Source organism: Cytobacillus oceanisediminis, assembly GCF_004366035.1.
Taxonomy (GTDB): domain Bacteria; phylum Bacillota; class Bacilli; order Bacillales; family Cytobacillaceae; genus Cytobacillus; species Cytobacillus oceanisediminis_C.
Genome location: NZ_SOEE01000013.1, coordinates 1 through 93185, shown reverse-complemented (window position 1 = coordinate 93185; position 93185 = coordinate 1). Strand labels below are relative to the sequence as shown.

Here is a 93185-nt window from a genome sequence, read left to right as displayed (position 1 = left end):
GAAGATTTCCATGTTGGAAACTTATACTTCAACCGCGGCTGTACAGGTGCGATCGTTGGATACCAGCCATTCGGCGGATTCAACATGTCAGGAACTGACTCCAAAGCGGGCGGCCCTGACTACATTCTTCTGCACATGCAGGCGAAGACTACTTCTGAAATGTATTAAGATTTGTAAAGGCATGTACGGGATTTTTCATATCCTGTGCATGCTAAAACCCTAAATAGTTTAAAGAAGAATAGCTTAACGTTACAATAAAAAGGACTATTCTGAAAAAGGAGGAATTTTAATTGACTGAAGCGACAAAATCACATTCACTTATCGAACAAACTGAAAAATACGGTGCAAACAACTATCACCCGCTGCCAATCGTTATTTCCAAAGCGGAAGGTGTTTGGGTGGAAGATCCTGAAGGCAATAAATACATGGATATGCTAAGTGCCTATTCAGCAGTAAACCAGGGGCACCGCCATCCGAAAATCATCCAGGCCCTGAAGGATCAGGCTGACCGCGTAACGCTAACTTCACGTGCTTTCCATAACGATCAGCTGGGGCCTTGGTATGAAATAATTTGCGAACTGACAAATAAAGAAATGGCCCTTCCGATGAACACAGGTGCGGAAGCGGTTGAAACGGCAATCAAAGCTGCACGCCGCTGGGCTTATGATGTAAAAGGCGTTGCAGATAACCAGGCAGAGATCATTGCTTGCATAGGTAACTTCCATGGCCGTACAATGACAGCGGTTTCGCTTTCTTCTGAAGAAGAATATAAGCGGGGCTTCGGACCTATGCTTCCTGGCATTAAGCTGATTCCTTACGGAGACCTTGACGCTCTTAAAGAAGCAATCACTGAGAATACAGCGGCTTTCTTAATTGAGCCAATCCAAGGTGAAGCTGGAATTGTGATTCCTCCGGAAGGCTTCCTGAAAAAAGCATATGAAACTTGTAAGGAGAACAATGTATTATTCATTGCAGATGAAATTCAGGCTGGCCTTGCGCGTTCCGGAAAAATGTTTGCATGCGAATGGGAAGATGTAGATCCTGACATGTTCATTTTAGGGAAAGCGCTTGGAGGAGGAGTATTCCCGATTTCGTGTGTGGTTGCGAATAAAGATGTTCTTGGGGTATTTAATCCTGGATCACATGGTTCAACATTTGGAGGAAACCCAATGGCTTGTGCCGTATCTGTTGCTTCCTTGAACGTATTGGTTGAAGAAAAGCTGGCAGAACGTTCTCTTAAACTGGGCGAATATTTCATGAGCAAATTAAAAGAAATTAATAATCCTGTCATTAAAGAAGTGCGCGGCCGCGGCTTATTTATTGGTGTTGAGCTGAGTGAGCCAGCCCGAAAATATTGCGAAGAGCTTAAAGAACAAGGATTGCTTTGCAAAGAAACGCATGACACGGTTATTCGTTTTGCCCCTCCTTTAGTCATTTCTGAAGAAGAGCTTGACTGGGCAATTGAAAGAATCAATAAAGTATTAAGCTAATACAATTATACGGACAGTTGGCCCTTGTGTCTGAATTTGTGATGCAGGGCCGCCGGTTATGGAGTATTGCTGTAATTTTCCTAAATATTAAAATCAAGAGGTGCCATGATGGGAGCTGCAGGAGTAGCTGGTAAAGAAACTGAACAAAGAATGGAAGAGTCTTTAAATTTATTTACTTCAACTCAAGTTGTGATCAAAGAAGCTTTGAACAAACTCGGCTATGCAGATGAGATGTATGAGCTGCTGAAAGAGCCGCTGAGGATGCTTACGGTAAGAATTCCAATAAGGATGGATGACGGGTCGATAAAAATTTTTACCGGATACAGATCACAGCATAATGATGCGGTAGGACCGACAAAGGGCGGTGTCCGTTTTCATCCTGAAGTAAATGAGGATGAAGTAAAAGCTTTATCCATGTGGATGAGTTTAAAGTGCGGAATTGTGGATCTTCCTTATGGAGGTGGTAAAGGCGGCATCATTTGTGATCCCCGTTCCATGTCAATGGGGGAGCTGGAACGCTTGAGCCGAGGATATGTAAGGGCAATCAGCCAAATTGTTGGTTCTACAAAAGATATACCTGCTCCGGATGTTTATACGAATTCACAGATCATGGCCTGGATGATGGATGAATACAGCCGACTTCGTGAGTATGATTCCCCAGGATTTATCACAGGCAAGCCGCTTGTTCTCGGCGGATCGCAAGGAAGGGAAAAGGCAACTGCACAGGGTGTAGTGATCTGCATTGAGGAAGCTGCGAAAAAGCGCGCCATTTCCATTGAAGGAGCACGTGTGGCTGTTCAGGGATTTGGAAATGCAGGAAGCTTCCTGGCAAAATTCATGCATGATGCAGGCGCTAAAGTGGTCGCCATTTCAGATGCCTATGGTGCTCTATATGATCCAAATGGACTGGATATTGATTATCTTCTTGATAGGCGCGATAGCTTTGGAACGGTAACGACCCTTTTCGATAACACTCTGACAAACGAAGAATTGCTTGAACTGGAATGCGATATCCTGGTTCCTGCGGCTGTGTCCAATCAGATAACCGCTGCAAACGCCCATAATATTAAAGCTTCCATCATAGTAGAGGCAGCAAATGGCCCAACCACCCTTGAAGCTACAAAAATTCTTTCAGACCGGGGAATCCTGCTTGTTCCTGATGTGTTAGCCAGTTCAGGCGGTGTGACCGTATCCTATTTCGAATGGGTGCAGAACAACCAGGGGTACTATTGGACTGAAGAGGAAGTTACAGAAAAGCTGAAAAAAGTGCTTGTTCAGGCTTTCGATAATGTTTACCAGACTTCACAGCAAAGAAAAGTAAATATGCGTCTTGCTGCATATATGGTCGGCGCGAGAAAAATGTCTGAAGCATCCCGCTTCAGAGGCTGGGTGTAATTCGGTAAAAGGTATATAAATACGGATCAATAAAAATCCTTGCACACAATGTGCAAGGATTTTTTGCATGCATTTAACGGGTTGGCCTTGCTTCAGGTTCTCTTTCCAGCTCTTCATTTGGTTTGAAGAGAAGCCCCAGATTGATTAAGCCCGCAATGCCCACAAGACCGTATATTATTCTTGAAAGGGCTGAATCCTGACCGCCAAAGATAGCTGCCACAAGATCAAATTGGAAGAATCCGATTAAACCCCAGTTAATAGCGCCAATAATTGTTAGAACCAGTGCAATACGCTGTATGCCACTCATGATGTTTCCTCCTTGTAGTATAGGTTCATTATTATATTGCTGCACGGAAATAAAAAATATTCATCGTAATAATCGTTATGAGCCATAATGAAAAAGATGATTCTGAGAAACCGGCATATACAATGTTCGCCTTTCGAATCGTACTTTTTGCAATAGCTGAAAGTTTGAAAGATAATGATGTGGAAAAGGAGATGGTGATATGCAAAATTTTACCTTTTATAATCCGACTAAATTAATTTTTGGGAAAGATCAGCTATCCCAATTGCAGACTGAAATCCCGCAGTATGGCAAGAAAGTTCTTGTTGTGTATGGCGGGGGAAGCATTAAGCGCAATGGTTTATATGATAAAGTGAAGGAACAGCTTCATGAAATTGGAGCTGAAATGTTTGAACTATCAGGTGTTGAGCCTAATCCAAGAATTTCCACTGTCCGCAAAGGTGTTGAAATCTGTAAAACTGAAGGCATTGATTTCCTGCTGGCTGTTGGAGGCGGGAGTGTAATTGACTGCACAAAAGCTATCGCAGCTGGTGCCAAATATGATGGCGATGCCTGGGATTTAGTCATTAAGAAAGCATTTGCTGCAAAGGCTCTGCCGTTTGGAACCGTTCTTACACTAGCGGCAACCGGTTCTGAAATGAATGCAGGATCTGTCATTACAAATTGGGAAACAAACGAAAAGTATGGCTGGGGCAGTCCTGTGACTTTCCCTAAATTTTCAATCCTTGACCCTGTTAATACGTTCACGGTGCCAAGGGATCAGACGGTATATGGAATTGTGGACATGATGTCCCATGTACTGGAGCATTATTTCCATCTTGAAGAAAATACCGATTTTCAGGATCGCATGTGTGAATCGCTGCTGATTACCATTATGGAAGCAGCTCCTAAGCTCCTTGAAGACCTTGAAAGCTACGAGCATCGTGCTGCCATATTATATTCCGGCACAATGGCATTGAACGGTATTCTGAATATGGGCTACCGGGGAGACTGGGCTACGCATAACATTGAGCATGCTGTATCAGCCGTTTATGATATTCCTCATGGCGGGGGTCTGGCCATTCTGTTCCCGAACTGGATGAAGCATAATCTGAACGTGAAGCCTGAGCGATTTAAGCAGCTGGCTATCCGTGTATTTAACGTGGATCCGGCAGGAAAAACAGATGAGGAGACTGCGCTTGAAGGCATTGAAAAGCTTCGTGAATTCTGGAACAGCATTGGTGCACCTTCACGCCTGGCTGATTATGATATTGATGACAGCAAGATCGAATTGATGGCGGATAAAGCGACTGTCAACGGAGAATTCGGCAATTTCGCGAAATTAAATCATGAAGACGTGGTTTCAATCTACCGCGCTTCTTTATAAATACCAGGGACTCTGCCAAAGCAGAGTCCTTTTACATTTTTCCCCGAAAAATTACAATCACCATTTGCGCGTAAAAAATATGTCAAAATTGGACACGCTTACATTAGAGGATGATTCTTGATTAACTTTAAGGCTTTCGTTAAAGTGGTATAAGGATGACAGCCAGAATTACTGCAGGCTGTTTAAATTTGAGAAAAATTGGAGGACATTCATGACACACGTTCGTTTTGATTACGCAAAAGCACTTCCTTTTTTTGGCGAACATGAAATTACATATCTGCAGGATGCCGTTAAGGTAGCCCATCACTCCCTTCATGAACAAACTGGAGCTGGCAGTGACTTTTTAGGCTGGATCGATTTGCCTGCAAATTACGACAAAGAAGAGTTTTCCCGCATTCAAAAAGCTGCTGAGAAAATTAAAAGCGATTCCGATGTTCTTATCGTCATTGGAATTGGAGGTTCCTATCTTGGAGCGCGTGCAGCTATTGAAATGCTTCAGCACAGCTTCTATAATGCACTTCCAAAAGAAAAGCGCGGCACTCCGCAGGTATTATTTGCGGGCAACAATATTAGTTCCGCTTATATGAAGGATTTAATGGATCTTCTTGACGGTAAAGATTGGTCCATCAATGTTATCTCCAAATCAGGCACAACGACTGAGCCTGCATTGGCTTTCCGTATTTTCCGCAAAATGCTGGAAGAAAAATATGGTGTGGAAGAAGCGCGAAAACGAATCTATGCTACAACCGATAAAGCAAGAGGTGCTTTAAAGACTCTTGCGACAGAAGAAGGCTATGAGTCATTTGTTATTCCGGATGACGTAGGAGGCCGCTATTCAGTCCTTACAGCAGTAGGTCTTCTGCCGATTGCAGTCAGCGGTGCAAGCATTGAAGATATGATGAGCGGTGCTGCACAGGCACGCGAGGACTTCAGCAAATCTGAGCTTCAGGAGAATGCAGCATACCAGTACGCTGCAGTCCGCAATGTTCTATATAACAAAGGCAAAACGATTGAAATGCTGATCAACTACGAACCAGGACTTCAATACTTTGCAGAGTGGTGGAAGCAGCTGTTCGGTGAAAGTGAAGGAAAAGACCAGAAAGGAATTTTTCCTTCTTCAGCAAACTTCTCCACTGATCTGCATTCATTAGGCCAGTATGTGCAGGAAGGCCGCCGGGACCTTTTCGAAACGGTTATCAAGGTGGAGGAATCACGCCATGAGCTAACCATTGAAGAAGCAGAGAATGATCTTGATGGCCTGAACTATCTTGCGGGTGAGACTGTCGACTTTGTAAATAACAAAGCCTTTGAAGGGACAATGCTTGCACACACAGACGGCGGAGTGCCAAACCTGATCGTATCCATACCAAAAATGGATGCCTATACATTTGGCTACCTGGTTTACTTCTTTGAAAAAGCATGTGCCATGAGCGGCTACCTGCTGGGAGTGAATCCGTTCGACCAGCCTGGTGTAGAAGCATATAAAGTGAACATGTTCGCCCTATTAGGAAAACCAGGATTTGAAGAGAAAAAAGCTGAACTTGAAAAGAGATTAAAGTAATTGTGAAAAGCGTCTGCCTGCGGGTGGGCGTTTTTTTATTGGAGAAAAAGATGCCGCTTCTAATTCGCATTCATGATATCCCTTACTTTGGAGAAACTAAGCAAAAAGCGTAAAAGGGGATGGATTCAGTGATTGAGATACCTTCAAAAGTGGAAGGAAAGCATTTTGATTTATATAAGCTGGAGCAGGCTCTAAAGCCGGTGGGCTATTCGATTGGCGGGAATTGGGATTATGATCACGGGTCCTTTGATTATAAAATTGATGATGAGGTGGGGTACCAGTTTTTAAGGGTCCCATTTAAGGCAATTGATGGGCAGCTGGATGATCCAAGCTGTACGGTGGAAATAGGCAGGCCGTTTCTGCTTTCCCATAAGTACCAGCGCGGCCTCGATGACCACGCCTATACAGGGAATTTCAGCGCCTCCTTTGATCAATTCTCGGAGCCTGTTGATAAGGATGCCAGTTTTCCGGAAGAATTAATTGATCTTGGCAAAGCGCTTGTCGAAGAGCTGGAGTCTATATTATTAAGAGATTAACCGAGTATAATAATCAGCTGATCCTGCTGAAGAATTCTAAAAGGCTGGGGAGGATTAACCAGAGTTTCTTCCCCTCTTTTAACACCCAAAAGCAGAATGCCTTCTTTCATAAGCTCAGCACTAAGTTCAGCAAAAGTCTTATTTTCTACTTCTTCTGATGCAGGCTGAAAAGTTAATTTGCGTTTATCAAGCTGTCCCAGCAAATCAAGGAATGAAGTAACTAGCTCCTGGGAAGAGATGCTGTTGATCATGACAAAGCTCGTAAGAACATTCGTCTGAACAATTTCATCGGCTCCCGCTCTTTTGGCGTTGGCTGCCTGTTCTGAAGTTAATATTTCAACAATGCATTGAACACCCGGGTTTAATCCTTTGATTGCCAATAAGGTTAATATTGAATTCATATCAGCATGCAATTCATCTTTGTTCTGATCAGCTGTTATAATTACTTTTTGGGCATCAAATATATTTGCCTTCACGAGTACATCATCTCTGTTAGCGCGTCCCTGAATAAAATGTACATTATTGTGCGGAACAGGGTTTGACTTTAGAGTTTCATCTATTAAGGCAATCGAATGGTTCATCCCATCGCCTCCAAGAGTATTGACGATCTCCCTCGAGCGTTCGTTCCAGCCGATCACAACAATATGGTTTTGACCCCGGTATTCGATTTTCCCTTCCAGGAAGTCATTCTGCCTGGTAACTGCTGCTGTTGCTAGTGAAATAAAATAGGTAGACAGAAAGCCCGCTCCTGTAAAAATAAGCGCAATGCCCACTATTCGCCCTACAGTGCTTTTTGGATAAAAATCTCCAAAACCGACAGTTGAAGCGGTTACAACCGCCCACCAGATTCCATCAAAAAATGTCGGAAAGGAGGAGGGTTCAATAATATGTATTAATCCGCCAAATAAAAAAATCACCATCAGGGCAATCAGCAAAATTCTGATTACTAAGGGCAGACGTATGAAACTGTAATAAATGTGCTGAGGCATATTACCCCTCCTAGATTTCAAAAGGTTTCAGCAGCTGACTGCTAAAAAATGCCAGCTGCATAGAATATAAAAAAAAGCCATGCCAGCATATACTTTAATTAAGTATATCGTCTATTGCACGGCTCAGCAGTTGAATATCCTTTGATATTTCATTTTTCACGTCGTCAATCTCGCACCTTTCATATTCATCCATGAGAAGGGAGAGTTCTCTTTGTAGTATGACAGCCTCGTGTTCAAAATCCATGATGACTCCCTCCTTTAGGGATATATAGGACTATCGGGCAGATAGTAAATTCCTTTGTAATGTTACATTTATGTTACCCGATTTCTTTTCCATTTAAACGGTAAATCCCTTAATAATTTGAACATGAAATTTAGAACGAATATAATTTACCCTCATATTTTGTACGTAAACACATTGTTTATACTAAATAGCTGGAAAGTAAAAAAACGAAAAAAAACCCCCGGGGAAAACCCGGGGATTTTTTAAGTCAATTCTATTTTCGAATTAAGCTGTAAACCGAAGCGCCTATTAGATCACCGGCTTCTTTCATCCGCTCGGCACTAATGTGCTCGATGGAATCAAGTGGTGTATGGTAATACGGTTCAAGAGCGGCAGTAGCAGGTTCTCGTCTGATAAAGTTGACAGCCGGAATTCCTGCATCATGAAAAGAAACATGGTCTGAAGCTCCGCGCTGATATAGAACCAGCTCAGATGAGGTGCCAATCCGCCCGGCTGTGGCAATGGCGGTTTCTGTTGCGATATTTGCCTGGCCATCAAGGGTATTCATGTAAATCGCAGTTGCATTTTCCCATGCTGTGCCTACCATATCCATATTGAAATTTGCGATGCTTCGCCCTATTTCATTGCTGCTCAGCTGGCTCACATAATACTCAGAACCAAGAAGACCAATCTCTTCTGCCCCTACAAATGCAAAACGCAATTCTTTGTCAGCGGGATAGCTTTTCAGGACTCTGGCCAGCTCCAAGGCAACAGCGGTTCCGGATGCGTTATCGCTAGCCCCCGGAGCAAATGGTACACTATCGAAATGTGCAGAAATGTGGACAATGTCAGTTTCCGCGCCTTTATTAGGCTTAGGGTGCTTGGTGGCAATAATATTTTGCGATCTTATGTTTTTAAAGCTCTTGACAATTAGTGTTACCGTTTTGTTATGTGCCGCAACATCTTGAAGGAGTGCTTCCCCGCTTGCCTTCGTTATGCTTCCCACCGGAATGTCATATGGGCCTCCAATTGAAGGGTTCATGGGTGCTGGCTGATCCGCATTGTTATAAATTAGAACCCCCGAAGCACCGGCATTCACTGCGTTTGTAACTTTTTCTGAGAAAGTAATCTCTCCGCGTGAAATAAGTGCGATTTTCCCTGAGGCTTCCCTTGTAAAATCAGCTGGCCTGCCTAATCCAGCATCATATAATTCAGAGGTAATTCCTTCTTCAGGCGTTGATCCTGACCCGGAGGGAATGGTTATAAGGATCTCCTTCAGGTCACTGGTGTGCAAATCTCCCGCCATTTTATCCGGAATGCTGAATTCTTGTGTTTCGACTGTGTAGCCATAGGTCTCAAGCCGTTTGCGAATAAAATCAGCTGCCTGCTTTTCTGCTTCCGTTCCTGCAACACGCGGCCCTATAGTTTCAGATAAATAGCTGACATCCTCCATCATGCGAGCTGCATCTACCCTTGCAATTACCTTCTGATCAAATGCTTTGGAGCCAGGATCTCCAGCTTTGCTTTGTGCCGCTTCTGCAGTCTGCACAAATTGAACAGGCACTGCATACAAACTTGAAGCTGTCAGAACGGCTGCAAGCATAATTGAACTAGCTTTCTTTCCAACTTTCATCTTTTATTCCCCCTCGACTAGTAATCCAGCTTTATGTATTCGCTTACATATCTCTCCTTCCTTTAATAAAGAGTTAAAACGATTCTATTAGACTAGCAGATTTTTCAAATGTGGGAGAAAAGAAAGACTTAAACTTTCCAAATTGTAAAAAATGGCAGATTAAAAGTACCGGATCAAGAGAGCAGCCATGTTAAATCATGACCTTTGAAGGAGACCAATAGTTAATTATTAAATGCAGCTTGAAAAATACAGGTCTTTCGGCTATCGAAACTTACACGGTTTTACTTTATTCTGAAAATTATAACATTAATTTATTTAGGGGGATTTTTATGAAAAAAGCTGCATTAAAAGTGTTCATAGCCTCAGTTATCGCTTACCCGCTAATTGCCGGAGGGGCATTGCATTCAGCAGGTATAGACAGTCAAAGCAGCATGGCCTCGGCTGAATCTCGGATTAAAGTCGAAAATGGCATGACACAGCCCATTTTTTCTCTGGATGATGCCATTGTCGAAAGAGTATTTGTTGAAACAGCAACTGACAGTGATGGAGATGGAAAGCTGGATCGAATACGTGCTGATATTATCAGGCCAAAGGAAACAGAGGAAGGTTTAAAGGTTCCTGTTATTTACGAAATGAGTCCTTACCGTTCTGGAATTAAAGGTGTCCCGGTTTATGACGTGGATGCAGAACTGAACTCTGTACCCAAGAAAGGGAAAAGTAAAGGTGAAAAAGGCAGCCCTCAGGCAAATCTCCCAGGTTATTATGATGACTATTTTGTACCAAGAGGCTACGCGGTTGTACTTGCAGAAAGTGTAGGGACAGGCTTGTCGGATGGATGTCCTACAACCGGCGATGAGCATGAGATACTTGGAACTCGTGCTGTAATCGATTGGCTGAATGGCAGAACGAAAGCTTTTAATGCAGAGGGACAGGAAATACAAGCTGATTGGTCAACAGGGAATGTGGGGATGACAGGAGTATCTTATAATGGAACACTTCCTAATGCTGTGGCTGCAACAGGAGTTGAAGGCCTGAAAACGATTGTGCCAATAGCAGCCATAAGCAGCTGGTATGACTATTATCGTTCGAATGGTGCTGTGATTGCGCCAGGAGGATACCAGGGGGAAGATGCGGATAACATGGCCGAAGCCATTTTAACGAGGCAAAACCCTGAAGCATGCAGCAATGTCATAAAGGGATTAACGGAAGGCCAGGACAGGGAAACCGGGGATTACAATGAATTCTGGAGTAAAAGGGATTATACAAAGGATGCTGATCAGGTTAAAGCAAGTGTCTTTATTGTCCATGGGTTAAATGACTGGAATGTTAAAACAAAGCATTTTTCAGATTGGTGGCAAGCGCTTGGCGAGAATGATGTTCCCAGAAAAATGTGGCTTCATCAAGGCGGCCATTCCAGCCCCTACAGCTTCAGACGCGATGTATGGCTTCCAACTTTAAATAAATGGTTTGACTACTGGCTCTATGATATTAAAAATGATGTCATGGATGAACCAGTGGTGGACATTCAGAGGGAGGATAAGACATGGCATACAGAGGCAAACTGGCCTGCTAAGGGAACTTCAGACGCAAAATTGCATTTTAAGCCGGCTTCCGATGGAGGCGGCAGTTTAGAACTGCATCCTGTACCGAACAAGAATAAGGAGAATCAGCAATTTGTGGATGATGCCACAATCAAGGCTGAAGAATTGGCTGTAAATCCTGATTCTTCTTTACCTCATAGGCTCGTCTATTTGACGCCTCCTTTAGAAAACGACATTCGGATGAGCGGAACCCCGGAAATTCAAATTCAAGCAAGCATTGACCGGAAAACGGCCAACTTAACGGCCCTCCTTGTTAAATATGGGGAAGGAAAGCCGGAAATTGTTACTAGAGGGTGGATGGATCCGCAAAACCTTCACAGTGAAAAAAGATCTTCAGGACTGACGCCGGACCGTGAATACACTTTTACATGGGATATGCAGCCGGATGATTATGTGTTTAAAGAAGGTGATCGTCTGGGAGTAGTAGTTCTATCAAGTGATTATAACTATACAATCAGACCGAAGGCAGGCACGAAAATAACCATCGACCCGGAGAGAAGCTATATAATGCTTCCTGTGCAAGGTGGAGTTAAAGCATTTAAGTAGAAAAATAGAAGGGATCATTTCTTGGTCCCTTTTTACTTGTTAAATAGCCTTTTTTAGGAAAATAGTTGCATTGCCACAATTGGATATCTTGAATTAAAATAAACCATATTTCATAAATATACAAAACTACTGCACCTGGAGGTACATAATGAATAAAAAGAAAGCTTTATCAGGAATTCTGGCAGCGGGTATTTTGGCATCTGTTCCTTTAAGTGCTGCTCATGCTATCAGCCCAAAGTGGGTCAATGTTAATGTGTCAGAGGAACAGGACGGAAGTTTATTCAATAGCGAAAACTATGACTTTATGAAATTCTCAGTAATAGGGACAAAACTTGCAGAAATTGATAAACAGTCTAATAGAGTGAAGGTGGAGGTTAAAGGTACTTCCGCGGATGGATACCCTCTATATGTCGTGACCATTGCAGATCCGGGAGCTCAGGGCAAGTTCGGTAAAATTCAGGCCTTAAGGAAGCAAATGTTCAAAAACCCGGAGAAAGCCCAGGATTGGATTGCTGATAACCCGGACTTTAAAGTGCCAATCATGATCAATGGATCGATTCATGGGACAGAGTTTGTGGGAAGCGATGCAGTGATGCAGCTGATTGAACGTTTTGCCACACAGAATGACGAGGAAACAAAGGAGATTCTGGAAAATAACATCCTTATTTTTAATGTGGTGCAGAACCCGGATGGACGTGTGGATGCGACCCGTTTTAATGGCGAAGGAATTGATTTGAACCGTGATTTTATCACGCAATCACAGCCTGAAACGCAAGAAACCGTGTCTCTTATTAAAGAGTGGAATCCGATGGTCTTCCTGGATACTCACGGATATGTGAAAAATTATGCTCCAAACAAACAGGGGTTGATTGAACCTTGTACACCTCCGCATAATCCTAACTATGAATATGATTTATATGAAAAATGGGCTAATCACCAGGCAGAAGCAATGGAAGCTGAAATTATGGGGGACAAGGCTCTTTACACAGGCACCCTGTATAAAGAAATGGATGGCGCATATATTCCGCAGCGGGATGATTCCGCTGGATGGGACGATTATCCGCCAATTTTCACACCGATGTATGCCATGTACCATGGTGCTTATGGACATACGCTTGAAGCTCCTACAAATGACGAAGACGGCGTCCGCTGGATGTACAATGCCATTATGGGAGCACTGAAATATTCAACCGATAACAAGGAAGTAATGATTACAGATCAAATTGAAATGTTTAAGCGCGGCATTAATTTTGATCATCCTTTCCATGAAGAAGGCCATTTCCCGAAAGCATATATTCTTCCAGTGAATGAGGAAGATCCAACCGCAGTAAATAAAGCAGTAAATCATTTAATTAAGAATGATATAGATGTTATTCAGGCATCAAAAGCATTTGCAGCAGATGGCAAGTCCTATCCAAAGGGCACTTACATCGTTCCAATGGATCAGGCAAAGGCAGGTCTGGCAAACACCATGCTGTGGGATGGTGAAGATATAACAGATGATACACCGGCCATGTATGATATTTCTGCCTGGAGTCTTCCGGAGCTATGGGGCTTTGAAGCAATCGCTGTTCAACATGATGTAAAGGCAACGGCAACAAAGGTAAATAATGTAAAAGAACAGGGGTCACTAAGCGGAAAAGGGCCATTTATCATTCCGAACAGCTCAGTGAAAGCTGTTCAGCTTGTGAACGAATTGCTAAAGCAAGGGGTTATGGTTCATCGTGACAGCGAAGGAAACTTCTATGCTGAAGGATCAGCAAATGCTATTTCAGCGGCTGTTAAGGATTCTGGACTAAGTATCATGTCAGGAAGTGTTCCTGCAGATGCAAAGACAATTAAAGAAGTGAATGTAGGCATTTTAAAAGATGGAGGGATGAACAAAGCGCAATCACACTCTGGCACCAAATTGGCTCTTAAGAGGCTAGGCTTTAATGTGACGGAATTGTCTCCATCAGAAGTCACTAATAATGGCCTTGCTTCCCATGATATCTTTGTTTACAGCGGAACGGAAAATTTAATTTCTCTGAATTTAAGTAATGCCAACAAAGAATTCGGCCTTAAAAGTCAGGAAGAACTGGCTGCATTTAAAGCAAATGTAGAAAAGTTCGTTTCCGAAGGAGGAAAATATATAGCTGTAGGTGCGGGTGCTTCCCGTGCAACAAAGACTCTGGGCCTGACTGATGATATTATCAATACTGGCGGATCCAACAGCAACGGAATCATTAAGGTAGATTATCAAGGCACTGGTGCTTCAGCAGGCTACAGTGAAGATGATCTTGGATTTGTTTACCGTCCAGTCTGGTATACAGGCACAGAGAATGATGACGTGCTTGCAGCCATTGCTGATGAGGAAGACTTCTTCGTAGCGGGACACTGGAAAAATCGCAGTGCTGCACAAGGCCAGGCCATCATGGTGAAAGAGCAGGATAAGGATGTTACACTAATTGGCATTGAAGCCGGCTTCCGTGATCATACTGATTATCTGTTCCGATTGCTTTCAAATGCCATTTATGAAAAGTAAGACCAGCTTTGACGAAATCTCCTCAGGTTCCATGGCGGTATTATTTGACTAACGGGTGAATGAATCATATAATTAAGTTAACAAAATAGTTCGGATTCTTCCTAAAGGGGAGTAGCTGTCAAGTAGAGTCGTCAATACGAGATGATGAATCTCCGGCTTTACTGGCAACACAACGTTGCTTGCGAGACCTTTACCATTTATTTGGTAAGGTCTCTTTTGTTTATAAGGCACTGAGACCAATAAATGGTTCAGTGCCTTTTATTTTTAGGGGAGAGTCTGGAACAGGGAGGGTTAAAGATGAAATCATATCAACAGTTAGCAGATAGCGTGAAATTTTCCAGAAGCCTTAATTGGACCAGACTTATTGAGAAGGACGACAATCTGGAATTTATAGGAGCAGGGAGAAGTGCATTTGCTTTTAGGGTAAAGGGAACCAATCTTGTATTAAAAGTATTTTTTCCTGAGTTTAAGAAAATTGCCAGGGAAGAGGCAGAAATTTACAAGGCGCTCCCTGACCACCCATACTACCCATCTTTGTATGGGTCTGGAGATAACTATATTGTGATTGATTATGTACAGGGTTTGACTCTCTTTGAATGTCTCGCAAAGGGAGTCCCGATAGAAGAGGAGAAAATCAGGCATATAGATGAGGCTTTAAAGCTGGCGAGGGAAAAAGGGCTGAACCCCTCAGATATCCACCTGCGCAATATTATTCTTACAGATGATGGCCATATTAAAATCATTGATGTTGCCCGATTTAAACAGACGAAGAATTGTACACAGTGGGACGACTTGAAGCATGCATTCTATAAATTTTACAGAAAAAAATATTTTCCAAAGAAGATTCCTGTATTAATCATGAATACGATTGCGGCTCTTTATAAAAAACGGATTGTCCGGATGGGTTCCTAAACAGTTCATTTGATATGGCATTTGTCTTTTGGAATAATAAAGATTACAAAAACAGAAAGGGGCAGGTATCCATGAAAGTTCTAATCGTCGGAGCAAACGGACAAATCGGAAAGCAGCTGGTAAAGCTTATGAAAGAAGGCAAAAAACATACAGCAAAAGCAATGATCAGAAAAGAAGAACAGGCCCCGCAATTTGAGGAAATGGGTGTGGAAACAGCAGTTGCAAGCCTTGAAGGAACGGTTGATGAATTGGCTGAAGCAGCCAAAGGCTGTGATGCAATTGTGTTTACTGCAGGTTCAGGCGGACATACAGGCTATGACAAAACTCTGCTGATTGACCTTGATGGAGCTGTAAAAACAATAGAAGCGGCGGAGAAGGCTGGTGTGGACCGGTTTGTAATGGTCAGCGCCATACAGGCGAATAATCGTGATAAGTGGAGTGAAACGATCAAGCCTTATTACGCTGCAAAGCATTATGCCGACAGGATTCTGGAAAACAGCAGCTTGAATTACACTATCGTTCGTCCAGGCGGCCTGACAGATGAAGCCGGAACCGGCAAAATCAAAGCAGCAGAAAGTTTAGAGCGGGGCTTCATTCCCCGTGAGGATGTAGCTAAAACCCTCTACGCTGTCCTGGATAAAGTGAACACCTATAAACGCGCATTTGACCTGGTATCAGGTGAAGAAGATGCAGAAACTGCAGTGAGTAATTTATAACTCTTGCCCGGTGTTTATGCCCCGGGTTTTTTATTGGCAAAATCAAGTATACATTGTGTCATTTAGAGAAGATTAAATTAGAAAACACAGGTGTCTGCAAAGGATATGAAAAGGGTAAAATTATGTTGCTTATGGCTGCTATACGCCAAAACATATAAGTTACAGGCATTGGAAATTCCAATGTCCTTTTCGTTTTAATTGCTTCTTAAAAGGGAATAGGAAGCTGTAAAAGGGATTACATAACTTTCACATTTTCCTCATATAAATGTTGTTTAAGTGTCACAGCTTTTAGTCCGGAACTGTGGAATAATGTGATGTAGTGAGCATTCTGGAGGAGTGAGTGAATGTATAAAAAACAGGAACGCATATTAATGTGGCTTGCTTTTACAGTGGCTATCATTATGGGGCTTTCTTTTATTGGCCGCATTTTTGCAGGATAGGAAAAGGAGAATGTTAAATGGGAAATGAAGAATCTGTCTTTTTCAGCCGTGTCTTAACTGAGCTGACATTATCCTTCCACATCATTTACGCAACCATTGGTGTCGGCATCCCGCTCATGATTATGATTGCACAATGGGTGGGGATAAAAAAACAGGATGAACATTATATTCTGCTCGCGCGAAGATGGACGCGCGGTTTTGTCATTACGGTGGCGGTCGGTGTTGTTACGGGCACTGCCATCGGCCTGCAGCTTTCGTTGCTGTGGCCAAACTTTATGGAACTCGCAGGCAATGTCATTGCACTGCCTCTTTTTATGGAGACATTTGCCTTTTTCTTTGAAGCGATTTTCCTTGGGATTTACCTGTATACATGGGACCGGTTTGAGAATCAGAAGAAGCATATGCTTTTATTAATCCCGGTTGCAATAGGGGCTTCATTTTCAGCTATTTTCATTACCATTGTAAATGCTTTTATGAACGCACCTCAGGGATTTGACATTGTGAACGGGCAGCTTGTAAATATTAACCCGATACTGGCGATGTTCACTCCCGCCATGCCAACGAAGGTAGCGCATGTGCTTTCAACAGCCTATATGACATCAGCGTTTGTTCTGGCATCAATAGGAGCCTTTCGGCTTCTAAAAGGATCGAATCATATCTACCATAAGAAGGCATTGCTGCTTACAATGAAGATCGGATTGATTTTTTCGATCGCTACAGCGGTAATTGGAGACTTCTCCGGAAAATACCTTGCGGAATACCAGCCTGAAAAATTGGCTGCCGCCGAGTGGCATTTTGAAACAGAAGAAGGGGCGCCGTTAATGCTCTATGGGGTTCTGGATGACGGTGAAGTGAAATATGCAATTAAGATTCCATATGCACTCAGCATCCTTGCGCACAGTAATCCGAATGCTGAAGTGATCGGACTGGATCAGTTTCCGGAGGATGAAATTCCGCCGCTTTATATCCATTACCTGTTTGACCTGATGGTGACCATCGGCATGTGGATGACGGCACTTTCACTCATCTATGTCTTAGGCACCTGGTTTAAAATGCGGTTTGTTACGTCGAAATGGTTCCGCTGGCTGATCGTTCTGGGCGGCCCTTTATCCATCATTGCGATTGAAGCAGGCTGGTGGTTTGCGGAAGTGGGCCGGCAGCCGTGGATTCTGAGAGGCATCATGCGTACTGAAGATGCGGCAACTTCAAGTGGCCAAGTAGACTTAATGCTTCTTCTGTTTGCAGGCTTATATCTCGTGCTGGCAATCGGGAGCATCATTGTCCTCACCAGAATGTTCCGTAAAAATCCGGTCGAACAGGAATTGACCGACCGTGAGCTGGAGAAAGAGGGTGAGCTGAGATGACGCTTGAAATCATCGGAATTTCCGTCTTATGGCTCTTTCTGTTTGGCTACGTCATCGTTGCCTCCATTGACTTTGGAGCGGGGTTTTTCAACGCTTATAGTTTATTCCGTGGAAAACAGCATATTTTAACCCGTATTATTCAGCGTTATTTATCACCGGTTTGGGAAGTTACAAATGTGTTCCTGGTGTTCTTCTTCGTAGGGATTGTCGGATTCTTTCCAAAAACAGCCTACTATTATGGAACGATCCTGCTGGTGCCGGCAAGCATTGCAGTAGTCCTGCTCGCCATCCGCGGATCATATTATGCCTTTACCACCTACGGCGGGCTAAGGCAAAAAAGATGGACTTATCTGTATGGACTTTCAGGTCTTTTCATTCCTGCATCCCTGTCCATTGTCCTGACCATTTCTGAAGGCGGATTCGTTAGTGAAAAATCAGCGGGACTGGAGCTTGACTATTGGGCATTGTTTACCAGTCCGCTGACATGGAGCATCGTTGTGCTGAGTTTGGCATCGGTATTATATATATCCGCAGTTTTCCTGACCTGGTATGCCAATAAAGCAAACGATGAACCAGCCACTGAGCTTCTGAGAAAATACGCTCTTATTTGGGCGGTGCCTGCTATCGTAACAGCGACAGGCATCATTGTTGAACTGAGGGATCACAATCCTGAGCATTTTAGCAGATTAATGGACCTATGGTGGCTGTTCGGCATCTCATTCATCCTGTTTGCCGGTACTGTCTATCTAATATGGAAGCGTAAATTGTACGGACTCGCATTTGGGCTCTTGGCAGGACAATTCCTAGTGGCGTTCTTTGCCTACGGAGTTTCGCATTATCCGTACCTGCTTTATCCATACCTGACCATTTATGACGGTTTTACAAACGAAGCTATGGCCATCGCCCTGATCATTGCCTTTATAGCAGGACTGGGATTGCTGCTGCCATCTCTCTACCTGCTGCTTAGACTGTTCCTTTTCAATAAAGACTATGTTCAGGGAAATCGGGACGATCATGCATAGGAGGGAAAAATCATGGCGGAATTTGTAATGTTTTATGCACCGTTCATTGTGATCATTGCTTCCATTGCCGCCGCTTTTTGGCTGGCGGGGAAGGATGAGCGGATAGAGGATTAAAAGGAGGCCAGCTCAATTTTTGGGCTGGTTTTTTTGTCAATAACTGACTAGGCAATCGCAGGACAAATTATTTTGGTTTTCGCCATAAATGTGCTGGTGTTATAGCGGAAAGGATGCCGAACCAATATCGAGAATTTGCACTTCAAAGAGAAGAATACCAGTTATTAAGTGCGTGAGCTAAGTTCTATTCAATCATATATATTTTGTGCCCTCCACCGAAACATTACAGCAATTACAGCAGCACGGTTTTACAAACCTGGAGATTTGGCCGAGAGGTGTCGACTGCCAGCTATTTCACCCTTATTATGATAAGCTAAACGTCCTACAGCAATATTCCATCCGCAAAAAATATCTTCTCACCTACGCGGGAAGGCTGGCACCTGAAAAAAATGTAGAGATCCTCCAGGATATTGCAAAATCGCTCCCGCCACATATTAGAGAAAATATTCACTGGCTAATTGTTGGGGATGGTCCATTGCGTGAACAGATGCGACACATGCCCCGGAAAATATGTCATTTTCCGGCTATCTCACAGGCAAGCAGCTCGCGGAGGTATATTCAGCTTCAGATCTATTTGTCTTTCCATCACCTACAGAAACATTTGGCAACGTCGTCCTCGAATCCCTTGCAAGCGGCACCCCCGTTATTGGCGCAAACTCAGGCGGAGTGAAAAGCATTATTCGAGATAGAGTAACAGGACACTTGTGTGAACCGGGAAACGTACAGGGATTCTCTGATGCCATCATAAACCTTCTTACAAACCATAAAGTGAGGACCCAAATGGGATTTGAAGGCAGGGATCATGCGCTGACTCAGAAATGGGATAAAATCTTTAATGATTTAATAGGGCATTATGAAACGGTTATTGGGGGGAGCAAGGAGAAGCGGTATGCGTGAAGATCAAGTATTTGACCCTTGCTTTATGCAGGGGTTTCTTCAGGTTGTTGAGAAGTTAGAAAAATAAAATTATTAAGTAAAATAGCCTAGAAGTTGTTGACATTGGATTTGGGCGGTGGTATTTTTATTTTAAGGTTGTTCTTTATATAGAACCTAATGAACTTTTTATAGAAAATCAGACTGATAGCAAAATTTATTCATAATTTGTGGATAACTGTGTAGTTATATAAATATCGCTTTGTGTTCTTTTTTAAGAACGATTAGTGTGTAATAGTGAATACATAATGTTTTCAGGAGGCAATAATGAGTGCAATCGCTGGTATTTACAACCTAAACGGAGAACCGGTTTCTATCGAGCAAAGCAGCGGAATGATGAAGGCTTTCGAAAAATTCCCTGCGGACGATATACAGACATGGCATAAAGAAAACATCTTCCTGGGCTGCCATGCCCAGTGGATCACACCCGAATCCATCGGCGAACAGCTGCCCTTCTATGACTACCAAAGACAGCTCGCCATCACAGCAGACGCCATCATCGACAACCGGGAAGAACTCTTCGAAAGACTCCAAATAGACCGGGAAGACCGAAAAAAAATCACAGACAGCCAGCTGATTTTACTTGCCTATCACAAATGGGGAGAAGAATCTCCGAAGTTTTTGGTTGGTGACTTTGCCTTTATGATTTGGGATGAGAAAGAGCGGAAAATGTTTGGGGCTAGGGATTTTTCTGGGGCTCGGACGCTTTATTATTTTCGGGATAATCAGAGGTTTGGTTTTAGTACGACGATTCAGCCGTTGTTTTCGTTGCCAGGGGTTAAGAAGGAATTGAATGAGATGTGGCTGGCTGAGTTCTTGGCTAACCCAGGAATGTTTGACTCTGTGGACCCTTTCTCTAGTGTATATAAAGGAATTGCTCAGATTCCACCTTCCCACTCCCTTTTAATTAAAGAAAATTCGATACTCTTACACAGATATTGTACTTTACCTGAAGAGAGTAGAAAGTTGCAATTAAAGTCTGATGAAGAATATGAAGAAGCTTTTAAAGAGGTTTTTCAAGAGGCGGTAAATAATAGACTGCGTACCTTTCATGAAGTAGGTGCCCACCTTAGTGGAGGCTTAGATTCTGGTTCTGTAGTAAGTTTTGCTGCGAAGCCCCTTTTAAGACAAAAAAAACAGCTGCATACCTTCAGCTATGTGCCTGTGGATGATTTTGTGGATTGGACACATAAAAGCAGAATTGCCAATGAAAAACCCTTAATTGAATCTACTATAAAACATGTAGGAAATATATCTGCAAATTTTCATAGTTTTAGTGATAGAAACCCATACTTAGAGATAGATTATTGGCTTGAAAACTTAGAGATGCCTTATAAATTTTTTGAAAATACCTTCTGGCTAAGAGGTATCTATGAGGAAGCCCAAAATAAAGGGATAGGCGTATTGTTAAACGGGCAAAGAGGCAATTGGACTATTTCCTGGGGGCCAATTCTAGATTATTATGCACTATTGTTAAAGAAAGTAAAATGGCTACAACTCAATAGAGAATTAAATCTTTATAGTAAAAACTTAGGAGGAGTAAGGAAGCAAAGGATATTGTCAGCAGTTAATAAAAAAGTCATGCCACTTTTATATAAGATGCAACAATCCAAAGAGTCTCCGTTTCCAATCTTTATTAATAAAGAGTTTTCCAAGAGAACAAGAGTCTTTGAAAAATTGGCGGAATATGATGTGGATATAACTGCATTAAAAATTCCGAGTGCCTATGCAGTAAGAAAGAAACAATTTAATCATCTATATTACTGGAATACTACTGGAACATATGGAGCAAAGTTATCTTTAAATTCTGGGGTAGTCGAAAGAGATCCAACAAATGACTTAAGAGTCATCCGGTATTGTTTAGCAGTTCCCGAAGAGCAATATGTAAAAAACGGGCTAGATAGAGCATTAATACGAAGATCAACAAAGGAACACTTACCAGAAGATATTAGACTGAATTTAAAAATAAGAGGTGTTCAGGGAGCTGATGGAGTTCATAGGATGAGGGACAAATGGGATCAATTTATATGTGAAGCTGATCATTTAAAACAAGACCCAATTGTAGAAGAATATTTAGATAATACTATCATTGAGAAATGTATAAGTCTTATCAAAAAAAACGGTCCAAAGCCAGAACTTGCATTTGAATTTGAATTTAAGGTCCTTATGAGAAGCATGATATTTTATCGTTTTATTAAAACAATGAATTGAAAGGAGGTGGTAACATGAAGAAGCAATGGCAGAAACCTGAGTTAGAGGTACTTAAAATTAACATGACTATGGCAGGACCTGGAATTAAAACACCTGATGCTACACAGCCAGATGTAGATGAAGTGGTACATTATAGTTAAAAAATTTTTAAAAGAGAAGATTTCTTTATTTATCTGCCCTTATATGAATTTTGTGTATGAGGGCTTTAATTTTATTCTTTTCTAATATCTTAAATGAAAATTAATACATAGAAAAAGACAGAAGGGAGGGAAGTTAATGAGTGCAATTTTAGGAACATACCATTTTAAAGATGACTCTAACCATATAGAAGATTGTAATAAAATGATGAACTACCTGGAAAGCTTTCCTTATGATGATAAGGGTGTTTGGCAAAGTGAGCGTCTATTTTTCGGCTGTCATAATCAATGGATATCACCTGAATCAGTAGGGGGACATTTGCCCTCCTATGATTCTGAACACCAGTTAGTTATTACTTCTGATGCCATAATAGACAATCGGAATGATTTATTTGAAAGGTTGCAGGTTAGTTATTCAGAGAGAAAGTCTATATCAGATAGTAAGCTTATTCTTCTGGCGTATTTGAAATGGGGCAAAGATTCTCCCAAATATTTGATAGGTGATTTTGCTTTTATGATTTGGGATGAAAGAAAACAATTACTTTTTGGAGCAAGAGACTTCTCCGGTTCCCGCACTTTATATTATTACAACGATCCCTCCCGGTTTGTGTTTTGCACCATTATAGAACCAATGTTCAGGTTGCCATATATCAGAAAAAGAATAAATGAAGAGTGGCTTGCAGAGTTTCTTGTAATTCCTACAATGGTTGAAAGTACGGATATACACAAAACCGTCTACAAGAATATTAATCAGTTGCCGCCTGCACATACGATAATAATAGATAAAGATAAAATTGCACTTGAGCGATATTGGAATTTAGGTTCTTTAAACACCTTAAAATTAAAGTCAGACAGCGAATATGAAGAAGCTTTTCGTGATGTATTTAATATTGCTGTGTCTGAAAAGCTGCGAACTCACGGTAAAGTTGGATCACATTTAAGCGGAGGGCTTGATTCAGGAACAGTTGTCAGTTTTGCATCAAAGGCTTTAAAAAATGAAAATAAACAATTATATACGTACAGTTATATACCAGAAGATGATTTTACAGATTGGACGCCTAATTATTATTTGGCAGATGAGAGGGTTTTTATAAAAGAAACCGTCAACCACGTGGGAAATATCAAAGACCATTATTTGAATTTTCAAGGTAAGAATCCTTTACTGGAAGTAGATGATTTTCTGGCGTTAATGGAGATGCCATATAAATTTTTTGAAAATGCCTTCTGGCTTAAAGGCATTAACGAAACAGCCCACAGTCAAGGTGTAAAAGTATTGTTAAATGGTTCAAGAGGTAATCACTCAATCTCATGGGGGTCGTGGAGGTTAACAATTGATTATTATGCTTCCCTCTTAAAAAAGCTTAAACTTCTTCAACTCAATCAAGAGTTGAATTCGTATTGCAGAATTTTTAGAACTGGTAAAAAAACTATGCTCCCGATTGTTGCCAAAAATGCCTTTCCACGTGCTAGCCGTATGTTTGTAAGAAATGGAGTATCAGATTATTGCTTTCCCTCTTATATTAATGAAGATTTTGCGGTGAAAACTAATGTTTACGATAGACTGCAGCAGAGGGAGGCATATATTTCAGGGGATTTTAAAGGGGATCTTAATCAATACAGAAAAGAACATTATGACCAGCTTTATTATTGGATAAAAAGCGGAACTGCAACAACTAAATTGTCCCTAAGATACTCCTTATGGGACCGGGATCCGACAAACGATTTGCGTGTGATAAATTTTTGTTTGTCATTACCAGAAGAACAGTATGTAAAAAACGGTATGGAACGATCATTTTTAAGAAGAGCCACAAAAAATTTTCTTCCTGAAAAAGTAAGGCTTAATCATAATATTCGTGGGATTCAAGGTGCAGATGCGATACATAGGATGAGTTCTAAATGGTCATGTTTTGTAGATGAACTTATCCACATAAAAAAAGATTCAATGATGTCTGAAATCTTAAATCTAGAAGTGGTCAATAAAGCAATTGAAAACATAAAAGGTCAACCTGATCCTAATTATGTATGGACTGATGATTTTAAATTGTTAACACGTAGTTTAATCGTTTCTCGGTTCCTAAGGACTTTTAGTTGAAAGGAGGTGAAAAGTATGAAGAAACAGTGGAAATCACCCATGTTGGAAATTCTTGATATTAGTATGACCATGAATGGTCCAGGAAATGCCAACCCAGACTGTTTTGATGTATCTGAAGGAAGACATGAAACTCACGAGGGTCAATCAAATGCTAGTTGCTTGCCTGGAGATATTGGGGGTAGCTTCGAAAGTTAGCTCTTTGCTAAATCTAGTGTAACGTAGCTTCCCTCGTACCCCAATGTATGGGGAAGCTTGAAATAAAATTTCCAAATGGAACTTCGGAGGACTTATGTTAAATACTTTAAACAAGGTTGCTTATAAAGCATTCGGTTTAAATATGATTAGTGAAATTTCTTTACCTGAATTACCTATGATTTCGGATGAAAAGACTAAAATTGATATCTTAATAAAGTTAGGCAATTTAAAAGAAAAATGGATGCGTTTATCTGAATCTAACCGTTATTTAATAGTGGAAAATAATGAAGTATATTTTCAGGTACCTAATACAGCTACTTATCTTATCAAAAACGGGAATACCATACTAGTTGATCCAATGGAAGGTTCTGATTTAGATCACCTTCGCCTTTACTTACTTGGCACTTGCATGGGCGCACTATTAATGCAGAGAAAGATACTCCCTTTACATGGGAGTGCTGTAGCTATTAACGGAAAAGCATATGCGATAGTAGGAGATTCAGGTGCTGGTAAATCAACACTTGCTTCGGCTTTTTTAAGAAAAGGTTACCAACTCCTCAGTGATGATGTAATTCCTGTATACCTCTCCGATCATAATATCCCGATTGTCCCCCCGGCTTATCCGCAGCAAAAGCTTTGGCAGGAAAGCTTGGATGCATTTGGAATGAAGACGAATTCCTATAGGCCCATTTTTGATAGAGAGACAAAATTCGCTATACCAGTCATTTCTCAATTTTCTTCATGCTCATTGCCTTTAGGAGGAGTGTTTGAACTGGTTAAAACTCTAAATAATGAGATTTCAATAAGTCCAATTTCAAACTTGGAGCGCTTGCACACTTTGTTTTATCATACGTATCGAAACTTTTTAATTCCAAGGCTTGATCTTATGAACTGGCATTTTCAACTGACAGCACAAATAGCCAATCAAATCAAACTCTTTCAAATTCAGAGACCAGTTGAGCGGTTTACTGCAAATGATTTAACCGCTTTGATTTTAGAACAAATAAATAAGGAGTGAAGAATACATGATTACAAATCAAAAAATCTCTTTAAGTAATAAACTTTCCCAAGTGGAAGGCATAATTGTCAGCGATATGGGTGGAGAGAAAGTAATGTTAAGCATTGCGAAAGGGAAGTACTTCAATTTGGGTGAAATGGGCGGAGAAATTTGGGATTTAATGAAGGAGGCAATTGAAGTAAAACAAATAATTTCAGTTTTAGAATCCATTTATCAGGTTGACCAGGAAGAATGTGAAGAGCAAGTTCTTACCTTTCTAAGTCAGTTGTTTGATCAGGAATTGATTAAAATTAATGACTAGTATTCTAATTGTATTGGAGAAAGGATTATAAGATTTATGCATAAATTAATAACATTTTTATCAATGGAAAGACAATCTAAATTTCTATTGATTGAAGCGTTTCTATTGTTAGCATGGGCTCGTATTCTTAAAATGTTGCCTTTTTCTAAAGTGGCTCCTTCATTAGGTAAGCATATGACAGAGACTTCTAAAAATTATACTGATTCTACTATAGAGCAAATAAAGAAAGTCTCTCATGCTATACATATAATGAGCAGGTATACCTTCTGGGAGAGCCAGTGCCTTGTCAAAGCTATTGCAGGTATGAAGATGCTTGAAAAGAGAGGGGTTGATAGTACTCTTTATCTTGGAACTGCAAGAGATGAAACGGGCAAATTGATTGCACATGCATGGCTGAGAAGTGGTCCTTTTTATATTTCCGGATCAGAAGGGATGGAAAAGTTTACTGTAGTAAGTATGTTTGCTAAACGGGCAAAAGCAATCCGGTAGAAGGGAAAAAATATGTATAAAAATATTGAGATTAATATAACCAAAATCCCCAGAGAATTAATGCTAATACTCGAAATCATTAAAAGTGAAGAGAATGATATGAGTTTCAGTGATTATCTGCATGAGATAAACTGGGATTCATTTCTCCAGCTAGCTCTTCACCATCGCCTCTATCCGGTATTATATACAAAGCTTCTTAAAAACGAAAAAAAGTTAGTTCCTGAATGGATACTTCAGAGTCTGAAACAGCACTTTAGGAAAAATACATTCAAGATGCTTTACTTATGCGGAGAAATGGAGCAGCTCAGTAAAGTATTTACAGAGCATAAAATACGATCCCTTTTTCTAAAAGGTCCCATCCTTGCTGCAGATTTATATGGAGACATTTCACAGCGAACATGTGGTGATTTAGATATTCTTATACCAATAGAAGACTTGGATAAAGCAAATCAGTTGCTTGAAAAAATCGGATATAAAAAAGATGAATACATTAAGTCTCTATTAAATGACTGGAAGTGGAGACATCATCACTTTACTTATTATCACCCCATAAAAAATACTAAAATCGAAATCCATTGGAGACTTAATCCAGCTCCCGGGAAAGAACCAGGTTTTAATGAATTGTGGGACAGAAAAAGAAAAACAACGATTACTGGATTCCCCTCCTATTATCTTGGTAATGAAGATTTATTCTTTTTTCTTGTAACACATGGGGCACGTCATGGCTGGTCAAGATTGCGCTGGCTTCTTGATATCCATCAAATGGTGAAAACTGAATTGAAATGGGAAACTTTAATTGAGTTATTTAAAAAGCATCAAAGTCTCCATATTGGAGGGCAAGCTCTAATACTTTCGGCAAATCTAATGGGATCTCACTTAGACAAGAAGATGAAATCGTTAATAAACGGAAAGCTTCCAATAAAGCTTGCAAGTGAATCCATTTTTTATGTTGAAAGAATGGTCAATTTGCATACTGACCCGGTACCAAGGGAAATTTCAGAATTCCATGCAAAGCACTTGTTTTCATTAATGAGCTTTCAGCAAAAAGTAGTATATTTATTAAGTTTTCTTCACCCGTATTATGCAGATGCAGAAACCCTGCCCTTACCAAACAGACTTCATTTTTTATATTATCCGCTTCGGCCGGTACTGTGGGTTTTTAGAAAAACAAGGAAACATGCTTTACCTTAGGAGGATTTAGATGAAACCAGTTTTATATTTTTTTAGGCAACTTTACTGTTATTCAGGAAAAAAACTATATCTTAACCTTTTGGGCATGGTTTTAATTAGTTTCCTTGATGGAGTCGGACTGTTACTTCTTATACCGATTATTAATTTTAGCGGGATCGCAAGTTTTGAAGGAGAAAATGTCTGGTTTGCTAGCACATTTGCTTTTTTAAATACTGTTCCAGCAATGGTTGGGCTCACAGTCATCCTTGGAGCTTTTTTAATCGTTAACCTTTTCCAAAATCTTCTCCAGCGTTATATAACAATACAAAATGTGAAAATTCAGCATGGATTTGCCCGATATTTAAGGTTAGAAATTTATAGAGACTTACTTCAAGCTAACTGGGGATTTTATATTAAAAGAAGAAAAACAGACTTGATCAACACTATTACAGCAGAATTAGCCCGTGTAAGTGCGGGAACAAATACCTTCTTGCAATTTATTACCTCAATTATTTTTACAATTATACAAATCGGCATTGCCTTCATGTTGTCACCATCCATTACTATGTTTGTATTAGTAAGTGGATTTATTTTAGCTTTATTCTCCAGAGGATTTATTAAGAGATCACGCATGCTTGGCAGCAGAACTTCTGAAAATGGCAAGATTTTTTTGGCAGGTATTACTGATAATTTTAACGGAATTAAGGATATTAAAAGCAATGCTTTGGAACAGTCCAGAATGGATTGGTTTAAGTCTATCTCACAAAAAATGTATGTGGAACAAATGGAATATATCAGGTTAAAAACCGCTTCACAGTTTTATTACAAAGTAGCATCTTCAGTACTTATTTCTATTTTCATTTTTTTATCAGTAAACTTTTATAATGCCAAATCAGCTCAACTAATGCTAATTGTTATTATTTTTACGAGGTTATGGCCCAGAGTGACTGGAATACAGTCGGGGCTGGAGCAGATCGCAACAACCATTCCCGCATTAAAAGCTGTTATTAACTTAAAAAATGATTCACGCGCAGCCAGAGAGATATTTCAATTGGAATCTATAAATATAAAGCCATTAACGATAAATAAGGGAATTGAGTGCAGAGATGTCATGTTCAGATATAATTTGAATGAAAATATCTATGCCTTAAAGAATGTTAATGCAATCTTTCCTTCAAACCAAACGACTGCCGTTGTTGGCAAGTCAGGAGCAGGCAAAAGCACTTTAATTGATTTAATAATGGGTCTTAATCAACCGGAAGCAGGAATGCTATTTATTGATGGGAAACCTTTAACAAAAGATAACTTATTAGCATTAAGAAGTTCTATAAGCTATGTTCCTCAGGATCCGTTTTTATTTAATACAACCATTAGAGAGAATCTGTTATTAATTAAACCTGATGCTACAGAGAAAGAGATATGGGAAGCATTGCAGTTTGCTGCAGCAGATTTTGTATGCAAACTTCCTGAAGGTCTGGATACACTTATAGGCGACAGAGGGATTAGACTATCCGGCGGAGAAAGACAGCGCCTTGTGCTGGCCAGGGCAATATTGAGAAAACCAGCTATCCTCGTGTTAGATGAGGCAACTAGTGCATTGGATACTGAAAACGAAGCAAAAATCCAAGAAGCACTTGAGAGGTTAAATGGTGAAATGACGATTATTGTTATTGCGCATCGATTATCAACCATAAGAAATGCAGATCAGGTAATGGTCCTCGATAAAGGGGAAATTATTCAGAAGGGTGAATTTGTCCATTTAGCTAGGGATCATAAGGGTGTATTTAGCAGCCTTCTTGGGAAACAAATAGAAACCGCATTATGATTTTTCAGAAATATTCGATATTGGTATTGACTTGTTCTTTATAGAGAACTAAAATAGGGATATGATATAAATCTCCTATTAATTATGGTGTAAAACCTATAAAAATTGTTATCAAAAAAATTTTTTGATCTAATAGTTCTTTATTCAGAACACTTAAATCATATCAATAAGGTGGTTTTTATGAATCATTTTCAAGATCAAAGAGTAGCTAAAGAAATAAATCTAAAAGATTTGTTTAGGGTAATTAAAAAACGTTTTTGGATTGTAATTGTTTTTGCTGTTCTAGCAACAGCAGCTGGGTGGTTTTATAGCAATGCTAACAAGACAGTTCCATTATATGAAACTTCGACAAATATCATAATAAACGCTGAGACGGGTTATCGAAATACTCTACAGGTAATTATTAAAGACACAATAGTATTGGAAAAAGTAATTAGGGAACTGGAACTTGAGAGGTCTCCAAGTTCACTTGCTGGCAGTATTAATGTCGGCAGTATTGATGATACCCAGGTTGTAAAAATCACTGTCACTGATACCAATCCAACGAGAGCTGCGGATATTGCCAATACAACTGCCAAAGTATTTATTGAAGAAATTCCCAACATAATGGGATTCGAAGATGTGAGAGTTTTGTCAGAAGCAAAAATAAATCTGATACCAATTAATGAAGATAATCAAAATAAAATTATTATTGCTGCTTTCATCTTTGGGATTATTGCAGGGATCGGTTTAATCTTCTTAATTGACTCTCTTGATGATTCAATTAAATCTGAAAAGGATATTGAATCTGTACTCGGCATCCAAGTGTTGGGAAGCGTTTCAAAAATAAATAAAAAGAATGTAAACAAAAGAAAGAACAGACAAACAAAATTAGAGTTCAGAGGTGAAACGATTGGTTTTAAGTAAAAGAAAATCAGAATCAGCCGTTAGGAAACGGAATTTGATTGCCTACACGAACCCTGAATCGATCATTTCTGAACAATATCGGACTATACGAACAAATCTCTATTTTATTAACGGAGAGAGAAAAAGCAATACTCTGCTGATAACTTCACCAGGAAAATGGGAAGGGAAGTCTACGACAGCTTCCAATATTGCCGTGTCAATGGCCCAGCAAAAAGAAAAGGTTCTCCTTATTGATGGGAGTTTAAGAAACCCAAGTGTGCATCATATTTTTAAGACAGCCAATAATACCGGTTTAACAGATATTCTGACAGGAAAGGTCAGCTTTGAAGAAACAGTTCTATCTTCAGAAATTGGCAGTCTGGATATTCTAACAAGCGGCACAATCCCTTTTAATCCTGCTGAATTACTTGCATCAGAAATGATGAAACAGCTGCTGCAAAAAGTAAGCTCCCTTTACGACATCATTTTAATCGACTCTCCCCCAGTACTTGAAGTAACAGATACAAAAATCCTCGCCAATTTAAGTAATGGTGTTGTTCTCGTAGTTAGGAAGGACAAAACAAAAATGGAAAGTGCTATCGAGTCAAGAAAAGTCTTAGAGTATGCAAAATCAAAGATTGTCGGAGTTATTTTAAATGAGAAAAACTAGTAAAAAAGTAGTATGTTCAGCTAGGAGCTGACATATTTTTTTAAAAGGTATTGTTCGTTATTTAGAATGAAATGTTCTTTAACGTGGTGATGTCTCCTTACCCTTATCAATGGAGGCACTCGGTCATGCTGTGGGTTGAAAGACCTTAGACGCCGGTCGTCGAGAGTGTGATGTGAGGAGGGGTTGAATGCCCAAATTATTAATAAAAATCTTCATAATAAGGTTTGGTCTAAACCCTATTATGAAGGTTTTTATTATTTATCAAAGGAGATGCAGGAATGAAAGAGATTGATAAATTTCCAAAGTCCATCTAGAAGGCTGTCAGATACATAAAACAAGATGCTACTAGAAGAACAGTTGGAAGAGATCAGGAAGCTGGTTGAGTACGCCATACAGCGAAGAAATATAACGCTTGAATAAATGCAAACGAAAATCAAGTAAAGGAGGGAAAATATGTCATATCGACAAAGACTGTCGCTGTTTATTTTGGCTGATTCTTTTATTGTTCTGTCTGCCATTTACTTGGGACGATTTTTAGTAGATGCCAGCATTTATGTGATTACTTTACCTGTTTTAATTAGCTCCATCGGCATTATAGTAAGTCATCATTTATTTTCATTTAAATTTAAAATCTATCATAAAGCATGGGAGTATGCCAGTATTGGTGAATTAATCATCATTTTTAAAGTGGTTAGCTTATCCATTTTGACAGCAGTCCTGATCCAGCAAATACTGCTGCAGGAAATTTACTACAGGCTCCTGGCTGTAACCTGGCTGCTGCAAATGCTTCTTATTGGTGGATCAAGATTCTGCTGGAGAATTTATCGCGACAATTACTTAATAAAAAATAATAACAAAAAAAGGACTCTCATAATTGGCGCTGGTTCAGCCGGAACGATGGTAGCGAGGCAGTTATTAAAAAATAATGAAGCCGAACTGCATCCAATTGCTTTTATTGATGATGACCGCAGAAAGGATCAATTGCATATTCTAGGGTTACCTGTTGTCGGCGATATAACGCAAATACCTGAAACAGTAATTAAATTAGGTATTGAAAACATCATCATCGCCATTCCATCACTAAGCAGAAAAGAGTTAAGTTTGATTTTTAAGGAATGTGCTAAAACGAAAGCAAAAACCCAAATATTGCCGATGCTGGAGGACCTGGTGACAGGAAAAATATCTGTTAGTGCTTTCCGGGATGTAAAGGTTGAGGACCTTCTGGGAAGGAGTCCGGTTGATTTGGATATAGAATCTATATCTGAATATGTAACGAACAAAACAGTTTTGGTGACAGGTGCAGGCGGATCAATTGGCTCTGAAATCTGCCGGCAAATATCACAATTTAAACCGCAAAGACTGGTGCTTTTGGGACATGGCGAAAATAGCATCTATTCAATTGAACTTGAATTAAAAGAGAAATTCAGCCATCTGCCGATCGAGTTTCTGACTGAAATAGCCGATTTGCAGGACGCAAAAAAAATGATGTCTGTAATGAGTACGTACCGGCCTGATGTGGTATATCATGCTGCCGCCCACAAGCATGTGCCTCTTATGGAGAGAAATCCCGAAGAAGCGGTTAAGAACAATATTATTGGCACCAGAAATGTCGCAGAAGCGGCTAGCTGGCATGGAGTGAAGACCTTTGTCATGGTCTCTACGGATAAAGCGGTTAATCCAACAAGTGTCATGGGAGCTTCGAAGCGTCTCGCTGAAATGATTGTTCAAAATATGGATCAAAACAGTGAAACGAAATTTGTTGCTGTCCGATTCGGCAATGTCCTGGGATCACGAGGCAGTGTTATTCCCCTATTTAAAAAGCAAATCGAAAAAGGTGGACCGGTAACTGTCACACATCCCGATATGGTTCGCTATTTTATGACCATTCCCGAGGCATCAAGATTAGTCATACAGGCAGGTGCTTTAGCAAGAGGAGGGGAAATATTTGTGCTGGATATGGGAGATCCAGTAAAAATAGTAGATCTTGCAAGAAACTTAATCAAATTATCTGGTCATTCTATTGAAGAGATTGGGATAAAGTTTACTGGCATCAGACCCGGAGAGAAGCTTTTTGAGGAATTGCTGAAGGACGATGAAGTAAATGACAAGCAGGTATATCCAAACATTTATATTGGAAAAACGGCAAATCTTTATCTCGAGGATATAGATGAAATCATACAAACCTATCATACCCTTGATAAGGGAGCTTTAAGAGAAACACTTATTAATCTGGCAAACAACAAAGCAGCAATGCCTGAGCCGGTTATGTCAATTTCAAGTTAAGAAAGGTGGATTATATAATGAAGAAAGTAAGAAAAGCCATAATTCCTGCAGCAGGTTTAGGAACGAGATTTTTGCCTGCTACAAAAGCCATGCCCAAGGAAATGCTGCCAATCGTTGATAAGCCAACAATTCAATACATAATAGAGGAAGCCATAGAAGCAGGCATTGAAGATATCATTATTGTAACCGGAAAAGGAAAAAGGGCCATTGAAGACCACTTTGACCATTCCTTTGAATTAGAGCAAAACCTACTGGAAAAAGGAAAGCTTGAGTTATTAAATGAAGTGCAGAAGTCATCACAGATGGCGGATATCCATTACATTCGCCAAAAGGAGCCAAAGGGGTTGGGCCACGCCATATGGTGCGCACGCAAATTCATTGGAAACGAGCCTTTTGCAGTTTTACTAGGTGATGATATCGTGCAAGCCGAAAAGCCTTGTCTAAAGCAAATGATTGAACAATACGAGAGATACAATGCATCAATCCTTGGAGTCCAGCAGGTTGCAAATGAGGAAGTTTCCAGATACGGAATTGTGGATGGAAACGAAATTGGGAATCGCTTTTACAGTGTTAACAGTCTAGTAGAAAAGCCAAAGCAGGAGGAAGCCCCGTCCAATCTGGCGATTATGGGAAGGTATATTTTAAACCCCAGAATTTTTGACATATTATGTGAACAAAAACCAGGAGCGGGTGGGGAAATTCAATTAACGGATGCCATTGCTGGCTTGAATTTGCATGAAGCGGTTTACGCGTATGACTTTGAAGGTGTTAGATATGACGTCGGCGAAAAAATGGGCTTTATTCAAACAACGATTGAGTTTGCTTTAAAGCGAGGCGAACTAAGGAAAGATCTATTAGATTATCTATCAGCTGTACTTGATAGACAATTAATTAAATAGGCAGGTGCTTATGAAAAAAAAGGTGCTATTTTGTGCTACGGTTGATTATCACTTTAAAGCTTTCCATCTACCTATTTTAAAATGGTTTAAGGAACAGGGCTGGGAAGTTCACGTGGCAGCTGCAGGTGAGTTATACCTACCTTATGTAGATCAGAAATTTAATATACCTATTCAAAGATCTCCTTTCAATAAGAAAAACATTGGGGCGTATAAACAATTAAAGGCAATTATAGATGAAAACCAGTATAAAATCATCCATTGCCACACTCCGATGGGCGGTGTATTGGCCAGATTGGCTGCAGGATCAGCCAGAAGGTATGGTACAAAGGTCATTTATACAGCACATGGATTCCACTTTTGCAAAGGTGCACCTTTATTAAATTGGCTAATCTATTATCCTATTGAAAGGTCGCTGTCCCACCTAACTGACTGTCTCATTACGATTAATAAAGAGGATTATCAACTTTCTGTAAAACATGGATTTAAGGCAAAACAGATAGAGCATGTCCATGGAGTTGGAGTGGATACAGAAAGATTTTCCCGAATAGAAGGATTTCACAAATCAGTTTTAAGAGCAGAGCATCATTATGATCAAGATGCTTTTTTGCTGTTTTATGCAGCTGAATTTAACCGTAATAAGAATCAGCAGTTACTGATTAAAGCGATGGCATTGATAAAAGAACAAGTTCCCAGTGCTAAGCTGCTTTTAGCAGGTGAAGGAGTTTTATTGGAAGGCTGCAGACAGCTTGCGAAGAAACTTGGAGTAGAAGATATGGTTCATTTCCTAGGTTTCAGGAAAGATGTGGAACAGCTAGTAAAAATGAGTGATCTTGCTGTTGCTTCAAGTTTGCGGGAAGGCCTTCCCGTTAACATAATGGAGGCAATGGCTTGCGGCCTCCCAATAATAGCTGTGGATAACAGAGGTCATCGGGAACTGGTGCAAAATGATAAAAATGGCTGGCTCATTGGCAGAAATGATCTAGAACTGGCAGATAGAATTATGGCTCTTGCCAAGAACAATAATTTAAGAAGGCAGCTAGGCTTACAAAGCCGAAGAATTATTTTAGAAAAATACAGTTTGAATAGAACACTAAACGAACAAAAAGTGTTGTATGCAAAACTCATGGATGAGATGGAGGTGGTTCAGTGGGCAGTCCATTAAGGGTATTACATGTAGTTGTTAATATGAATCGGGGCGGAGCTGAGACCCTGATTATGAATTTATACCGCAATATCGACCGTTCCAAGGTGCAATTTGATTTCCTGACATGTAAACCAGGTGTCTTTGATGATGAAATCAGACAAATGGGGGGGGAGATTCATAGAATTCCTTATGTATCAGAAGTTGGGCATTTTAAATATATGAGGGAATTGGATCAATTCTTTTCTGGACATAAAGATTATAAGATCGTTCATTCACATATGGATAAGATGAGCGGAATCGTTTTAAGATCAGCCAAAAAAGCAGGATTACCTATTCGAATTTCGCATAGCCACAATACACAAAGTGAGGGAGGGTTGCCTGCAAGGACCTATAAATGGATGGTAGGAAAACTCATTATTCCGAACTCAACAAGTTTTTTTGCTTGCTCTAATTATGCTGCTAAATGGTTATTCGATAAGAAATCCGGACTTACTAGGATTTTAAAAAATGGAATAGAGTATGATAAATTCTCTTATTCTTCTGATGTGAGGGAACAAGTACGGGAAGAGTTAAAGCTAAATCAAAATAATTTTGTCTTAGGTCATGTTGGCAGGTTTGCTCATCAAAAGAACCATTCGTTTCTTATTGATGTTTTTGCGGATTTTTACAAGGTAAATGAAAATGCTGTTTTGCTGCTGGTTGGAGATGGGCCATTGCGGAAAGAAATTGAAAAAAAAGTTAGCGGCTTACATTTAGATAAAAAGGTTAAGTTTTTGGGAGTGCGAAGTGATATCAATCGGATTCTACAAGGGCTGGATGTATTTGTTTTTCCATCGTTGCACGAGGGTTTGCCGGTTTCGTTAATTGAAGCACAAGGTGCCGGACTGCCTTGTTTTATTTCAGACCAGGTTTCACCAGAAGTTGATCTGGGGATGAACTTAGTTGAATTCGTTTCCATAAACGAAAAGTCTCTTTGGGCAGATAAACTGGAAAGATTGGCTTTATCAGATACTTCAAGAAGAAGCTTCAGAGAGCCTTTTAAAGCTAAGGGATATGATATAACAGCAACTGCACTTGAAATTGAAGCCTTTTATTTAACGGTAGCGGGGTGAATAGAATGAAGAAAAAGTTAACTGTATTTACACCCACTTATAACCGTGCCTATTGTCTTGATAAATGCTATCAAAGTCTAATCCGCCAAACCAGCAAGGACTTTATCTGGCTTATCATTGATGATGGGTCTACAGATCATACTCAAAAATTAGTAAATGGATGGATAAAGGAAAATGAAATTGAAATCAAATATGTTTGGCAGGAAAACCAGGGAATGCATGGAGCCCACAACACCGCGTATGAGCTTATTGATACTGAACTAAATGTCTGCATAGACTCTGATGATTATATGCCTGTTGATGCTGTTGAAAAAATTAATTCATTCTGGGAACAATATGGCAGTGAAAAAGTAAGTGGAATGATTGGTTTGGATACAAATACAGATTATGAAGTTATTGGCACTAGAATGCCTGATCATTTAGAGAGGTCTACATTGTTTGATCTTTATAATAAGCATGGTGTTAAAGGTGATAAAAAGCTGGTGTATCGTACGGATTTAACAAAACAATACCCCTACCCTATTTTCCTGAATGAAAAATATGTTGGGCTGGCTTACAAGTATTATATGCTTGATCAGCAATATGAAATGCTTCTCATGAATGAAGTACTATGCTGTGTAGAGTATCTTCCAGATGGTTCATCTTTGAATATGTTAAACCAATATCGGAGAAATCCAAGGGGCTTTGCCTTTTATCGGAAAGAGTTAATGAAGCTCCCATTCACCAGCCTTTCGTTCAAGTTTAGGCAGGCCATCCATTATGTGTCCAGCAGCTTATTAATAAATAATAAGAGGTTTATAGCTGAAGCTCCAAATAAAACTTTTACTTTCTTAGCCGTTCCTTTTGGATTGCTGCTTTATTTCTATATCAAATCAAAAACAGAGGCTGTAACCTAACAATTATGAATGGGTATCTTTTTTGAAAGGATAGGTAAAATGACGTTTTTATGGATCAATCTTACTATCGTTTTTATTTGTTCTTTCTTAGCAAGATACTTCTCGAAACCAGTGTTATCATTTGGAGCCATCGCACCTTTAAAACTCAACAAAATCATGCTGTTAGGAGTTTTGTTTTCACTAATAATGGTATCAGGTCTTAGATCAAACATAGGTGATACATATTTTTATAAACATATTTATGAAATGAATGATTTTACTTGGGACTACATAGCTTCTCAGAAAGATATCGGATTCGGAATACTCCAGATGTTTTTGAAGCTGTACTCCGATGACCCTCAAGTTATGATTCTAACTACTGCCTTAATTACAAATGTCCTTATTGTTTCTGTTCTCTCAAAGTATTCGAGGTTATTTGAACTCAGCACCTATGTATATATTACAGGCGGATTATTTCTAGTATCCATGAATGGAATAAGGCAAGTACTGGCTGCTGCGATTATTTTCACAGGTACAAAGTATTTAATAAATGGAAATTGGCTTATGTATTTTTTAATTGTACTCCTGGCTTCAACTTTTCATCAAAGTGCATTAGTTCTAATACCCATATACTTTTTAGTAAGATATAAAGCCTGGTCCAAAGCCACCTATATTCTCCTGTTTTTTTCGATTGTAATCGTCATCGGATTTGATCAATTTTCATCCCTTTTATTTTCAGCAATAGAAGATACGCAATATGGCCATTATTCTAATTTTCAAGAAGGCGGTGCCAATGTCATAAGGGTTGCAGTAGATGCTGCACCTCTTTTGATAGCATACCTGGGAAGAGACAAGTTAAGAGAAATATTCCCAAGTGGCGATTATATAGTAAATATGGCTTTAATCGGTTTTGTTTTTATGATTATTTCAACACAAAATTGGATTTTCGCCAGGTTTTCAATCTATTTCAGTTTGTATCAATTAATTCTCATTTCATGGATTGTAAAACTGTTTCATAAGAAAGAACAGAGATTTGTATATTATGCATTATTAATTTGTTATTTTTTATATTTCTTTTATGAAAATGTTGTCAGTTTAAACATTATATATAAAAGTGACTTTCTTGATAAATTACTTTAAAGGGAATGGGGGGAAGAGAATGAATAAGTTAGAACATCCGGTTAGAATCTTGCACATTGTCAGTTCAATGGGGCGAGGCGGAGCGGAAAGCCTTATCATGAATATTTATCGAATGATTGACCGTTCAGAAATTCAATTTGATTTTATTACGCATAGCAAGGGAGAAGAAGACTATGATGAAGAAATTAAATTGATGGGCGGGAGAATATATCCGATCGCCAGCTTGGGGGCTTCTGGCCCAATAAACTACATGAAAAGTTTAGTTAAAATTATGTCGGCAAACAATTATGCTGCAATCCACGCCCACACCGATTATCAAAGCGGTTTTCCTGCATTAGCAGCAAAGCTATGTGGAATAAGTACGAGAATTTGCCATTCGCATAGTAATAACTGGCTAAAAAATAGTAGTTTTAAAGAAAGGTTCGTTCTCAGAGGATTGCAAACGATGATTAAGCTTTCAGCTACTAAATATTGCAGCTGCAGTGAAGAAGCGGCCAAATTTTTATTTGGAAAGAAAAATGTATCAAAAGTACAAATCCTGAAAAACGGAATTAATGTAAATGAGTATACCAATATCGGTACTAGTTCTCGAATACAAGTTCTGGAGGAATTACATTTACCCGAGACTGCAAAATTAATAGGCCATGTAGGGCGGTTTTCAGAATCAAAGAATCATATTTTTATATTAAAAGTTTTAAAAAAGCTGCTGGAAACGGATCCTAGTTTCATAGCATTATTAATAGGCGATGGGCCTCTAAGGAAAGTGATTGAAGAGAAAGCAGAAAGAATGGGGCTGAGCGAGAATATCAAATTTTTGGGAGTGCGGACTGATATACCAAGGCTAATGAAATCATTTGATATTTTCGTTTTTCCTTCACTTTTTGAGGGATTTGGCATTGTAATGCTGGAAGCACAGAGCACAGGAACACCATGTATTGCCTCTACTTCTGTTCCAAAAAGTACAGATATGGAATTGGGGTTAGTACAATACCTTGACTTAGGTGATAACTTGGATAGCTGGGTTGATGCAGTTAAAGAAACTGTTAAAGCAAAAAGACCAAGCAAACAGGCAATAATAAATAACTTTACTAAGCTTGGATTTAATATCTATGAGAGCATAAATGATTGGCTGGGCTTGTATGAAATGAAAGGGTATGACTTGAGATACGGCCGGGGTTTTACATAATGAAGAAAAAGATATTAATTTCTTCTTTTGATTTGGCCATTGGCGGTGTAGAAAGAAGTTTGATAGGTTTACTAAATCATATTGATTACAGCAGATATGATGTAGATCTCATGCTGTTTAAACAGGAAGGAGAATTTCTTCCCCTTCTTCCATCAGGCCCCAATTTGCTGCCTGAAGTTCCGCAGTATACTACATTCAGGAAGTCGATAAGCCAAATTGTGAAGGAAGGGAATTATTCGATTGGTTTTTCCCGGCTATTAGCAAAAACGCTTAGCTCCATACATGGAAAAGTAAAGAGAGTAGATGAACCAGGATATTTAACCATTCAGTATGGATGGGAGCTGACAAATCCTTTTTTGCCAAAATTAAATATAGAATATGATGCGGCCATTGGATTCCTGTGGCCGCATCACTTTATAGGACAAAAAGTTAAGGCGAAGAAACGGATCGGATGGATTCATACAGATTACTCTAATATTTATTTAAATCCAGATATAGAAAAACGCATGTGGGATAAGGTAGATGATATCGTAGCGGTCTCGGAGGAGTGTTCAAAAACATTTTTGAATCATTTTCCGGATTGCACAAAGAAAACAACCGTCATAGAGAACATCCTATCGTCCCAATTTGTCAGGCAGCAAGCTGATGAGGATGTAACAGGAGAAATAAAGACCAACCCTGGAAGAACCATTCTTCTGACAGTAGGACGCCTTTCACATGCAAAAGGCTTGGATAATGCTATAAAAGCATGCAGGAAATTGATTAATGATGGATATGATATTGAATGGCATGTGGTGGGGTATGGCTCTCATGAAACTGAGTTAAAAAACTTAATTAACGAATTAGATCTTCACAATCGATTCTTCTTATTAGGGAAAAAGGTTAATCCTTATCCTTACATCAAGGCATGCGATATTTATGTTCAGCCATCCAGATATGAAGGGAAGGCGGTCACAATACGTGAAGCGCAGATTTTGGGGAAACCTGTAGTTTTAACCAACTTTCCAACGGCAAAAAGCCAGGCCCAAGATGGTGTTGATGCGTTGATCACTCCACTCAATATTGAGGGAATTGTAAATGGGATTAAAGGATTAATAGATAACAAACAACTGAGAGAAAGACTGATCTCAAATACTAGAGAAAAAGATTATGGCAATGAAAAAGAAGTCGAGAAATTATATAAACTAATTGAGGCTTAGGGCGGGGAGGTTGTAGAATGACTATTCTAGTCACTGGCGGTGCCGGCTATATCGGCAGTCATACTTGTGTAGAACTATTAAAAGCGGGTTATGATGTTGCGGTGGTTGACAACTTTGTTAACAGTAAGCCGGAAGCACTGAAGAGAGTTCAGGATATAACAGGGAAGACTTTTAAGATTTTTAACATTGATTTGCTTGATGAGGAAAAGCTTGAAACAGTATTCATAAATAATAATATTGAAGCAGTTATCCATTTTGCTGGTTTAAAAGCAGTAGGTGAATCGGTTCATTTACCGCTTAAGTATTTTCACAATAACATCACAAGTACAGTAACTCTATGTAAGGTAATGCAAAAGTACGGAGTGAAAAATCTGGTCTTTAGTTCATCAGCAACGGTTTATGGGACGCCAGAAAAGGTCCCGATTGATGAAGATTCACCAATGTATGCAACCAATCCATATGGCCGGACGAAATTAATGATAGAAGAAATGCTTGGGGATCTATATAAATCAGATAACAGCTGGAGTATCGCCCTATTAAGATATTTTAATCCAATTGGCGCACATGAGAGTGGATTGATTGGAGAAGATCCTAACGGAATTCCCAATAATTTAATGCCTTATATTACTCAGGTAGCAGTTGGGAAACTAAAGGAATTGAGTGTCTATGGAAGCGGCTATCCGACAAAAGATGGAACTGGGATAAGAGATTATATTCATGTGGTTGATCTTGCAAAGGGCCATTTAAAAGCACTTGAAAAAGTGGCAGCTGCAACTGGAATTGACGCCTATAATATTGGAACTGGAAATGGCTATAGCGTGTTGGAAATGGTTAGAGCTTTTGAAGAGGCTTCTGGTGTTAATATATCTTATAAAATTACAGACCCACGACCTGGAGATGTCGCCATTTGTTATGCAGACCCTGCTAAAGCCCATCATGAACTAGGATGGAGGGCAGAAAAGGGAATTGAAGAGATGTGTAAGGATTCCTGGAGATGGCAATTCTGTAATCCTAATGGATACGAAACAAAAAATAAAATGGAATTGGGAGAAAATCCTCGCTTAATTACTAAAAGCGAGGATTTTTCTATAGAAAGCTTAGTAAAGTGAGGAGTAGTAATGAGCTTATCCAGAAAAATTTCGCAGGAGCAGCTAAAGGAATTACTAGAAGATGTTTATAAAAAGGTAAATCAATCAGAGTACATCAAAACGGAAGAAGTTTTGGATGAAATACAAGATAGAATTCGCATCTTTATTGGAACACCAGAAAACACTTGGGAGTTGTAGACTTTGAAAAGGATGTTTGATCTTTCTGCATCTACTCTGCTGCTTATAATTTTTTTTCCAGTAATTTTAGCATGTGGATTATTAATAAAAATGAAATTAGGCAGTCCAATCCTGTTCAAACAAGAAAGACCGGGGTTAAACGGCAAACCTTTTTATTTATATAAATTCCGAAGTATGACAGAGGAAAGAAATGACAAGGGTCATATGCTCCCCGATCACATCAGGCTGACCTCATTTGGGGAATTTTTAAGAAGATACAGCCTGGATGAGCTGCCTCAGCTTATAAACGTTATCAAAGGAGATCTTAGTTTGGTCGGTCCCCGTCCACTATTAATGGAATATCTGCCATTATACACATCAGAGCAAGCGAAGCGTCACATTGTCAGGCCTGGTATAACCGGCTGGGCTCAAGTGAACGGACGCAACGCATTAAGCTGGGAGGAAAAGTTTGAGCATGATGTGTGGTATGTAAACAACCGAAACCTGCTGCTGGATCTAAAGATATTGATATTAACCATTAAAAAAGTCATCAATTCTGAAGGGGTTAATCAGCCAGGAAATGCGACTATGGAAAGTTTTAAAGGTTCAAAGTCTACTTTGAAAGAGGGAAATGGATGAAATTAGCCATAATTGGCCAAGGCGGACATAGCAAAGTTATTGAGGACCTTATTTCGTTAAATCACAACCATAAAATTGTTGCCTATCTGGATGATAAATATGAAGAATTACACATGAAACAGGAAATTTTTTATGGCCCCATTTTATCTGCCATTACACTAATAGATTTCTTCGGAGAATTGAAATTCGTAATAGCAATTGGAAATAACAAGGTTCGAAGTTTAATTTCTGAAAGTCTCCAGCTTTCCAAAGAGAATTATGCAACACTTATCCATCCTGCTGCTATCATTAGCCAACGAGCAAAAATAGATCACGGTACAGTTATAATGGCTGGTTCTGTCATTAATGCTGGGGCCCATATTGGTGCCCATACCATTATTAACACCGGTGCTATTGTAGAACATGACAATATGCTGGGAGATTTTGTTCATATTTCTCCAAATGCAACATTAACTGGGACTGTTCATATCGAGGATGGCGTACATGTTGGTGCTGGAGCAACCATTATTCCAGGGATGGCAATTGGAGAATGGTCAGTTATTGGGGCAGGAGCAACTGTTATCAGTAATATCCCTTCCCATTCTACCGCTGTAGGAGTTCCAGCTATAGTGAAAACAAAACAAGTGATTGAAGGTGTATAAATGATCCATACATCAAATAAAAGCCGAATTTACCTTTCGCCGCCTCATTTATCCGGCAATGAGATTAAGTATATCCAGGAAGCGATCGACACTAATTGGATCGCGCCGCTTGGACCTAATGTAGATGCTTTTGAAAAAGAAATAGCTCAGTATACAGGAGCCAATGAAGCAGTAGCTGTAAGTTCAGGAACAGCCGCGATTCATTTGGCTCTTTCTTTATTAGATGTAAAAAAAGGTGATACTGTCTTTTGTTCTTCACTTACTTTTGTAGCGAGTGCCAATCCGATTTTATATCAAGGAGCAGAGCCCGTCTTTATTGACTCGGAGCCGGAAACCTGGAACATGTCCCCGGAAGCGCTTGAAAGAGCATTTGTCGAGGCAGTCAGAGAAAGAAGGCTGCCAAAAGCAGTGATTGTTGTCAATTTATACGGGCAGAGCGCGAAGATGGGTGAGATTCTAGCTATCTGTCATAGTTACGATGTCCCCATAATTGAAGATGCTGCTGAATCCCTTGGTTCGAGCTATAAAGGAAAGCTTAGTGGAACTTTTGGGAAATACGGGATTTTTTCATTTAACGGGAATAAAATTATCACTACATCAGGTGGAGGAATGCTCATTTCAAATGATGCAGAGTCTTTGAAAAAAGCACGTTTCCTAGCTACTCAGTCAAGAGATCCAGCACCTCATTATCAGCATAGTGAAATTGGCTACAATTATAGGATGAGCAATATTCTAGCGGGAATTGGCCGTGGCCAGATGGGGGTTTTAGATGAAAGAGTAATTGCCCGAAGATCAATATTCTCCCAATATTATAAAGAGCTTTCTCATCTGCCGGGTCTTCATTTTATGCCGGAGCTGAAAAATACATTCTCAAATCGCTGGCTCACCGCATTAACAATAGATGAGCAGGCAGCTGGTGTCTCATCAAGTACACTCTTGGAAGCTTTAAATGATGAAAATATTGAAGCCAGGCCAGTTTGGAAACCACTGCATCTGCAGCCGTTATTTAAAGATGTGCAATATTACTCTCATAAAATAGATCAAAGTGTGTCAGATGAATTATTTCTATCGGGCATATGCCTGCCTTCAGGATCGAATTTATCTGAAGAAGAACTGTTACGGGTAACTGAATGTATTAAAAGTACAATGAAAGTAAAGGTGTAGACCTAAACCAAACCCAAACCCAAACCCTAGGGATAAAAGAGGTATCAAGAATGATAGGAAAAAATATATATGAAATTCGCAGAAGAAGAGGTCTAACCTTAACAGAGCTTGCAGACCGGGCAGGAATAGCAAAGTCTTATTTGAGCAATATTGAAAGAAATCTGAATAAAAATCCTTCTGTAAATGTAATGGAAAAGCTGGCTTTGGTTTTGGATGTTGAGCTTAAGGAATTATTGAACACAGAGAAACCGAACGAGTCCCAAACTGACCAACTTGACAAGGAATGGGTGGAATTTGTGAATGAGTTAAAGCATTCAGGAATTGATAAAGGTCAAATTCAAGAATATAAAACACTGCTTGAATTTATCAAATGGCAAAATAAACAGGATATAGGAAACAAATGATTTTCCAAAAAAAGTAGGCGGTCCAATATGTCAGAGAAAGTAAGTGTTGTGGTTCCAGTATATAAGGTAGAAAAATATCTTAATAGATGTGTGAACAGTATACTAAACCAAACTTATACCAACTTAGAAATTATATTAGTGAATGATGGCTCTCCAGATTATTGTGGAGAAATGATCGATTCTTATGCAGCCAAAGACAGCAGGATCATCACCGTTCACAAGGAAAACGGAGGGTTATCAGACGCAAGAAATGCCGGAATGGAACATGTAACAGGTAACTATACTATGTTCGTTGATAGTGATGATTGGCTAGAAGTTGCGATGATTGAAAAGTTAATGAATGCAATTACAAAGTATCAAGCTGATGTTGTACAATCAGCTTTTTATTATGCCTATGAAGAATATTTGCTATACGACAACCGTTATTATTCAATTAAAGATTCGCCTGTTATCTTGAACAATAAGAGTCTTATGTTCGAGTTGGTTAAAAATGAAAAAGTAAAAAACTTTGCCTGGGGGAAGCTTTATAAAACGGAGCTGATCAAAGATCTGCCTTTTAAAAAAGGAGTATTGTTTGAAGATGTGTTTTGGGCGCATATAGTGATGCAGCGGGTAAATACGTATGTTATATTGCATCAGCCGCTATACTACTATTTGCAGCGAAAGGATAGTATTGTTGCGATGTACACTTCAAGGAATTTGGATATTTTAAGAGGGTTAAAGGTGAGACACAAATTTATAGAGCAGTATTACCCCGAATTAATTAATGAATCTCTTAAAACGATCTTAAGAACAAGTATTATTCATTACAACTTTCTACTTTTGAATTGGAAAAAAGATAAATTAGGGTTACATAAAAATGAAATTTATTCTTATATAAAAAACAATTACATTCAATTTACTATGGCAGTGAAAGGTGATAAACAGGTGGAGAAGCAATTAAAACTTTTTATTTTCCATCCATATTTAAATATTTCTTATTTAATATTCAAAAGGGTCTTAAGAAGGCTAAATATCCTTCCACGACCACTAGGGATGAAAAGAGTCCAACCCTTAAATACCAGTGGGGTGCCAAAATGGAGGAAATCATAGATTTATCAAAAAACAAGCTTATAACTCACAAATTAAATAAAAACAGAGTAAATTTATCAGGCCAGAATAGCCTGGAAGTATTAGAAATGGATCCATGGAAGTTAATTGATCATAGAAGGTTTGATATAGTAGCGAAATATATTTATGCATGGTTTAAAGAAAAGGACTTGAAAAGTACCTGGGGGAAAGAAATTTATGATAACCATTTGTGGGTTTTTAATCAGTACGATGAAGATGACGGGTTCAGGAAAAAAGGGATCAACGCTTTCATAAAGTCTTTCGATGTTACATTAGAATCAGTTAAAGAAAATGGATTTAACGACAGTATATCTTTAATACCTATTAGTAAGAATAATTCTCCACTAGATGGTGCCCACCGTTTAACAGCTACTTTACTTTATAACCAAAAGGTGAAAGTTGTAAGACTAGAGCAAGGTGATGTTAATTATAATTACGAATTCTTTAAGAGCAGAGGGCTTCTTCCAAAATGGTGTGACGCTATTGCATATGAATATTGCAAGTTAAAAAGGAATACTTTCATTGTGACTGTATTTCCGAATTCAACTTATGTTAAAGAAGAGGTAAAAGAATTATTGCGAAAATATGGGAATGTTTTCTATGAGAAAGAAGTTGATCTAAATAAAAAAGGAGTAAGTAATCTACTAAGTCAATATTGGAAAGAAAAGGAATTAGTGGTATATCCCCAAGAAGAGTATAGGGAAAGTAATTTACTTCATGTTTTTATTTTTGAAACTAATGATGATATAGGTTATAGGAGACTAATGGAAGTGATTCAAAGTGAAGTAGGTATGAGTTTAAGTAATTCTCAAGAAGAAACTATTAGGCTTGCTCAAGTTTTTCTAAACAGAAATACTATTCATTTTTTAAATAATGCTTGTCCCATTAGGAATCAATTGTTTGAAGATGCCTTTGAACAATACAAAAAGATTCTTAATGGACAAAAAAAAAGTGATAATTTCTGTTTAGTCTCAGATGCAGTTAGGACCATTTACGGAGTAAATGATTCTATTAAATTAGTTTATATCTATAGGGAAACTCATAACTGTGACGCAATTCACAATTTACTGAAAAGAGGCTTTCATAAAAGTTTGAATTCAGCTTATGAAGAAAGCATTGATGATATTATTTATAATCCAGAGAATCACTTTTATTATCAGGGGATGAAAGTTGCAACTCTAAAAATTGCAAAGAAAATTAAAAAAGATAGCAATAATTATGTAGATTGGTTCGCTGTTCTTCTTGAAAGTATTGGTAAATCACTATATAGCTTTGATAAAGAGATGATAAAATACAACATAATAAAAAAGAGCAAAATACTTCGTTTAAAATTTGGTGCTTTTCGAATGAAATCTTTGCAAGTAATAAAGAGGTGGTGAAAAATGATGAAAAAAAAGTTATTGTTTGTTATTGATTCTTTGGATTGTGCAGGTGCAGAAAAAAGCCTTGTTACATTACTATCATTACTAGATTACTCCAAATATTCCGTAGATCTAATGCTTTTTGGGCATGGCGGAATTCTCGAAAATCTAGTTCCTAAAGAAGTCACCATATTAGATCCATTAAAATACACTACCTTCACCTCTCTAAGTTTTCCGAAAGCAATAATACATTCTGCCAAGAGCTTAGACTCAAAAATGATTTCTGCAAGATTTAAATACTCACTGCGAATCCGTAAAAGACAATATAGAAATTCTCAAAAGGCACGAATTTTTTGGGAGAGTGTATCGAGGGTTATAGAGACTAACCCTATAGAATATGACATTGCTATCAGTTATGCACAGGGGGTTCCAACTTTTTATGTGGCTGAAAAAGTGAAGGCTAAGAAAAAATTTGCCTGGGTAAATGTCAGCTATCATTTAGATGAAAAAGAGAGGAAGTTTCAAAAACAGTATTATGATAATTATGACAAGGTAGTTGCGGTCTCTGAATCAACAAAAGCAGTATTTATTAAAACTTTCCCAGAATATGATAGCAAAATTGAAGTAGTCTATGATATTAATAACCCCGATTTAATTTTAGATATGTCTGAAATGGATTCAGGTTTTATGGATGAATATGATGGAATCAGAATTCTTACAATTGGAAGATTTGACAAGCAAAAAGGTTATGATATTGCCCTTGAAGCTTGTAAAAAATTAAAGGAAAAAGGTATTAAATTCAAGTGGTATGCTTTAGGAAAAGGTCCCTTAAAAGATGAAATTGCAGCTAAAATAAATGAGTACAAACTAGCTGACACCTTTTTATTATTAGGAGTTAAAGCTAATCCATATCCTTATATCAAAGCCTCCGATATTTATGTACAAACTTCTAGGTTTGAAGGATTTGGTCTTGCAATTGCGGAAGCACGAATCCTTAATGTACCAGTGGTAACAACAAGGTTTGATGCTGTATATAATCAAATGGTGGATGGTAAAAATGGTTTAGTTGTTGAAATGGAACCCGCCGCCGTATGTGAGGGGATCTTAAAATTATTAAATGATAGGGCCTTAAATAATGAAATTACTAATTATCTAAGGAATGAGAAAAAAGGAAATATTGAGGAAATTAATAAGTTTTATCGTTTAATAGGATAAGCAAGAGAGGTTAGGTAATGAAGAAAAGTGTACTGTTTATGATTATAAATATGAATGTGGGTGGAACTGAAAAAGCATTACTAAATATGATATCAGAAATGCCTAGGGAGAAATTTGAAATAACTTTGTTAATGCTAGAAAAGTATGGTGGTTTTCTCGATTCTATTCCTAGTTATGTAAAGGTTGAATATTTAAAGGGTTATGACAAAATAAAGCAACATATTAAACAACCTATGCATATAACCGCTCTTGAATTTTTAAAGAAGGGAAAGTTCTTAAAAGGATTTATAATAATTTTTTTGTTAATAATATCAAAGATAACTAAAGAAAAAAGTTTATATTATAGATACATTTTACATGGTTATCCAGTATTAAAAAATCAATATGATACTGCAGTAGCTTATGCGGGCCCTATGGATCTCATAAGCTATTTCATTGCTAATAAAATTAGAGCGAAGAGGAAGATACAATGGATTCATTTTGATGTTAATAAAATTGGTTTTAATACTAAGTTTGCTTCTAAAATATACGTGAAATTCGACAAAATCTTTGTAGTATCTAAAGAAGCAAGAAAAAAATTAATTAATAAAGTTCCGGATCTTCAAGACAAAAGTGAAGTCTTTAACAATATAATCTCTCCTGGCATGATTTTTGATGAAGCTAAAAAAGGTAAAGGATTTACAGATCATTTTGATGGTTTACGAATATTAACTGTGGGAAGATTATCTACTGAAAAAGGTCAAGATGTAGCGATAAAGGTGTTATCAAGGTTAATAACTCATGGATTTAAGGTGAAATGGTATTGCTTGGGGGAAGGGAGTTCTCGGGAAGCATATGAGAATTTAATAGAAGAGTACAACTTAAAAGATCATTTTATTTTATTAGGTGCAGATCCCAATCCATATCCCTATATAAAACATTGTGATATTTATGTTCAACCCTCCCGACACGAAGGTTATTGTATAACACTTGCTGAAGCTAGGTTTCTAAAAAAGCCTATAGTCACTACTGATTTTGTAGGAGCGACAGAGCAAATTAGGGATGGAAAGACTGGGTTAATTGTAAGATTTGATGAAAATGAAATCTTTAATGGGGTTATCAACTTAATTAATAACAAAGATTTATGTACAGAATTCTCCAATAACCTTTCAAGGGACGACTTTGTACATGCAACTGAAATAAAAAAGTTATTATAGTCTTTTTTAAAACGTCATAAGAAACATAAGGTTACAGAAGAGATAGGGAAGAATGAAGAAGGTTATGATTGTAACTAGAAGAATGATATTGGGGATGGTATAGAAAAGGCATTGATTTCCATGCTTGGACAGATATCCAAAGATAAATGATGAACTGTTTTGGTTATTGGCGTTGGTGGAGAGTTAGTTGGAAGACGAGATTCCATTACATGTAAAGTTAAAGTGTTTAAATGGTGATGGAAAATCTACTGTATAAAAAATTTGGAAAAAGGTGAAAGTTGGTAATGTTATTGATGCGTTGGAGCTAGGTTGGTATACATTTCTATCTAAAAAGGTTAGTAGTGTATTTAATCAAGAAATTACCACTTAGTATTTATTGTCTACCAGGTCCCAGCATCATTCCCAGTATTGTATGTAATTAATAAAATAAAAGCAAAATCAAAGGTTACACGGATCCATAATGACGTTTCTCATTATGAAACAGCATTGAGCCGTTATAAAGAGTACTATGCAAAAAATATGACAAAACATAAATTTGATGAATATGAAATCTATAATGATGAAGGAAATTGATAAAAGATAAAGCCATATTTAATAAGTTTATTAATAACTTAAAAAATGAAAATTAACACTGTTGAAGAGATGAAAGAATAATTTGATTGTATTGGATAAATAAATGGTTAGAAGGTTATAGAATGAAAAGCCAACTTAAAGCGGGTGCCATATTATCATATTTAGCATTGTTTATTAATAGCGTAATCTCAATTCTATATACCCCTATTATGTTAAGTCTTCTTGGTCAATCTGAGTATGGATTATATAGTTTGGCTAGCGCTGCTGCAGGATATGTAGGTGTTCTGAATTTTGGATTAGGCAATGCATTAATCCGATATACGGCAAAATATAAGGCCCTAAATGATGAAAAAGGGTGCTCTACTTTGTATGGTTTGTTCTTTATTATGTATGGTGTCTTAGGTGTTTTAGCCTTAGTAGTGGGGATTATGCTGACAATAAATGCAGATTTAATATTTTCTAACTCATTAAGTATTAAGGAACTTAACAAACTTAAAATAATTTTGGGAATAATGGTTGCAAACATATCTATAGGTATTGGTTTTGGGATGTTTAGTGTTATTATCTTAGCACATGAAAAGTTTATTTTTCAAAAAATGACTGTAATAATTAGTTCTCTAATAAATCCTATTATAGTGTTACCACTGTTATTAATGGGATATGGCTCAATAACAATGGCTTTGGTAACTACATTAATAAATTGTTTAACGGTTATGATAAATATGTACTTTTGCTTTAAAAAAATAAAAGTCAGAATAGTTTTTGAAAAAATCGAAAAGGGATTATTTAAAGATATTATAATATTTTCATCTTATATTTTCTTAAATCTAGTTATTGGACAACTGTATTGGTCAACTGATCAGGTGATTCTTGGAATTTACAGCGGTACGGTTGCAGTTTCAGTTTATGCGATAGGTGCATCTTTCACTGGGTATTTTTCGGGCTTTTCTTCAGCTATCTCTAATGTATTTCTCACCAAGGTATCAACAATGGTAACTAAAGATGCGACCAATAACGAATTATCAGACTTATTTATTAGAGTGGGAAGAGTTCAGTATATTATCATTTCGTTTGCGTTAAGTGGTTTTATTGTATTTGGACAGGAGTTTATTCTCTTATGGGTAGGTAATGATTATAATCAATCATATACAATAGCCATTATAATTCTTATTCCTATGTTAGTATCATTAATCCAAGGGATGGGCGGAATTATCCTCCAAGCAAAAAATATGCAGGGATTTAAATCAGTAGTTAATTTCTCTGTAGCAATCGTTAATGTAATTTTAAGCATCATTTTTGTTCAAAAGTGGGGGGCTATTGGTTGCGCTATTGCAACGGCGATTTCTTTTACTTTAGGAAATATAATTATTATGAATGTATATTATTGGAAAAAAATCCAATTAGACATTCTTAAATATTGGATCAATATTTTGTCTATGAGTACACCTGCTGCAATTAGTATTTTGTATTGTATTACACTTAATAATCTAATTATTGCTAGCAATTGGATTGTATTGTTTATAAAAATTTTGATCTTTTCTATGACGTATATTTTTGTAATGTGGTTTACTAGCTTGAACAAATACGAAAAAGATTTATTAATTGTTCCTGTTAAAAGGGTAACACAAAGGCTAAAGGTCAAAGACAGTATTTTGTGAAAAAGATTATGAAGAAATAATTGTAAAATCAATTCATAATTAATAAAGTAAAATGTAAACAAATTGACTATCGACATTGAGCAGATAGTCAATTAATTAATTCTTAATTAAGATTATGAACAGAATCAATAATATTATCGAGCTTGATATGATTGTCATGCAATTGAATTTTTGCTTTTTTTAGGATATTGTCCTTGAAAACTAGAGGAATAGTAGGGGAACTATCAGCTTTAACAGCTATCATGTTGTTTTTTGAGATAAAAGTATTATCAGTAAAAACAATTGAATCTGCTGATGTAGTATTACGAATGTCTATCATAGAATTACTGCTTCCATTTGGATAATAGAATGTATTATCTGAAAGGTGGAAAGTTCCCCAACTTCCATTTAAGAAGAAGACATTATCAGAATTTGAAAGGTTCAAAAAGAAACAATTGCATATCATAAAGAATTCAAGTTTTGCTGCTGGACCCATATAAAACAAGGGATATGAATTCCACTCAAAATAGCAATTATTAAATTTATAATTTGTAAGATCTTCACTAGATAATTCTCCTAGCCTTCCACTATTAATGAACTTACAGTTTGAATACACACCCGGTGGTAATCGTGTAATACGATTTTCCCTATGCTTTATGTTTATAAAAGAAACATTATTTAAAATCCAATCATGAGTCCCTACAGGTACTACTGTAAAAGCTTCTACCCCACTGCCTTCAAAAACTGAATCTGAGATGCTTTGGGGCTCTGTACTAAATATTAGCGGTGCGCCAGGGTTGGTTGATGCAGCATAAAAATCATCATCGTATAAAAATTTACTATTGTTTACTTGGGCTACATAGGCTTTTTGTTTACTGAAGTTTAGTGGACTATTATGAAAGAGGCAATTATTAATGGCAGCTTCTGCACGGCCAAGAAGTAGTGTTCTGCAGCCGTATAGATGGTTATTTGAGAACAGTGTATCTCCTTCAAGACGAGGACCACAATTATGAAAATAATTTTTCTCAACAATTGCTTTGTTTACTCCAGAATTAATTGTGAATATTCCAGATTGAATCCTATTATTAGTAATGTTAATATGCTTTCCTGATACAGCAATAATATTATAACTGTTGTTGTCGTATATATTATTTCCATCAATAAAAATATATTGGTTTAGATCATATCCATCTTCTATATCAATTGCTCCAGCAGGTGCAGTGCCGCTGATATGATGTATTTCACATCCGCTTATATAACAATGTTTCATTCCAGTAATAGCTATTCCTAATCTGCGACAATGATGAAGGTTGCATTTTTCAATATAAATATGTTTCGGGAACTCTGGAGTTCGAATTAGTATTGTAGTTCCAGAAGCTGAAGGAACGGTGGATTGATGTAATGTGACCTTGGCATAGCTTGCTGCTGTTGGAACCTCTATTTCATCAAAGAAATGAAGGTCGGTCGTTGAGGATAAAAAGCTATCATCGCTCTTATAAAAGACTACATCATAAGTGTTAGTTGTAATTTCACTCCCTATACCTCCGAAGCTGTCACCGTATAGCCCGAAGTAACCGAGATTTCTTATTTGAGGTATCATTGGTATATTTACTTTTGAACGGATTCGATTTGGATTGGTTGTCAAAGAGCCATTTGACGTATTAATTCCGCCAGATTCCATATTCCCTGCAAGTTTAGGAAAGCTGCCGCCGATAGCTCCGAACGAGGTAATGCCCAAAATTGCATCTCCAGTAGTATTAAAGATTTCTAAGTTATCAATAGTAATATATTGAACTCCGTGTCTTAGTTCAACACCTACACCAAATTCATGAGTACCTCCACCTGCATAATTATGGGTATAACGGTCACCTTCAACTTTTCCGTTAGTTATTCTAGAGTATTGTTGTTTATTATGAAAAAGGATTATTGCATATTTTGGCAAGCTATTGTCTCTTATTCTTAAAGTAGCGCCACCTAAGTTTATAGTCATGAAGCTTAAAGGTTTGATGGGATTATTCTCATCAATCAAATAGATACCATTCGGTAAAACAACTTCTGAATAATTTTGCTGGGATGCCCATATAATAGCATCATTTATTCCTTTAGAAGTATTAACAGCATCAGTTCCGTCGTTTTTTACATTCCAACGATCCAATTCAACCAAATAAGTGCCTACAGGCATAAATGATCACATATTGTTAATTGACCTTTAATTTTAGCCTTATTCATTATATACATAACACACTTCCTCTTCTTCATGATATTACCCCCATTAAAATTTTTAAAAATAGGTAGATGATTTATATAGATTACTTCTTAATAAAATATTATTCAAAATAATAGAAAAAGTAAGGGCTAATTGAGTACATTAAATTTATTATTTTTCTGTAGGGTCTTCAATAAGTGCAAAAAGCATTTTCTTCTTTAAGATAATAAAATAACGCTTAATGATAAGAAATGTCACAAGGAATAATCCACCTGTAATCTTAGAAATCTTATTTATTCCCAATCCATTCTTGCAAGGAAGGGGAATAATATAAGAACAGATTTATTTTTTTCAAATGTCATTGGATTTACACTACAATCCATGAAATTCCCTCTTCCGGCATCCTGCTTTATTGCCGGTTTTCAATTCAAAAACCTTCAAACCTTTTAATAATGACTTTAATCTAAATAGAAAATATATAACCTTTTTATACTCTTTTGTTAAGAACAATTAAAAGTGTGACTAGAATTATATTGAAGAGGGTAATCTCGTTAAAAAAATTTAAAATTTGGCTATTTTGTGATGAGTGGTTCGATTAAATATTACTCCAATTAGAAATGATGGGAACGAAGGAGTGATATGATGACCAAGTGGATAATTTTAACTGTTGGAGCATTGATTTTAATGACAGGATCTATTGCGACGGCAGATATAGGTAACAAGCAGATAATCAAAACTCAAAATAACTATTCAATGAACAGACCGGTTTATGAATTAGAACTTAGTCGATGGGGTGTTTATAACGATGGAACTCATCCACTAGAAACTACAAATGGAATCAACGCAGCTCTAAAATGGGCAAAGAAAAATAATTATAAAACCTTCAAAATTCCTGATGGAACCTACCTCATTGCAAAAGGAACAAAACAAGATGACCCGGATGCAAGGATTAATTTGGTTAGTGATATGGATTTTTTATTAAGTAAAAATACGGTACTACAAAAAGAAACAAACCAATTTGAGATCTATTCCGTTCTGTATCTTGGGCCAAACGTTCAAAGTGTTACTGTCAAAGGTGGTACATACCGTGGTGACAGGGATACACATGATTTTTCAAAAAAAGGTCCGGATACTGGTGGAACTCATGAATGGGGTTATGGGATTCAGGTAGCTGGCGCAGAAAATATTGTGATAGATGACGTGAAGCTTGAGAAATTTACAGGGGATGGCATTATTGTAACAGCTACCACTGTGACAGGGTCGACCATTTCTGAAGAATCTTTAGAAATAGGTGGAATTAATGATGAGGGTACACCTGTAGAGGCCGAAGGGAAAATCCGTACCAATAATCGAGCGGTTACTCATTTTGAAAACGCTTCTTATGAAAAATATCGAAATATTTATTTTTGGCTGCCGGAAGGAATTAACTCAGGTAGCAAAGCAGACGTCTATTATTACAGGAAAGACGGAAGCTTTATTAGGGCAGATAAACAAATTCGATTTTACTCAGGAGAGTCGGTTTTTCCAAAAGATGCTGATTATTTTCGTGCAGTCTTTGAAGCACCATCTATTAAGAAAGTAAAAATAAGCAGGATGACTGTCGATATCTCTAAAAACGTTACTATTAAAAATTCTGATATCGGTTATAACAGAAGGCAGGGTATCAGTCTGGTTGGATCAGACGGAGTGAAGATTTATAACAATCATATACACCATACAGGCGGAACAGCTCCTCAAAGCGGACTTGATATAGAGCCTGGATTTTTTCCTGGCAGGGATACCATTATTAAAGATAATCACTTTACAGACAATAAAATTCAAATCGTGCTTGCATATGGAGAAAATGCAGTGATTGAAGGTAACCACTTCGAACAATCATTGGAAGGGGCAGTAGGTGTTCATGTACATAAAGGATTTAGAGGAGATGTGATTGTAAAGGAAAATACTTTTAATGGATCAGGGCTTACAGTAAATTCAGAGAATGCAATAGTTGATCAAAATAAGTTTACAAAAAGTGAAGTTAAACTGCTTGGTAAAAATATTTCATTTAGTAATGCGACTATGGCTAATGCTATGCTGAATATTGGCTATAAAGAAGGTCAAAAGATAGAAAATATTGAGATGAAGCAAAGTGGTGCCAATTTGGGAGCGCTATTTATCTGGGATGCTCCTGTTCATATGAAAGATGTAACTATACATGCAAATTCGAAGAATAAGGGCATTATTCAGGGGGCTGGAAACAATAAAAGTGTCTATGACGATTTAGTTGTGAAAGGTGAGAAGTATAATGGTACGATACTTCCCGCTGGAGAGTATAACAGATGCACCTTTGAAGCAGGTACGCTTGAAATTAATCGAGAAGGGAAATATGTTTTGAATGAATGCACAGTTAAAAATCCAAGCAGCCTTTTTAATGTGAACAATTTATATGGTAATCCAGAAGTGACTATTAAAGATTCCTTATTAGAAGTTACAGAAAACATCGGATATGGTGCTGCTATTTATGTTCAAGGAGCAGGGAAGTTTGAACTCTTCAATAATGAGATCATGGCGAAAAATAACACAGAGAATACACCATTAATTAAGTTAGGACCATATGGATCTTCAAAGCCGACTAAAATATTTAATGCGTTGATAAAAGGCAATGAGATCCATACGAAAACCGCTATTTCAGGTGTACACACATTAAATGCAGGGACAGATGCCCCAGCATATGGAGTGACTGATAATAAATTATTTAATGCAACTTTGGAACTAACTTCAAAGGAAATTAATGAGGAAAATAAATTAATCACAAAGTAAGATCCGTAGGGCAGTTTTAGCACAAAGTTCTTGTTCTCGGGGAATATGTTTTCGAGGGCCCGAGCCAAAAAAGGGCATTGGGCTTAGTAAGATCATTAGAATGTGACGTAATTAAAGGAAATGCGGACGAATGGGTGGTCCGCGGGGTGAGGGAGAGAGAAGTTCCTAGTCAAGTTTTGGGGATGATGAACAAAGAACGAGATTGGACATGTTCCAAATTAGGTGGTGTTGATATCGAATATCTCAAAAATCTGCCCTCAGAATTAAAGTTAGAATTTGATGGGGAAAGAATTCATGCTTTCCATGCTACTCCCGAAATGATACCTCAATCATCAAGTGATGAAGCAATAAATGAAAAGTTGATGGTTAAAGAAGCTGATATCTATCCTCATATCAAATAAGCCTTATATCAGATATATTAATGGCAAGTGCATAATTGATATTGGAAGCGTAGGATTACCCTTCGACGGTCTTAGTAAAGCATCTTATTGTATTGGGGAAATAAATAATGGAAGGTATCAGACTTCAATTGTAAGAGTTGATTTTAATGTAAATAAAGTTATTGAACAGTATAAAGAAAATAATTATCCAAATGCCGAAAAGATGACAGGTATTATTCTTAGTAGTAAAATATAATATTTTTTCACAAAATACTTATTGGGTTTTTTAAATTCCCTTAAGACTTAACCCATTATAATAGCAGGTGAAGCATGGTAATTATAAGGTGTTTTCTTTTAATTCTACCCTTTTTGTATATGGGTATTATTTGGCTGCAGTCGAGCCATTTTAACCCTGAGTCTGTTTTTGCATTATCAAGCCTTTTGGATGTGAACGTTATTTTGTTATTAGGAATATTATTTGAGCTAGCCCACTTTTTTGAATTCGGTTTGCTTTATTTGTTGCTCATAATGTCTTTCCTAACTTTTGGGAAACTGAACAGTACAAAGGAAATTCTGGCTGCCAGTTTAGCCCTAGCTTATGGGTTAATAGATGAGATTCATCAGATGTATGTTCCATTTAGATCTTTTTCTTATTTTGATTTGTTTAAAAACTGTATTGGCGTATGGGTGGTTTCATATATTGTTCATAGGTGTTATTTTATTAGAAAAAACTCTCGATCTGGAGCTGTCCTAAGGAAAAATCACAAAACAAGATAAAAATAATACGGCCGTATAAACTATCAGTAGTAGTCAGACAATGGATCAATTATTTTTAAAACTTCTAATCGTAGCATGCTGAGTATTAATGAGTAATTTGTCGAAAAAATGTTCTTTAAAAAGAACGAATAGTACTTTATAATTAACCATTGCTAATATTTTTTAATTCTTGTTTAAAGAACGCTAAGAAGCAATCGATTTTCTAAAAAAATACTGGAGTTGATTAAATGAAAACACTGGATTGCCATGAAAAAAAAGAAAATACTCGCCCAATGGTTTTAAGCCATCAACCAATTCGTTTTGAAACAGCCCATAGCTGGAATAAAGGGGTTGGGAACAAGAATCCTAATGGAAATGGCAATGGAGGAATTAATTATCCTAATGACCCTAGGCCTCAAAAACCTGGAACAGGACCCGGTTCAGGTAATGGTGGGGGTAACGGAAATGGAAAAGGTAGAGGAAGTAATTAATTATTTTAAATAAGAGGTGAGTCTAGGTTATCCCCTCTTTATTTATATCTAAGGAGTTTCGTAATTATGGATTTACTTTATGCGAAAGTCGGTGCCCATGAGGTTGAGATATCAACAGAATCAAAAGATTTTAAGAATTTCATTCAAAGGAACTTCAGTATTTTCAAGGGGAAAACAAGTGATCCAGACATAAAAATAACTATAAAGAAGGGGTTTGGAGAGCCATTTGTTAACTACCATGTTGAAGTTTCCAAGCATGAAGAAAAGATACTTTTCCGGCGTGCTGACTATCTAATTGAGACAGTATTCGACTACAGATATTCTGTTATTTATGCTCATAATGAATTTGCGTTAAAGCACGCGATAACAAATTTATACAGCTCCTTCATCGTCTACCACAACTGGGGTCTCTTAATCCATTCTTCCTGTGCCATTGAAAATGGTAAAGCTCATATTTTTTCTGGCCAATCAGGCGCAGGAAAGTCAACGGCAGCAAAACTGTCTGCGCCAAGAGAACTGCTTTCTGATGAGGCAACCATTTTAATGATTGATGATGGAAAAGTAACTGTCTTTGATTCCCCCTTTAGAAGTGAGTTGCAGGCAACCGGAACCAATAAAACAGTTCCACTAGCAAGCATACAGCTTTTACACCAGTCTTTACATAATAATAGAATGAACCTAAAAAAGTCTGATGCTCTAATTCAATTATTAGATAAAGTATTCTACTGGGCACATAGCCCAAAAGAAACTAAGCAAGTGATCAAGCTGCTAAATAAATTAGTAGAAACTGTTCCAGTATATGACCCTCATTTTCAAAAAAACAATCGCTTTTGGGAGTTGATTTCTTGATGGCTAGATATGTACAAAAAAGCAGCTATGAGTCAACACATCTGGATAATGAGTGGATTATATTGAATACGGATGACTATACGGTTACTAAGTTAAATGATATAGGAGGATTTTGCTGGTCTTTGCTTGAGGCGGAACAAACATTAGAGTCACTAACACAAGCAGTTGGCCGGGAATACCTTGAAACAAAAGTTAGTGAAAGGGAAATTGAAGAGTTCCTTTCTCAGTTAATGGAATGCGGGCTGGTCAAGTATGCTGTTTGACGAGGAATTGATTGACTTGTTAAAGAGGACAATTCAAAAAGAAGGGTGTATTGACCTTCCTTCTGAAGGAGATAGTATGTACCCGTTAATCCAAAAAGGGGAGATTTGCCGGTTTATCCCTTGTGAACCTTCTTTATTAACTAAGGGGGATATTACTTTATTTTGGGCAGAATCCGGTCAATTAGTTGTCCATCGATTTTACCATGAAGAAATGATTCAAGGCTTCCCTCATTATGTGTTTAAAGGGGATACCAATCTTGGATTTGACCTGCCTGTAAGTAAGGACAGGATTGTCGGGAAGTTGCTTTATGTTCAGAAAGCAAGCCGGAAAGTAAACGTGGAGGACCTGCATGCCTATGCCTGGGGAAAGTTAATTTTGGCGATGCCTGTTTTATCAGGCTTATTAAGGAAGTACTTAAATAAAAGAAAAAGACCACAATTTTAGATTTAATTTGGAGTGTACATATGAATACCACTAAAAGGCAGCGGCTGATCAGGCTTATGAAGGAATATTTTACAATGAAGGATATTTTAAAGACGTTGGCACTACTTAAGCCTTTTATTGTAAAGCATAGGATTGCTTACTTTGTTTTATTTGGGCTATTGGCTGTGGATATTTTCTTGACGATTGCCTTCGCTGCATTTTTCGGAAAAATTGCGGATGCAGCCGTCCAAGCCGACTTTAACCAAATCAAAGAGTTAGTACTAATCGGAATCTGCCTTGTGCTGGTCAGCATTGTTACATCTTTTATGGATATTTACTTTGAAACTGTGGCAACCAACGGCGTTAAAAAGGATCTTAAAAACCATTTGTTTAGCCACATTTTACGTCTGCCTTCAAGTAAAGTATCAAATATGAGGTCAGGAGAAGTCATCTCTCATTTTACGAATGATATACATAGTCTTGATGGAGTGATTGGATATAGTCTTATCAATTTGGTTAGGCTGCCCCTTATTTTTATTGCGGTATTTATTTTTCTTATCCAAATCAATGTAACTCTTTCGCTTCTTAGTTTGTTAATCACCCCTTTTGCTCTTGTGGCTGGGCTGGTGTTTGGCTTGCTGCTTCGCCGGAATAGCAGATTGATACACAGCCTATTCGGAAAAATAAATACTCATATAAACGAGACATTTAATGGCATAGGGGTCATCCGCTCCTTTACCTTAGAAAAATCATCCTTTGAAAAGTTTAAAAGTAAAAATGAAGAGTTATTCAAACTTGAGAAAGAAAACGCCAAACTACAGGGCTGGTTTTATTCAGGGGGGAGTTTAATCAGTTCTGTCACTTTTTATGTTAGCCTTCTCCTTGGTGCCTATTATGTTTCCAAAAACATAATGACTGTCGGGGCACTATTAACCTTTGTAAATCTTGTGAACCATTTGGTTTATCCGCTAACTGGTTTGGCTGGACAGTGGGCAGGGTTTCAGCGTTCGGTTACGGCAGTAGAGAGACTCCTGGATGTCCTCGAGGAACCTGCTGATTCAGAGGAGTTGCCATCTTATTCTGTTTCAAAACCATTGATGCGTTTAATAGAATTTCACGACATCACTTTTAGCTATGATGAAAGTCATAAAGTGTTTGAGGGTTTAAACTTGACCATTCCTGCCGGCAAGGTAATTGCAATTGTCGGGCCAAGCGGCGCTGGGAAAAGTACATTATTTAATCTTCTGCAGAGCTTTTATCAGCCGCAATCAGGTGGAATATACATTGATCAAGTAAGTATGGGAGATATTACTCTATCGAATTTGAGGAGCATAATCTCACATGTTCCACAGGAAACCTTTCTATTTGCGGGGACTTTTCGTGAAAATTTAATGATTGCTAAGCCTGGAATCAGTGAAACGCAAATGGTTTCAGCTGCGAAAGATGCCTATATACATGATTTTATCATGTCGCTTCCTGAAGGTTATGATACCGAAATTGGGGAAAGAGGCGTTAAATTATCTGGAGGGCAAAAGCAACGTTTAGCAATTGCAAGGGCAATATTAAAAAATGCATCTATTTTATTACTGGATGAAGCTACATCTGCCTTGGATAGTGAAACGGAATTCCATGTGAAAGAAGCACTGGGTGACTTAATGAAGGGCCGGACGACACTTATAATTGCACATCGGTTATCAACTGTTGAAAATGCAGATGTCATTATTGTCATGGATCAGGGGAAAATTGTCCAAATGGGATCACATCAGGAATTAATTACTCAGCCAGGGCTTTATCGGATGCTTCATAAAACAAAATTTCAAAGTAAAAAGGCTTCTGCCTTTTCGCTTGCTTAACTGTTTTTGAAAGGATGTATATTTATGAGCATGAGATGGATTCAGGCATTATACGACCCAGGATTTCCACTGCCAGAAAATCCAAACTTTTTTAAGAAGACATTAAAAGATATTAGTCATTTCGGTGTCTCCTCACAAGTTTATTATCTATTAAAACAACAGGGAAAGTTAAAACAAACGCCAGTTTATTTTCAGGAGCGATTGAAGGAGAAGTATGATGAGGCTTTGTATCTAAATCTTTTTATTAAAAGTGAATTAGGAAAAATTCTAAATCGCTTCGATAAGTTTGAGGTGGAGGCTATCCCGTTAAAAGGAATTATCTTTGCCGAGAAATATTTCGGGCATATTGGAGCAAGGGGAACCTCTGACATTGATTTACTGATAAGGCCAAATCAACTTGAAAAAGCCATTAACTCTATAACTTCTTTGGGTTTTATAGTTGAAGAGGAACCTATTCCATTTCATTTCCATTGCAGCTTCAGCAAAAAACTCCCAGGGTCGCAAACTCCATTAACAATTGAATTGCATTGGAATTTGTTAAAGGAGAATTCTTCTTCTCTAAAGATTAATGAATTCTGGGAAAAAGCAAAGCCGCTGCACCCCTTTAGATTTATAAAAGAATTATCGGATTATCATACTTTCTATATGATATGCCTTCATGGATGGCGTCATAATATGGATTCTATTAAATATTTTATAGATATCATTCAAATGATGATTTTTTTAAAAGATCAGATAGAATATGAAACCTTATTTAGGGATGCTAGGAACCATAAGACCCTAAAAAGATTGGTCAGGACATTATCGATTGTATATAAAGAAAATCCATATTTACAAAATGTGAAAATACTCCCGAAAAGGCGACTTAGTTTTTGGCATTTAGATGCTTTTAAAAGGGAAAATGATAAATCTATAAGAAATTACATGGACTTCATTGACTATCAATTTTTTAGCTATGATACTGTTAGGCATAGTTTAAGTGAATTTTTCGAATGGATAAGGTTAACTGATTTAAGAGGTCAATAATTGCAAAAAGATGCAAAGCCTAAAAGGTCTTGCATCTTCTTGTTTTCATGGAGAATAAGGGGCTCGAACCCCTGACCTCAACGCTGCCAGAGGAAAATCTATTAAACAATTGAGTAAAATATGTTCAATTAAAAACCATATCTTTTTTTGAGCAAATGGGTGATTGATATCTAAGAAGGATTATGACTTTTTCTGTAATCTATTTCTCAATGGAAAGTCTATTGAGAAAAATCCCCCTTTCTCAGCAAGCAGATCCTTGATATACAAGACTTTATCAGGGATTGATCCCCTGACCTCACAGATATAAAGTAAATCCCACGACCTACAAAGAGTTCCTTAATAAAGCGGCTGCTGGTTATGACAAGGCGGAAAACCATTAATATCCTGAATCATAAAGGCATCATATTGCTTTAGGGCAAATTGAGCTTGATACAAGTATTCTATAACAAGAACCTTTGAACCTGATACTCCGCATAAAACCCCTGTTGCACCTTGCCCATTGGTGAATGAAATCCCAACAGGCTGGCCGGTTAAATAGCTTATTTTTTGCTGCCAAGGCATTACCATCACTCCTTCTGTATGTCCTATTATATTTTGAAAAAATGGGTGCCTGTAAGATTTACCGTGTTTGAAAACAAGTTGCAGCTGAAATCTTTATAATAGTACAGGCTTTAAGCAGACAAAGCTTGGGGGAATGGCTTAAGTATTATAGACTGGTTATTTTGGCACACTTTGGTTATCTGCGCATATTTTTCAGAAGTTTAGTCCCTAGATCCTGGATTTTTAGGAATGAACACCTGTATCTTCTTGAGTAATTTCTCCTCTTAAACCCCCAATACAACAACTTTTAGAACTGTGCAATAATGTAATTGCGGATCAGAATATTGGTTAGATTCTGATTAAATCTTTCGATGTTTTTAAAAATCATTTATACAGGAATAGAGGGTGAGTATTGGAAAAAGTAATGATTTTAGTCAATGAGGAATTTAAGAAATATGCTGAGCAAAAAGGTGTAACCGTAAAACTAACTGAACCAGCGGTCAGTACAGGAAGCGTTAAAGTTGGAGCCTCGATTGATCAAAATGAGTTGAAAATCGATAAAGATCTTCCATTCTTATAGGTCACGTTTAAAGTCATTGGCGACAAATACTACGCCCCAGAGGACTTGTCTTTTGCACCAAGTGCGTTCAAATATAAGAAGACATCAAACTCAAATCCTGTAAATATCCGTGTATTTAAAGATAAGTCATTTACGATTCTGGCTGGACACTCTGTCGTGAATGGAAATATTCTGCCTGAAGCTTTCTATAAAGAAAATGGACAATTGGATTATTCAATTGACTATTCTAAGCTTGGGGCGAAAGTCTATGCAAAAGTGGCAGATGGTAATACCTACGAAGCATCTGAAATCTTTGCTAATGGATACTTTACAATCGATAACCTTCCATTATCAGAAAAAGAGTATGAAATCTATGTTAAAGTACCAGGCCACCTTACAAGCAAATTAACGACAAAACTTGTGCAGAATGTCGATGGAGAACTAGCAGGGGTACGACTGTTAGCGAAAATGGATAAAAACGCTGCAGGTGATGTCAATGGGGACATGATGGTTGATATCCAAGATGCGATCATCTCCGTTTTCTCATACGGAAAAGAAAACGCTGGGGTAAATAAAGGAGACGTTAACCAGGACGGAAAAGTAGATGAAACCGATCTTCGATTCATCGAGAAAAATTTCTTGGAAAAAGGACCTGATGCCAAAGAGAGTAAAAAGCCAAAAGAAAAACATGGCAAGGTTACATTGGAAAAATTATTCCGTTCCATTGGTCTTGAACTAATAGAGTGACAAGCATTCAAAAATGCCAGGATGATATTCCTGGCATTTTTGAAAAAAATAGTAACAAATCCCCTTTATCAGCCAGAATTAATTAAAATGTCCGCCAGCTCAAGTGCTTTGCCTTTTTCGTCGGTTTCCAAATAATAATTAAAAAGTTCCTTTTCGTATCGCTGTACTAAAGTTACATAACCACACTTTTTTAAATATGGTAAGGCGTCAGAACTTAAGTAACTAAAATATTCACTCTGTTGATTGTTGATCAAATAGAGAAGAAGCTTGAAACTGATTAGATATAAATACTGGTTAATCTCCCTTGCCACCGATAAACCATCTCGGCAAAGGGTTATTAATTCATGTTCCGATAATAGATTCCCTTCAAAACAGCTGCGAATGAACCCTTCTAGGGAGGTTAAGTATACTGCTGATTTTTTTTTAAGAACCATTGATTGTTGATACATTCTGCTGGCATCTTCGTATTTGTGCCTGCTATAGTGTTCAAATGCTAAGTTGTGCAGCAGTCTTGCCTTTTTATCGGAGGCTTTGCACTGCTCGCAGGTATGGATTAGTGCTTTATACTGCTCGACTATTTTTTGAAAATCACGGTATCCTTCACTTTCTCGTGTCATCAGCATGATCATTTCTGCATCAATCATTTTAAGTATATTATTAGTTTTAATAAAATATTGCAGAGATTTCTCTGCATAGTAGTAGGCCATTATTTTTGAATTTACGGCAAGATAAGAAGTGGCAAGGTTTAGATAATACTCAGGATTCTTATAATCTTCAGGGTTAATTGTTTTTAATATATTGACAGCTTTTATCATATCCTGTTTAGACAAGTAAGAAATACCTAAAAGATGCTTCAGTAAGTTACTCTCGTAGGGTGGTAAATTTTTATTTTTAATTTGTATCACTTTAATGATTATATCGGCCTGCTCTAAATTATTATGCATAAGATAGTATCTTGCCTTTAGCAGTTCAAAAAGAATTTGATAATCTGTGATCTGAAGTAATGGTTCTTTTTCCAGCTCGTCTTTAATCTTTTTAGCTTCATCAAATAGTTCCTTTATGATTGCATCATGCCAGTGATTTAAAAGCTTCTTTGTATTTTTATATCGCTTTACCTCCTCTTCAATATTAATTCCGAGCCGTTTCGAAAACAGCGAGGTGATTTGCCGGGAATAATCTGTCATCCCCCTCTCAATTTTACTAACATGTGTATCAGAGCAAATCCCCTCACCAAGCTGCTGCTGTGTTAATTTAGCTTTCTCTCGATAAAATTTAATAATTTTTCCTTCATACATGCAAAATTCACCCCGTAGCTGCAAGTAGAATTTTTAAATATTAGTCTGGTAATTTGAATTCTTTATATCAGTGTTGGCTCTATTATATTGGGATTTGATGTAATTATATTTTTAAAAAATTCTATCAAATTAGCAAATTTTTCGCTCTTAAAGGAAGGAGTTAGAATGTCCAGCAAGAAGTGTTACGTTATAGTTCTTTTAATAGTTATGTTTATAGGTGGTTGTCAGGGCACTAAAGGAGAGAATGCCTATCAAAAAGAAGACAAGGTGGTGGGAAAAAAGATGCATTCGTCAGCCAAGGTAGATCCATCCATTGACCTTTCAAGCAATCAGTACGTACCCATTATCATTGAATTCAAAACCAAGCCAGCAAAAATAGCTGTTTTGGAAGCAAAAGAGAAAGGAATCACACTGACATTAGAGGAAGCTAAAAGACAAGTTGAACAAAATCATCAAACGTTTCGGAAACTATTAACAGTATTAGATGAAAAAAATATCCCTTATAAGGTCAAACACACTTACAAAACTGCGTTTAACGGAGTTTCCATGGAAATGCCAGCTAATGAAATAAAACGATTATTGAGTTCTTCTGTTATTTCTAAAATTTATCCTAACAAACAAATTCAGCTTGACCCGCCTATTAATCCTTCAGAGCAGATGTAAGACAGATCTGTCAGGTGTTCAACTTGGGGAAATAATAAAGAAACCCAGCTAATCTTATGTGAAGAATAGCTGGGTTTTTGGTGTTAATCTACTTTTTTATAATCCTGCCCTTTTGAAAGTAAACTATAGCTCAGCCATTGATTTTCAATTCCATCTGTGATCTTTTAATCCTATTGGGATATAATGATAGGTTTATTGGCATGACTCTTTTGTCTCGTTGAATAGCCCATGTAATTATTTCCACGCATCCTCTAATTTAACTGATATTTTACTATTTTTTCCAAATCTAGGACTATATTTATTTTAAAAAATAGAATTTGATGAATTTTTTCAAAAGTTAAATTTCATCAAATTTAAATAGAATGGATTTATCACCAGACATGAAAGAAGGGAAAGACGAATGAAAAAGAAGATTACCAAAAATGTCGCATTGTTGGCACTTAGTACAGGTCTTGCATGCAGCAGCCTTGTGCCAGTCACCTTTTCACAACAGGTTCATGCACAGTCAGCTTCAGGAATTGAACAAGTGCTGGCAAAGCTTACCCCAGAACAGCGTCAAGCGATTAAACAATTACAAACGAATGCCCAAGGAGGGCTGCAGCTATCTCCTGAAGTAGATCAAAAGAGCAGCGATTCCATTTCTGTCATTGTTCAATTTAAGGACATGCCGGAAAAGACGGCGATGCTGGAAGCGGAAATAGAAGGAAAAACCCTGTCTAGCACAAAAGCAAAAGAAAAAGTAAATGCATCGCATGAAACCTTTCAAAAGGATCTGCAAACGATTTTTAAAAATGAGTTAAAACAAAAGAAATCACCTTACAAAATCAAGCGTGCATACAAGCATGCATTTAATGGTGTGGCGATGACGATCCCTGCCAACAAGGCAAAAGCGCTGCTTGAATCTGATGAGGTAAAGGCTGTTTGGAGTGATTTGGAAGTTCAAGTCGAGCCGCCTGTAACAGAACAACAAAAATCACAGGACAAAGCAGAACCAAATAGGACGATTACGTTTCCTGGCATTGAAAAGCTTCATCAAGAAGGCTTTACGGGCGAAGGTGTGAAGGTAGGGATTCTGGATACAGGAATCGATTATAATCATCCTGACTTAAAAGGTGCCTATAAAGGCGGATATGATTTCGTGGATAACGATAATGATCCGATGGAAACAACGTATGATGATTGGGTGAAAGCTGGAAAACCATATGGAGTACGAGCCTATTATACCCAGCATGGAACTCATGTGGCGGGAATCATTGCTGGCCAAGGGACGAACGAGTCTGACACTGCAGTAACCGGAGTAGCACCGGATGCTGATATTTATGCATATCGTGTGTTAGGTCAATACGGTACGGGCAGTACTGGGACGATCTTAGCCGGCATCGACCAAGCAGTGGAGGACGGTATGGATGTGCTGAACATGTCGCTTGGTGCGAACTATAACGACCCGCTTTATGTGACGAGTATTGCCGTGAACAATGCCGTGCTGGCAGGCGTAACAGCAGTGGTGTCAGCAGGAAACTCAGGGAACGGAATGTATACACTTGGTTCACCTGGCACCTCTCCATTAGCGCTTACAGTCGGGGCCAGTGACACTTCTATCACGATTCCTACATTTAAAGGAACGCTTCATGCAGATACAAATGTATCTGCGGATTTAAAGCTGGTTGCTAAAGGGCTTGACGACAAAATAGAAGAATTAAAAGGACAAAATTTGCCGGTTATAGATGGAGAGAACGGTTCTTATAATGGCAAAGATTTGAATGGAAAAGTTATCCTTGATACACGCGGATATATTGATCTTCGCTCTATGATAAATAATGCGAAAAAAGGAGGGGCGAAGGCTCTCCTATTATACAACGCCTATCCGCTGGAAGATGTGTATTTAGGAGAAGGGTTTGATTCTATCCCTGTATTCTCTCTAAGCGATGAACGAGGAAATGCAATGAAGCAAGCACTAGCTTCAGGGAGTGCAACATTCTCCTTTGATGCAATGGGTGATCCAGTTGTGACTGGAGGAGACGTATTAGCTGACTTCAGCTCTCGCGGTCCATCCCGCGTATTGTATGATATTAAGCCGGAAGTAACCGCACCAGGGGTATCTGTCATGTCAACAGTACCGTCTTATATGCATGGAGAAGATCAAATCGGTAATTATCAATATGCATATGAATCTTTATCTGGTACATCCATGGCAGCGCCAAATGTTGCAGGAGTAGCTGCGCTTTTAAAACAAGCTGATCCGGACATGACGCCAGCAGATATCAAAACGAGGCTCATGAATACAGCGGATCCATTAAATGGAGAATATAGCGTATTTGAAGTAGGCGCAGGACGAGTGAATCCGCATAAAGCGGTTCATGCTCAAACAAACATTCAAGTAAATGACGAGACGGAAACGAGTAATGGAGGAGCCGCCACTCTTGCAGATGAAGGAATCCAAACGATTAAAGAGACGACCGGTGCCCTCAGCTTTGGCGCACAGACAATAGATGGAAAACATATAAGAGAGATGCGCTCTGTCACGCTTTACAACAACAGCGAAGAAACAAAAACATACGAAGTGAATGTTGAGTTCCAAACATTGGAAGGAAGGTTTGCCAACGATTATTCCCGCGTAGCCAATGATGCGGCTGCCAACGGTGTCACTGTGGAGACAAAGAAAACGGTGAAAGTGAAAGCGGGTAAGAAAAAGAAAACCGCGGTGACGATGCTAATTCCAAAAACGGCTGAATTAGGAAATTATGAAGGATACGTTGTGTATACGAATAAAGACAATCCAAATGAAACTTATCGAGTCCCATTTGGCATTCATACAGCGGAAGAGGGCATTGATCATATTGAGGCAAGTCCTCCTGCCTTTACAGTAGCGAGTGAAGCAGGCTATAACGGATTAAAATGGGGTGTTGGACTTTACTTCCAATTAAAATCTCATATGCGTTCATTGGATCTATTCTTGGTCGATCCGAAAACGAATAAAGAAATCGGATTCCTTGGCTCCTTTGACGGCATGGGTGCAGATGAGCATATTGAATATCGTCTAGGCGGCGCTATGAACGAGGGGTATTACTATCCGTTGACGGGAGATCCGGATAACCCGATTGCGTATGATACGGCACAAACTAAACCAGGGTTATACAAAATCAAGATGGTTGGGACTAATGATCATGGGAAAACCTTTAGTTCAGATACCCCGGTTTACTTTAGCGTTACACAGCCAACACTTGATCTAAATGTGGACTCTGGTGTGGTTGAATATAGTCCGGATCAAACAACGGTCCCATTAACAGGTTCTGTGTACGATCCGGGTGTGGAAGAAATGAAAGCCGGCGGCATGGATATATCTCAAGCCAATAATAAATTTGTCTACCAGTTTGGTAGATTCACAACCGAGGTTCCATTAGACGCTGACGGAAACTTTACGTCAGAGCTATCACTGATCCCGGGTGTATCAGTGCTTCCGGTGACCATGTATGCAGAAAACATGGCGACAGTTCGGAACTATTCTAGCGTTAAACATGTATATTATGTGAAACAAGGTACTCAGTATGGGACAGCTATTCCTGATAAACAGAAAGTAACAGCGGGCGATACGGTGACGCTTACCATTTCGATGAACAATTTGACTAACATGAAGCAAGCGATATATTCATTTATAAATCCACTATCGAACGCCGAACTGATAAGCATTAAACCTCACTCGTCTTTGAATGGGAAAGTGGATATTCAGACAGTGAATACGGATGTAGAAATGGATGGACGTACGAGGAAGAAAACAGACATTACCGCGACATTAACCGATGATGCGGCACAAACAGGAATAAGCGGATCGTTTCCGATGGTGGATGTCACATATAAAGTGAAAGAAGATGCTCATAGTGGAGAAATAAATTTAGAACAATTCAAATCATCTTATACCAATACAGATGATACTATGAAATCCGTAGATAGCATCACGATTCCTTACCAGGTGGAACGAACGCATTCCGTTCTGAAGTCTTGGGTCAACCCAGAAGCATTCGGGAATCCTTATATTCCTGGGGAACCATTATCACAAATTGATTTCGTAAAAGCGGGTGCAAAAGTGAACGTAACAGATGAAGCCGGAAATGAATATCCAAACACGCTTGGAACTAGTGTTTTTGGTTGGTCTTTCCATTCAAAATTACCGCTAACGGATAAACCATTCACGGTAGAAGTAGATATGCCAGGACATTTCACTGTGAAGAGAACCTTTACAGTCGGCTTGAAAGAAAATGGTGAAATAAAACCTTTTACAGAAACAGTTTATTATAGACCTGCACATGCCGGGGATGTGAACAAAGATAATGTGATTGATGTAAAAGACGCACTTTCCATTCAATCGAATTGGAGCACAGACAAACGCGAAGCAGATATCAACTTTGATGGTGTAGTAGACGCAAAGGATATGCAATATGTCATCAATAATTACTTGATGCAAAACCCTTGGATGGATAATTCACCAACACCGGTTAAAACACATAATGGACAAACATTAGATAGTGTGTTGAAGGCATTAAATATACAGTAAGAAAAATACGGGAGCAGCGGCCAAAAGGCCGTTGCTTTTTTATGAGGTTCCTGTAATAAAGAGCAGATAAATCCCTTTAGGGGCGAGGGGACAGGTGCATTGTCCGGAAGGATCACTTTTCTTGGACGTAGATCCCGTCACTTTGTCCTTCACATAATGTTAATAATTGAAATTAGCTGTTTCAAAGGCTATTGTTCAAGAAAATAAATGTTTTCGAATCTTTTGCAGATTATATTCGTAAATTAGAAAGTGTGAGGAAGCGGGGTGATGATATTGACAAAAACGAGAAAAATGATGACGGGCATTACATCAACGGCACTTATGCTTGGTCTTTCCGGCTGTGGGTCAAAGTCTCAGGGAAATCCTCCTCTGCCTGAGGATTCGAGCTGTACTGATTGGGAGTGGGACGAAGATGACGGTGTATGGGAATGTGATGACAGCCGTTCCAGTTATTATAGACATTATTATTATGGAGGCCAATATTTTAAAAACAAAGCAGCTTTGTACAAAAGCAAGGATTTTCTAACCTATAAAAATAGCTCGTCTTTTAAAGGGGGAAGCAATTCTGAATCGGGACAGAAAAGCTCTGGGTTTGGAAGTGGTTCAAAGAGCTATGGAGGATAAGGCTTAGGGTAAAGAATTGATTGAAAGGGAGTATGTTTATGAACTTATATGTAAATTTTGCTTCGTATTTAGGAGTAGCGCTGCTTCTTTTGGCTGCCGGAATTGTTCTGTTTATGATCAGTACACCAAAATTGAAGGAAATTAGCTTAATTGCAGAAAAGAATGTTTCGGCAGCATTGGTGCTTGGAGGAAAGATTATTGGTCTTGCCATTGTTTTGGGGGCTGCAGCTGAATACTCCATCTCACTTTTCGACATGGTCATATGGGGAATAATCGGCATCGTTTCGCAGGTAATCGTATTCATTTTGGCAGAAGTTATCACCATTCGTTTCAGTATCCATAAGGCAATCGAAGATGATAACCGTGCTGTAGGTGTCATGCTGTTTTCCTTATCATTGGCAATCGGCTGGATCGTGGCAAAGTGCCTATCTTACTAAGAAAGCTGGTTAATGGATGAAAAAGCTGACGTATTATATCGACAAAGGGAAAGGCGAATACGAACCTTTTTATGAGTATACCACTCAATCTGTGGGAATTGATGAATTATATGCCAGGCAGCTATGCACTTATTTTATCATGAGAGGCCAGCAGTACGAGCTTATTTCCAACGAGATGGATGGAGAAGAGGAGATTCTCGTCATTAAGGACATAGGAAGAAATCCACATGTGCTGGATGAAAAAGTTTTCCGCGGAAAAGGGCTGAATATCGAGTTTCGCAGATACCGTGAAATGGAGAATTATAAACTGCTTTCCATTATCCCCTGTCAAACTCACTTTGACATCATTCGCTATCTTTTAAAAGATATTGTTGATATTCCCGGAATTGGGCAAAAGCAAGTGACCTCTACGGAAATCGACGAGGATCGGGGCGTATATGTTCTATATATCAAGGACATAGGAGAGAAGGAATAGTGGATAAAAAAGCCTACCATGAAAAAAGAAACAGGTTTTACCGCAAAATAAATCATTTCTGGGCCGATCTATATGGGGAAGAATATGCACTATATGATATTGCCTATATCGATAGAACCGAACTTGAACGTATTCGGACTGTCAGTGATAGAATTGGCAAAATATTTTTTAAAGTGTGCAGCCTGCTTCGAGAAGTGCCAGATCGGACACTTATTGAAATGGGATTTCCGAAAGAAACGCTTTCGTTCATCAGACTGAAAAGCGTTGCCTCAGACAGCGTTATTGCCCGGCTTGATCTAATCCCATACGGAGCTGGCTATAAATGCATCGAAATCAATGCAGATACCCCAACATTTATTAAAGAGCTTTTCCGTGTCAATAGTGAGGTGTGCAAAGAATTTGGAGCAGAAGACCCAAACGAGGGAATGGAATTTCTACTGAGTAAAGAAGTTTATGGAAGTATTGAACAATATGCTCGGAAATTGAATTTGAAAACACCCAATGTTGTCTTTACTGCCCATGAAGACAATCTCGAAGACCGGGAAACCGTCCGATATATTCAAGAGCTTTCCGGTGTGGCTTCTAATTTTATCCCTCTTCACAAGCTGCAGATTCAAAGAGGAATTGGGCTTTTTGATGAGAAGGGATCCAGAATTGATATATTATACCGCCAGACTTTCCCGATTGAGAACTTAATTTCCGATAAGGATGCAGATGGAAACAGGATTGGTTTATGGCTCCTGGAACTGGTCGAGGCGGAAAAGCTTGCGATTATTAATCCCCCTTCCGCATTTTTGCTGCAAAACAAAGCGGTACAGGCGGTTATTTGGGGATTGCACATGGAAGAACATCCATTTTTTACAAAGGAAGAGCATATATGGATTGAGGAATCCTTCCTTCCGACCTATCTTGAACCGGATTATTTTATTATGTCAGGCCTGCCATATGTCAAAAAGCCTGTATTTGGAAGAGAAGGTGATACGGTTGAAATATATAATCAGGAAGGTTTCCTTACCCATGCTGACGTCCAGCAATCATATGCTGAATATCTGCCAGTTTACCAGCAATATGCAGAGCACCCTGCTGCCCATTTCAATAGTGAAAAGGGAATACAGAAGGGCAGACTTTTATTGGGAAGCTTCCTGCTTAACGGGAAACCGTCAGCTGCAGGATATAGAATAGGAGGAGCGATTACAAATAATCTCTCCTATTATTTGCCGTTCGGGATTAAAAAAGGGGGGTGAAAAAATGTGGATTCTACATAAAGTTTTTTTGAAAATGACGAAAATAAGTATATTGCAAGCATTGGCTCTTGCGCTATTTCTCATTGTCTTCAGCAGCATTACGATGAGGGCAGCCGAGCCGGAAACATTTCCGCGTTTTATTGATGCTCTGTGGTGGACGATGACCACACTTGTCACAGTAGGGTATGGAGACTATTTTCCGGTAAGTGATTTTGGGCGAATCTTTACCATGCTGCTTCTTTACACATTTGGTATTGGCGCAATGGGTATCATCATAGGGAAGGTCTTTGAAAGCTTCAGCATGTACCGGAAATGGAAGGAGGAAGGAAAATTGACTTATTCGGGAAAAGGGCATTATATACTCATTGGTGCATCAAAAGAAAAATTGGAAAATGTGGTGGAGGAGATCCTTCACAGCAAGCAAAAATGTGATGTTGTCATTGTTGACCATTCTGAAAGAACACCCATGGAGCATGAGAGGATCCATTTTGTCAGCGGAAATCCTGCTGAAGAGGATGTGTTAATGAAAGCCAATATTCTGGAAGCAAAATCAGTTGCCATTTTTTCGGATGACCGAAATGACCATGCTGAATACTCCGATGGAAAAACACTTCTTATTGCTTCCAGGGTTGAACATATCTCAAAGAAAAATGAGAAAAGCATCTACACCATTGTTGAAATTAAAAAGGATAAGCACGTTTCCTTGTTTGAACACGCAAACGTTGATGAATTAATCCTTTCAAATGACTCTATCTCCCGTCTCATGGCTCATGCGGCCATCAATCACGGTTCAAGCAAGCTTTTTAATCAGATGCTGAGCAGCTCTGAAGGAGAGAATCTTTATGAAATTAAGGCTAAACCGCATTGGAGCACATACAGGGATGCAGCGATGGAACTTTTTGAAATAGGAGCGACTTTAATTTCGGACGGCAGTTCTCTTGATTTAGCCCGCCGTCATCATGAATTAATTCCTGAATCAGCGAAATTATTTGTGATTTGTGATGAGACTACATATCAAAAAATTATTTCATAAAGATTTATTGTATTAGTCCTATTTTACGCTTGAAAAATTATACGAATGGTATAACCTTTGACACTTCTGAAGATGAACCTGATATGCTTCAAACATCTGTCCGGGCATTAAATATACAAGGATCTGGTGGAGGAAAGTTTACCATTAAAGATGAAATGGCCAAGTCAAAAGGGAAAAATGTAATTGAAATTGATATTAATTATACGAATAAAATTCCTGGGGAGCTGGATTTAAGCAAGGCATACGTCATTGTGATAGGGGAGGAATTAGCGAAATCAAAAGGGATTTTGCCATTGTTGGAACCGATTGGAAGATCGAGGTATGGAGATATTACTTCAAAGGTGATGATTGCAGAAGGAAGAGGCACGGATATCTTGTCCATTCAAATGGAGAATAGTCCATTAGCATTTAGATTATTAAAGATGTTCGGAAACGCTGAGGAAAGAACTCACATACCAAAAGAAAACACTTTTTCGATATGGAATAAGATTACAGACCATGAAGATTCCATAATCCCACTCGTAAGAAAATCGGGTCCCAATCAGATCGAAATTTCAGGTACTGCTCTTTTTAATGGGGATAAATATACCGGATATTCTCTGTCACCTGAGCAATCCACATTACTATTAATCATGGACAACCGTTTTAACAAACTCAATTTTTTTAATATAGACCATGACAATAAAGAGATGAACCCCTTTGCCATTATTATTAATAGAATCAAACACCAGACAAATCTAAAGCTGGATGAAGATAATAAAGATGGGGAAATTGTCTTTGAGGTAGATATCAAATTAGATGCAGAAATCAATTACTATGAAGGCATAATATCAAATAATGACATTAAAAAATTTAACAGACTTGCTTCTGATTACTTAACTGACCAAGCAAATAAAGTGACAAATATATTAATTGATGCTGAAAGTGACGTACTAGGTATCCAAAAGGAAATATCAGTTCAGTACCCGCAATATCTTAATAATAAAGAATGGAAAAATGTTTATAGTAAGATTCAAATTAAACCAAATTTTAGTGTTGAAATAACGGGTACCCAAAATATAAAGTAACTTTCAATTTTATACAATAATGTAATTGAACAAAAGTGAATTAAGTTACTCATTGATAATAATGGGAGAGGAGATTTTTCAGAACTTTGAATTAGAGGGATTAGTGGAAAAAGGGGACCAGAAACTAACGAAGCTGTTGAGCCAATATTTCACTAACCGCTTAGAGGATCTCCAGAATATGTCCATGCCGATTGTTGTAGGAATAGGAATCCAAAACAATGAGATGTAGCAATGTAAGATAGCGCTTCGAAAGTATTACTTTCGAAGAGAAAGTGCAAAATGCAAAAGCCGAGATTGTTTATTACCATTTGATGTTGAAATAGCAGTTAGTCAGGAGAAGTGACTAATTAAACTTCTGACTTTAGTGTAAAAATAATGAGTCGCAAAATATAAAATAACCAGTTAGAATAGATTGTATAATTGATATTGTAGAATTGATAATCCCCTATTTGTATACATCAATATAAAAGTTCTGGTGATCATCGCTTATTATTGATTCCAAGAGAAAACCATTTTACCTCATTTTAAATATTCTTTTCACTGTTTTCTTTGGGACGTTCACTTCCTTCTGCAGTGACCCTCTATACTGTCATTCGACTCTAATAAAAAGTCATTAACAAGATATTTTCTTATTTGAAGAAACAAGAAAGCAGTCAAGGCGAAAATAGATGCTATCACTTAGGATCAAGCCATGAAGGGTGGACTTTATTATTGGCAAAAAGGAAAAGGTGAATAAATCATGAATGTTGCTCTATTTCAAGAAATTCAAAAATATATGCAATTAAAAAATTGGAATAAAACACAACTTTCAAAGGAATCCGGTATTCATATTAGCGAGATTAGCCGGATACTGAATAATAGGCAGCCGCTTTCTCTGCAAAATTTAGATGCAATTACACATGCTCTCGGCCTTTCTGAAGGTTTACTGTATTCATACTATATAAAAGAATGTCTAAACGAAGGAATTCGCATTGATAAGCGGAGAAGTATACAATTCTTGTATAAGTGTGCAGCAGAAGGGCGTAAAAAGCATTTTAGTAATTTGATAGATTTAATGCTGGAAGAAAATTCAAAAACATTTAGAAAGAAAAATTTATTATACATCTTTTCTGTAGCCGAAGAGCTATTTCAGGCAGGAAAAGGGGAGCAGGCTCTTCCACTCTATGAAGTTATTATTGAGAATGATTCCGATCGTTTTTCTGAAAATGTAGCAATCAGCTATTTCAGGAGATTTTATATCGTAAGATTGACAGACAAAGGCCAGCATGCACTGACTCATGTACTAGATCAATTGGCATACATGCCAATTGATATTAGGAAAGAAGCATACATGTGGATCATGGCAGATTACTATCGGCGGGAAGATTGGGGGCAAGTACTGATTTATGCTGAAAAATTAAAAAAAATGGAAGATGGAGGCGAGTATTATGGGCGGGCTTTGATGTATAAGAGTTTTGCTCTGACAAGATTAGGTGCCTCACTTGAAGAAGTATTGGACCTTATTAAAGAATACGCACATATAAACGAATTCTTTTCAGATATAGCTGTTGGAAATCGCTTTGTTGCCCTTTTGGATTTTGGACAGTTGGAATATGTGGATGAATATCTTTCCTGGCTGGAACATAGGGACGATATATATGCCGGTCTGCCGAGGATATTGGAGTCGTATATACAGTTAAATCGATTAGGGGATTCAAAAAGATTAATAGAAAGATTCAATCATGTCATTAAAGATATGGCCATAAGCAAGGAACCGTGGCTAAAAGAAAAGATGTATTGGGATTTTCGCTACGCTCATGCTTTGCTTCAATGTAAATGCAATCAATTTGAAAAAGGTTTAATGGATCTATTAGAAGTGGCAGCAACATCAAACAAAATAGGTAACATAGAAAGGTTTAAAAAGTGTCTGTTAGCCTTTTGGCAATACAGAATTTATGCTGATGCCCTCCATGAAGAGAAATATACCCAGTTATTAATGACTAATCAAGTTGAAGCTAAGTAGTTCAAAAAATTAATCTTTTATCTTAATAAAAAGCCAGGAAAATCCACAATCAGGATTCCTGGCTTTCTTTTATTAATGCTTTACTGTGATTTTCTTAGGTTCAGATGTTAACGATAAACCTTTTTCGTCTGTCCCTGTAACCGTTACATAGTAGTCTCCATTTGGATATTCTTCACTTGGATACCACTTCAAACCGTATATTGAATGTTCATCTTCGATATCTGCATATTCCAGCATATTTCCTTCTGAGTCAGAGATTTCAATGTGCCAGTCCAATCGCTTGTAACCAAAAATGAGCATAGATGCTGGTTTTGTTTCATTAATGTTGGATCCCGATACTTGCCAGAAATTGATGAACGGGTCTGCGTGAAGCAGCTCTTCGTTCCCCCAATAGTTCACCCCTACATTGTGTACTCCATCAAGGGCGGATATCATCACGATCTCAGGTTTTTCATCTGATATATACTCCATTGTTCCCGCCTCAAGGGATTTTCTCTTGCCATTCACCCAGAGCATACTTCCGGTATACCCGGTGTTTTCTTCTTGTACATCCCAAGTGATTTTATAGTTGCCATCTTCTTGATCTTCCACTTGAATGTTCTCAACTCCAGGGGCAGCTCCGTCCATTTTGAATGGGATTTTCGTCTGCTGCGGTTCTGCTCCTTCATAATTTAAAGTGCTTTCATACACATAATAATAATCACCATCAGGCAGTATGTTGCCTTCTTTGTCCCTTCCGTCCCATAATATGCCATCAAATCCGTAATAGAAGTCTCTGTAGGCCATGATATTTTTCCGGAACGCATTAGGACTGCCGTCTTCTGTGTATTCACTGAAATTCGTAATATCCGCGACGGTATTTCCGTCTTTATCCTGGACACTTAAGGACATTTCCTTCAAATTTCTGAAGGCTGTAAAAGAAGGATAAATTCCTGTCACAATTGAGTTTGGCGAATACCCAATCTTTTCAGGATTGAATTTGCCAGTGCTGTTGTCATAGCCCATTGGCAGGTTCAGCAGATCATTCCAAAGGACTGTATAAGGAAGATATGCATCGCCGTTTACAGGGCTTTCATCGATGTTGTCAAGTGAACCCCAATTGCCGTAGAAGCCCATGAATGGCATGGTCAATGTAGACAGATCCTTTACAGAGCTTCCTTTTGGAACGAAGCGGACATAACCTTCCACAAAGCGATCTTTACTCAGATTCTCCGGAAGAGTCACAGAGATTGTCACTTCGTCATCGCGGTGTGGCTTGTATTGGATCTTGCTTTCGCCTTGGGTTCTGCCGTTAATCTTTATAACAGCGTCTTCAACCGGGAAACTGTTTAATGTCAAGTACTCTTTATTCTTGCCTTTTACGGATCTCGTTTCTGTTTCATCCGTCAGTACATCTACCTGAATTTCAAATTGGTGATTCGCTTTTTCCAGCTTCTTCGCCAGAGGTTCTACATCCAGTGTAAAATCGAATGTTCGTCCGACTTCCTTAAGTGCTATAGATGCTGCCTGCTCGAGCGGTACACCAATCTGTTTTAATAGATAAGGTGTCTCTACTGCCTGTTCAATCTTCATGAGGCCGGATCCTTGGCGCCTTGGTGAATAAGGTGTGTTTTCATGCTTCGGATTTTTCAAAATGTCAGATGTGTTCATAAGAGCCATTTTTGCCTTCAAGACGGTTTCTTCATTTTTAGGCAGCCCTACTTCCTGGTAGTACTTTTGCAAAAGCATTGCTGCCCCTCCCGCTACTTGCGGACTCGCCATGGAAGTACCGCTCATAGCTTCATATTCATTATTCAGGACAGTTGAGGTGATTTTTCCGCCAGGCGCTGTAATTTCCGGTTTAAAGCTCAAGTCTGTCGGTGCCCCGTAAGAAGAGAAATCCGACATCGGCTCTGTAGCCGGGTTCTGTACCCACATGCCTTCATCTGAAAGACCCACTGTAATCCTTTCACCACTTTGAAGTCTTTCCATCAGTTTATTTCCTTTTTTCAGCTCAGTCGTGACAGCTGGAATGGAGTTCGGCGAGAATCTAAGGTTTGGGAAATCTGAAAGTTCGTCTGGAGGGATTACAATAAGTGCTTCCGCTCCTTTTTTGGCTACTCCATATTGAAGAGTTGTATATGTAGAATAAGATTGAGCTGGTTTGGCGACGGCAATCTTGCCTTCGAGGTCTAATCCATCAAGATCCTCACCGAAACCTTCGCCGGCAAAAACAAGCTCATATTCTGTACCTGCTTCAAGTCCTTCAGACAATTTTTTAGCAGATGATTGATTTTGGTATGCCAGCATGGTTTCATCGTTCAGCATAAGGGATTCGACTCTCATTAAGTCATTTTCGGAAGATGCTACTTGAAGCGCTGAAGGTGTAATCCCAGGATCACCTACCACCCCGATATCCGGATTTTTCGCCAATGGCAGGTCAGTGGTCGGCAGCAGGTTCTGCTTCGTGCTGTAAGAAGAATTACCTGCTGAAGCGACTACCAGAACACCGTTATCTGTCGCAAATCTGACTGCCCGCTGAACCGGATCGTTTGGGTCAACCATTCCTGCATCAGATCCCAAGCTCATGTTGATGACATCTGCTCCTGCTTCTACTGCATGATAAATTCCTGCTGCAATGTCATCGTCGTATGCGTATCCCCTCGAATCAGAAAACACTTTCTCAGCAATCAGCTGGACATCCGGCGCTACACCGACTGCTTTTTTCTGAGATTCTTCAAAAGCTCCGACAATTCCGGCCACATGTGTGCCATGCTTATTACTTGCCGGTATGACATCCGTATCTTTATCGGCCCAGTCATAACCTGTAGGGACTTTATCTGAATACCAGATGTCATTTACTTCCGTTTTATTCAATGTTGTCTGGATATTGACTTCATTGTATTTCGCATGTTTCTTTCCGTTTTCGGTAAGCTGAAGCGCTTCATGACTGTGATCGATTCCCGAATCCACAATTGCGACGACCATTCCGTCCCCTGTGTAATTGTATTTGGTCCATACATTCATTGCTTCAACAATTTCATTGCTATTTATATCGTGATGCTCATATGTTTTCGAGATGCGGATGTCCTTAACGCCAGCCGTTTTTTGGATCTTTTCTGCTTCTCCAATAGTTGTCTCCATACTGAAGCCGTAAAAACCTTCAGAATATGTATGAATTACTTCTGAGGCACTGCTCCTTTTTTTCATAAAGCTGCTCTTTACTTGTTTGACCTTCTGTTCAGGTTTTTCTGTTTTGTCTACTTCTACTTCAACTATTAATCTTATATTCTCTTTAGGATCGAACTTGTTTAGGCCCTGTCCGTATATTGGGTGATCACTTGCACTATCTTTCCATAGGTTATCTAATTCAGACCTAGCCTGTTTTGACAGAGGTATTGCCTGTCCATTCTGTTTTGGCAGTTCAAACTCTGCGCCAGCCGGTGTTGCAATGCTTCCGGCAATTAGAGCAGAAATACCGATTGCAGACATTTTTCTCTTAAAGGAACTCTTCATCTTCTCACCCTTTTTCATATTTTTTTTGAAGATACATAGATTTTTATCCCCTGTAAATTCTCCCCCCTTTGTTTATTGTTCAATTATTCATTTCTATTAATATAGAAATATCCCTATTGGGGGAATTTTTCAGTCCATTATGTCGAAAGCCAATCTATAGTTCCTTATTATTCTGTGAAAATAGATTTTCCATTTTCCTGATAGTGAAGAAAGACCGGTAAAGCCAAGGTGGTGATTGGGGGAATCCGCCTGCACACTATTTATGAATTGCTAGAAAGGCCGGTTCACAGATAAAAAATAGGGAGATACTCCTGGAAACAAAAGTTCTCTCCGCTATAATCGAATGTAATGGCAGTGCATCAAAAATGGCAGGTTAAACAAACGGGGCAGAATGCTTCAATAAAATTTTGTATAATGAGTATATAAAAAAACAAGTTTGGGGTGATTTGGTGTCAATAGTAGGCATTAATCATTTTTTATTTTCAGTTTCCAATTTAGAAACTTCTATTGAGTTTTATAAAAATGTGTTTGGTGCAAAGTTGGTAGTTAAAGGAAGAAGTACTGCCTATTTTGATTTAAACGGTATATGGCTTGCCCTTAATGAAGAAAAGGATATACCTCGTACTGAAATTTGCCAATCATATACACATATAGCTTTTTCGATAGAAGAAGCTGAATTTGATAATAAGTTTCGTAAACTAAAAGAATTGAAGATAAACATCCTGTCAGGTCGTCCAAGGGACGAAAAAGATAAAAAGTCTATTTACTTTACTGATCCGGATGGGCATAAGTTTGAATTTCATACAGGTACTTTACAAGACAGACTAGATTATTACAAAAAGGAAAAAACACATATGGAGTTTTACAATTAAATGATTATGCACAAATTTGCTGGGTTGAATCAGCTGCCTATTTCTGGCCGCTTTTTCTTTTTAAACAAAAGGGGTAGGTTGTCCGATAGGTAATATTCACCACTGTGTAATTCAGACGCAATTTATTCCAATAAAAAAACCGCATAACTGCGATGATTGTGCCATTCCTGCTTTCTAATATATCCCGTTTAAATTGGTACAAGAAAAGGCTATGAACAAACGAGATTACTGGATGAAGAAAGAATCTCTTTATTAACGAACATGTATAACAAGCTGAAAAATGCCAATCTCCTCAATTGATACTTTTTTCTGCAATTGATCTCCAAGTTGTTCTTTTAGATTCGCTACACGTGTATCAAAATCATTCAGTACTTTATTGCCAGTTTCTTCATTGTTAATGGCTTTAGCATAGAGTTTGCAGTTTTCTTTCCAATCCCCACCAAGGTTTTCAGCAAACACTGTTGGTGCAATTTGACTTAATTTGTCGTAGATAGCTTCTTGACGTACTTTATTTCCAATAATTAAGTCTGGTTTTAATGACATGGTGGTTTCTAAACTTGGCTCCAATTCAGTTCCAACGCTTTTAACATTTTTCATTTTTTCTTGAATATGGTCATACCAAGGATTACCTAACCAGGATTCAACTGCCCCTACAGGCGTTATACCCATAGAAAGTAATGCTTCTGTCCCTTCATTGTTAAAATGACTATTCGTTTTGGTGTACCTTGAATTTAAGTAGAACCCATTGCAATCTCTTTTTGCTCATGGTAATTTTCACTTTACTTCTTCTTTCAGCTTGTGGAAACACAAGTAATAAAACTAGCAGTAACGGGAAAGATAATGAGCAAAATAATGGAGGGAATACATACACAGTGGAACATGAAGAAGATGCTACGGATGTCACCTATATGATGTTGGGCAGGAATTGGGAGTCTAAGCGATATGAAATATTGTGATATTGTATTCAGGGAAAAAAATTGTTACTATAAAGATACGATTTATGAGAGGATTGATGGATGGACAATGATTAACTGATCTATATTTTTATTTGAAATGAATAAGTTCAAACATCAAAATATAGGGTTAGTCTATCCATTTTTATAATACACTTTTATTTGTCATGATTCCGTTGGCAAATTGGAGCTTCATGAATATCATTGAAAGACTAATCCTTCCAATTATAAATGGGAGGTTTTTTTATAGATCAAAGATAAGATAGGTAGTATTAAAATTTAATCTGAAAAATAAAGGAGACAGAGAAATGAGCACTTCAGACACTATTGTTACGCATGTAATACTCCGTATAAGTCGTTAGTATCCATCAAACTTATACGGGGAAAAAGCAGAATAGATGGGTATGCCGACTTTGTATAAAAAGAAAAATGAATTGATATACAAAGGAGGAATAATTATGTCGATGATAAAGGTACAAGACTTAACTTTTTCTTATCCAGGAAGCTTTGACAATATTTTTGAGGGTGTAAACTTTCAAATAGATACAGATTGGAAACTTGGATTTATTGGGAGAAATGGACGAGGTAAAACAACATTCTTTAATTTGTTATTAGGAAATTATGAGTATAGCGGGACAATCATCTCTTCTGTAGAATTTAATTATTTCCCTTATCCCGTATCGGATAAAAATAAGTATACGCATGAAATCCTAGAAGAGATTTGCCCACAGGCAGAAGATTGGGAATTTTTTCGTGAAATATCCTATCTAAATGTTGATGCAGAGGTCATGTACCGCACATTTAAAACATTATCAAATGGGGAACAAACAAAGGTATTGCTTGCTGCATTATTTTTGAATGAGGGCCAATTTCTTTTGATTGATGAGCCAACCAATCATCTGGATACTGATGCGCGAAAGGTGGTCTCTGATTATCTAAGGAAGAAAAAAGGATTTATTTTAATTTCACACGATAGAATCTTTTTAGATGGCTGCGTTGATCATATCTTATCTATAAATAGAGCAAATATTGAAGTACAGAGTGGTAACTATTCTTCATGGAAGCTAAATTTTGATCGGCAGCAAGAACACGAAGAGGCGGCAAATCAGCGTTTGCAAAAAGACATTGGGAGATTAAAGCAATCTTCAAAGCGTTCAGCAGGCTGGTCTAATCAAGTGGAGTCTTCCAAGAATGGGACAACGAATTCGGGCTCTAAGCTGGACAAGGGGTTTGTAGGACATAAAGCAGCAAAGATGATGAAAAGAGCAAAGAACCTGGAAACAAGGCAGCAAAAAGCGATTGAGGAAAAATCAAAACTGCTTAAAAATGTGGAAAAAACCGAATCATTAAAATTAGAGCCATTTGAATTTCAGTCCAATGAATTGATTTCTTTGGCTGATGTGTCTGTCAAGTACGGTGACCAAATAGTAAATAAGCCCATTAGTTTTAAAGTTGAACAAGGGGACAGAATTGTACTTGATGGAAAGAATGGAAGCGGAAAAAGCAGTATTTTAAAACTAATTCTAGGAACTCCGATTCAGCATACAGGCTCAATGAATGTAGGTTCCGGCCTTATCATTTCCTATGTTCAGCAAGATACCTCGAATTTAAAGGGGCTGTTATCGGATTTTATTGAAGAGCATAAAATTGATGAGACTCTATTTAAATCCATTTTGCGAAAGATGGACTTTGACCGGATACAATTTGAGAAAGATATTGCTCATTATTCCGGCGGCCAAAAGAAAAAGCTGCTTATAGCTAAAAGTTTATGTGAAAAAGCTCATTTATATATTTGGGATGAACCGTTAAATTTTATTGATATATATTCGCGAGTGCAGATTGAAGAGCTTATTCAAAGATTTAATCCCACAATGGTTATTGTTGAGCACGATCAGGCATTTCAACAAACAGTTGCTACAAAAATAATATTTATGTAGCAAAGAAGGAGAATTGAATATAAACCAGGTTAATAAACAATGCTATCTTTCTTTTAAAACCGGCTGTGATTGCAGCCGGTCTTTTTATTCAATAATTGGGGAAGTGTCCGAATTTCTTGAAGTTGTGAAGAGTTGTATTTGCATTTATTAAGCCAAATTTACGATATAACGGTAGTATTAGAATAAAATAATACTAGAAATTTCTCATGAATGCACCGGGGATTTAGTAGAAGAGTTGCGTTTATTTGAACGAAATGACCAATTTTTGAAAAAGAAAAGGAAATAATAGAAAATGGATATAATTTAATATATATCTGCATGCTAACTTTTATTTAGGAGTGGGAAGATGAGAGATATTTCGATATTAATTGCTGATGATGAGGAGGACATTGCTGATCTGGTTTCCATTCATTTAGAAAAAGAAGGGTATCATGTTATTAAAGTTTCGGATGGACAAGAGGCTGTTCGTGCAGTCGAGACTCAATCGATTGATCTGATGATTTTGGATATTATGATGCCGAAAATGGATGGATATGAAGTAACCCGCCGCATTCGCGAACAGTATAATATGCCAATCATCTTTTTGAGTGCTAAAACATCTGACTTTGATAAAGTACAGGGACTGGTCATTGGAGCAGATGATTATATGACTAAACCATTTACCCCTATCGAATTGGTTGCCCGTGTAAATGCCCATCTCCGGCGTTTTATGAAGCTAAATCAGCCTAAAACAGATAATAAAAACAGCTTGGAATACGGCGGGTTAGTCATTACTCCTGATCAGCGCACAGTAACCCTTTACGGTGAAAGCATCGTGCTTACGCCGAAAGAGTTTGACATTTTGTATTTACTTGCGAGTTATCCAAAGAAGGTATATAGTGTGGAGAATATTTTTCAACATGTATGGGGAGAAGCATACTTTGAAAGTGGCAACACTGTCATGGTACATATTCGTACGCTGCGAAAAAAACTTGAAGAAGGCGAGCAGAACCACAAATGGATTAAAACCGTGTGGGGAGTTGGGTATTCCTTCAATGGTTAAAATGGTGCACAGCTTTCGTTCAAAGATGGTGCTCTTATTTGGTTTAAGTATGATTTTTTCTGGACTTATAACGTTTATAGCCTTTAAAGCCCTGCAATTCTATTATCACGCAAATGCCCAATATGGTGACCGGCTGGAATATTATCGGAAAATCATGAAACAATTTGGCGACATTAATGTCTTTTTACTGCTGTTCATCCCGCTTTCGTTCATATTCTTTTATTTACTCACGAAGCGCTATTCCAGCTATTTTAACGAGATTTCAACCGGAATTCATCATCTCTCCCGGGGAGACTTTTCACATCATGTTCAAATAGAGTCAAATGATGAATTTCGAGATATTGCCCATGATATTAATTTGGCAAGTGAAAAATTGAAACAAGCTGTAGAAAGAGGAGATTTCTCGGAAAGCAGCAAGGATCAATTGGTCATAAATCTAGCTCATGATTTACGGACTCCGCTTACCTCTGTTTTAGGATATTTGGATTTGGTTCTTAAGGATGAGACCTTGACTAAAGAACAAGTCAGACATTTTTTATCAATTGCCTTTACTAAATCTCAGCGTTTAGAAAGACTAATTGATGAATTATTTGAAATAACTAGAATGAACTATGGTATGCTTCCAGTTGAAAAAAGGAGAATAAATTTAATTGACTTGCTTAATCAATTAAAGGAAGAATTGTATCCTGTATTTAAAAAGAATCAACTGGCTGCCCGGATGGATAGTACACCCCATCTACCTATTTTGGGCGATGGAGAATTGTTAGCACGTGTGTTTGAAAACCTTCTGACAAATGCTATTCGTTATGGATATGAAGGTAAGTATGTGGATATTAAAGGCTTTATTGATGCAGAAGAAGTGGTCGTTCAGGTTATGAATTATGGAGATAGCATTCCTCCGGATGAACTCCCGCATCTCTTTGATATGTTCTATACTGGTGACAAAGCACGAACGCAGCAAGAAGATAGCACTGGTCTAGGCTTGTTCATTGCGAAGAATATTGTGGAGCAGCATAATGGAACAATTACTGTTGAAAGCAGTGTCATCCAGACAGTTTTTGAAGTTCGTTTACCAAAGGAAAGTGAACCAATTAAAGAAGATTTGCTGTAAGTGTACAGGATTTAAGAAAAATTTAATATTTACCCTACTCTTTATTTTAATAGTTTTCCTTATTCTTTTAAGCAGAGAAGAATAAGGGGGAACTGAAGAATGAAGAAGTGGGGTTTTTTATTTTTATTATTATTGTGCTTAGGGTTAACTTTCGTTAAAATTGACCCTTTTTTTGAACCGAAAGTAGAAATACAAAACAATGATCAAAATGAAAATGATAAAGAAGGTAGAAGAACTTCTGAAAATATCCAAAAAGAGATTGAAGAAGAACAAATCTATCAAGGAAATCTGCTTTTGGTCAACAGTGAATATCCGGTTCGCCCGGAGAGTATTAAATCGGATGTCATCAATCTAGCAGCGTACAATGAATTGACAAAGGGCTACAGGCTGGTAAACAGCGAAATTTATTTGTCTGAGGACGTTGCCCGTGAATTTTCAGAGATGATCGCTGCAGCCGAAAAGGAAGGAGTTCGAAATTTCTCTATTACCAGCGGTTTTCGAGGCTTTGAAGAGCAAAGTGTGCTTTATCAAGAGATGGGTTCTGACTATGCCTTGCCAGCTGGATATAGCGAACACAATTTGGGCTTATCGCTTGATGTAGGATCCACTCAAATGAAGATGGCAGATGCACCTGAAGGAAAGTGGGTAGAAGAAAATGCTTGGAAATATGGATTCATTTTACGCTATCCAGAGGACAAGACCGACATAACAGGAATTCAATATGAACCGTGGCACATCCGCTTTGTTGGTTTGCCGCATAGTGTGATTATGAAGGAAAAGAATTTTGCTTTAGAAGAATATTTAGACTACCTGAAAGAAGAAAAACAAATCTCTGCTAGTATGAATGGGGAAAAATACATGATTACTTATTACCCGATTACTCAAAACAGGACGATTAGCGTACAGAAAAATAGCTATTTTGAGATTTCAGGTAACAATATAGATGGAGTAATTGTGACCATTCACGAATGATAAGTGAAAAAAGAAAACCGGCAGGATTGTTGAATAACATAAGCAAACCTTCAATAGATCAGAGGTGTTTTTCTAAGATATGACTAAAAAAACAGCACTTATTTTGACAACTATTCTTTTTCTTCCATTATTAATCGCCTATCTATGGTTTTATGGTCGATTTGGGCACTATTTGCTCAGGCTCATGTTTGGGATGGCAGCTTTTGATAGTATCTGGCCGGCCGCGGCTCTCTTTCTTTTGACCAGTCTGGTTATTTCGGCTAATATTTACCAGCTTTGCCGTGGGCAATTTTACAAATGGTTTGTATGGTTGGAAGGAATCTTGTATTTTCTAAGCAGCATGAATTTTATTCTTTTCAAGACTTACGGTGATGGCATTGCCAGAATTAATCTGCAGTGGCGGGCGGTCTTCTGGAATTCTAATGCAGAAACTTTGGCCAATATCCTGATTTTTATTCCTATTGGTTGGATGCTTTATCTTCTGTTTCGAGGTTTCTGGCGGACAATGTTCGTTGGATTGCCTTTGGTCCTGCTGATTGAACTCTCTCAATATGTTTTTCGTCTAGGTGTCACGGATGTCGTGGATGTGATGACCAACATGACGGGGATTTTGTCAGGTTTTCTGATCTTTGCTTTAATCAGGCTCTTTGGCGTCAAATTTTATGACAGAGGGATTTATTGGGCTTTTAGACAAGAAGGTTAGCAGACAAGACAAAAAGCGCCTTTTTGACACTTAATTAATTTAAGTCTTCGTAATAGGCGAACATGGCTATGTTGATGCAAGAGGTCGTCTAGAGTTTATAAAACTTACTTTAAGAACGTTTAAGATATTGTTAATAAACTTACACTTAAAAAGCTTCTTCTATATGAATCTAATTAAATAAGTATTTATATTTTAAGAAACACACTTTTTAATTGCCAAATACGTTCCTGTTTTAAGTTTATGAGGAAATTTACTTAAACGAACGGGTTCTTTTGTCTAATAAGGTGTCTTAATGATCTTCAACAATCGGGCAGGGCTTCTTACAGTGAATACCGAAGTATTTATTGAGGTGGAATTTAGCTATAAGGGAGGAATCTTTTATGGGAAAACATCATGCGTTAAAACTGTATGATTATCACGTTTGGGCGAATAAAAAGTTTTTTGAGCGCTTGAAAGAATTGCCCAAGGATATTTATGATCGGGAAATACAAAGTGTTTTTTCCTCGATTGCGAAGGCTCTTGTCCATATTTATATGACAGATACAATATGGCTTGGTGTAATGCAGGAGAATAGTATGGAAGAAGTTCAAGCTTCTATTGCCATTGCTCAAGAAAAGACAAAGGATAAAAGTCTTGAAGAAATGGAAAAGCTGTTTCAAAGTTTGTCAGAGGAATATCAAAAGTTTCTTAACAATGTTAGTGATTTGGATAAAGAGATTACCCCAGTGCATCCTAAATTCGGGCGTTTGGATACTCATTTTTCTGAATTGGTTCAGCATGTTGTTAACCATGGCACTTATCACCGCGGAAATCTTACGGCAATGATACGACAACAGGGTTATTCAAGTGTATCTAATGATTATGTTTTTTATCTTTATGATAGCACGAAAAAATAGGTTTTTGATTAACTTTGTTTCGAAAGGTAAGTAAGATTTTGGATCTAATTAAGACCTGAAGGAGATAAGACAAAAAGACAGAGTCAGAATTGGCAATGTACATTCACAGGATAGCAATCTTAGAGGTGGATTCTCATGAAACAAATTTCATAATCCAGCGACAATAACTTTCTTACCGAATCGCCAAGTATTGAAGAAATAAAAAAAGCCTTGATAAACAAGGCTTTTTCCTATGGAGAATAGGGGGCTCGAACCCCTGACCTCAACGCTGCCAGCGTTGCGCTCTCCCAGCTGAGCTAATCCCCCGAGTAGTGGTACAAGAAAAATTATAACCACATCGGAGTTATCTTGCAAGAGGAATTATTAAAAAATTTTACTGCATACTATCGATTTCCATGCACTGCACTCCAGGAATACTTGAAACGCTGTAATAAACATCCGTAGTTCTTCTTTTGTAGTCGACGGCAACTATCAGCTGTACCAGATGCAGATGTTCATCTTCCAGGTCTTTAATGCGAATATGTTTTATAGATATATCAAGGTCTTTTACCGCTGGGATGATGTCAGCAATATTTTCTTTATCCCTTACCTTCAGCTGCAGGTTAATTTCTTTTTCTCTTAAGCGTTTGGGACCAATTAAGCCCATAATAAAAGGAATTACCTCCACTGAAATAATCAGCAGCGCCACTCCGGCCATTGCTTCAATATAAAAGCCGGCTCCTACAGCAATTCCGATTCCTGCTGCACCCCAAATTAAAGCGGCTGTTGTAAGGCCCGAAATACTGTCATTTCCCCTCCTTAAAATAACGCCTGCACCCAAAAAGCCGATGCCTGAAACAATCTGGGCAGCTAAACGGAGAGGATCCATCGTTATGTTGATGTCATCATTGCCAGGAAACATATAAGCCGATTCTATAGACACGATAGTCAGCAGGCAGCTTACTATGGAAATAACTAAACTTGTCTTTAAGCCGACCGGCTTTCTTTTTAATTCTCTCTCCAGGCCGATAACAAGTCCAAGGACTGCTGAAATCCCCAGCTTCATTAATATTTCTATCTCTAAACTGCTCATAATATCTCCCGCTTTTTTATGTATTGTATATCCAAAATATGATTTTAAAAATCCTGCTATAATAAAACCATAGTAAAAGTTTGACTACACGTTGTAAAATGAAATATACCCTAATTATTAGGGAACAGAAACAAGGAGTATTAAAAATGTCAGATAAAAAAATAAATCCCTATGTTGCCCTGGCAATTGGTGTAATTTCTGTCTCAACCTCTGCTATATTGGTGAAAGTATCCAGCGCTCCATCGGGAGTCATTGCGTTTTACCGGTTATTATTTTCCGTCCTATTCATGTTGCCTGTATTTCTTATAAAGTATGTTCCAGAACTTCGTCTTATTACACGGAGGGATTGGATCTATTCCATCATCGCCGGTGTGTTTCTTGCCTTTCATTTTATTCTTTGGTTTGAGTCACTGAACTACACCTCTGTAGCCAGTTCTGCAGTCCTTGTAACACTACAGCCCTTATTTGCATTTGCAGGCACATATTTCTTTTTTAAAGAAAAGTTTACCTGGAAAGCAATATTAAGCGGGCTTCTCGCAATTGTGGGCAGTGTTATTATCAGCTGGGGAGATTTTCAAATCAGCGGGACTGCTTTGTTCGGGGATATACTTGCAATCATTGCCTGCGCCCTGGTAACGGCTTACTTAATGTTTGGGCAAACAGTCAGAAAAAGGTTGTCGCTCGTTACCTATACTTTTGTTGTCTACAGTATAAGCACTGTTACATTGTTTTTCTACGTGTTAATCGTTAATGAACCGTTAATCCCATACGGAACCAGTGACTGGGTATATTTTATATTACTGGCCCTAGTTCCAACCCTGCTTGGACACACATTATTTAATTGGTCACTTAAATGGCTAAGCACCTCAACTATTTCTATGGCCATCTTATTTGAGCCGGTTGGTGCTGCAGTTCTAGCTTATTATTTACTTCAGGAGTCGATTATATGGACACAAGTTCTTGGTGGAACAGTCGTAATTGGAGGAATAACTCTCTTCTTATTAGATGAGAGAAGGATTCGGATGAAAGAATGGAAGAAAAAAACAACGATTTCCGGATAAACGGATAACCTATCTATAGTTATATAAGAGAGAAAAATCTCCCTGAGAATGGGGAGATTTTTTTATCTAAATACATAAGTCAGAGCAGAAAAAATAAATGCGGCTGTAACTGAAAAGATGAAGGTGCCACCATAGACCTCTTCATCTGAATTTGCAATTTTAAGGCCTTCTGCATATGCATAAGCAAATAAAAATATGGCCATGATTACTGATAGATATAGTGCTGCGGTTTCCAGTGTCATTCACACACCTTCCGTTTAGATTAGAGTTAATAGATTTTATGAAAAATAACCAAAACTATTACTTTTTCTTTGTATTGATAGTTTATTAAAACTTTATTTTTCATCCTTTTGGCGGTTAATCAATAAAATAAGTATAAATTTAATTATTGTTTTAAAAAGCTTATAAAAGTGTGGAAAAGTGAACAAAGTTATCCACATGCTGTGAGTAACTTTGTTGACAACTGTAATAATAAGTGTTTGGTCGTGGATAAGTTTGTGGGTATGTGAGGTGAATGGTTCCGGAAATATGTTACTAATATAATGAATTGTCATAAGCTCTGGTGAAATGCGTATAAAATTGGTGTTAAGAAAATGTACACTTTATTAAATCTGGCTGCAGAACAATTTAAGTAAATGCAGTTTCATAAAGGCACCGTTTTTATTTGGTTCCAGAACAGTAATCTCTAATAGAGAAAGGATATATGATTAATATGTACTGAAAATATAAAGATAAACATTTTTAAAAATTATATTGCAAACATTTAATAAGTCATGGTATATTAATTCTTGTCCTCAACAAGGCGAGTTAAACTGAGAAAAAACATTTTAAAAAGTTATTGACTTGCTAATGGATAACATGTTATATTTATAAAGTCGCTTCTGAGCGATAAGGTAAATTATAGCAAAGAGAAATTGATCTTTGAAAACTGAACGAACAAAAACGTCAACGTTAATTCATTAGTCTTTTTTGAAAAGACAACTTATGAGCTTAATCAACTCTTATATGGAGAGTTTGATCCTGGCTCAGGACGAACGCTGGCGGCGTGCCTAATACATGCAAGTCGAGCGGACAGATGGGA

At 38.0% G+C, this 93185-nt stretch carries 81 protein-coding genes, 1 tRNA gene, 1 rRNA gene and 2 pseudogenes; 73 read left to right on the top strand and 12 right to left on the bottom strand.

The window, feature by feature from the left end:
• The 3 genes from DFO72_RS25055 to DFO72_RS25045 all read left to right on the top strand — a co-directional run.
• The coding region (locus DFO72_RS25055) for an aldehyde dehydrogenase family protein (protein WP_113884935.1) at positions 1 to 168 on the top strand (168 nt) is incomplete at its 5' end.
• 122 nt (positions 169 to 290) lie between these two features.
• Positions 291 to 1490, top strand: a complete 1200-nt coding sequence (locus DFO72_RS25050; protein WP_113885006.1) for an ornithine--oxo-acid transaminase — start codon at positions 291 to 293, stop codon at positions 1488 to 1490.
• A gap of 108 nt (positions 1491 to 1598) precedes the next feature.
• The gene (locus tag DFO72_RS25045) at positions 1599 to 2885 is read left to right on the top strand and encodes a Glu/Leu/Phe/Val family dehydrogenase (protein WP_113885005.1); all 1287 of its coding nucleotides are present in this window, start codon (positions 1599 to 1601) and stop codon (positions 2883 to 2885) included.
• Positions 2886 to 2958: 73 nt separating this feature from the next.
• On the opposite strand, the gene DFO72_RS25040 is transcribed toward DFO72_RS25045, so the two are convergent.
• Entirely contained in the window at positions 2959 to 3192 is a 234-nt protein-coding gene (locus DFO72_RS25040) for a DUF378 domain-containing protein (protein WP_009331627.1), read from the bottom strand.
• Between the two features lie 199 nt (positions 3193 to 3391).
• Between DFO72_RS25040 and DFO72_RS25035 the strand changes: the two genes are divergently transcribed.
• The 3 genes from DFO72_RS25035 (at position 3392) to DFO72_RS25025 (ending at position 6652) form a co-directional block, all read left to right on the top strand.
• Positions 3392 to 4555, top strand: a complete 1164-nt coding sequence (locus tag DFO72_RS25035; protein ID WP_113885004.1) for an iron-containing alcohol dehydrogenase — start codon at positions 3392 to 3394, stop codon at positions 4553 to 4555.
• Between the two features lie 211 nt (positions 4556 to 4766).
• Entirely contained in the window at positions 4767 to 6116 is a 1350-nt protein-coding gene (locus DFO72_RS25030) for a glucose-6-phosphate isomerase (protein WP_113885003.1), read from the top strand.
• Positions 6117 to 6244: 128 nt separating this feature from the next.
• The gene (locus DFO72_RS25025) at positions 6245 to 6652 is read left to right on the top strand and encodes a YugN-like family protein (protein ID WP_113885002.1); all 408 of its coding nucleotides are present in this window, start codon (positions 6245 to 6247) and stop codon (positions 6650 to 6652) included.
• Here the strand turns inward: DFO72_RS25025 and DFO72_RS25020 are convergent.
• The 3 genes from DFO72_RS25020 to DFO72_RS25015 form a co-directional block, all read right to left on the bottom strand.
• The gene (locus tag DFO72_RS25020; protein WP_113885001.1) at positions 6649 to 7641 is read right to left on the bottom strand and encodes a potassium channel family protein; all 993 of its coding nucleotides are present in this window, start codon (positions 7639 to 7641) and stop codon (positions 6649 to 6651) included. The two genes, DFO72_RS25025 and DFO72_RS25020, sit on opposite strands and share 4 nt — an antisense overlap.
• Positions 7642 to 7735: 94 nt before the next feature.
• A complete protein-coding gene (locus tag DFO72_RS29720; RefSeq protein WP_009331622.1) occupies positions 7736 to 7885 on the bottom strand; it encodes a hypothetical protein in 150 nt (49 codons plus the stop codon).
• Positions 7886 to 8138: 253 nt separating this feature from the next.
• Positions 8139 to 9497: a DUF4910 domain-containing protein gene (locus tag DFO72_RS25015; RefSeq protein ID WP_113885000.1), complete on the bottom strand. Its 1359-nt coding sequence runs from the start codon at positions 9495 to 9497 to the stop codon at positions 8139 to 8141.
• Between the two features lie 329 nt (positions 9498 to 9826).
• Between DFO72_RS25015 and DFO72_RS25010 the strand changes: the two genes are divergently transcribed.
• From DFO72_RS25010 to DFO72_RS24835, 38 genes and pseudogenes are all read left to right on the top strand, one after another.
• Complete coding sequence (locus tag DFO72_RS25010; RefSeq protein WP_113884999.1) at positions 9827 to 11644, top strand: Xaa-Pro dipeptidyl-peptidase; 1818 nt, start codon at positions 9827 to 9829, stop codon at positions 11642 to 11644.
• A gap of 148 nt (positions 11645 to 11792) precedes the next feature.
• The gene (locus tag DFO72_RS25005) at positions 11793 to 14168 is read left to right on the top strand and encodes a M14 family zinc carboxypeptidase (protein WP_113884998.1); all 2376 of its coding nucleotides are present in this window, start codon (positions 11793 to 11795) and stop codon (positions 14166 to 14168) included.
• A 297-nt stretch (positions 14169 to 14465) separates the two neighbouring features.
• Entirely contained in the window at positions 14466 to 15080 is a 615-nt protein-coding gene (locus DFO72_RS25000) for a protein kinase family protein (protein WP_113884997.1), read from the top strand.
• Between the two features lie 71 nt (positions 15081 to 15151).
• Positions 15152 to 15796 carry an SDR family oxidoreductase gene (locus DFO72_RS24995; RefSeq protein ID WP_113884996.1) on the top strand — a complete coding sequence of 215 codons (645 nt, stop codon included), beginning with the start codon at positions 15152 to 15154 and terminating at the stop codon, positions 15794 to 15796.
• A gap of 457 nt (positions 15797 to 16253) precedes the next feature.
• A complete protein-coding gene (locus tag DFO72_RS24990; RefSeq protein WP_113884995.1) occupies positions 16254 to 17600 on the top strand; it encodes a cytochrome ubiquinol oxidase subunit I in 1347 nt (448 codons plus the stop codon).
• Positions 17597 to 18622 (top strand): cytochrome d ubiquinol oxidase subunit II, encoded by a 1026-nt coding sequence (locus DFO72_RS24985; protein WP_113884994.1) that lies wholly within the window; start codon positions 17597 to 17599, stop codon positions 18620 to 18622. The genes DFO72_RS24990 and DFO72_RS24985 overlap by 4 nt, the downstream gene beginning before the upstream one ends.
• A 12-nt stretch (positions 18623 to 18634) precedes the next feature.
• Positions 18635 to 18736, top strand: a complete 102-nt coding sequence (gene cydS / locus DFO72_RS30780; RefSeq protein WP_395858203.1) for a cytochrome bd oxidase small subunit CydS — start codon at positions 18635 to 18637, stop codon at positions 18734 to 18736.
• 205 nt (positions 18737 to 18941) lie between these two features.
• Positions 18942 to 19633 (top strand): annotated as a pseudogene (locus DFO72_RS30775) (glycosyltransferase).
• A gap of 303 nt (positions 19634 to 19936) precedes the next feature.
• Positions 19937 to 21880 (top strand): asparagine synthase-related protein, encoded by a 1944-nt coding sequence (locus tag DFO72_RS24975; RefSeq protein ID WP_113884993.1) that lies wholly within the window; start codon positions 19937 to 19939, stop codon positions 21878 to 21880.
• 14 nt (positions 21881 to 21894) lie between these two features.
• Entirely contained in the window at positions 21895 to 22020 is a 126-nt protein-coding gene (locus DFO72_RS24970) for a paeninodin family lasso peptide (protein ID WP_113884992.1), read from the top strand.
• 136 nt (positions 22021 to 22156) lie between these two features.
• Positions 22157 to 24109 carry an asparagine synthase-related protein gene (locus DFO72_RS24965; protein ID WP_113884991.1) on the top strand — a complete coding sequence of 651 codons (1953 nt, stop codon included), beginning with the start codon at positions 22157 to 22159 and terminating at the stop codon, positions 24107 to 24109.
• A 15-nt stretch (positions 24110 to 24124) separates the two neighbouring features.
• Positions 24125 to 24304 carry a paeninodin family lasso peptide gene (locus DFO72_RS30770; RefSeq protein WP_113884990.1) on the top strand — a complete coding sequence of 60 codons (180 nt, stop codon included), beginning with the start codon at positions 24125 to 24127 and terminating at the stop codon, positions 24302 to 24304.
• Between the two features lie 94 nt (positions 24305 to 24398).
• Positions 24399 to 25322: an aldolase gene (locus DFO72_RS24955; protein WP_113884989.1), complete on the top strand. Its 924-nt coding sequence runs from the start codon at positions 24399 to 24401 to the stop codon at positions 25320 to 25322.
• A 7-nt stretch (positions 25323 to 25329) separates the two neighbouring features.
• On the top strand, positions 25330 to 25623 hold the full coding sequence (locus DFO72_RS24950) for a lasso peptide biosynthesis PqqD family chaperone (protein WP_113884988.1): 294 nt from the start codon (positions 25330 to 25332) through the stop codon (positions 25621 to 25623).
• Between the two features lie 27 nt (positions 25624 to 25650).
• On the top strand, positions 25651 to 26112 hold the full coding sequence (locus DFO72_RS24945) for a lasso peptide biosynthesis B2 protein (RefSeq protein WP_113884987.1): 462 nt from the start codon (positions 25651 to 25653) through the stop codon (positions 26110 to 26112).
• A 12-nt stretch (positions 26113 to 26124) separates the two neighbouring features.
• Complete coding sequence (locus DFO72_RS24940; RefSeq protein WP_113884986.1) at positions 26125 to 27303, top strand: nucleotidyltransferase domain-containing protein; 1179 nt, start codon at positions 26125 to 26127, stop codon at positions 27301 to 27303.
• Positions 27304 to 27313: 10 nt separating this feature from the next.
• Positions 27314 to 29107 carry an ABC transporter ATP-binding protein gene (locus tag DFO72_RS24935; protein WP_113884985.1) on the top strand — a complete coding sequence of 598 codons (1794 nt, stop codon included), beginning with the start codon at positions 27314 to 27316 and terminating at the stop codon, positions 29105 to 29107.
• Positions 29108 to 29287: 180 nt separating this feature from the next.
• Positions 29288 to 30013: a YveK family protein gene (locus tag DFO72_RS24930; protein WP_113884984.1), complete on the top strand. Its 726-nt coding sequence runs from the start codon at positions 29288 to 29290 to the stop codon at positions 30011 to 30013.
• Positions 30000 to 30662 carry a CpsD/CapB family tyrosine-protein kinase gene (locus DFO72_RS24925; RefSeq protein WP_113884983.1) on the top strand — a complete coding sequence of 221 codons (663 nt, stop codon included), beginning with the start codon at positions 30000 to 30002 and terminating at the stop codon, positions 30660 to 30662. The genes DFO72_RS24930 and DFO72_RS24925 overlap by 14 nt, the downstream gene beginning before the upstream one ends.
• 453 nt (positions 30663 to 31115) lie before the next feature.
• A complete protein-coding gene (locus tag DFO72_RS24920; RefSeq protein ID WP_113884982.1) occupies positions 31116 to 32945 on the top strand; it encodes a nucleoside-diphosphate sugar epimerase/dehydratase in 1830 nt (609 codons plus the stop codon).
• Between the two features lie 17 nt (positions 32946 to 32962).
• The gene (gene galU, locus DFO72_RS24915) at positions 32963 to 33844 is read left to right on the top strand and encodes a UTP--glucose-1-phosphate uridylyltransferase GalU (RefSeq protein WP_113884981.1); all 882 of its coding nucleotides are present in this window, start codon (positions 32963 to 32965) and stop codon (positions 33842 to 33844) included.
• A 10-nt stretch (positions 33845 to 33854) separates the two neighbouring features.
• The gene (locus DFO72_RS24910; protein WP_113884980.1) at positions 33855 to 35006 is read left to right on the top strand and encodes a glycosyltransferase family 4 protein; all 1152 of its coding nucleotides are present in this window, start codon (positions 33855 to 33857) and stop codon (positions 35004 to 35006) included.
• A complete protein-coding gene (locus DFO72_RS24905) occupies positions 34991 to 36100 on the top strand; it encodes a glycosyltransferase family 1 protein (protein WP_113884979.1) in 1110 nt (369 codons plus the stop codon). Before DFO72_RS24910 ends, DFO72_RS24905 begins: the two co-directional genes overlap by 16 nt.
• Positions 36101 to 36105: 5 nt before the next feature.
• Positions 36106 to 36996, top strand: a complete 891-nt coding sequence (locus DFO72_RS24900) for a glycosyltransferase family 2 protein (protein ID WP_113884978.1) — start codon at positions 36106 to 36108, stop codon at positions 36994 to 36996.
• A 39-nt stretch (positions 36997 to 37035) separates the two neighbouring features.
• Positions 37036 to 38115, top strand: a complete 1080-nt coding sequence (locus DFO72_RS24895) for an EpsG family protein (protein WP_113884977.1) — start codon at positions 37036 to 37038, stop codon at positions 38113 to 38115.
• Positions 38116 to 38134: 19 nt separating this feature from the next.
• Complete coding sequence (locus DFO72_RS24890) at positions 38135 to 39301, top strand: glycosyltransferase family 1 protein (RefSeq protein ID WP_113884976.1); 1167 nt, start codon at positions 38135 to 38137, stop codon at positions 39299 to 39301.
• Positions 39298 to 40500: a glycosyltransferase gene (locus DFO72_RS24885; protein WP_113884975.1), complete on the top strand. Its 1203-nt coding sequence runs from the start codon at positions 39298 to 39300 to the stop codon at positions 40498 to 40500. Before DFO72_RS24890 ends, DFO72_RS24885 begins: the two co-directional genes overlap by 4 nt.
• A 17-nt stretch (positions 40501 to 40517) precedes the next feature.
• On the top strand, positions 40518 to 41609 hold the full coding sequence (gene galE, locus DFO72_RS24880) for a UDP-glucose 4-epimerase GalE (protein WP_113884974.1): 1092 nt from the start codon (positions 40518 to 40520) through the stop codon (positions 41607 to 41609).
• Positions 41610 to 41618: 9 nt separating this feature from the next.
• Positions 41619 to 41786: a hypothetical protein gene (locus tag DFO72_RS29715; RefSeq protein ID WP_019383208.1), complete on the top strand. Its 168-nt coding sequence runs from the start codon at positions 41619 to 41621 to the stop codon at positions 41784 to 41786.
• Between the two features lie 3 nt (positions 41787 to 41789).
• Positions 41790 to 42404 carry a sugar transferase gene (locus DFO72_RS24875; RefSeq protein WP_279587086.1) on the top strand — a complete coding sequence of 205 codons (615 nt, stop codon included), beginning with the start codon at positions 41790 to 41792 and terminating at the stop codon, positions 42402 to 42404.
• Positions 42401 to 43045 (top strand): acetyltransferase, encoded by a 645-nt coding sequence (locus tag DFO72_RS24870; protein ID WP_113884973.1) that lies wholly within the window; start codon positions 42401 to 42403, stop codon positions 43043 to 43045. The genes DFO72_RS24875 and DFO72_RS24870 overlap by 4 nt, the downstream gene beginning before the upstream one ends.
• Positions 43046 to 44209: an aminotransferase class I/II-fold pyridoxal phosphate-dependent enzyme gene (locus DFO72_RS24865; protein ID WP_113884972.1), complete on the top strand. Its 1164-nt coding sequence runs from the start codon at positions 43046 to 43048 to the stop codon at positions 44207 to 44209. It abuts the gene before it with no gap.
• Between the two features lie 50 nt (positions 44210 to 44259).
• A complete protein-coding gene (locus DFO72_RS24860; RefSeq protein WP_019383212.1) occupies positions 44260 to 44613 on the top strand; it encodes an XRE family transcriptional regulator in 354 nt (117 codons plus the stop codon).
• Positions 44614 to 44640: 27 nt separating this feature from the next.
• Positions 44641 to 45705 carry a glycosyltransferase family 2 protein gene (locus tag DFO72_RS24855; protein ID WP_019383213.1) on the top strand — a complete coding sequence of 355 codons (1065 nt, stop codon included), beginning with the start codon at positions 44641 to 44643 and terminating at the stop codon, positions 45703 to 45705.
• Entirely contained in the window at positions 45690 to 47102 is a 1413-nt protein-coding gene (locus DFO72_RS24850; RefSeq protein ID WP_113884971.1) for a hypothetical protein, read from the top strand. Before DFO72_RS24855 ends, DFO72_RS24850 begins: the two co-directional genes overlap by 16 nt.
• A 3-nt stretch (positions 47103 to 47105) precedes the next feature.
• Positions 47106 to 48299 carry a glycosyltransferase gene (locus DFO72_RS24845; RefSeq protein WP_208326898.1) on the top strand — a complete coding sequence of 398 codons (1194 nt, stop codon included), beginning with the start codon at positions 47106 to 47108 and terminating at the stop codon, positions 48297 to 48299.
• Positions 48300 to 48316: 17 nt separating this feature from the next.
• Positions 48317 to 49495 carry a glycosyltransferase gene (locus tag DFO72_RS24840; protein WP_113884970.1) on the top strand — a complete coding sequence of 393 codons (1179 nt, stop codon included), beginning with the start codon at positions 48317 to 48319 and terminating at the stop codon, positions 49493 to 49495.
• Between the two features lie 695 nt (positions 49496 to 50190).
• Complete coding sequence (locus DFO72_RS24835; protein ID WP_113884969.1) at positions 50191 to 51726, top strand: oligosaccharide flippase family protein; 1536 nt, start codon at positions 50191 to 50193, stop codon at positions 51724 to 51726.
• Between the two features lie 103 nt (positions 51727 to 51829).
• Here the strand turns inward: DFO72_RS24835 and DFO72_RS24830 are convergent, their stop codons facing one another.
• On the bottom strand, positions 51830 to 53887 hold the full coding sequence (locus DFO72_RS24830; protein ID WP_113884968.1) for a right-handed parallel beta-helix repeat-containing protein: 2058 nt from the start codon (positions 53885 to 53887) through the stop codon (positions 51830 to 51832).
• 663 nt (positions 53888 to 54550) lie between these two features.
• On the opposite strand from DFO72_RS24830, the gene DFO72_RS24825 reads away from it, so the two are divergent.
• The 9 genes from DFO72_RS24825 (at position 54551) to DFO72_RS24785 (ending at position 62755) form a co-directional block, all read left to right on the top strand.
• Entirely contained in the window at positions 54551 to 56713 is a 2163-nt protein-coding gene (locus tag DFO72_RS24825) for a right-handed parallel beta-helix repeat-containing protein (protein ID WP_243856273.1), read from the top strand.
• Between the two features lie 146 nt (positions 56714 to 56859).
• Positions 56860 to 57114 carry a hypothetical protein gene (locus tag DFO72_RS24820; RefSeq protein ID WP_113884966.1) on the top strand — a complete coding sequence of 85 codons (255 nt, stop codon included), beginning with the start codon at positions 56860 to 56862 and terminating at the stop codon, positions 57112 to 57114.
• A gap of 309 nt (positions 57115 to 57423) precedes the next feature.
• Positions 57424 to 57870 (top strand): VanZ family protein, encoded by a 447-nt coding sequence (locus DFO72_RS24815; RefSeq protein WP_113884965.1) that lies wholly within the window; start codon positions 57424 to 57426, stop codon positions 57868 to 57870.
• A 227-nt stretch (positions 57871 to 58097) separates the two neighbouring features.
• Complete coding sequence (locus DFO72_RS24810; protein ID WP_113884964.1) at positions 58098 to 58340, top strand: hypothetical protein; 243 nt, start codon at positions 58098 to 58100, stop codon at positions 58338 to 58340.
• A gap of 66 nt (positions 58341 to 58406) precedes the next feature.
• Positions 58407 to 59189 (top strand): hypothetical protein, encoded by a 783-nt coding sequence (locus DFO72_RS24805; RefSeq protein ID WP_243856272.1) that lies wholly within the window; start codon positions 58407 to 58409, stop codon positions 59187 to 59189.
• Positions 59189 to 59452, top strand: coding sequence for a PqqD family protein (locus DFO72_RS24800; protein ID WP_113884962.1), 264 nt, complete (start codon positions 59189 to 59191; stop codon positions 59450 to 59452). Before DFO72_RS24805 ends, DFO72_RS24800 begins: the two co-directional genes overlap by 1 nt.
• Positions 59442 to 59897, top strand: coding sequence for a S24/S26 family peptidase (locus DFO72_RS24795; protein ID WP_113884961.1), 456 nt, complete (start codon positions 59442 to 59444; stop codon positions 59895 to 59897). The genes DFO72_RS24800 and DFO72_RS24795 overlap by 11 nt, the downstream gene beginning before the upstream one ends.
• A gap of 20 nt (positions 59898 to 59917) precedes the next feature.
• Positions 59918 to 61729 (top strand): ABC transporter ATP-binding protein, encoded by a 1812-nt coding sequence (locus tag DFO72_RS24790; protein ID WP_113884960.1) that lies wholly within the window; start codon positions 59918 to 59920, stop codon positions 61727 to 61729.
• A 24-nt stretch (positions 61730 to 61753) separates the two neighbouring features.
• Positions 61754 to 62755: a nucleotidyltransferase family protein gene (locus DFO72_RS24785; RefSeq protein WP_113884959.1), complete on the top strand. Its 1002-nt coding sequence runs from the start codon at positions 61754 to 61756 to the stop codon at positions 62753 to 62755.
• Between the two features lie 336 nt (positions 62756 to 63091).
• On the opposite strand, the gene DFO72_RS24780 is transcribed toward DFO72_RS24785, so the two are convergent.
• Positions 63092 to 63316, bottom strand: a complete 225-nt coding sequence (locus DFO72_RS24780; RefSeq protein WP_113884958.1) for a hypothetical protein — start codon at positions 63314 to 63316, stop codon at positions 63092 to 63094.
• A gap of 391 nt (positions 63317 to 63707) precedes the next feature.
• Here DFO72_RS24780 and DFO72_RS29710 point away from each other — a divergent pair, with 391 nt between their 5' ends.
• Both DFO72_RS29710 and DFO72_RS24775 read left to right on the top strand, forming a co-directional pair.
• Entirely contained in the window at positions 63708 to 63875 is a 168-nt protein-coding gene (locus DFO72_RS29710) for a hypothetical protein (protein WP_166672556.1), read from the top strand.
• Positions 63876 to 63920: 45 nt separating this feature from the next.
• Positions 63921 to 64601 carry a dockerin type I domain-containing protein gene (locus DFO72_RS24775; RefSeq protein ID WP_113884957.1) on the top strand — a complete coding sequence of 227 codons (681 nt, stop codon included), beginning with the start codon at positions 63921 to 63923 and terminating at the stop codon, positions 64599 to 64601.
• A gap of 68 nt (positions 64602 to 64669) precedes the next feature.
• Here DFO72_RS24775 and DFO72_RS24770 read toward each other — a convergent pair whose 3' ends face one another.
• On the bottom strand, positions 64670 to 65896 hold the full coding sequence (locus tag DFO72_RS24770) for a helix-turn-helix domain-containing protein (protein WP_113884956.1): 1227 nt from the start codon (positions 65894 to 65896) through the stop codon (positions 64670 to 64672).
• A 165-nt stretch (positions 65897 to 66061) separates the two neighbouring features.
• On the opposite strand from DFO72_RS24770, the gene DFO72_RS24765 reads away from it, so the two are divergent.
• From DFO72_RS24765 to DFO72_RS24725, 9 genes are all read left to right on the top strand, one after another.
• Positions 66062 to 66559: a protease inhibitor I9 family protein gene (locus DFO72_RS24765; RefSeq protein WP_113884955.1), complete on the top strand. Its 498-nt coding sequence runs from the start codon at positions 66062 to 66064 to the stop codon at positions 66557 to 66559.
• A 400-nt stretch (positions 66560 to 66959) separates the two neighbouring features.
• Positions 66960 to 71108 (top strand): S8 family serine peptidase, encoded by a 4149-nt coding sequence (locus DFO72_RS24760; RefSeq protein ID WP_113884954.1) that lies wholly within the window; start codon positions 66960 to 66962, stop codon positions 71106 to 71108.
• Between the two features lie 267 nt (positions 71109 to 71375).
• Positions 71376 to 71732, top strand: a complete 357-nt coding sequence (locus tag DFO72_RS24755) for an aminotransferase yhxA (protein ID WP_113884953.1) — start codon at positions 71376 to 71378, stop codon at positions 71730 to 71732.
• Positions 71733 to 71770: 38 nt separating this feature from the next.
• Positions 71771 to 72169 carry a DUF350 domain-containing protein gene (locus DFO72_RS24750; protein WP_009331584.1) on the top strand — a complete coding sequence of 133 codons (399 nt, stop codon included), beginning with the start codon at positions 71771 to 71773 and terminating at the stop codon, positions 72167 to 72169.
• A gap of 16 nt (positions 72170 to 72185) precedes the next feature.
• Positions 72186 to 72644 (top strand): RNA helicase, encoded by a 459-nt coding sequence (locus DFO72_RS24745; RefSeq protein ID WP_113884952.1) that lies wholly within the window; start codon positions 72186 to 72188, stop codon positions 72642 to 72644.
• On the top strand, positions 72644 to 73888 hold the full coding sequence (locus DFO72_RS24740; RefSeq protein ID WP_113884951.1) for a glutathionylspermidine synthase family protein: 1245 nt from the start codon (positions 72644 to 72646) through the stop codon (positions 73886 to 73888). The genes DFO72_RS24745 and DFO72_RS24740 overlap by 1 nt, the downstream gene beginning before the upstream one ends.
• Positions 73889 to 73892: 4 nt before the next feature.
• Positions 73893 to 74921: a potassium channel family protein gene (locus DFO72_RS24735; protein ID WP_113884950.1), complete on the top strand. Its 1029-nt coding sequence runs from the start codon at positions 73893 to 73895 to the stop codon at positions 74919 to 74921.
• Positions 74922 to 75004: 83 nt separating this feature from the next.
• A complete protein-coding gene (locus tag DFO72_RS24730; RefSeq protein WP_113884949.1) occupies positions 75005 to 75988 on the top strand; it encodes a Ger(x)C family spore germination C-terminal domain-containing protein in 984 nt (327 codons plus the stop codon).
• A gap of 739 nt (positions 75989 to 76727) precedes the next feature.
• Positions 76728 to 77990, top strand: a complete 1263-nt coding sequence (locus DFO72_RS24725; RefSeq protein ID WP_113884948.1) for a helix-turn-helix domain-containing protein — start codon at positions 76728 to 76730, stop codon at positions 77988 to 77990.
• A gap of 72 nt (positions 77991 to 78062) precedes the next feature.
• On the opposite strand, the gene DFO72_RS24720 is transcribed toward DFO72_RS24725, so the two are convergent.
• Positions 78063 to 81485 (bottom strand): S8 family serine peptidase, encoded by a 3423-nt coding sequence (locus tag DFO72_RS24720; RefSeq protein ID WP_166672555.1) that lies wholly within the window; start codon positions 81483 to 81485, stop codon positions 78063 to 78065.
• 449 nt (positions 81486 to 81934) lie between these two features.
• On the opposite strand from DFO72_RS24720, the gene fosM reads away from it, so the two are divergent.
• On the top strand, positions 81935 to 82357 hold the full coding sequence (fosM, locus tag DFO72_RS24715) for a FosM family fosfomycin resistance protein (RefSeq protein WP_113885007.1): 423 nt from the start codon (positions 81935 to 81937) through the stop codon (positions 82355 to 82357).
• A gap of 294 nt (positions 82358 to 82651) precedes the next feature.
• Here the strand turns inward: fosM and DFO72_RS24710 are convergent.
• Positions 82652 to 83088 (bottom strand): annotated as a pseudogene (locus DFO72_RS24710) (ABC transporter substrate-binding protein); the annotation flags it as partial.
• Between the two features lie 680 nt (positions 83089 to 83768).
• On the opposite strand from DFO72_RS24710, the gene DFO72_RS24705 reads away from it, so the two are divergent.
• The 6 genes from DFO72_RS24705 to DFO72_RS24680 all read left to right on the top strand — a co-directional run bounded on the left by DFO72_RS24705 (position 83769) and on the right by DFO72_RS24680 (position 89971).
• Entirely contained in the window at positions 83769 to 85247 is a 1479-nt protein-coding gene (locus DFO72_RS24705; RefSeq protein ID WP_113884945.1) for an Lsa family ABC-F type ribosomal protection protein, read from the top strand.
• 346 nt (positions 85248 to 85593) lie between these two features.
• Positions 85594 to 86289: a vancomycin resistance response regulator transcription factor, VanR-F/VanR-M family gene (gene vanR, locus DFO72_RS24700; protein ID WP_113884944.1), complete on the top strand. Its 696-nt coding sequence runs from the start codon at positions 85594 to 85596 to the stop codon at positions 86287 to 86289.
• Positions 86282 to 87400 (top strand): sensor histidine kinase, encoded by a 1119-nt coding sequence (locus DFO72_RS24695; protein WP_113884943.1) that lies wholly within the window; start codon positions 86282 to 86284, stop codon positions 87398 to 87400. Before vanR ends, DFO72_RS24695 begins: the two co-directional genes overlap by 8 nt.
• A gap of 99 nt (positions 87401 to 87499) precedes the next feature.
• Positions 87500 to 88372 carry a VanY-A/VanY-F/VanY-M family D-Ala-D-Ala carboxypeptidase gene (gene vanY / locus DFO72_RS24690; RefSeq protein ID WP_113884942.1) on the top strand — a complete coding sequence of 291 codons (873 nt, stop codon included), beginning with the start codon at positions 87500 to 87502 and terminating at the stop codon, positions 88370 to 88372.
• Between the two features lie 79 nt (positions 88373 to 88451).
• The gene (locus DFO72_RS24685) at positions 88452 to 89075 is read left to right on the top strand and encodes a VanZ family protein (protein ID WP_113884941.1); all 624 of its coding nucleotides are present in this window, start codon (positions 88452 to 88454) and stop codon (positions 89073 to 89075) included.
• 380 nt (positions 89076 to 89455) lie between these two features.
• A complete protein-coding gene (locus DFO72_RS24680; protein WP_113884940.1) occupies positions 89456 to 89971 on the top strand; it encodes a DinB family protein in 516 nt (171 codons plus the stop codon).
• A gap of 233 nt (positions 89972 to 90204) precedes the next feature.
• Here the strand turns inward: DFO72_RS24680 and DFO72_RS24675 are convergent.
• Both DFO72_RS24675 and DFO72_RS24670 read right to left on the bottom strand, forming a co-directional pair.
• A tRNA-Ala gene (locus tag DFO72_RS24675) sits at positions 90205 to 90277 on the bottom strand.
• 67 nt (positions 90278 to 90344) lie between these two features.
• On the bottom strand, positions 90345 to 91043 hold the full coding sequence (locus DFO72_RS24670) for an MgtC/SapB family protein (RefSeq protein ID WP_009331578.1): 699 nt from the start codon (positions 91041 to 91043) through the stop codon (positions 90345 to 90347).
• Positions 91044 to 91189: 146 nt separating this feature from the next.
• Between DFO72_RS24670 and DFO72_RS24665 the strand changes: the two genes are divergently transcribed.
• Positions 91190 to 92104, top strand: a complete 915-nt coding sequence (locus DFO72_RS24665) for a DMT family transporter (protein WP_113884939.1) — start codon at positions 91190 to 91192, stop codon at positions 92102 to 92104.
• A 62-nt stretch (positions 92105 to 92166) separates the two neighbouring features.
• On the opposite strand, the gene DFO72_RS24660 is transcribed toward DFO72_RS24665, so the two are convergent.
• Complete coding sequence (locus DFO72_RS24660) at positions 92167 to 92346, bottom strand: hypothetical protein (protein WP_113884938.1); 180 nt, start codon at positions 92344 to 92346, stop codon at positions 92167 to 92169.
• A 760-nt stretch (positions 92347 to 93106) separates the two neighbouring features.
• Here DFO72_RS24660 and DFO72_RS24655 point away from each other — a divergent pair.
• Positions 93107 to 93185 (top strand): 16S ribosomal RNA (locus tag DFO72_RS24655); the annotation flags it as partial.

What these genes read in the sequence shown, in the direction of transcription:
- DFO72_RS24955 (WP_113884989.1), top strand. Translation starts at nt 24,399, where the DNA reads ATGTTAAATACTTTAAACAAGGTTGCTTATAAAGCATTCGGTTTAAAT.
- DFO72_RS24910 (WP_113884980.1), top strand. Translation starts at nt 33,855, where the DNA reads ATGAAAAAAAAGGTGCTATTTTGTGCTACGGTTGATTATCACTTTAAA.
- DFO72_RS24755 (WP_113884953.1), top strand. Translation starts at nt 71,376, where the DNA reads ATGATATTGACAAAAACGAGAAAAATGATGACGGGCATTACATCAACG.
- DFO72_RS24750 (WP_009331584.1), top strand. Translation starts at nt 71,771, where the DNA reads ATGAACTTATATGTAAATTTTGCTTCGTATTTAGGAGTAGCGCTGCTT.
- DFO72_RS30770 (WP_113884990.1), top strand. Translation starts at nt 24,125, where the DNA reads ATGAAGAAACAGTGGAAATCACCCATGTTGGAAATTCTTGATATTAGT.
- DFO72_RS24860 (WP_019383212.1), top strand. Translation starts at nt 44,260, where the DNA reads ATGATAGGAAAAAATATATATGAAATTCGCAGAAGAAGAGGTCTAACC.
- vanR (WP_113884944.1), top strand. Translation starts at nt 85,594, where the DNA reads ATGAGAGATATTTCGATATTAATTGCTGATGATGAGGAGGACATTGCT.
- DFO72_RS24765 (WP_113884955.1), top strand. Translation starts at nt 66,062, where the DNA reads ATGTCCAGCAAGAAGTGTTACGTTATAGTTCTTTTAATAGTTATGTTT.
- DFO72_RS24800 (WP_113884962.1), top strand. Translation starts at nt 59,189, where the DNA reads ATGGCTAGATATGTACAAAAAAGCAGCTATGAGTCAACACATCTGGAT.
- vanY (WP_113884942.1), top strand. Translation starts at nt 87,500, where the DNA reads ATGAAGAAGTGGGGTTTTTTATTTTTATTATTATTGTGCTTAGGGTTA.
- DFO72_RS24835 (WP_113884969.1), top strand. Translation starts at nt 50,191, where the DNA reads ATGAAAAGCCAACTTAAAGCGGGTGCCATATTATCATATTTAGCATTG.
- DFO72_RS24705 (WP_113884945.1), top strand. Translation starts at nt 83,769, where the DNA reads ATGTCGATGATAAAGGTACAAGACTTAACTTTTTCTTATCCAGGAAGC.
- DFO72_RS24975 (WP_113884993.1), top strand. Translation starts at nt 19,937, where the DNA reads ATGAGTGCAATCGCTGGTATTTACAACCTAAACGGAGAACCGGTTTCT.
- DFO72_RS24695 (WP_113884943.1), top strand. Translation starts at nt 86,282, where the DNA reads ATGGTTAAAATGGTGCACAGCTTTCGTTCAAAGATGGTGCTCTTATTT.
- DFO72_RS24850 (WP_113884971.1), top strand. Translation starts at nt 45,690, where the DNA reads ATGGAGGAAATCATAGATTTATCAAAAAACAAGCTTATAACTCACAAA.
- DFO72_RS24785 (WP_113884959.1), top strand. Translation starts at nt 61,754, where the DNA reads ATGAGCATGAGATGGATTCAGGCATTATACGACCCAGGATTTCCACTG.
- DFO72_RS24730 (WP_113884949.1), top strand. Translation starts at nt 75,005, where the DNA reads ATGCTTCAAACATCTGTCCGGGCATTAAATATACAAGGATCTGGTGGA.
- DFO72_RS24735 (WP_113884950.1), top strand. Translation starts at nt 73,893, where the DNA reads ATGTGGATTCTACATAAAGTTTTTTTGAAAATGACGAAAATAAGTATA.
- DFO72_RS24950 (WP_113884988.1), top strand. Translation starts at nt 25,330, where the DNA reads ATGATTACAAATCAAAAAATCTCTTTAAGTAATAAACTTTCCCAAGTG.
- DFO72_RS24790 (WP_113884960.1), top strand. Translation starts at nt 59,918, where the DNA reads ATGAATACCACTAAAAGGCAGCGGCTGATCAGGCTTATGAAGGAATAT.
- DFO72_RS24670 (WP_009331578.1), bottom strand. Translation starts at nt 91,043, where the DNA reads ATGAGCAGTTTAGAGATAGAAATATTAATGAAGCTGGGGATTTCAGCA.
- DFO72_RS24770 (WP_113884956.1), bottom strand. Translation starts at nt 65,896, where the DNA reads ATGTATGAAGGAAAAATTATTAAATTTTATCGAGAGAAAGCTAAATTA.
- DFO72_RS24870 (WP_113884973.1), top strand. Translation starts at nt 42,401, where the DNA reads ATGAAATTAGCCATAATTGGCCAAGGCGGACATAGCAAAGTTATTGAG.
- DFO72_RS24830 (WP_113884968.1), bottom strand. Translation starts at nt 53,887, where the DNA reads ATGCCTGTAGGCACTTATTTGGTTGAATTGGATCGTTGGAATGTAAAA.
- DFO72_RS24840 (WP_113884970.1), top strand. Translation starts at nt 48,317, where the DNA reads ATGAAGAAAAGTGTACTGTTTATGATTATAAATATGAATGTGGGTGGA.
- DFO72_RS24805 (WP_243856272.1), top strand. Translation starts at nt 58,407, where the DNA reads ATGGATTTACTTTATGCGAAAGTCGGTGCCCATGAGGTTGAGATATCA.
- DFO72_RS24970 (WP_113884992.1), top strand. Translation starts at nt 21,895, where the DNA reads ATGAAGAAGCAATGGCAGAAACCTGAGTTAGAGGTACTTAAAATTAAC.
- DFO72_RS24845 (WP_208326898.1), top strand. Translation starts at nt 47,106, where the DNA reads ATGATGAAAAAAAAGTTATTGTTTGTTATTGATTCTTTGGATTGTGCA.
- DFO72_RS24795 (WP_113884961.1), top strand. Translation starts at nt 59,442, where the DNA reads ATGCTGTTTGACGAGGAATTGATTGACTTGTTAAAGAGGACAATTCAA.
- galE (WP_113884974.1), top strand. Translation starts at nt 40,518, where the DNA reads ATGACTATTCTAGTCACTGGCGGTGCCGGCTATATCGGCAGTCATACT.
- DFO72_RS24930 (WP_113884984.1), top strand. Translation starts at nt 29,288, where the DNA reads ATGAATCATTTTCAAGATCAAAGAGTAGCTAAAGAAATAAATCTAAAA.
- DFO72_RS24685 (WP_113884941.1), top strand. Translation starts at nt 88,452, where the DNA reads ATGACTAAAAAAACAGCACTTATTTTGACAACTATTCTTTTTCTTCCA.
- DFO72_RS29715 (WP_019383208.1), top strand. Translation starts at nt 41,619, where the DNA reads ATGAGCTTATCCAGAAAAATTTCGCAGGAGCAGCTAAAGGAATTACTA.
- DFO72_RS24810 (WP_113884964.1), top strand. Translation starts at nt 58,098, where the DNA reads ATGAAAACACTGGATTGCCATGAAAAAAAAGAAAATACTCGCCCAATG.
- DFO72_RS25040 (WP_009331627.1), bottom strand. Translation starts at nt 3,192, where the DNA reads ATGAGTGGCATACAGCGTATTGCACTGGTTCTAACAATTATTGGCGCT.
- DFO72_RS24720 (WP_166672555.1), bottom strand. Translation starts at nt 81,485, where the DNA reads ATGAAGAGTTCCTTTAAGAGAAAAATGTCTGCAATCGGTATTTCTGCT.
- DFO72_RS24865 (WP_113884972.1), top strand. Translation starts at nt 43,046, where the DNA reads ATGATCCATACATCAAATAAAAGCCGAATTTACCTTTCGCCGCCTCAT.
- DFO72_RS24920 (WP_113884982.1), top strand. Translation starts at nt 31,116, where the DNA reads ATGTCATATCGACAAAGACTGTCGCTGTTTATTTTGGCTGATTCTTTT.
- DFO72_RS25010 (WP_113884999.1), top strand. Translation starts at nt 9,827, where the DNA reads ATGAAAAAAGCTGCATTAAAAGTGTTCATAGCCTCAGTTATCGCTTAC.
- DFO72_RS25005 (WP_113884998.1), top strand. Translation starts at nt 11,793, where the DNA reads ATGAATAAAAAGAAAGCTTTATCAGGAATTCTGGCAGCGGGTATTTTG.
- DFO72_RS25030 (WP_113885003.1), top strand. Translation starts at nt 4,767, where the DNA reads ATGACACACGTTCGTTTTGATTACGCAAAAGCACTTCCTTTTTTTGGC.
- DFO72_RS25015 (WP_113885000.1), bottom strand. Translation starts at nt 9,497, where the DNA reads ATGAAAGTTGGAAAGAAAGCTAGTTCAATTATGCTTGCAGCCGTTCTG.
- DFO72_RS24745 (WP_113884952.1), top strand. Translation starts at nt 72,186, where the DNA reads ATGAAAAAGCTGACGTATTATATCGACAAAGGGAAAGGCGAATACGAA.
- DFO72_RS24825 (WP_243856273.1), top strand. Translation starts at nt 54,551, where the DNA reads ATGATGACCAAGTGGATAATTTTAACTGTTGGAGCATTGATTTTAATG.
- DFO72_RS24890 (WP_113884976.1), top strand. Translation starts at nt 38,135, where the DNA reads ATGAATAAGTTAGAACATCCGGTTAGAATCTTGCACATTGTCAGTTCA.
- DFO72_RS24895 (WP_113884977.1), top strand. Translation starts at nt 37,036, where the DNA reads ATGACGTTTTTATGGATCAATCTTACTATCGTTTTTATTTGTTCTTTC.
- DFO72_RS24900 (WP_113884978.1), top strand. Translation starts at nt 36,106, where the DNA reads ATGAAGAAAAAGTTAACTGTATTTACACCCACTTATAACCGTGCCTAT.
- DFO72_RS24665 (WP_113884939.1), top strand. Translation starts at nt 91,190, where the DNA reads ATGTCAGATAAAAAAATAAATCCCTATGTTGCCCTGGCAATTGGTGTA.
- DFO72_RS24985 (WP_113884994.1), top strand. Translation starts at nt 17,597, where the DNA reads ATGACGCTTGAAATCATCGGAATTTCCGTCTTATGGCTCTTTCTGTTT.
- cydS (WP_395858203.1), top strand. Translation starts at nt 18,635, where the DNA reads ATGGCGGAATTTGTAATGTTTTATGCACCGTTCATTGTGATCATTGCT.
- DFO72_RS24680 (WP_113884940.1), top strand. Translation starts at nt 89,456, where the DNA reads ATGGGAAAACATCATGCGTTAAAACTGTATGATTATCACGTTTGGGCG.
- DFO72_RS24990 (WP_113884995.1), top strand. Translation starts at nt 16,254, where the DNA reads ATGGGAAATGAAGAATCTGTCTTTTTCAGCCGTGTCTTAACTGAGCTG.
- DFO72_RS24660 (WP_113884938.1), bottom strand. Translation starts at nt 92,346, where the DNA reads ATGACACTGGAAACCGCAGCACTATATCTATCAGTAATCATGGCCATA.
- DFO72_RS24725 (WP_113884948.1), top strand. Translation starts at nt 76,728, where the DNA reads ATGAATGTTGCTCTATTTCAAGAAATTCAAAAATATATGCAATTAAAA.
- DFO72_RS29720 (WP_009331622.1), bottom strand. Translation starts at nt 7,885, where the DNA reads ATGGATTTTGAACACGAGGCTGTCATACTACAAAGAGAACTCTCCCTT.
- DFO72_RS24940 (WP_113884986.1), top strand. Translation starts at nt 26,125, where the DNA reads ATGTATAAAAATATTGAGATTAATATAACCAAAATCCCCAGAGAATTA.
- DFO72_RS25000 (WP_113884997.1), top strand. Translation starts at nt 14,466, where the DNA reads ATGAAATCATATCAACAGTTAGCAGATAGCGTGAAATTTTCCAGAAGC.
- DFO72_RS24855 (WP_019383213.1), top strand. Translation starts at nt 44,641, where the DNA reads ATGTCAGAGAAAGTAAGTGTTGTGGTTCCAGTATATAAGGTAGAAAAA.
- DFO72_RS24760 (WP_113884954.1), top strand. Translation starts at nt 66,960, where the DNA reads ATGAAAAAGAAGATTACCAAAAATGTCGCATTGTTGGCACTTAGTACA.
- DFO72_RS24995 (WP_113884996.1), top strand. Translation starts at nt 15,152, where the DNA reads ATGAAAGTTCTAATCGTCGGAGCAAACGGACAAATCGGAAAGCAGCTG.
- DFO72_RS24815 (WP_113884965.1), top strand. Translation starts at nt 57,424, where the DNA reads ATGGTAATTATAAGGTGTTTTCTTTTAATTCTACCCTTTTTGTATATG.
- DFO72_RS24780 (WP_113884958.1), bottom strand. Translation starts at nt 63,316, where the DNA reads ATGCCTTGGCAGCAAAAAATAAGCTATTTAACCGGCCAGCCTGTTGGG.
- galU (WP_113884981.1), top strand. Translation starts at nt 32,963, where the DNA reads ATGAAGAAAGTAAGAAAAGCCATAATTCCTGCAGCAGGTTTAGGAACG.
- DFO72_RS24965 (WP_113884991.1), top strand. Translation starts at nt 22,157, where the DNA reads ATGAGTGCAATTTTAGGAACATACCATTTTAAAGATGACTCTAACCAT.
- DFO72_RS24935 (WP_113884985.1), top strand. Translation starts at nt 27,314, where the DNA reads ATGAAACCAGTTTTATATTTTTTTAGGCAACTTTACTGTTATTCAGGA.
- DFO72_RS25045 (WP_113885005.1), top strand. Translation starts at nt 1,599, where the DNA reads ATGGGAGCTGCAGGAGTAGCTGGTAAAGAAACTGAACAAAGAATGGAA.
- DFO72_RS25035 (WP_113885004.1), top strand. Translation starts at nt 3,392, where the DNA reads ATGCAAAATTTTACCTTTTATAATCCGACTAAATTAATTTTTGGGAAA.
- DFO72_RS25020 (WP_113885001.1), bottom strand. Translation starts at nt 7,641, where the DNA reads ATGCCTCAGCACATTTATTACAGTTTCATACGTCTGCCCTTAGTAATC.